92 protein-coding genes and 1 tRNA gene (1 of these 93 cut by a window edge) are annotated in these 115,343 nt (G+C 67.8%); 61 read left to right on the forward strand and 32 right to left on the reverse strand.

Annotated features, from left to right (window positions below; translation table 11 throughout):
* Positions 1 to 163: 163 nt before the first annotated feature.
* The gene (locus B146_RS0102975; protein ID WP_019994929.1) at positions 164 to 796 is read right to left on the reverse strand and encodes an LptA/OstA family protein; all 633 of its coding nucleotides are present in this window, start codon (positions 794 to 796) and stop codon (positions 164 to 166) included.
* Positions 793 to 1,518, reverse strand: coding sequence for an LPS export ABC transporter periplasmic protein LptC (lptC, locus tag B146_RS24840; protein WP_019994930.1), 726 nt, complete (start codon positions 1,516 to 1,518; stop codon positions 793 to 795). Before lptC ends, B146_RS0102975 begins: the two co-directional genes overlap by 4 nt.
* Before the next feature lie 275 nt (positions 1,519 to 1,793).
* Between lptC and sppA the strand changes: the two genes are divergently transcribed.
* The 3 genes from sppA to B146_RS27520 all read left to right on the forward strand — a co-directional run bounded on the left by sppA (position 1,794) and on the right by B146_RS27520 (position 3,765).
* On the forward strand, positions 1,794 to 2,741 hold the full coding sequence (gene sppA / locus B146_RS0102985) for a signal peptide peptidase SppA (protein ID WP_244498127.1): 948 nt from the start codon (positions 1,794 to 1,796) through the stop codon (positions 2,739 to 2,741).
* 103 nt (positions 2,742 to 2,844) lie between these two features.
* Positions 2,845 to 3,123, forward strand: a complete 279-nt coding sequence (locus B146_RS0102990) for an integration host factor subunit beta (RefSeq protein ID WP_019994932.1) — start codon at positions 2,845 to 2,847, stop codon at positions 3,121 to 3,123.
* Between the two features lie 237 nt (positions 3,124 to 3,360).
* On the forward strand, positions 3,361 to 3,765 hold the full coding sequence (locus B146_RS27520) for a LapA family protein (protein ID WP_019994933.1): 405 nt from the start codon (positions 3,361 to 3,363) through the stop codon (positions 3,763 to 3,765).
* Between the two features lie 100 nt (positions 3,766 to 3,865).
* Here the strand turns inward: B146_RS27520 and B146_RS0103000 are convergent, their stop codons facing one another.
* Positions 3,866 to 4,342 (reverse strand): CoxG family protein, encoded by a 477-nt coding sequence (locus tag B146_RS0103000; RefSeq protein ID WP_019994934.1) that lies wholly within the window; start codon positions 4,340 to 4,342, stop codon positions 3,866 to 3,868.
* A 158-nt stretch (positions 4,343 to 4,500) separates the two neighbouring features.
* On the opposite strand from B146_RS0103000, the gene B146_RS0103005 reads away from it, so the two are divergent.
* The 6 genes from B146_RS0103005 (at position 4,501) to B146_RS0103030 (ending at position 9,976) form a co-directional block, all read left to right on the forward strand.
* Positions 4,501 to 5,700: a class I SAM-dependent methyltransferase gene (locus B146_RS0103005; protein ID WP_081630905.1), complete on the forward strand. Its 1,200-nt coding sequence runs from the start codon at positions 4,501 to 4,503 to the stop codon at positions 5,698 to 5,700.
* On the forward strand, positions 5,697 to 6,572 hold the full coding sequence (locus B146_RS0103010; RefSeq protein ID WP_051091494.1) for a TrmH family RNA methyltransferase: 876 nt from the start codon (positions 5,697 to 5,699) through the stop codon (positions 6,570 to 6,572). Before B146_RS0103005 ends, B146_RS0103010 begins: the two co-directional genes overlap by 4 nt.
* A complete protein-coding gene (lspA, locus tag B146_RS24850; protein WP_019994937.1) occupies positions 6,569 to 7,090 on the forward strand; it encodes a signal peptidase II in 522 nt (173 codons plus the stop codon). Before B146_RS0103010 ends, lspA begins: the two co-directional genes overlap by 4 nt.
* 23 nt (positions 7,091 to 7,113) lie before the next feature.
* Positions 7,114 to 8,124, forward strand: coding sequence for an acrylyl-CoA reductase (NADPH) (gene acuI / locus B146_RS0103020; RefSeq protein ID WP_019994938.1), 1,011 nt, complete (start codon positions 7,114 to 7,116; stop codon positions 8,122 to 8,124).
* Between the two features lie 92 nt (positions 8,125 to 8,216).
* Positions 8,217 to 9,116: a l-ornithine N(alpha)-acyltransferase gene (olsB, locus tag B146_RS0103025; protein ID WP_019994939.1), complete on the forward strand. Its 900-nt coding sequence runs from the start codon at positions 8,217 to 8,219 to the stop codon at positions 9,114 to 9,116.
* A 170-nt stretch (positions 9,117 to 9,286) separates the two neighbouring features.
* Positions 9,287 to 9,976, forward strand: a complete 690-nt coding sequence (locus B146_RS0103030; protein WP_019994940.1) for an outer membrane protein — start codon at positions 9,287 to 9,289, stop codon at positions 9,974 to 9,976.
* Positions 9,977 to 10,039: 63 nt separating this feature from the next.
* Here B146_RS0103030 and B146_RS29345 read toward each other — a convergent pair whose 3' ends face one another.
* Positions 10,040 to 10,336: a DUF1236 domain-containing protein gene (locus B146_RS29345; RefSeq protein ID WP_019994941.1), complete on the reverse strand. Its 297-nt coding sequence runs from the start codon at positions 10,334 to 10,336 to the stop codon at positions 10,040 to 10,042.
* Between the two features lie 459 nt (positions 10,337 to 10,795).
* On the opposite strand from B146_RS29345, the gene mutS reads away from it, so the two are divergent.
* The 4 genes from mutS (at position 10,796) to murJ (ending at position 19,067) form a co-directional block, all read left to right on the forward strand.
* Positions 10,796 to 13,447, forward strand: coding sequence for a DNA mismatch repair protein MutS (mutS, locus tag B146_RS0103040; protein WP_026358277.1), 2,652 nt, complete (start codon positions 10,796 to 10,798; stop codon positions 13,445 to 13,447).
* A gap of 158 nt (positions 13,448 to 13,605) precedes the next feature.
* Positions 13,606 to 14,451, forward strand: a complete 846-nt coding sequence (locus B146_RS0103045; RefSeq protein WP_019994943.1) for an SDR family oxidoreductase — start codon at positions 13,606 to 13,608, stop codon at positions 14,449 to 14,451.
* Between the two features lie 123 nt (positions 14,452 to 14,574).
* Entirely contained in the window at positions 14,575 to 17,457 is a 2,883-nt protein-coding gene (locus B146_RS0103050) for a [protein-PII] uridylyltransferase (protein WP_019994944.1), read from the forward strand.
* Positions 17,454 to 19,067 (forward strand): murein biosynthesis integral membrane protein MurJ, encoded by a 1,614-nt coding sequence (gene murJ / locus B146_RS0103055; RefSeq protein ID WP_026358278.1) that lies wholly within the window; start codon positions 17,454 to 17,456, stop codon positions 19,065 to 19,067. The genes B146_RS0103050 and murJ overlap by 4 nt, the downstream gene beginning before the upstream one ends.
* A gap of 16 nt (positions 19,068 to 19,083) precedes the next feature.
* Here murJ and B146_RS0103060 read toward each other — a convergent pair whose 3' ends face one another.
* Positions 19,084 to 19,617, reverse strand: coding sequence for a DUF3597 domain-containing protein (locus B146_RS0103060; protein ID WP_019994946.1), 534 nt, complete (start codon positions 19,615 to 19,617; stop codon positions 19,084 to 19,086).
* A 229-nt stretch (positions 19,618 to 19,846) separates the two neighbouring features.
* Here B146_RS0103060 and trpS point away from each other — a divergent pair, with 229 nt between their 5' ends.
* The gene (gene trpS, locus B146_RS0103065; protein WP_019994947.1) at positions 19,847 to 20,911 is read left to right on the forward strand and encodes a tryptophan--tRNA ligase; all 1,065 of its coding nucleotides are present in this window, start codon (positions 19,847 to 19,849) and stop codon (positions 20,909 to 20,911) included.
* Positions 20,912 to 21,166: 255 nt separating this feature from the next.
* Complete coding sequence (locus B146_RS0103070) at positions 21,167 to 21,658, forward strand: universal stress protein (RefSeq protein ID WP_019994948.1); 492 nt, start codon at positions 21,167 to 21,169, stop codon at positions 21,656 to 21,658.
* Between the two features lie 43 nt (positions 21,659 to 21,701).
* Here the strand turns inward: B146_RS0103070 and B146_RS0103075 are convergent, their stop codons facing one another.
* Positions 21,702 to 22,670: a cation diffusion facilitator family transporter gene (locus B146_RS0103075; protein WP_019994949.1), complete on the reverse strand. Its 969-nt coding sequence runs from the start codon at positions 22,668 to 22,670 to the stop codon at positions 21,702 to 21,704.
* A gap of 211 nt (positions 22,671 to 22,881) precedes the next feature.
* Here B146_RS0103075 and B146_RS0103080 point away from each other — a divergent pair, with 211 nt between their 5' ends.
* The 12 genes from B146_RS0103080 to trmB all read left to right on the forward strand — a co-directional run bounded on the left by B146_RS0103080 (position 22,882) and on the right by trmB (position 34,259).
* Positions 22,882 to 23,460, forward strand: a complete 579-nt coding sequence (locus tag B146_RS0103080) for a NifU family protein (RefSeq protein WP_019994950.1) — start codon at positions 22,882 to 22,884, stop codon at positions 23,458 to 23,460.
* 12 nt (positions 23,461 to 23,472) lie between these two features.
* Complete coding sequence (gene tsaB / locus B146_RS0103085; RefSeq protein ID WP_019994951.1) at positions 23,473 to 24,156, forward strand: tRNA (adenosine(37)-N6)-threonylcarbamoyltransferase complex dimerization subunit type 1 TsaB; 684 nt, start codon at positions 23,473 to 23,475, stop codon at positions 24,154 to 24,156.
* A gap of 173 nt (positions 24,157 to 24,329) precedes the next feature.
* The gene (gene rimI / locus B146_RS0103090; protein WP_407638532.1) at positions 24,330 to 24,776 is read left to right on the forward strand and encodes a ribosomal protein S18-alanine N-acetyltransferase; all 447 of its coding nucleotides are present in this window, start codon (positions 24,330 to 24,332) and stop codon (positions 24,774 to 24,776) included.
* Positions 24,777 to 24,819: 43 nt separating this feature from the next.
* Positions 24,820 to 25,620 (forward strand): lyso-ornithine lipid O-acyltransferase, encoded by an 801-nt coding sequence (gene olsA, locus B146_RS0103095; RefSeq protein ID WP_019994953.1) that lies wholly within the window; start codon positions 24,820 to 24,822, stop codon positions 25,618 to 25,620.
* A 203-nt stretch (positions 25,621 to 25,823) separates the two neighbouring features.
* Complete coding sequence (miaB, locus tag B146_RS0103100) at positions 25,824 to 27,254, forward strand: tRNA (N6-isopentenyl adenosine(37)-C2)-methylthiotransferase MiaB (RefSeq protein WP_019994954.1); 1,431 nt, start codon at positions 25,824 to 25,826, stop codon at positions 27,252 to 27,254.
* Entirely contained in the window at positions 27,251 to 28,291 is a 1,041-nt protein-coding gene (locus B146_RS24855) for a PhoH family protein (RefSeq protein WP_019994955.1), read from the forward strand. The genes miaB and B146_RS24855 overlap by 4 nt, the downstream gene beginning before the upstream one ends.
* Complete coding sequence (gene ybeY, locus B146_RS24860) at positions 28,288 to 28,851, forward strand: rRNA maturation RNase YbeY (protein ID WP_019994956.1); 564 nt, start codon at positions 28,288 to 28,290, stop codon at positions 28,849 to 28,851. The genes B146_RS24855 and ybeY overlap by 4 nt, the downstream gene beginning before the upstream one ends.
* On the forward strand, positions 28,848 to 29,876 hold the full coding sequence (locus tag B146_RS0103115; protein WP_019994957.1) for a hemolysin family protein: 1,029 nt from the start codon (positions 28,848 to 28,850) through the stop codon (positions 29,874 to 29,876). Before ybeY ends, B146_RS0103115 begins: the two co-directional genes overlap by 4 nt.
* 116 nt (positions 29,877 to 29,992) lie before the next feature.
* Positions 29,993 to 31,633: an apolipoprotein N-acyltransferase gene (gene lnt / locus B146_RS0103120; protein ID WP_019994958.1), complete on the forward strand. Its 1,641-nt coding sequence runs from the start codon at positions 29,993 to 29,995 to the stop codon at positions 31,631 to 31,633.
* Positions 31,634 to 31,760: 127 nt separating this feature from the next.
* On the forward strand, positions 31,761 to 32,189 hold the full coding sequence (locus B146_RS0103125; RefSeq protein WP_019994959.1) for a helix-turn-helix domain-containing protein: 429 nt from the start codon (positions 31,761 to 31,763) through the stop codon (positions 32,187 to 32,189).
* A gap of 155 nt (positions 32,190 to 32,344) precedes the next feature.
* Positions 32,345 to 33,556: a methionine adenosyltransferase gene (gene metK, locus B146_RS0103130; protein ID WP_019994960.1), complete on the forward strand. Its 1,212-nt coding sequence runs from the start codon at positions 32,345 to 32,347 to the stop codon at positions 33,554 to 33,556.
* The gene (trmB, locus tag B146_RS0103135) at positions 33,546 to 34,259 is read left to right on the forward strand and encodes a tRNA (guanine(46)-N(7))-methyltransferase TrmB (protein WP_019994961.1); all 714 of its coding nucleotides are present in this window, start codon (positions 33,546 to 33,548) and stop codon (positions 34,257 to 34,259) included. The genes metK and trmB overlap by 11 nt, the downstream gene beginning before the upstream one ends.
* Positions 34,260 to 34,300: 41 nt before the next feature.
* Here the strand turns inward: trmB and B146_RS0103140 are convergent, their stop codons facing one another.
* Positions 34,301 to 34,651: a DUF2147 domain-containing protein gene (locus B146_RS0103140; protein WP_019994962.1), complete on the reverse strand. Its 351-nt coding sequence runs from the start codon at positions 34,649 to 34,651 to the stop codon at positions 34,301 to 34,303.
* Between the two features lie 316 nt (positions 34,652 to 34,967).
* On the opposite strand from B146_RS0103140, the gene rimP reads away from it, so the two are divergent.
* The 7 genes from rimP (at position 34,968) to B146_RS0103175 (ending at position 44,227) form a co-directional block, all read left to right on the forward strand.
* Positions 34,968 to 35,570 carry a ribosome maturation factor RimP gene (gene rimP, locus B146_RS0103145; protein WP_019994963.1) on the forward strand — a complete coding sequence of 201 codons (603 nt, stop codon included), beginning with the start codon at positions 34,968 to 34,970 and terminating at the stop codon, positions 35,568 to 35,570.
* 136 nt (positions 35,571 to 35,706) lie between these two features.
* Entirely contained in the window at positions 35,707 to 37,302 is a 1,596-nt protein-coding gene (gene nusA / locus B146_RS0103150; protein ID WP_019994964.1) for a transcription termination factor NusA, read from the forward strand.
* A gap of 26 nt (positions 37,303 to 37,328) precedes the next feature.
* Complete coding sequence (locus B146_RS24865) at positions 37,329 to 37,991, forward strand: RNA-binding protein (RefSeq protein WP_019994965.1); 663 nt, start codon at positions 37,329 to 37,331, stop codon at positions 37,989 to 37,991.
* Between the two features lie 99 nt (positions 37,992 to 38,090).
* Complete coding sequence (infB, locus tag B146_RS24870; RefSeq protein WP_019994966.1) at positions 38,091 to 41,420, forward strand: translation initiation factor IF-2; 3,330 nt, start codon at positions 38,091 to 38,093, stop codon at positions 41,418 to 41,420.
* 312 nt (positions 41,421 to 41,732) lie between these two features.
* Positions 41,733 to 42,161 carry a 30S ribosome-binding factor RbfA gene (gene rbfA / locus B146_RS0103165; RefSeq protein ID WP_019994967.1) on the forward strand — a complete coding sequence of 143 codons (429 nt, stop codon included), beginning with the start codon at positions 41,733 to 41,735 and terminating at the stop codon, positions 42,159 to 42,161.
* The gene (gene truB / locus B146_RS0103170) at positions 42,161 to 43,144 is read left to right on the forward strand and encodes a tRNA pseudouridine(55) synthase TruB (protein WP_019994968.1); all 984 of its coding nucleotides are present in this window, start codon (positions 42,161 to 42,163) and stop codon (positions 43,142 to 43,144) included. Before rbfA ends, truB begins: the two co-directional genes overlap by 1 nt.
* A gap of 147 nt (positions 43,145 to 43,291) precedes the next feature.
* Positions 43,292 to 44,227: an alpha/beta hydrolase gene (locus B146_RS0103175; protein ID WP_019994969.1), complete on the forward strand. Its 936-nt coding sequence runs from the start codon at positions 43,292 to 43,294 to the stop codon at positions 44,225 to 44,227.
* On the opposite strand, the gene B146_RS28870 is transcribed toward B146_RS0103175, so the two are convergent.
* Positions 44,122 to 44,649, reverse strand: coding sequence for a hypothetical protein (locus B146_RS28870; protein ID WP_192843315.1), 528 nt, complete (start codon positions 44,647 to 44,649; stop codon positions 44,122 to 44,124). The genes B146_RS0103175 and B146_RS28870 overlap by 106 nt on opposite strands.
* Before the next feature lie 177 nt (positions 44,650 to 44,826).
* Between B146_RS28870 and B146_RS0103180 the strand changes: the two genes are divergently transcribed.
* Both B146_RS0103180 and B146_RS0103185 read left to right on the forward strand, forming a co-directional pair.
* A complete protein-coding gene (locus tag B146_RS0103180) occupies positions 44,827 to 48,084 on the forward strand; it encodes a GAF domain-containing protein (protein ID WP_019994970.1) in 3,258 nt (1,085 codons plus the stop codon).
* A 4-nt stretch (positions 48,085 to 48,088) separates the two neighbouring features.
* Entirely contained in the window at positions 48,089 to 48,493 is a 405-nt protein-coding gene (locus B146_RS0103185; RefSeq protein ID WP_019994971.1) for a hypothetical protein, read from the forward strand.
* An 83-nt stretch (positions 48,494 to 48,576) separates the two neighbouring features.
* On the opposite strand, the gene B146_RS28875 is transcribed toward B146_RS0103185, so the two are convergent.
* The gene (locus B146_RS28875) at positions 48,577 to 48,747 is read right to left on the reverse strand and encodes a hypothetical protein (protein WP_155897329.1); all 171 of its coding nucleotides are present in this window, start codon (positions 48,745 to 48,747) and stop codon (positions 48,577 to 48,579) included.
* Positions 48,748 to 48,813: 66 nt separating this feature from the next.
* On the opposite strand from B146_RS28875, the gene B146_RS24875 reads away from it, so the two are divergent.
* On the forward strand, positions 48,814 to 50,058 hold the full coding sequence (locus B146_RS24875) for an App1 family protein (RefSeq protein ID WP_019994972.1): 1,245 nt from the start codon (positions 48,814 to 48,816) through the stop codon (positions 50,056 to 50,058).
* Here B146_RS24875 and B146_RS0103200 read toward each other — a convergent pair.
* The 4 genes from B146_RS0103200 to B146_RS0103215 all read right to left on the reverse strand — a co-directional run bounded on the left by B146_RS0103200 (position 50,015) and on the right by B146_RS0103215 (position 55,609).
* Complete coding sequence (locus B146_RS0103200; RefSeq protein ID WP_019994973.1) at positions 50,015 to 50,839, reverse strand: alpha/beta fold hydrolase; 825 nt, start codon at positions 50,837 to 50,839, stop codon at positions 50,015 to 50,017. The genes B146_RS24875 and B146_RS0103200 overlap by 44 nt on opposite strands.
* A 311-nt stretch (positions 50,840 to 51,150) precedes the next feature.
* On the reverse strand, positions 51,151 to 53,250 hold the full coding sequence (locus B146_RS27525; RefSeq protein WP_322786358.1) for a HAMP domain-containing methyl-accepting chemotaxis protein: 2,100 nt from the start codon (positions 53,248 to 53,250) through the stop codon (positions 51,151 to 51,153).
* A 273-nt stretch (positions 53,251 to 53,523) separates the two neighbouring features.
* Positions 53,524 to 54,945 carry a sensor histidine kinase gene (locus B146_RS0103210; RefSeq protein WP_019994975.1) on the reverse strand — a complete coding sequence of 474 codons (1,422 nt, stop codon included), beginning with the start codon at positions 54,943 to 54,945 and terminating at the stop codon, positions 53,524 to 53,526.
* Positions 54,938 to 55,609: a response regulator transcription factor gene (locus tag B146_RS0103215; protein ID WP_019994976.1), complete on the reverse strand. Its 672-nt coding sequence runs from the start codon at positions 55,607 to 55,609 to the stop codon at positions 54,938 to 54,940. The genes B146_RS0103210 and B146_RS0103215 overlap by 8 nt, the downstream gene beginning before the upstream one ends.
* Before the next feature lie 159 nt (positions 55,610 to 55,768).
* On the opposite strand from B146_RS0103215, the gene B146_RS24885 reads away from it, so the two are divergent.
* On the forward strand, positions 55,769 to 57,415 hold the full coding sequence (locus tag B146_RS24885; RefSeq protein ID WP_040408119.1) for a phosphoethanolamine transferase: 1,647 nt from the start codon (positions 55,769 to 55,771) through the stop codon (positions 57,413 to 57,415).
* Positions 57,412 to 57,813 carry a diacylglycerol kinase gene (locus tag B146_RS24890; protein WP_019994978.1) on the forward strand — a complete coding sequence of 134 codons (402 nt, stop codon included), beginning with the start codon at positions 57,412 to 57,414 and terminating at the stop codon, positions 57,811 to 57,813. Before B146_RS24885 ends, B146_RS24890 begins: the two co-directional genes overlap by 4 nt.
* A 33-nt stretch (positions 57,814 to 57,846) precedes the next feature.
* On the opposite strand, the gene B146_RS0103230 is transcribed toward B146_RS24890, so the two are convergent.
* Both B146_RS0103230 and B146_RS24895 read right to left on the reverse strand, forming a co-directional pair.
* On the reverse strand, positions 57,847 to 59,100 hold the full coding sequence (locus tag B146_RS0103230; protein ID WP_019994979.1) for a DUF2254 domain-containing protein: 1,254 nt from the start codon (positions 59,098 to 59,100) through the stop codon (positions 57,847 to 57,849).
* Entirely contained in the window at positions 59,097 to 60,194 is a 1,098-nt protein-coding gene (locus B146_RS24895; protein ID WP_155897330.1) for a mechanosensitive ion channel family protein, read from the reverse strand. Before B146_RS24895 ends, B146_RS0103230 begins: the two co-directional genes overlap by 4 nt.
* Positions 60,195 to 60,520: 326 nt before the next feature.
* Between B146_RS24895 and B146_RS0103240 the strand changes: the two genes are divergently transcribed.
* The 9 genes from B146_RS0103240 (at position 60,521) to B146_RS27530 (ending at position 74,066) form a co-directional block, all read left to right on the forward strand.
* The gene (locus tag B146_RS0103240) at positions 60,521 to 61,483 is read left to right on the forward strand and encodes a bile acid:sodium symporter family protein (RefSeq protein WP_019994981.1); all 963 of its coding nucleotides are present in this window, start codon (positions 60,521 to 60,523) and stop codon (positions 61,481 to 61,483) included.
* Between the two features lie 198 nt (positions 61,484 to 61,681).
* Positions 61,682 to 62,935 (forward strand): 3-phosphoshikimate 1-carboxyvinyltransferase, encoded by a 1,254-nt coding sequence (locus B146_RS0103245; protein ID WP_019994982.1) that lies wholly within the window; start codon positions 61,682 to 61,684, stop codon positions 62,933 to 62,935.
* Between the two features lie 495 nt (positions 62,936 to 63,430).
* On the forward strand, positions 63,431 to 64,921 hold the full coding sequence (locus tag B146_RS0103255) for an MFS transporter (protein ID WP_019994984.1): 1,491 nt from the start codon (positions 63,431 to 63,433) through the stop codon (positions 64,919 to 64,921).
* 658 nt (positions 64,922 to 65,579) lie between these two features.
* Positions 65,580 to 66,815 (forward strand): hypothetical protein, encoded by a 1,236-nt coding sequence (locus tag B146_RS0103260; protein WP_155897331.1) that lies wholly within the window; start codon positions 65,580 to 65,582, stop codon positions 66,813 to 66,815.
* Between the two features lie 4 nt (positions 66,816 to 66,819).
* Entirely contained in the window at positions 66,820 to 68,769 is a 1,950-nt protein-coding gene (locus tag B146_RS0103265; RefSeq protein ID WP_019994986.1) for a phospholipase D-like domain-containing protein, read from the forward strand.
* Between the two features lie 10 nt (positions 68,770 to 68,779).
* Complete coding sequence (locus B146_RS24900) at positions 68,780 to 71,398, forward strand: helicase-related protein (protein WP_155897332.1); 2,619 nt, start codon at positions 68,780 to 68,782, stop codon at positions 71,396 to 71,398.
* A gap of 303 nt (positions 71,399 to 71,701) precedes the next feature.
* Positions 71,702 to 72,148, forward strand: coding sequence for a hypothetical protein (locus tag B146_RS0103275; RefSeq protein ID WP_155897333.1), 447 nt, complete (start codon positions 71,702 to 71,704; stop codon positions 72,146 to 72,148).
* 90 nt (positions 72,149 to 72,238) lie between these two features.
* Positions 72,239 to 73,138: a S1 family peptidase gene (locus B146_RS0103280; protein ID WP_019994989.1), complete on the forward strand. Its 900-nt coding sequence runs from the start codon at positions 72,239 to 72,241 to the stop codon at positions 73,136 to 73,138.
* A gap of 16 nt (positions 73,139 to 73,154) precedes the next feature.
* A complete protein-coding gene (locus tag B146_RS27530; protein ID WP_019994990.1) occupies positions 73,155 to 74,066 on the forward strand; it encodes a M12 family metallopeptidase in 912 nt (303 codons plus the stop codon).
* 135 nt (positions 74,067 to 74,201) lie between these two features.
* Here B146_RS27530 and B146_RS27535 read toward each other — a convergent pair whose 3' ends face one another.
* Together B146_RS27535 and B146_RS0103295 are read right to left on the reverse strand one after the other, a co-directional pair.
* Positions 74,202 to 76,457 (reverse strand): AAA family ATPase, encoded by a 2,256-nt coding sequence (locus tag B146_RS27535; RefSeq protein ID WP_019994991.1) that lies wholly within the window; start codon positions 76,455 to 76,457, stop codon positions 74,202 to 74,204.
* 202 nt (positions 76,458 to 76,659) lie between these two features.
* Complete coding sequence (locus B146_RS0103295) at positions 76,660 to 77,928, reverse strand: primase-helicase family protein (RefSeq protein WP_019994992.1); 1,269 nt, start codon at positions 77,926 to 77,928, stop codon at positions 76,660 to 76,662.
* A gap of 436 nt (positions 77,929 to 78,364) precedes the next feature.
* Between B146_RS0103295 and B146_RS0103300 the strand changes: the two genes are divergently transcribed.
* The 3 genes from B146_RS0103300 to B146_RS0103315 all read left to right on the forward strand — a co-directional run bounded on the left by B146_RS0103300 (position 78,365) and on the right by B146_RS0103315 (position 82,439).
* Entirely contained in the window at positions 78,365 to 79,021 is a 657-nt protein-coding gene (locus tag B146_RS0103300) for a hypothetical protein (RefSeq protein ID WP_019994993.1), read from the forward strand.
* 547 nt (positions 79,022 to 79,568) lie between these two features.
* The gene (locus B146_RS24915) at positions 79,569 to 80,879 is read left to right on the forward strand and encodes a PGN_0703 family putative restriction endonuclease (RefSeq protein WP_155897334.1); all 1,311 of its coding nucleotides are present in this window, start codon (positions 79,569 to 79,571) and stop codon (positions 80,877 to 80,879) included.
* 669 nt (positions 80,880 to 81,548) lie between these two features.
* The gene (locus B146_RS0103315) at positions 81,549 to 82,439 is read left to right on the forward strand and encodes an ArdC family protein (RefSeq protein WP_019994996.1); all 891 of its coding nucleotides are present in this window, start codon (positions 81,549 to 81,551) and stop codon (positions 82,437 to 82,439) included.
* Positions 82,440 to 82,565: 126 nt separating this feature from the next.
* Here the strand turns inward: B146_RS0103315 and B146_RS0103320 are convergent, their stop codons facing one another.
* The 12 genes from B146_RS0103320 to B146_RS24920 form a co-directional block, all read right to left on the reverse strand.
* Positions 82,566 to 85,910 carry a DUF499 domain-containing protein gene (locus B146_RS0103320; protein WP_019994997.1) on the reverse strand — a complete coding sequence of 1,115 codons (3,345 nt, stop codon included), beginning with the start codon at positions 85,908 to 85,910 and terminating at the stop codon, positions 82,566 to 82,568.
* On the reverse strand, positions 85,910 to 88,828 hold the full coding sequence (locus tag B146_RS0103325; protein WP_019994998.1) for a DUF1156 domain-containing protein: 2,919 nt from the start codon (positions 88,826 to 88,828) through the stop codon (positions 85,910 to 85,912). Before B146_RS0103325 ends, B146_RS0103320 begins: the two co-directional genes overlap by 1 nt.
* Positions 88,825 to 89,649 carry a hypothetical protein gene (locus B146_RS28880; RefSeq protein WP_155897336.1) on the reverse strand — a complete coding sequence of 275 codons (825 nt, stop codon included), beginning with the start codon at positions 89,647 to 89,649 and terminating at the stop codon, positions 88,825 to 88,827. The genes B146_RS0103325 and B146_RS28880 overlap by 4 nt, the downstream gene beginning before the upstream one ends.
* On the reverse strand, positions 89,627 to 93,178 hold the full coding sequence (locus tag B146_RS0103335; RefSeq protein ID WP_019995000.1) for a protein NO VEIN domain-containing protein: 3,552 nt from the start codon (positions 93,176 to 93,178) through the stop codon (positions 89,627 to 89,629). The genes B146_RS28880 and B146_RS0103335 overlap by 23 nt, the downstream gene beginning before the upstream one ends.
* Positions 93,179 to 93,473: 295 nt before the next feature.
* Entirely contained in the window at positions 93,474 to 93,713 is a 240-nt protein-coding gene (locus tag B146_RS28210) for a recombinase family protein (RefSeq protein ID WP_244498123.1), read from the reverse strand.
* A 201-nt stretch (positions 93,714 to 93,914) separates the two neighbouring features.
* On the reverse strand, positions 93,915 to 97,430 hold the full coding sequence (locus B146_RS0103340) for a DEAD/DEAH box helicase (RefSeq protein ID WP_019995001.1): 3,516 nt from the start codon (positions 97,428 to 97,430) through the stop codon (positions 93,915 to 93,917).
* The gene (locus B146_RS0103345) at positions 97,414 to 98,193 is read right to left on the reverse strand and encodes a Hachiman antiphage defense system protein HamA (RefSeq protein ID WP_026358281.1); all 780 of its coding nucleotides are present in this window, start codon (positions 98,191 to 98,193) and stop codon (positions 97,414 to 97,416) included. Before B146_RS0103345 ends, B146_RS0103340 begins: the two co-directional genes overlap by 17 nt.
* Positions 98,194 to 98,208: 15 nt before the next feature.
* Positions 98,209 to 99,057, reverse strand: a complete 849-nt coding sequence (locus B146_RS0103350) for a restriction endonuclease (RefSeq protein WP_019995003.1) — start codon at positions 99,055 to 99,057, stop codon at positions 98,209 to 98,211.
* An 868-nt stretch (positions 99,058 to 99,925) separates the two neighbouring features.
* Positions 99,926 to 101,197: a hypothetical protein gene (locus tag B146_RS0103360; RefSeq protein ID WP_155897337.1), complete on the reverse strand. Its 1,272-nt coding sequence runs from the start codon at positions 101,195 to 101,197 to the stop codon at positions 99,926 to 99,928.
* Complete coding sequence (locus B146_RS0103365; protein WP_019995005.1) at positions 101,194 to 101,544, reverse strand: hypothetical protein; 351 nt, start codon at positions 101,542 to 101,544, stop codon at positions 101,194 to 101,196. The genes B146_RS0103360 and B146_RS0103365 overlap by 4 nt, the downstream gene beginning before the upstream one ends.
* The gene (locus tag B146_RS0103370) at positions 101,544 to 102,107 is read right to left on the reverse strand and encodes a hypothetical protein (RefSeq protein WP_081630891.1); all 564 of its coding nucleotides are present in this window, start codon (positions 102,105 to 102,107) and stop codon (positions 101,544 to 101,546) included. Before B146_RS0103370 ends, B146_RS0103365 begins: the two co-directional genes overlap by 1 nt.
* Positions 102,108 to 102,339: 232 nt before the next feature.
* Positions 102,340 to 102,711, reverse strand: a complete 372-nt coding sequence (locus B146_RS24920; RefSeq protein WP_019995007.1) for a helix-turn-helix domain-containing protein — start codon at positions 102,709 to 102,711, stop codon at positions 102,340 to 102,342.
* Positions 102,712 to 102,830: 119 nt separating this feature from the next.
* On the opposite strand from B146_RS24920, the gene B146_RS0103380 reads away from it, so the two are divergent.
* The 6 genes from B146_RS0103380 to B146_RS0103405 all read left to right on the forward strand — a co-directional run bounded on the left by B146_RS0103380 (position 102,831) and on the right by B146_RS0103405 (position 108,174).
* Positions 102,831 to 104,081 carry an MBL fold metallo-hydrolase gene (locus B146_RS0103380; RefSeq protein ID WP_026358284.1) on the forward strand — a complete coding sequence of 417 codons (1,251 nt, stop codon included), beginning with the start codon at positions 102,831 to 102,833 and terminating at the stop codon, positions 104,079 to 104,081.
* Positions 104,078 to 105,079 carry a hypothetical protein gene (locus B146_RS0103385; protein ID WP_026358285.1) on the forward strand — a complete coding sequence of 334 codons (1,002 nt, stop codon included), beginning with the start codon at positions 104,078 to 104,080 and terminating at the stop codon, positions 105,077 to 105,079. Before B146_RS0103380 ends, B146_RS0103385 begins: the two co-directional genes overlap by 4 nt.
* Before the next feature lie 157 nt (positions 105,080 to 105,236).
* Positions 105,237 to 106,301 (forward strand): recombinase family protein, encoded by a 1,065-nt coding sequence (locus B146_RS0103390; protein WP_019995010.1) that lies wholly within the window; start codon positions 105,237 to 105,239, stop codon positions 106,299 to 106,301.
* A 143-nt stretch (positions 106,302 to 106,444) separates the two neighbouring features.
* Positions 106,445 to 106,963 carry a hypothetical protein gene (locus tag B146_RS0103395; RefSeq protein ID WP_019995011.1) on the forward strand — a complete coding sequence of 173 codons (519 nt, stop codon included), beginning with the start codon at positions 106,445 to 106,447 and terminating at the stop codon, positions 106,961 to 106,963.
* 14 nt (positions 106,964 to 106,977) lie between these two features.
* A complete protein-coding gene (locus tag B146_RS0103400; protein WP_019995012.1) occupies positions 106,978 to 107,244 on the forward strand; it encodes a hypothetical protein in 267 nt (88 codons plus the stop codon).
* A 12-nt stretch (positions 107,245 to 107,256) separates the two neighbouring features.
* Positions 107,257 to 108,174, forward strand: a complete 918-nt coding sequence (locus tag B146_RS0103405; RefSeq protein ID WP_019995013.1) for an ADP-ribosylglycohydrolase family protein — start codon at positions 107,257 to 107,259, stop codon at positions 108,172 to 108,174.
* Positions 108,175 to 108,230: 56 nt separating this feature from the next.
* Here B146_RS0103405 and B146_RS0103410 read toward each other — a convergent pair whose 3' ends face one another.
* Positions 108,231 to 109,754 carry a site-specific integrase gene (locus B146_RS0103410; RefSeq protein WP_040408120.1) on the reverse strand — a complete coding sequence of 508 codons (1,524 nt, stop codon included), beginning with the start codon at positions 109,752 to 109,754 and terminating at the stop codon, positions 108,231 to 108,233.
* Between the two features lie 99 nt (positions 109,755 to 109,853).
* Positions 109,854 to 109,938: transfer RNA gene (locus tag B146_RS0103415), tRNA-Leu, on the reverse strand.
* 369 nt (positions 109,939 to 110,307) lie between these two features.
* On the opposite strand from B146_RS0103415, the gene B146_RS24925 reads away from it, so the two are divergent.
* Entirely contained in the window at positions 110,308 to 111,333 is a 1,026-nt protein-coding gene (locus tag B146_RS24925; protein ID WP_019995015.1) for a complex I NDUFA9 subunit family protein, read from the forward strand.
* A gap of 78 nt (positions 111,334 to 111,411) precedes the next feature.
* Here the strand turns inward: B146_RS24925 and B146_RS0103425 are convergent, their stop codons facing one another.
* On the reverse strand, positions 111,412 to 112,218 hold the full coding sequence (locus B146_RS0103425; RefSeq protein WP_019995016.1) for an undecaprenyl-diphosphate phosphatase: 807 nt from the start codon (positions 112,216 to 112,218) through the stop codon (positions 111,412 to 111,414).
* Positions 112,219 to 112,502: 284 nt separating this feature from the next.
* Here B146_RS0103425 and B146_RS0103430 point away from each other — a divergent pair, with 284 nt between their 5' ends.
* The 3 genes from B146_RS0103430 to B146_RS0103440 all read left to right on the forward strand — a co-directional run.
* The gene (locus B146_RS0103430; RefSeq protein ID WP_019995017.1) at positions 112,503 to 113,195 is read left to right on the forward strand and encodes a glutathione S-transferase family protein; all 693 of its coding nucleotides are present in this window, start codon (positions 112,503 to 112,505) and stop codon (positions 113,193 to 113,195) included.
* A gap of 101 nt (positions 113,196 to 113,296) precedes the next feature.
* Complete coding sequence (gene queG / locus B146_RS0103435) at positions 113,297 to 114,529, forward strand: tRNA epoxyqueuosine(34) reductase QueG (protein ID WP_019995018.1); 1,233 nt, start codon at positions 113,297 to 113,299, stop codon at positions 114,527 to 114,529.
* Positions 114,529 to 115,343, forward strand: the 5' portion of a protein-coding gene (locus tag B146_RS0103440) for an SDR family oxidoreductase (RefSeq protein WP_019995019.1). It continues 79 nt past the right edge of the window; the window shows 815 of its 894 coding nt (coding positions 1-815); its start codon is at positions 114,529 to 114,531; its stop codon lies beyond the right edge, outside the window. Before queG ends, B146_RS0103440 begins: the two co-directional genes overlap by 1 nt.

The raw sequence follows: 115,343 nt of genomic DNA on the forward strand, positions 1-115,343 counted from the left end.
AGAAGGACCCCTAGACGAATAGGGCCCCGAGACGAGAAGGGCTGTTGGCCTGGAGTGGCTCGGCGGGGCCGCGAAGAGCGGCCCGGCCGGAAATCCGAAAGGTCCGATCGGACCACCCGTCGCGCCCCGAGAGCGCGCTCCGAGAGCGCCCTTTGCGGGCGGCTCAGCGCCCGGCGGGCTGGTCGGCCCCCGGCGACAGGAGCATGCGCACGCGCCCGCCGCCCTGGCCGCCGCCCGGCGCGCCGCCGCAATCGCGGCTCTGAAGGCGCGCGACGCCGGTTTCCATCTGGATGCGCAGGACGCAGCCCGTGGCGACGTTCTTGCCCTGGCTGAGCACGACATTGCCGCGCAGGACGGCGACCTGCGTCGCCATGTCGAAATCGGCCCGGTCGGCGGTCGCCACCTGATCGGCGGACTTGATTGTCACCTTGCCGGTGGCCTCGAGCTTCGAAATGTCGCCCGAGCCGCCCGGCATGTTGGAGCGCGCGGCGGCGGGCTGCGCGGTGGCGGCGCCGCCCTCCTGCTTGCGCACGTAATGCACGAGAAGCTTCTCGGCGGTCATCGAGGTCTGGCCCTGCTGGACGCTGACATCGCCCGAGAAGGTGGCGAGCGCCTGGCCGTCATCGACGTCGAGCTGGTTGGATTCGATGGCGATCGGCTGGTCGCCCTGCACCTGGAGCCCGCCGAAGGAATTGCCGAAACCCTGCGACTGGGTCTGCGCGAGCGCCGCGCCGGACAGGGCGAGCGAGGCGGCCAGGCCCAGGAGCACGGCGCGGGAGCGAAGGGTCTGGATCATGGTCGGGGCTCGCTGGAAGGGGCTTCGGCCCCGTTGGACGCGGTGGGTAGAAGGGTCAGCTTGACGCGGTCCCGGAAGGAAATGTGCTTGCCGCGATCGGAAATCACGACATTGCCCGCCTCGAGGCGTTGATTCGGGGTCGCGATCTCGACCGGGCCGGAGCCCGTCAGGGTTCCATTCTGAAGCGAAACGTCGGCGCTCGCCAGCTTGATGCGAATGCCGCTCGTGGTTTCCACGTTGATGTCGTCGTAAAGCCGCAGCACTTCGCTGCGCGTGTCGTAGCGCCCCTTGGCGGCGTCGAGCTGCGCCTTGGTCGTGTCGTCCACGGTCAGATTGGCGCGCACGCCTTCCAGATCGACGCCCGAGCCGCCGAGCGTCTGGATGGCGCGGTCCGCCAGCATGGAATAGGGCCGGTCGCGCCCGTCGACGCCCGACATGCGCGGGTCCGACATGACGAGGCGCCCGTCCTGAATGGAGGTCGAGGCGAAGGCGAGGTCGCCCGGCACGCGCCGCGCCGCCCAGGTGACGACGAGCGCCGCCGCCACGATCACGGTCGCGATCGCCGGCAGGCCGACCTTCAGCCAGCGCACGGTGCGCGAATGCCGGCTCGCCCGGCGGAACTCACGCTCCCGCTGCGCGTCGCGCGCCGTCTCGCCCGGCGTCGCCAGGGCCTGAAGACGCGGGTCGTCCGCCAGGGGGAGATGATCGGGAGGGGCCTGCAATGGGGTTCGATTCCTCGCGTGTCGCACGAAAACGCGCCCGGCTGTTCCAAGATCGGCCGGGCGCCCCGTGCGGTCAATCAACGTATCGTGTCGTATCTATAAGTGATATGGGGTTTTTGCATGGTTAAGCGAAGGCTGCGTGATGGCGCGGGTGAGGCGTGCCCGCGCGGCGCGCGGCGCGCGGCCGCCGCGCCGTTCCGCCGCCGTGGCCTGACGAGGGCGAACCGGGGTTTCCCGGCATGAAGGGCGGAAGCAAACGCATGGATGCGGACGGCATGATCGATCGGCGGCGCCTGCGGCGCAAGCTCGGCTTCTGGCGGGTTCTGGCCGTCCTCGTCGCGGGTCTGGCGGTGCTGGCCGTGACCTATGCGAGCGGCTGGCGGCCCGGCGGCAAGGCTGGGGCGCTGCGCGAGGAGATCGCCCGTGTCGAGGTGACCGGCGTCATCACCGAGGATCGCGACCGGCTGGAGCTTCTCGAAGAGTTGAAGACCGATCCGCGCGTGCGCGCCGTGATCATCCGCGTCAACTCGCCGGGCGGCACCACGGTCGGCGGCGAAACCCTGTTCGAGGCGATTCGCCAGCTCGCGGCGGTGAAGCCCGTGGCGGCCGAGATCGGCACGCTCGCCGCTTCCGCCGGCTACATGGTCGCCATCGCGACCGACCGCGTCGTGGCGCACCGCTCCTCGATCGTCGGCTCGATCGGGGTGATCTTCCAGTATGTGGACGCTTCCGTCCTCCTCGGGCGCATCGGCGTCGAGGTGAATGCCGTGAAGTCCTCGCCGCTGAAGGCCGAGCCCTCGCCCTTCGCCCCGGCCGCGCCCGGCGCGCGCGAGATGATCGGGCGTCTCGTGAACGACAGCTACGAATGGTTCGTCGGGCTCGTGGCCGACCGGCGGGCGCTGCCCGAGGCCGAAGCGCGGCGTCTGGCCGACGGTTCGATCTTCACCGGCTCGCAGGGGCTCGACAACAAGCTGGTGGATGCGCTCGGCGGCGAGGCGGAAATCCGGCGCTGGCTGGAAACCGAGCGCGGCGTGCCGGCGGGTCTGAAGATCGAGGAGCGCGAACCCGAGAAGGACGGCTGGGGCCTGTTCGGCTCGGCCCGCTCGGCGCTGTTCGGTCTCCTCGGCCTCGATCCTTCGGCCGGCGATCTCGTGGAAGCGCTCGGGGGCTCGGGTGGGCACCTTGACGGCATGGTGTCGCTTTGGCAACCTCCGCGCCACTAGAGCGAAGCGCCGGGAGGCTCCGCTTTGCGATTGGAAACAAGGGTTTGCGCGAGATGATCGCGTGCCTTCCCAACCTTGAGACAGCATCCCCGAGGAGCCCGCGTTGATCAAATCCGAACTCGTGCAGATCATCGCCAGCCGCAATCCGCATCTCTACCAGCGGGACGTGGAAACCATCGTGAACGCGATCTTCGACGAGATCACGCAGGCGCTGTGCGAGGGCAATCGCGTGGAGCTGCGCGGCTTCGGCGCCTTTTCGGTCAAGAACCGCCCGCCGCGCGCCGGCCGCAACCCGCGCACCGGCGAGTCGGTGGAGGTCGAGGAAAAGTGGGTGCCCTTCTTCAAGACCGGCAAGGAGCTGCGCGAGCGGCTGAACGGCTGACGGCCCGCCGGAGCTTGCCTCCGGCCCGTCGGAGCTGAAGCTCCGGGGCGGCGGGGCCGGTTCCCCCGAGGGTGTGCAGACCTCGCCGGCTCGGCGCGATTCGCTTCGGGGGATCGATTATCCCGGCGGATTGACCTGTCGGCCCGGATAGATCATTTCGGAGCGAGACGCTTGCTTGTCCGGCGCCGCGCCCCATGCTCTCTCAGGGCGTATTCCAAGGTTCGAAGTGGCCATAAGATGATCCTGAAGATCGTTTCCTTCCTCATCCTCGCGCCGCTCGCGGTGCTGCTCGTGGTGTTCTGCGTCGCCAATCGCGAAGCGATCACGGTGTCCTTCGACCCGATCGGCACGCTGCCGCAATTCGCCTTCCAGGCGCCGCTCTTCGTGCTGCTCGTGTCCTCGCTGATCGTCGGCCTCCTGCTCGGCGGCTTCGGCACCTGGATGACGCAGGGCCATTACCGCGCCAAGGCCGCCAACCGCCGCCGCGAGATCGAGAACCTGCGCCACGAGGTCGACCTGTCGAACGAGCGCCTGCGCCGCCTGCGCGAGGAGCGCGAGCGCGATCTGGCCGCCCAGGGCCCCGCGCTTCCCGCGCCCGCCAATACTGCCCGCGCCCTGGCGAGCCCCTCGGTCGCGGCCTGATCTGATCTCATGAGCGGGAAGGGCGGAGCGATCCGCCTTTACCTTTTTGCGTTGGCAGGGCCGCCGACGGAACGCCGCCGGCCTTTCTCCCGCCTCGCGCTCAGGCCTCGGCCGGCTGCGCCGCGTCGGCGTCCGCGTCGCCCCGGACATGGGCGGCGAAACAGTCGAAGAACTGGTTGGCGAATTTCTTGGCCGTGGAATCCACGAGCCGCCCGCCGAGCTGGGCGATCTTGCCGCCGACCTTGGCGTCCACCTCGTAACGCAGCACCGTGTCCTCGCCGTCTTCCTCGAGCTCGACATTCGCGCCGCCCGAGGCGAAGCCGGCAATGCCGCCCTTGCCCTCGCCGACGATGGAATAGCGCCGGGGCGCGTCCACGTTCTCGATGCGCACCGCGCCCGTGAAGGTCGCCTTGACCGGCCCGACCTTGGCCACCACCGTCGCCGCCATCTCGTTCTCGCCGACCATTTCCAGGCTCTGGCAGCCCGGAATGCAGCTCTTGAGAACGGCGGGGTCGTTCAGCATCGCCCAGACGGTGTCTCGCGGCGCGGCGAGCCGATATTCGCCCTTCAGGTCCATCGTCATCCTCCCAGACGCCGCTCTCTGTCCCGAACACGGACGGCGGCGGTCGTTGATCCCAGAATACGCCCGATCCCTCGCTTGCCAAGCGCCGGAGCGCGCACCACCCTTTGCAGCAGCGTTTGCGAAAAAACGCCTCCATGCGCTATGAGCCGGCGATGACGAAGAACAGGACCACCCGGCCCGGCGCCCCCAAGCGCCCCGGTCGGCCGGCCGGCGGGGACAGGCCCGGCGGCTTTCAATCCAAGCGCCCGCCCAAGCGCGCCGAGGCGCAAGGCGGCTCCGAGCGCGAGCCCGCGCGCGAGCGCCGCCCCGCGCGGCCGGCGCCGGACGCCTTCGCACGCACCGCCGAGGATGCCGCGCCCGCGCCGCGCCTGTCGACCGACGAACTCGGCCGCGAGAACCGGCGCGACCGCCCGGCGGTGGAATGGCCCGCCGGCGATCGCCCGGCCTTCCGCGCGCCGGTGATCCTGACGGTCGAGCCCGGCGCGGACTATGCGCTTCTCGATTCGGGCGACGGCGAGAAGCTGGAGCGCTACGGCCCGCTCACCATCCGCCGGCCCGAGAACCAGGCGATCTGGCCGCGCCGCACGCAGGCCGCCGACTGGGACGGGGCCGACGCGGTCTTCACCGGCGACACGGACGAAGAGGGCACCGGCCGCTGGCGCTTCCCGCGCGAGGCGCTCGGCGAAACCTGGCCGATGCGCCAGGACGGGCTCGCCTATCTCGGCCGCTTCACCTCGTTCCGCCATGTCGGCGTGTTTCCCGAACAGGCCGTCCACTGGCGCTTCATGACCGACCGGATCGAGGCGAGCCTCCGGGACGACGCCGCGCGCCCGGTGCGGGTCCTGAACCTCTTCGGCTATACGGGTCTCGCCTCGCTTCTCGCCGCCCGCGCCGGGGCTGAAGTGACGCATGTCGACGCCTCCAAGCGCGCCATCGGCTGGGCGCGCGAGAATGCCGAACTGGCGGGCCTATCGACCAAGCCGGTCCGCTGGATCTGCGAGGACGCCGTGCGCTATGCCGAGCGCGAGGTGAAGCGCGGCACGCGCTACGACATCGTTCTTCTCGACCCGCCGAAATTCGGCCGGGGGCCGAAGGGCGAGGTCTGGCAGATCTTCGAGGACCTGCCCTATCTTCTCATGCTGATGCGCCAGCTCCTGTCGGAGCGCCCGCTCGCCCTCGTTCTCACCGCCTATTCGATCCGCTCCTCCTTCTACTCGCTCGCCGCCCTGATGGGCGAGCAGTGCCGGGGTCTGGGCGGCGCCATCGAATCGGGCGAACTCGTCATCCGCGAGGCGGGCGAGGATGCCCGCCTTCTCTCCACCTCGCTCTTTTCCAGATGGGTGTCCGCTTGAGCCGTGACCGCGACGCAGCCTCCTCCGCCCCCGCGACGCGCCGGCCCGACACGGTCGCGCCCGGCCGCGTGAAGGAGGTGACGAGCGTTTCCAACCCGATCGTGAAGGACATCCGCAACCTCGCGCTGAAGAAGCATCGCGAGGAAACGGGTCTCTTTCTGGCCGAGGGGCTGAAGCTCGTTCTCGACGCGCTGGACGCCGGCTGGCGCATCGAAACGCTGGTGGCCGCCAAGACGCAGCTTCACACCGAGCTTCTCCAGAAGGCCGCCGCGCGCACCGTGGCGCTCGGGGCCGACGTTCTGGAAGCCAGCGACAAGGTGCTCGCCGCCATCGCGCGGCGCGACAACCCCCAGAGCGCCATCGGCATCTTCCGCCAGCGCCTGCATCGCACGGACGAGATCGATCTCGGCAAGGACGGGCTTCTCGTCGCGCTCGACCGGGTGCGCGATCCCGGCAATCTCGGGACCATCCTGCGCACGGCGGACGCCGCCGGCGCCAAGGGCGTCGTCCTGATCGGCGAAAGCGTCGATCCCTTCTCGCTGGAAGCGGTGCGCGCCACGATGGGCTCGATCTTCGCCGTGCCCGTCGTCAGGCTCAGCGAGAACGAGTTCCTGCGCTGGCGCGCCGGCTTCAAGGGCCTCGTCGTCGGCACCCATATGAAGGGCGCGGTGGACTATCGCGCGCCCGCCTATGGCAAGCGCCCCGCCGTGCTCCTCATGGGCAACGAGCAGAGCGGCCTGTCGGAGGCGCTCGCCGGCGCCTGCGAGACGCTGGTGCGCATTCCCCAGGTCGGCCGGGCCGACAGCCTCAATCTCGCCGTCGCCACCGGCCTGATGATCTTCGAAGCGCGGCGCGGGAACCTCGCGCTGTGACGCGGCTCGTCAACAATCTGGCGCTCGTCGCCTTCTTCGCCGCCGCCGACCAGATCGTGAAGCTTCTCGTGGTGCGCACCATGGCGCTCGGCGAGGCGATCGAGATCCTGCCCTTCCTGGCGCTTCTCCATGCCCGCAACGAGGGCATCGCCTTTTCCATGCTGGACGGGTTCCACGACACGGGACTCGCCGTCATCTCGGGCCTCGTGCTCGCCTTCGTGGTCTGGCTCTGGTGGAACACCGCGCCCGAGCGCAAGCTGACGCATGTCGGCTTCGCGCTCATCGCGGGCGGGGCGATCGGAAATCTGATCGACCGGGTCAATCTCGGCTATGTCGTGGACTATATCCTCTTCCACACGCCGGTCTGGAGCTTCGCGGTCTTCAATCTGGCCGACAGTTTCATCACGATCGGCGCGGCGCTGATCCTGATCGACGAGTTCCTGGTCGCGCGCCGGCCCAAGGGCGCGGGCCGGGGCGAGACGGGACGCGACGAGACGGGCGCGCCCGACAAGGTCTGATCCCGGCCGAGGAGGCTTCCAGCATGGTGGACGAATTCCGGGCGATCCGGCTCCAGAAGGGCGAGGCTGGCGCGCCGCGCGTCGAAGAGGCCGTGCTCACGCCGGACGACCTGATGGAGGGCGATGTCGACGTCGCCGTCGAGGCCACCACGATCAACTACAAGGACGCGCTGGCGCTCACCGGCCGCGCGCCCGTGGTGCGCCGCTGGCCCATGGTGCCGGGCATCGATCTCGCCGGCACGGTCGCGGCCTCGCGCTCGGCGCTCTGGCGCGAGGGCGACAAGGTGATTCTCAACGGCCATGGCCTCGGCGAAACCCATTGGGGCGCCTATGCGGGCCTGGGGCGCGTCAAGGCCGAATGGCTGGTGCCGCTGCCCGCCCGCTTCTCGGCCGCTGAGGCCATGGGCATCGGCACGGCCGGCTACACGGCGGCGCTCTGCGTGCTCGCGCTGGAGCGCCACGGCCTGTCGCCCGAGCGCGGGCCGGCGCTCGTCACCGGCGCGTCGGGCGGAGTCGGCTCGATCGCGGTCGCGCTTCTGGCGCGGCGCGGCTGGCATGTGACGGCCTCCACCGGCCGCCCGGAGGGCGCCGACTGGCTGCGGGGGCTCGGCGCGTCCGACATCCTGGATCGCGCCGACCTCGCCGGCCCCGGAAAGGCGCTCGGGTCGGAGCGCTGGGCGGCGGGGGTCGACAGCGTCGGCTCGCACACGCTCGCCAATCTCCTGTCCATGACGAAGCGCGACGGCGCGGTGGCCGCCTGCGGCCTTGCCGGCGGCCTGGACCTGCCCGCCAGCGTCGCGCCCTTCATCCTGCGGGGCGTCGCGCTTCTCGGCGTCGATTCCGTTTATGCCGCACAGGCCGAGCGGCTTCGGGCGTGGGAGCGTCTGGCGGAGGATCTCGATCCCGCCGTTCTGGCGAGCCTCGTCACGGAAATCGGCTTTGCCGACATCGTGCCCACCGCGACCGCTCTTCTGGAGGGCAAGGTGCGCGGACGGGTCGTGGTGACGGATGTCGGTGCTGCAACACGCATATGACCCTTTGCGATCCATCATGGTTTACGTCATGAAAGGGTCGCGAGCACGGCTTATGTCGGTATGAGCCATAAGCAAGGGCCGGAGGCAGTGACATGGGTGCTTTCAAGCATATCGACGTGACGCAGGCCCAACCCGTTCGGCTCAAGCAGCCGTTCGGTGTGCGCATCAAGCTGGGCCGGCCCGCGCCCTTCGATCCGCTGGCTCCGGTCCTCGGCCGGCTCTGCGAGCTGGAGGTTCGGCTGGCGCGCTCGCGCGCCGAGCTGCGCGAGGCCCAGCAGCTGCGCTACCATGTCTTCTACGAGGAGATGAGCGCCAAGCCCTCGGCCTTCCAGCGCATGACGCGCCGGGACCGCGACGGGTTCGACAAGTTCTGCGATCATCTGCTCGTCATCGACACGACCCGGCCCGCCGGCTCGCGGATCGTCGGCACCTATCGCCTGCTTCGCCAGGAAAAGGCCGAACTCGCCGGCAGCTTCTACACGGCCGGCGAATTCGAGATCGAAAGCCTGCTCGCGCGCCACCCCGGCGCCCGCTTCCTGGAACTCGGCCGCTCCTGCGTGCTGAAGTCCTATCGCGGCAAGCGGACGGTGGAGCTTCTGTGGCAGGGCATCTGGGCCTATGTGAAGCAGCATCGCATCGACGTGCTCTTCGGCTGCGCCTCGCTCAGCGGCACGGATCTCACCAGCCTCGAAGCCCCGCTCGCCTTCCTGCGCGACCATGCACCGGCGCCGGAAGCCTGGCGCGTGTCGGCCGTGGCCGGGCGGCGCGCCCGTGTCGGCGGCGAAATTGCCTGCCTCGATCCCAAGCGCGCGCTGGCCAGCCTGCCGCCGCTTCTCAAAGGCTATCTGCGCCTTGGCGGCTATGTCGGCGAGGATGCGGTGGTGGACCACCAGTTCGGCACGACGGACGTCTTCGTCGTGGTGCCCGTCAAGAACATCAATCCGCGCTATATCCAGCATTTCGGCGCCGAAGGCACCCGCTTCGCCGCTTGACGGCGCGGCGAGGTTCCATGGCCCCGCGCGGGCCTTGCCGAGCGTCGCACGCCCGCAACACCGCGTAACATCCCTGTCATCGACGCCCGTTAACCAGAGGGTCGGACGCGGCGAGCCGCGCCCGGGCGCGGCGGTTCGCGCCCGTCTCCGACATGGACGGGATCGATCCGATGCGCCTTCCGCTGGCCTGCCTCGCCCCTGCCGCGCTGACCGGTGCGGCGCTGACTCTCGTCGCGATGACGGGCATGGCGCGCGCCGACTACGTCATCTCGGCCTATGGCGGCTACAATTTCTCCTTCGACGGCACGGTGGACGTCGCGAACGGCCCGTCCACCCATACGCTCGACATGTCCTGGGACGGGCGCAGCTTCGAGAGCGGCGCGCCTTATTACGGGCTGCGCGGCACGGCCTGGCTAAACCGCTTCGGGCAGCCGAACTGGGGTCTCGCACTCGATTACGCCCATGCCAAGGTTGCGGCCGACCCGCTGCCGCCGGGCGTCACCACGCTGGAATTCACCGACGGGCTGAATCTGCTGACCGTCAACGCGCTCTACCGAACCCGGCCGATGGGCCGGGTGACGCCCTATCTCGGGCTCGGCGCCGGCCTCGCCATTCCCCATGTCGAATATCAGGAAGCGGGCGGCCCGCGCACCTTCGAGTATCAGGTCGCCGGGCCGGCCGTGCAGGCGCTGGCCGGCGCCGACATGGCGCTGACGGATTTTCTCTCGGTCTTCGGGGAATACAAGCTCGCCTATAGCCACAACGCCGCGCGGCTGGTGAACGGCGGCTCGCTCACCACCGATATCGTCACCAACCAGATCGTGCTCGGCGCGAGCCTTCGCTTCGGCGAGGGCCGGTAGGCGCGGCGGGGGAGGGGCGGGAAGCGGCGAGCCGGCCTCGCGCCGGCCCGCCAAGGGCGATGCTCAGTCGACGCGCACCACCGAGCGCGTCGCCATGTCGACGATCACCGGACGACCGTCATAATAGAAATAGCCGAAATCCTTCGTGCCCTCGACCGCGGCGAGCTGCACCTGGGCGGGAACCGAGGCGCCGAGCGTCGGGGCGAGCCGCATCTTCACGTCCGGCACCGGATGGTCCACGGCATATTGGTGGACGTTCACCGGCGCGGCACCCTGCGCTGAGGCGGCGAGCGGCGCAATGGCGAGGCCGAGAGCCAGCGCCAGTCCCTGAAGCCGAAACGCGTTCCGTGTCGTGATCATCTTCGTCCTTCGGTATCTCACGCGGGCGTGAACCCGAGCATCTGTTTCGCATCGCATCATAAGGGGCCAAACCTTCCCTGCCAACGCGGCGGCGCGCGGAGCGGCCCTTCGATGGATCGAAAAGCGCCTCCGAACCCGTTCGGGATCGAGCGGACGCTTTTCCTCGGGCTCCCTTATCGGCCCTGCGCGCTGAACGGCGACTGAACGGGCGGGTTCCCCCATCCCGCGCCCGCGCCCCAGAACGAGGAGGCGCATTGTGGATTTCGGGCGCAACCCCGCCATCCGAGCCGCCGCGCCTTTCCCTGGCCCGCCGAAAGCCGCTAGTTTGCCGGGATGCTGGACATGATCCGACCCGACCCCGCCGCCCGTTCCGCCGACGCCGCCTCCGCCGAGGCCAAGTCGGGGGGCTCCGCCGCGCCCGACGCGAGGGGCGAGGGGGCGGCCGGCGCGCCGACGCCGATGATGGCTCAGTTCCTGGAGATCAAGTCGCGCCATGCCGACTGCCTCCTTTTCTATCGCATGGGCGATTTCTACGAGCTTTTCTTCGACGACGCGGTGGAAGCCTCGCGCGCGCTCGGCATCACGCTGACCCGTCGCGGCAAGCACGAGGGCGCCGATATTCCGATGGCGGGCGTGCCGGTCGTCTCGTCGGACGATTATCTGGAGAAGCTGATCGCGCAAGGCTATCGCGTCGCCGTCTGCGAGCAGGTGGAAGACCCGGCCGAGGCCAAGAAGCGCGGCGCGAAATCCGTCGTCAAGCGCGAGGTCGTGCGCCTCGTCACACCCGGCACGATCACCGAGGAAACGCTGCTGGAGCCCGGCCGGCCGAACTTCCTCGCAGCGCTCGCGCGCCTCGGCGGCGAGGGCGGCTCCTTCGCGCTCGGCTGGACCGATCTGTCGACGGGGCAGTTCCGCATCGCGCCCTCGGCCGCGGATCGCATCTTCGCCGATGTCGTGGCGCTGGAGCCGGCCGAACTCGTCGTGCCCGACACCTTGCGCGAGGACGAGGCCCTGCAGCCGCTTCTACGCCGCCTCGGCCGGCGCGTGCGCTTCGAGCCGGCCAGCCTCTTCGACGCGGCGACCGCTGCCGAGCGTCTGCAGAGCTTCTTCGAGGTCTCGACGCTGGACGGGTTCGGCGCCTTCGGCCGGGCCGAACTCTCGGCCGGCGCGGCGCTTCTCTCCTATCTCGAACGCACGCAGCTGAAAGCCCGCCCGCCGCTGGAGCGGCCGGAGCGGGTCGAAGCCGGCTCCTTCATGGTGATCGACCCCGCGACGCGCGCGAGCCTCGAACTCTCGCGCACCGTGTCGGGCAAGCGGCAGGGCTCGCTTCTCGCCACGATCGACCGCTGCGTGACGGGCGCGGGCTCGCGGCTTCTGGCGAGCCGCCTCGCCTGGCCGCTGACCGACCCGCAGGCGATCGCCCGCCGGCAGGACAGCGTCGCCGCGCTTCTGGACGACCCCGAGCTACGCGCCGAACTGCGCGCCGCCCTCAAGGGCATGCCCGACACCGAGCGCGCCCTGTCGCGCCTCGCGCTCGACCGGGGCGGGCCGCGCGATCTCGGCGCCGTGTCCGAAGGGCTGGAGCGCGCGAGCCTGATCGGCGAGCTTCTCGCCGAGGGCGAGTTCAGCTGGGAGCTGATGGAGGCGGCCCGCGCCATCTCGGCCCTGCCGCAGGACCTGCGCTTCGCCTTGCGCGCCACGCTGCGCGACGAGCTGCCCTTGCAGCGGCGGGACGGCGGCTTCGTGCGAGAGGGGGCGAACGCCCAGTTGGACGAGGCGCTGGCGCTGCGCGATCATTCGAGGCAGGTCGTGGCCGATCTCCAGGGGCGCTATTGCTCGGAAACCGGCGTTCGCTCGCTGAAGATTCGGCACAACAACGTGCTCGGCTATTTCGTGGAAGTGCCCGAAGCCCATGGCGCGGCGCTGCTGGAACAGGGCAGCGGCTTTTCCCATCGCCAGACGCTCGCCTCCGCCATGCGCTTCACCACGGTGGAACTCTGCGATCTCGAAACGCGCATCGCCCAGAGCGCGGCCGAGGCGCTGCGCATCGAACTGACCCTGTTCGATCGGATGCGCGGGGAGGTTCTGGCCGCGACGGATGCGCTTCGCGCCGCCTCCGCCGCCCTGGCGCTGATCGACGTGACGGCTGGGCTCGCCGAACTCGCGCTGTCGGGAAACTGGGTGCGGCCGCTGGTGGATTCCAGCCTCGCCTTCCGCGTCGAATGCGGGCGCCATCCCGTCGTGGAAGCGGCGCTGAAGGCGTCGGGCGGCGGGCAGTTCGTGGCGAACGACTGCGATCTCTCGCCGCCGGCCGGCACGGGAGCCAAGCGCGAGGCGGGCGTGATCTGGCTGATCACCGGGCCGAACATGGGCGGCAAGTCCACCTTCCTGCGCCAGAACGCGCTTGTGGCGGTGCTCGCGCAGATCGGCTCCTTCGTGCCGGCGACAAAGGCGCATATCGGCGTGGTGGACCGCCTGTTCAGCCGCGTCGGCGCGTCCGACGATCTGGCCGAGGGGCGCTCGACCTTCATGGTCGAGATGGTGGAAACCGCCGCGATCCTCAATCAGGCGAGCGAGCGCACGCTGGTGGTGCTCGACGAGATCGGACGCGGCACCGCGACCTATGACGGGCTCTCCATCGCCTTTGCCGCCGTGGAGCATCTGCATGAGGTGAACCGCTGCCGCGCGCTCTTCGCCACGCATTTCCACGAGATGACGGCGCTCGCCGCGCGGCTGAAGCGCCTCGCCAACGTCACCGTGCGCGTCAAGGAATGGGAAGGCGAGGTCATCTTCCTGCATGAGGTGACGGCGGGCGTCGCCGACCGCTCCTACGGCATTCAGGTGGCGCGGCTCGCCGGCCTGCCCCCGGCCGTGTTGGAGCGGGCGCGGCAGGTTCTGACGCAGCTCGAGAAGAGCGAGCAGGGAGAGAAGCGCACGGCCTTCATCGACGACCTCCCGCTCTTCGCCGCGCTGAACCGCAAACCGGCCGAGCCGGAAGCGCCTGCCGCCCTGAAGGCGCTCAGCGAAGTGGACCCGGACGCGATGAGCCCGCGCGAGGCGCTGGACGCGCTCTACCGGCTGAAATCGCTCCTGCCGCGCGCGAAGGCTTAGAGTCGGGCTTCGCGGGTCACCCGTAGCCGGCTGATCGAACCGATGGCCCGGGCGGCAGCCATGCGGGAACGCATGGGCTTTCGCTTGGCTTCCTTGCGCATGCGCCGTCCCGGCCGGCATCCGCCGCCCCGGCCGGCAGATGAGAAGGAACAGCCATCATGTCGAACTTCCCCGCCCAGCATCAGACGGAAGAGCCCGGTCGCGAGCACGAGATGAACCCGAGGCCCGATTACGCGCCGCGCTTTCCCGGCTCCGGCCGCCTGAAGGACAAGGCCGCGATCATCACGGGCGGCGATTCCGGCATCGGCCGCGCCACCGCCGTTCTCTTCGCGCGCGAGGGCGCCGATGTCGCCATCGTCTATCTGGAAGAGGACCGGGACGCCGAGGAAACCAAGCGCCTGATCGAGGCCGAGGGCCGCAAGGCGCTCTTGATCCGGGGCGATGTTCGCTCCAAGGGCTTCTGCAAACAGGCCGTCGATAAAGCCGCTGCCGAGTTCGGCAAGCTCGACATTCTCGTCAACAACGCCGCCCATCAGGAAGAAGCCGAAGACGTCAGGGACATCTCGGAAGAGCAGCTCGCCAAGACCTTCGAGACCAATATCTACGGCTATTTCTACATGACGCAGGCCGCGCTCGACCATCTGAAGGCGGGCTCGGCGATCGTCAACGTGACCTCGGTCAATTCCTACAAGGGCAACACGACGCTGATCGACTATTCCTCGACCAAGGGCGCCATCACCGCCTTCACGCGGTCCATGGCCTCCAACCTCGTGGAAAAGGGCATCCGCGTGAACGGCGTCGCGCCGGGCCCGATCTGGACGCCCTTCATTCCCATGTCGATGGACGCCGAGAAGGTCGCGAATTTCGGCAGCCAAGTGCCGATGAAGCGTGCCGGCCAGCCGAACGAAGTGGCCTCCGCGCTTCTCTTCCTCGCTTCCGAGGACGGGTCCTATTTCACCGGACAGGTCATGCATCCGAACGGCGGCACGATCGTGGGAGCCTGAGGGCATCGGAGCCTGACACGGTCCCGCTCGCGGCGGGACGGGAGGGGGCGCGGTCTGGCCTTAAGCTTTTGACATGTCGGGAAATGCACTATAGCGCGAACCACCCGACGAGAAGGCAGAAGCATGACCGCGCATCCGATCCTGTCCAGTCGCGACCGGCCGAGCCGGTCGGCCTCCGCCCGGCAGGTCGCCTCGTCCGCCGATGACCTTCGCCTCGACGAGATCGTGGATGTCGCGGGCTTGCGCGCCGCGCTCGCCCGGATCGGCTCCAGCGAGAGCGGGCCGGGCAGTCTCGAGGCGCGGGCCGAGGTTCTCACCGTTCTGAAGCGCGTCAATGCCGAAGGGCGCAAGGCCGCCGAGCGCCTCCTGTTCGAGGATGGCGGCGGCCTCCTGTGCGCCGCGCGCATCTCGCATCTGCAGGACGAGCTGATCCGCGCCGTCCACGATTTCGCCCACCATTACATCTTCGGCACGCCCAACCCGTCCTCGGGCGAGCGCATGGCGATCTGCGCCGTCGGCGGCTACGGGCGCGGCACGCTGGGACCGGGCTCCGACATCGATCTCCTGTTTCTCCTGCCCTACAAGCAGACCGCGCTTTGCGAGCAGGTCGCCGAATATCTCCTTTATCTCCTGTGGGACCTCGGCCTGAAGGTCGGCCACGCGACGCGCTCGGTCGAGGATTGCGTGCGTCTCTCGGCCGAGGATTTCACGATCCGCACGGCGCTTCTGGAGCGCCGCCTCGTCTGCGGCGACACGGCCTTGTTCGAGGATCTCGGCCGGCGGTTCGACACGGAGGTGACGGAAGGCAACGGGCGCGCCTTCATCGCCGCCAAGCTCGCCGAGCGCGACGCGCGCCACCGCAAGACCGGCGACACGCGCTATCTGGTCGAGCCCAACGTGAAGGAAGGCAAGGGCGGGCTTCGCGACCTTCACACGCTGTTCTGGATCGCCAAGGATCATTACCGCGTCAACACGCGCGAGGAACTCGTGGCGGTCGGCATCTTCTCGCGGCGCGAGGCGCGCCTGTTCGAGAAGGCCGAGGATTTCCTCTGGGCCGTGCGCTGCCACATGCATTTCATGACCGGCAAGCCGGAAGAGCGCCTGTCCTTCGACCTCCAGCGCGAGATCGCCGCGCGCCTCGGCTACAACACCCATCCGGGCCTCACGGATGTCGAGCGCTTCATGAAGCACTACTTCCTGATCGCGAAGGACGTGGGCGATCTCACCGGCATTTTCTGCGCCGCGCTGGAAGAGGAAAACGCCAAGGACGCGCCGGGCCTGCGCGGTCTCATGCGCTCGTTCCGCCGCCGCTCGCGCCAGATTCCCGGCACGCTCGCCTTCCGCGCCGACAATGGCCGCATCACCGTGTCGGACCGCAACGTCTTCACCGACGACCCGTTGAACCTCCTGCGCCTGTTCAAGCTCGCCGCCGTCCACCAGCTGGAATACCACCCGGACGCCTTAAAGCTCGTGCGCCGCTCCCTGCGCCTCGTGGACGCCGCGCTTCGCGCCAATCCGGAGGCCAACAGCCTTTTTCTCGACGTCCTGACGGATCGCAACAATCCCGAACTGCATCTGCGGCGGATGAACGAGGCGGGCCTTCTCGGCCGCTTCATCCCCGACTTCGGCAAGATCGTGTCGATGATGCAGTTCAACATGTACCATTCCTACACGGTGGACGAGCACCTGCTTCGCACCGTCGCCTGCATGTCGCGGCTCGAACATGGCGAGCTCGCGAGCGAACTGCCGATGACGAGCGGCTTCGTGGAGACGATCCGCGACCGCGTGCCGCTCTATGTGGCGCTGCTCCTGCACGACATCGCCAAGGGCCGGCCGGAGGACCATTCGGTCGCCGGCGCCGCGATCGCCGAGGAGCTGTGCCCGCGCTTCGGCCTCGACGAGCGCGAGACCGAACTCGTCGCCTGGCTGGTGCATGAGCATCTCGTGCTCTCGATGACCGCGCAGCAGCGCGACCTGACCGACCGCAAGACGATCCGCGACTTCGCCGAGCGGGTGCAGACGCTGGACCGGCTGAAGCTCCTCACCATCCTCACCGTCTGCGACATCCGCGCCGTCGGCCCCGGCGTCTGGAACAACTGGAAGGGCCAGCTCATCCGCACGCTCTACGCGGAAACCGAGCTGCTTCTGACGGGCGGCTATTCCGAATCCTCGCGCCGCCAGCGCGCCGACTTCGCCCGGCGCGAACTGTCCGAGCGCCTGAAGTCCTGGCCGGAGGGGCGCCGCGCGGCCCGCGTCGACCAGCACTACGACAATTACATGCTGACCGTGCCGCTGGACGATCAGGTGCGCCATGCCGAGTTCATCGACGCGGCCGACGAAAAGGGCCAGAGCCTCGCGACCGTCGCGCGCACCGACAAGTTCCGGGGCGTCACCGAGATCACGGTTCTGGCGCCCGACCATCCGCGCCTCCTGTCCTTGATCGCGGGCTCGTGCGCTGCGGCCGGCGCCAATATCGCCGACGCGCAGATCTTCACCATGACCGATGGGCGGGCGCTCGACATCGTCACCATTACCCGCGACTTCGCTGAGGATGCCGACGAGCTGCGCCGCGCCGAGCGCATCGCCAGGACGGTGGAGGCGCTGCTCGGTGGGCGCGAGGCGATCCCGGCGCTGCTCGCGCGCCGCCGCCCGACGCGCTCCACCCAGTCCTTCGCGGTCGCGCCCCGCGTCGAGGTGCGCAACGACCTGTCGAACCGCCTCACCGTCGTCGAGGTCGAGGGGCTGGACCGGCCGGGGCTTCTCGCCGATCTCACCGGCGCGATCTCCGATCTCTCGCTCGACATCCGCTCCGCCCACATCACCACGTTCGGCGAAAAGGTGGTGGACGTCTTCTACGTCTCCGACCTCCTCGGCCTGAAGATCATCGGCGAGGGCCGGGCCGAGCGCATCCGCCGCCGGCTTCTCGCCGTCTTCGACAGCCCGGAGGGCGAACTCTCCTCCGCCACCGCCAAACCCTCGCCGGTCGCCTTCGGAATCGTCTCTTGAGCCTTTTGAAGAAGTTCGCCACGGTCGGTGGCGCGACGCTGGTTTCCCGCGTCTTCGGTTTCACGCGCGAGATGATGATGGCCTCGGCGCTCGGCGTCGGGCCGGTCGCGGATGCGTTCAATCTCGCCTTCCGCTTTCCCAACCTGTTCCGCCGCCTGTTTGCGGAAGGGGCCTTCAACGCCGCCTTCATTCCGCTCTTCGCCCGCTCGCTGGAGGAGGAGGGCGAGGACGGCGCCAAGCGCTTCGCGACCGAGATCTTCTCGACGCTCTTCATCGTGCTCCTCGTCGTCACCGTCGCGGCCATGGTCTTCATGCCCGCGCTGGTGAAGACGATCATCGCGCCGGGTCTCGCCGCCTGCATCGACGATCCGCAGACGCTCGGCCAGCAGCTCTCCTGCGAGGATCGCTACGCGATCACGGTCGCCTTCTCGCGCATCATGTTCCCCTATCTCGCCTGCATGTCGCTGATGGCGATGGTATCGGGCATTCTGAACGCCTTCCGTCGCTTCTTCGCCGCCGCCGCCGCGCCGACCCTCCTCAACTTCGTGCTGATCGGCGTTCTCGCCTGGTGCTGGTGGGAAGGGGCAAGCCAGCAGACGATCGGCTTCCTGATGAGCTGGGGCGTCCTGCTTGCCGGCGTCGCGCAGCTTCTGATGGTGACGATCGCCATGCGCATGGCCGGCTTTTCCGTGGCGCTGCAGCGCCCGCGCTGGACGCCCGCGCTCAAGCGCCTTCTGATCCTCGCCGGCCCGGCCGCGCTGATCGGCGGCATCACCCAGATCAACCTCTTCGTCGGCCAGGCCATCGCCTCCTACCAGCCGGGCGCGGTGTCGATCCTGACCTATGCCGACCGGCCCTATCAGCTGCCGCTCGGCATGGTGGGCGTCGCCATCGGCGTCGTGCTCCTGCCCGAACTCGCCCGCGCGCTGAAGGCGGGCCGCATCGAGGAAGCCCAGCACACGCAGAACCGCTCGCTGGAATTCGCGCTCTTCCTCACCGTTCCGGCGGCGGTCGCGCTCTTCATCATGCCCGAGCCGATCATCCGCCTGATCTATGAGCGCGGCGCCTTCCTGCCCGAGACGACCCATCAGGTCGCCGCCGTGCTCGGCCTCTACGCCCTCGGCCTGCCGGCCTTCGTGCTGATCAAGGTCTTCTCGCCCGGCTATTTCGCGCGCGAGAACACGCGCGTTCCGATGATCGTGACGGGCGTTTCGGCGCTCGCCAACACGATCCTCTCCTTCGGGCTCTTCTGGTTCTATGCCGAACAGGGGATCGCGCTCGCCACCACGCTGGCCGGCTGGCTCAACGCCTGGCTCCTGTTCGAGGGCCTGCGCCGCCAGGGCCTCTGGCAGGTCGACATGGCGCTGGTGAAGCGCTCCGCGCTCGTCGTCCTGTCGGCCGGCGCGATGGGCGCCGTGGTCTGGTTCCTGATGAACCGCCTCTCGCCCTATCTCGCGAGCGGCGTCGGCGCGCATGTCCAGGGTCTCGCGATCCTCGCGATCGTGGCCGCCGCCATGGCCGTTTATTTCGGTCTCGCGCTCGCCACGGGCGCGGCGGACCGCTCCATGGTGCGCAATCTCCTGAAGGGCCGGCGCTCCAAGCGAGGCTGAGCGCCGGCGCCTTTCCTCAATCGCGCAGGTCGGCGGGGACCTGCCCGCCATTCTCGGCGAGCTTCCGCATGACCGCCTTGTGCAGCCACGTGTTCATGGTCGCCGAGTCGCCTGTGTCGCCCGTGTAGTGCAGCTCTTCGGCCAGTTCCTTGCGGGCCGACAGGCTCGAGTCGAGATCGAGCAGCTTCAGGAGATCGACGATCGAGCGGCGCCAGTCGAGCGGCTGGCCGGCGCTCCTGGCCTTGGCCTCCAGAATGGCCGCGACATCGACCGGCTGGCTCGGCTGGGCCGGCGCGCTCGCCCCCGCTCCGCCCGCGGGCGCGGCGGCGGAAGCGTTGGGCGCGGCGGGAGCCGGCGCCGGCGCCTGAGGCGCGGCGGGTGCGGCGGCCGGCGCGCCACCGGCCGAGGCCGAGGCGCCGCCCGCCGGAGCACCACCAGCCGGAGCGCCGCCAGCGGAGCCGGGCGCGGGTGCCTGAGCGGTCTGCGGCGCGGGCTCGGCCGCCTCGGCGCTGCCGAAGATCTTGTCCCGGATTCGGTCGAAAAAGCCCATCTCGTCTCTCCTTCTGGCGGCGCCAAGCGCGCTGTCCCGGCGCGGTCCCTTCGAAAGACGATCTGGCAGCCTTAGGTTCCGAGGCGCGAGGGCGGGGAAGCCGTGGGAGCGAGGCGGGGGAAGCGGGGCGGGCTCGCCGCCAAGCCCGCTTGCGGCGCGGGCTCGGCTTCGCCATAAGCGCGCCAACCGGCGTTCGTCTCCGGGCCCGCCGCTTTCGGAGTTTCCCCCCATGGCCGATTTCAAGCCTCTCGTCTTTTCCGGCATCCAGCCGACCGGCAATCTCCATCTCGGGAACTATCTCGGCGCCATCCAGAAGTTCGTCGCCCTTCAGGCCACGCAGGACTGCATCTTCTGCGTCGTGGACCTCCACGCCCTGACCGCGCAGCTCGTGCAGGACGACCTCGCCCAGCAGACGCGCGAGATCGCCGCCGCCTATCTCGCCGCCGGCATCGACCCCAAGCGCCATATCGTCTTCAACCAGTCCGCCGTGTCCGGCCATGCCGAACTCGCCTGGGTCTTCAACTGCGTCGCCCGCATCGGCTGGATGGAGCGCATGACCCAGTTCAAGGACAAGGCCGGCAAGGACCGCGAGCGCGCCTCGCTCGGCCTTCTCGCCTATCCGAGCCTCATGGCCGCCGACATCCTTCTCTACCGCGCGACGCACGTGCCCGTCGGCGACGACCAGAAGCAGCATCTCGAACTCACCCGCGACATCGCGACCAAGTTCAACCACGACTTCTCCGCCCGCATCGAGGCCAAGGGTCTCGGCGTGCCCATGGCCATGGGCGAGGAAACCGTGAACGGCTACTTCCCGCTCGCCGAACCCCTGATCGAAGGGCCGGCGACGCGCGTCATGAGCCTCAAGGACGGCTCCAAGAAAATGTCGAAGTCGGACCCGTCCGACCTCTCGCGCATCAACCTCACCGACGACGACGAGACCATCGCCAAGAAAATCCGCAAGGCCAAGACCGACCCGGACGCGCTGCCCTCCGAACCCGCCGGCCTCACTGGGCGGCCCGAGGCCGACAATCTCGTTGGCATCTACGCCGCCCTCTCCGAGCGCTCCAAGGCCGATATCCTGACCGAATTCGGCGGGCGGCCCTTCTCGGAGTTCAAGCCGGCCCTCGCCGACCTCGCCGTCGAAAAGCTCGCGCCCATCGCCGGCGAAATGCGCCGCGTCCTCTCGGACCCCGCCGAAATCGACCGCACCCTCCAGGACGGCGCCGAGCGCGCCCGCGCCCTCGCGGACCGGACGCTCGCCGACGTCAAGTCCATCCTCGGTCTCATGGGCTGAGGGTGGACGCGGGGGTTCGGCGGGGCTACCGCCCCGGACCCCGTCCGGGAAGGACTTCCCGGGCCCTTCGCTTCTTTTGGGACTTTTCCGAGATCGGGGAGGGCCGCCGGCCCTCCCCGATCTCGGACACATCGCCCAAGAGAAGAGGGGTCCAGGGGAAATCATTTCCCCTGGCGGGGTGAAGGGGCCGAGCCCCTTCGTGCCCAAGCGTCTCACCCGCTTGCCGCCCGCCGGACGGGCTGGCATGGTCCGGCCATGGTATCCAAGCGACTCGGGCGTGACGCGGGCGGGCGGCGCAAATTTCTGGCCATCGTGGACGAGACGCCCGAATGCGGGCGGGCGGCGGCCTATGCGGCGCGGCGCGCCAAGGCGAGCGGCGGCGCGGTCGTGTTTCTCTATGTGATCGACGCGGCGGATTTCACGCAATGGCTCGGCGTCGGCGACATCATGCGCGCCGAAGCGCAGGAAGAGGCGCAGACGCGCCTGTCGCGCCTGGCCGAGGACATCCGCACGGCGGTCGGCATCGAGGCCGAGACGATCCTGATCGAGGGCAAGACGGCCGACGAAATCCGCACGCTGATCGAGGCGGACCGCGAGATCGCGATCCTGGTTCTGGCGGCGAGCGATGCGTCGGACGGGCCGGGGCCGCTGGTGTCGGCCGTGGCGGGCTCCGGTTCGGCCTTCCCGATCCCGGTGACGATCGTGCCGGCGACCTTGAGCGACGAGGAAATCGAAAGCCTCTGCTGACGAGCCGGCCGGAGCGGGGCCGCTTCGGCCCCTCGGACGCTGCTTATTCGCTCTGCTCTTCGATGCGCCGGGCGCGCTCGGCGAAGGTGCGGTGCGTCTGCGGCTTGACGAAGAGCGTCGTGATCTCGGGATGCGCCTCGCGGATGGCGGCCTCGATGCGGCCGACGCTCGCCTCGATCTCGGGCGCGGTCATGGCGTCCTCGAACTCGGCGCTGAGCGCCGCGACGATCTGCGTCGGGCCGAGATGCACGGTGACGACGCCGTTGGCGCTCTGCACGCCGGGATCGCTTTCCGCGATCGCCAGGATCGAGGCCTGCGTGGCGGGCGCGGCGGCCTCGCCGATCAGGAGGCCCTTGCTTTCGCGCGCGAGGAGGATGGCGGTGGCGGCGAGAACCAGGCCGATGCCGATCGAAGCCGCGCCGTCGAGCTCCGGCCTATCCAGCGCCTGTGCCAGGAAGATGCCGACGAAGGCGATGGCGAGGCCGATCAGGGCGGCGCTGTCCTCGAACAGGACGGTGAAGGTCGTCGGGTCCTTGGAGCGCTTCACCGCCTCGATATAGCCGAGCCGGCCCTTGGTGACGCGAAACTCCTTGAGCGCCACGACCCAGGAAAAGCCCTCGAACAGGAAGGACAGGCCGAGTACGACATAGGTGAGGGTCGGGTCCTCGATCGGCTCGGGGGCCAGCATGTGCGAGATGCCCTCGTAGATCGAGACGCCGGCGCCGAGCGCGAAGACGAGAAGCGCGACGATGAAGGTCCAGAAATACAGCTCGCGCCCATGCCCGAGCGGATGCGACCGGTCGGCCGGGCGGGCGGCGCGGCGGGTGCCGTAGAGAAGCAGGACCTCGTTGCCGGTGTCCACGAGGGAATGGACGCCCTCGCTCAGCATGGCGGAGGAACCGGACAGGGCGGCGGCGATGAACTTGGTGATGGCGATCAGAAGATTGCCGGCGAGCGCGGCATAGATGACCTTTTTCGAGCCGCTGGCCTGCGCCCCGGAATGCGATGCCATGACCTGTCCCCTCACATGATCGTGCAGGGCGGAAATGGCGGGGCGGCGTCATCGTTGCGTGGGGTCGGGGCCTTTTGGCCGGTGGCGGCCGGTGAGGGGTGGACGGAGCGGACACCGCTCTTGTGCTTGCGAGCGGGGGCGCGGGGGCTTATCTCGGGGGAAAGCCTTGTCCCCGAGGACAAAGCGTCAATCCTCTTGGCGGACGCAGCTCATGTTCATCCAGACCGAATCCACCCCCAATCCGCAGACCCTCAAGTTCCTGCCCGGCCGGGTGGTTCTGGAAAACGGCACGGCCGAGTTCCTGGAGCCGAACGAGGCGGGCGCGCGCTCGCGCCTCGCCGGCAAGCTCATGGCGATCGACGGCGTCACCGGCATCTTCTTCGGCTACGACTTCATCACCGTGACCAAGGACGAGACGAACTGGGCGCATCTGAAGCCCGCCATTCTCGCCGCGATCATGGAGCATTTCCTGTCGGGCGAGCCGGTCATGGCCCCCCATGCCGCCGGCGCGGCGCCGTCCGATTCGGGCGAGGAGTTCTTCGAGGAAGGCGACGAGGCCGTCGTGTCCACGATCAAGGAACTGCTCGACACGCGCGTTCGCCCGGCCGTGGCGCAGGATGGCGGCGACATCACTTTCCGCGGCTTCCGCGACGGTGTCGTCTTCCTGAACATGCGCGGCTCCTGCGCCGGCTGCCCGTCCTCCACCGCGACGCTGAAGCACGGCATCGAGAACCTGCTGCGCCATTTCGTGCCCGAGGTCGAGGCCGTCGAGGCGATGGAAGCGGCCTGACGGGCAGCGCGCGTGGCGGACCTGCTTCTGGCGATCGACACGGCCAACGAGCGCTGCTCGGCGGCGCTCTATTCGCTGCGTGAGGAACGGCTTCTCGCTTTGCACGAGGAGGAGATCGGGCGCGGCCATGCCGAGCGGCTGATGGGCGTGATCGCGGATGTGCTGGCGGAGGCCGGCGCGCCCTGGCGCGCGATCGCCAAGCTCGGCGTGTGCATCGGCCCCGGCTCCTTCACCGGCATTCGCGTCGGCGTCGCCTGCGTGCGGGGTCTGGAGCTTTCGCTAAAAGTGCCGGCGGTCGGCATCTCCTCGCTCGAGGCCTTGGCCGCACCGGACTGGACGGAGGGCCCGGTGCTCGCCGTCCACGACGCCAAGCGCGGCGAGGTCTATGCCGCTTTGTTCGCGCAGGGCGGCGAGACGCTGTGGGAGCCGCAGGCGCTGGCGCCAAGCGATCTCAGCGGCTTCGTGGCCCAGGCGGGTGCGGGTTTGCGCGTGGTCGGAACGGGCGTCGAGATCGCACGCGAGGTTTTGGGCGATGGCGCGGCGCTGTTTCGGCCGGAGACGCGGCTCGTGTCGATCGAGGCTCTCGCGCGGCTCGCCGCCGGGCGCGCGCCCGCCGGCCCGCCGCTGCCGCTCTATCTGCGCGGGGCGGACGCCAAGGCGCAGGTTCCGCTCGGGCTGCGCGCCGCCGCGCATTGAAGGAAGTCGGACTAGCGAAACCGCCTCTTTAGGCAGCATAATGATGCGGAAAGGGGCGAGGCGCAGAATGGGCGTCCGACCTCTTTGCGGAGAGTAGCATGTACTGGTATCTCCCCCTTGCCTGGACCCTGTCCTTCTGGGACGGCCTGCTCGGTCCCTCCGGCTATGTCGCCATGCCGCTCGGCCTGGACGATCTCGACGAGGCGGCCGAAATTCATTCCGACGCCTTCACCCAGTCCTGGTCGGGCGACGAGTTCGCCTCGCTTCTGGGCCAGGGCGGCACGTTCGGCTTCGTGGTACGCGCCGAAAACAACCACAAGGCCGTGGGCGTGGTTCTGGCGCGCCTCACCGTGGACGAGGCCGAAATCCTCACCATCGCGGTGGACAAGGCTGCGCGCGGCAAGGGTATCGGGCGTCTCCTGATGGACAACACGCTGCAATATCTCCACGCCGAGCGCGCCGCCTCGCTGTTTCTGGAAGTCGAGGAAACCAACGCGCCCGCGCTCGCGCTCTACCGCCGGCTGCGCTTCGAGGAGGTCGGCCGCCGTCCCGCCTATTATGCCGGGCCGGACGGAACGCGCACCAGCGCGCTGATCTTGAAGCGCTCCTTGCGTGACTGATCTGCCGGTCGTGGAAGGGGAGGCGGCGCGGCGGCGCGACCCGATGGGCACGCTGCGCCTCCTCGTCATCGCCCTCACGCTGGCGGCCATGACGGCGCTTCTGGCGCCGCTCCAGATCCTCGCGATCCGGCGTGGCTGGCCGCTCGCCCGGCGGCTGCCCTTCCTGTGGCACCGCGTCGCGGCGCGGCTGATCGGCCTTCGGCTTCACCTGTCCGGCGCGCCGGCCGAGGGGCGGCCTCTGCTTCTCGTCGCCAACCACCAGTCCTGGGCCGATATCGTGGCGCTCGGGGCCGTCATGCCGCTCTCCTTCATCGCCAAGAGCGAGGTCGCCGGCTGGCCCGTCTTCGGTCTCCTCGCCAAGCTCCAGCGCACCACCTTCGTGGCGCGCGAGGCGCGCGGGCGCACCGGCGAGCAGGCCGACGCGATCGGCGAGCGCCTGAGCGCGGGCGACGCGATGGTGCTGTTCGCCGAAGGCACGACCTCGGACGGAAACCGCGTCCTGCCCTTCAAGACGGCGCTGTTCGGCGCCGCGCAGGCCTCGCTCAAGCGCTCGGGAACCGACGCCGTTCTCGTTCAGCCCGTATCGATCGCCTATACCAAGGTGAACGGCATCGCGATGGGCCGCTACGATCGCCCGCTCGCTGCCTGGCCGGGCGACGTGGAGCTTGCGCCCCATCTTCTCGCCTTCCTGCGCGAAGGGGCGGTGGATGCCGAAATCCGCTTCGGCGAGCCGATCCGCTTCGACGCCGCCAGCGATCGCAAGGCGGTGGCGCGGCGCTGCGAAAGCGTCGTCTCGGCGCTTTTGTCGCGCAGCCTGCGCGGGGGCGAGGAGGCCGCTCCGTAGCGGGGCAAGCGCGTTTACCGACAAACCCGGCTTGCGCGTTCCCCTTTCGCGGCTGATATAGAAGGGAAGGCACAACGACAGCCGCGCCGCGCCTCGCGCTCGGCATGGTTTCGCGGGCGCCATGTCGGACCCCGTCGGGATCGGCGGGGCCGCGATGGAAGCCGGCCGGGGCGGCTTGCTCCCGGCGGCATCACGAAGGACGCATGAGCGAGACGATCGACGAACGAGGCATCGAGCGGGCCGACAACAGGCGCAAGGTCTTCATCAAGACCTATGGCTGCCAGATGAACGTCTACGACAGCCAGCGCATGGGCGACGCCCTCGCCAAGGACGGATACCGGCCGACCGAGAATGTCGAGGAGGCCGATCTCGTGCTCCTCAACACCTGCCATATCCGCGAGCGCGCCGCCGAGAAGATCTATTCCGAACTCGGGCGTCTGCGCGTTCTCAAGGCCGAGCGCGCCGCGCAAGGCCAGGAGATGCGCATCGGCGTCACCGGCTGCGTCGCGCAGGCCGAAGGGCCGGAGATCATCGCCCGCGCGCCCGTGGTCGATCTCGTGGTCGGGCCGCAGACCTATCATCGCCTGCCGGAGGTTCTCTCGCGCGTCGCCAAGGGCGAGCGCGTGGTGGAGACCGAGTATGCGGTGGAGGACAAGTTCGAGCATCTGCCGAACCCGTCCACCCAGGAAATCCGCCAGCGGGGCGTTGCCGCCTTTCTCACCGTGCAGGAAGGCTGCGACAAGTTCTGCACCTTCTGCGTCGTGCCCTATACGCGCGGCGCCGAGGTGTCGCGCCCGCGCGCGGCGATCCTCGAGGAGGCCCGGCGTCTGGCGGAAGCGGGCGTGCGCGAGCTGACGCTGCTCGGCCAGAACGTCAACGCCTGGGGGCCCTCGGACGGCGGTCTCGCCTCGCTCCTGCGCGATCTCGCCGAGATTCCCGGCATCGCGCGCCTGCGCTACACGACCTCGCATCCGCGCGACATGGACGAGGCCTTGATCGAGGCGCATCGCGATCTGCGCGCGCTGATGCCCTATCTGCACCTCCCGGTTCAGTCGGGCTCGGACCGCATCCTGAAGGCGATGAACCGGCGCCACAAGGCGGCCGACTACTTGCGGCTTCTGGAGCGCATTCGCGAGGCGCGGCCCGATATCGCCCTGTCCGGCGACTTCATCGTCGGCTTTCCCGGCGAGACGGACGCGGATTTCGAGGCGACGCTCGCGCTCGTGCGCGAGGTCGGCTACGCCGCCGCCTACACGTTCAAATATTCGCCGCGCCCCGGCACGCCCGGCGCGACGATGGACGGCCACGTGCCCGAGGACGTGAAGACCGAGCGGCTCGACCGGCTTCAGGCCTTGATCCGCGAGCAGCAGGTCGCTTTCCAGGAAAGCTTCGTCGGGCGGGACACCGAGGTCCTGATCGAGAAGCCCGGCCGCCATCCCGGCCAGATGATCGGCCGCTCGCCCTTCCTCCTGCCGGTCGTGGTGCCCGCCTCGGCGGGCCGGGTCGGCGACATCGTTTCGGTTCGCGTCTCCGCGAGCATGACCAATTCTCTCATGGCCGCCGGCGCCGAGCCGGCTGAGGCTTCCGTGCCCGCCCGAGCGGCGGCCGAGCCCGTTTCGAGGAAGATCGCATGAAGGCAGCGCGCGGCGTGTCACCGGCTTCCGGCGCTTCGGACATGGCCCATCTCGTTCTGACCTTCGACGACAACCGGCTGGCCGGGGCCCTGTTCGGGCAGTTCGACGAGCATCTGGCGCTGATCGAGCAGAAGCTGCATGTCGACGCGCGCGCGCGCGGCAACAAGGTGGAGCTGCGCGGCGACCCGGCCGCCAGCGAGCAGGCGCGGCGCGCGCTCGACTTCCTCTACGGTCGCCTTCAGGGCGGCGCCGAGATCGGCCCGTCCGATGTCGAGGGCGCCATCCGCATGGCCGTGGCGCAGGACGACCAGCTCGTGCTCCCGACCCTGGAAAAGAAGGGCCGCATCTCGCTCGCCCAGATTTCCACCCGCAAGAAGACGATCCACGCCCGCACGCCGACGCAGGACGCCTATATGCGCGCGATGGACCGGGCCGAGCTCGTCTTCGGCGTCGGCCCGGCCGGCACCGGCAAGACCTATCTCGCCGTCGCCCACGCCGCGCAGCTTCTGGAGCGCGGTCAGGTCGAGCGCATCATCCTGTCGCGACCCGCCGTGGAAGCGGGCGAGCGCCTCGGCTTCCTGCCGGGCGACATGAAGGACAAGGTCGATCCCTATCTGCGCCCGCTCTACGACGCGCTCTACGACATGATCCCGGCCGAGAAGGTGGAGCGCGCGCTCGCCGCCGGCGCCATCGAGATCGCGCCGCTCGCCTTCATGCGCGGGCGCACGCTCGCCAACGCGGCCGTGATCCTCGACGAGGCGCAGAACACGACCTCGATGCAGATGAAGATGTTCCTGACCCGCCTTGGCGAGAACGCGCGCATGGTGGTGACGGGCGACCCTTCGCAGATCGATCTTCCGCCCGGCCAGACCTCCGGCCTCGTGGAGGCGCTGCGCATTCTGGACGGCGTGTCCAACATCGTCTCGGTGCGCTTCGAGGCCAAGGACGTCGTGCGCCACCGCCTCGTCCAGTCCATCGTGGAAGCCTACGAGGGCGACGCGACGGAGAAGCGTCAGCAGCAGGCCAAGCGCGTATGACGGACGGGCGACAACGCGCCGCGCCGCGCATCCTCCTGTCGGAGGACAGCGATCTCTGGCGCGACCTTCTGAAGGGCGATCCGGAACCGCTCGTGCGCGAGGCGGTTTTCGCCGTGGCGGACGATCAGGGCTTTGCCGCCGATCTCGACACCGAAGTCTCCGTCACGCTGACTGACGATGCCGAGGTGCGCGAAGTGAACAAGGAATGGCGCGGAAAGGACAAGCCGACCAACGTCCTGTCCTTTCCCATGGCCGAGCTGGAGCCGGGCGACGCGCCCGGACCGCTTCTCGGCGACCTCGTTCTGGCGGCCGAGACCTGCGCCCGCGAGGCGGCCGAGGAGAACAAGACATCGGCCGACCATGTGCGTCATCTGATTGTCCACGGAATGCTGCATCTTCTGGGCTTCGACCACGAAACGGACGAGGACGCCGAGGAGATGGAATCCACGGAAATCCGCATCCTGGCGGGCCTCGGCATCGCAGACCCCTATGGCGACGATCCCGTCGCCGGCGACGAGCCCGTCGCCGACTTGAACCAAAACGAAAGACCGATCCCATGAGCATCATCCGCCACCAGGACGAGACGCCTTCGGGCGACCGCCTGTCGCCGGAATCGCCGGACGCCCGAAGTCGGCGGCGGCCGCGGGAAGAGGAGCCGGGCTTCTTCGAGCAGCTCGTCACCTTCCTGAAGCCCCGCGTTCCCCCTTCGCTGCGCGAGGAACTGGTGGAGGCCCTGACGGGCGAAGGCGACGAGAGCACGGGCTTCTCGCCCGGCGAGCGCCTGATGCTCACCAACATCCTGCAGCTCCACGACATGCGCGTGGAAGACGTCATGGTGTCGCGCACCGAGATCGACGCCGTGCCGATCAGCGCGACGCTCGCCGAACTCATGGCCCGGTTCGAGGAAACCGGCCGCTCGCGGATGCCCGTCTATGGCGAAGGGCTCGATGATCCGATGGGCATGGTCCATATCCGCGACATGGTCGGCCATATCACCCGCTCGGCGCTGTGCTTCGCGCACGATCAGGCGATCGAAGGCGCGCCGGTGCGCTCCACGCTCGATCTCGGCCGCGTCGATCTCGACCACACGATCTCCGATCTCGGCCTCCTGCGCGAAGTGCTCTTCGTGCCGCCCTCCATGCACGCGGCCGAGCTCATGGCGCGGATGCAGGCGAGCCATATCCAGATGGCCCTCGTGATCGACGAATATGGCGGCACGGACGGGCTCGTCTCGCTGGAAGACATCCTGGAAATGGTGGTCGGCGACATCGAGGACGAGCATGACGACGAGGAAGTGCTCGTCACCCATGCGGGCGACGGCGTCTACTATGCCGATGCGCGCGCCGATCTCGACGATATCAAGAAGATCGTCGGCGCCGATTTCGACGTCAGCCGCTACGAGGACGAGGCCGACACGATCGGCGGGCTCGTGGTCCATGCCCATGGCGGCCTGCCGGAGATCGGCGCCGTGATCGAGGCGGTGCCCGGTTTCGAGATCGAAGTGCTCGATGCCGACCCGCGCCGGGTGAAGCGCCTGCGCATCGTCCGGTTCCCCGAAGGCCCGGCGGCCGAACTCGCGCAATAGGCGGGAGGGCCGGCCCTGCGAAAGCTTGCCCTTCTAGACGGATGGGTCTGACACCGCTATCGGCGCGGCGGGAAACCGCGCCGATAACGGCGCGCGGGCCGGAAGGGGGAAGCGCTTTGCAAACGGGACTTCAGCGTCTGTCGGGGCGCGTCATCTTGAGCGAGGGCTGGACGCGGGCGGCGATCGCCGTGCTTGCCGGTGCGCTTCTGGTCCTCGGGCTCGCTCCCTTCAACGTTCCGGCCGTCGGCTTCCTGTCCTTTCCGCTTCTGGTCTGGCTCGTGGATGGCGCGAGCGGCACGCCCGGCGCCGGCCTCCTTCGCCGCTCCTGGCCGGCCTTCTGCGTCGGCTGGCTCTTCGGCTTCGGCTATTTCGTCGCCGGCCTCTGGTGGCTCGGCTCGGCCATTCTGGTGGATGCCGGCGAATTCTGGTGGGCGCTGCCGCTCGCCATCCTGGCGCTGCCGGCCGCGCTCGCCGTCTACTGGGGTCTCGCCGCCGCGCTGGCGCGCCTGTTCTGGAGCGACGGGCCGCTGCGGCTCGTGGCGCTCGCCGCCAGCCTGTCGCTGTTCGAGCTGCTGCGCGGCGTTCTTCTCACCGGCTTCACCTGGAACACGGTCGGCGACATCGCCGCCCCCGTGCCGCTTCTCATGGGCTCGGTCTCGGTGATCGGCCTGAACGGGCTGACGCTCCTCTCCGTCTTCGTCTTCTCGCTGCCGGCGCTCGTGGCCACGCCCCTGCGCGGGCGCGGCGCGGCCCTCGGGATCGGCCTCGTGCTTCTCGCCGCCCATGTCGGCTACGGCGCGTGGCACCTGTCGCAGGCGCCGAGCGGCCATGTGCCCGGCGTTTCGCTGCGCCTCGTGCAGCCCAACATCCTCCAGGGCCAGAAATGGGACCCGGCCGAGGCCGAGCGCATCTTCGCCCGTCAGCTGGAGCTGACAGAGGCGCCCAAGTCTCCCGAGCCGATCCTCCAGAGCGAGCCGGCGGGCACGGCGTCCGACGCGCCGGGACGCCGGCTGGTGATCTGGCCGGAATCCTCCTTCCCCTTCATCCTGACCCAGCGCCCGGATGCCGTGGCGAGCCTTGCCGACGCGCTCGCGCCCGGCGACACGCTGATCGCCGGGGCGACGCGCATGGAAGGCGAGGGAGCGGCGGCCCGCTTCTTCAATTCGATCTACGTGATCGGCGAGGACGGCACGATCCTCGACGCGCAGGACAAGCTGCATCTCGTGCCCTTCGGCGAATATCTGCCGTTTCAGACGCTTCTGGAGAGCTGGGGCGTCAACCAGCTGACCAACCTGCCGGGCGGCTTCTCGGCCGGGGCCTCGCGCCGCGTCCTGCCGGCGGGGGAGGGCGGGCCGCGCTTCCTGCCGTTGATCTGCTACGAGGCGATCTTTCCCGGCGAGATCGGCCGGGGCGGCGAGCGGCCGGACTTCATCCTGAACGTCACCAACGACGCCTGGTACGGGCGCACGCCCGGCCCCTACCAGCATCTGCGACAGGCACAGCTCACCGCCGTCGCCTTCGGCCTGCCTCTGGTGCGCGCGGCCAACACGGGCATCTCGATCGTCACCGATTCGGTCGGTCGGCCCGTCGCGGGTCTGGCGCTGGGCGAAGGCGGCACGGTGGACGCCGCGCTGCCGCTCGCCTCCGCCCCGACGATCTACGCCCGGTGGGGCGAGCGCCCCTTCTATGCGCTCTGGGCCATTTCCGCCCTTCTCGCCCTCGTCGGCGCCGTGCGTTTTCGCCGCACGGTTGATTGACCTCCGCCAAGACCCCGCCTAACGAAGTCATCTGAAGGAATACCTCTATCCTACGAAGCGCTGCGCCGGGCCGCGCTTGAAGGCGGGCCGAGCCATCGGCCCCGGTGGGGCGGTGGGGAAGGTGACGATGACCGAGACCACGATGAAGAAGACGCCGAATCCGGTCGACGTCCAGGTCGGCGCCCGGCTTCGGCTTCGGCGCACCAGCGTCGGCATGAGCCAGGAAAAGCTCGGCGAGCATCTCGGCATCACCTTCCAGCAGATCCAGAAATACGAGAAGGGCACGAACCGAATCGGCGCGAGCCGGCTCAAGCACATCTGCGATGTCCTCTCGGTTCCCGCTTCCTACTTCCTGGACAATCTCGACGATCTCTCCGGCACGCCGGGCGGGATGCAGGAGCCGGGAAGCGAGTTCGTCCACGACGGCCAGAACTCCACCGAAACGATGCAGCTCACCCGCGCCTTCTCGCGCATCGCCGATCCCAAGGTGCGCCGCCGCGTGCTCGATCTCGTGCGCTCGCTCGGCGCCAGCGAGACCGAGGCCGAAAAGGGCTGAAACGGTCCGAAATCAGCGGTTTTCGGACGGATGGGCCGGAGATTTCGCTTGCGCGAAGAGCGCTCATTTCCTAACCCCGGCCAGCCCGCGGCTTCGCGCGGGATCACAGCGGCAGGTCGGATCGGCGTCCGACGGCACGGGAGATTTCCAGGCAGATGGCTCGCAGCGATTATCTCTTCACCTCGGAAAGCGTCTCGGAAGGTCATCCCGACAAGGTGTGCGACCGCATCTCCGACGAGATCGTGGATCTGCTCTACAAGGAAGCGCGCAAGAGCGGCATGGACGCCTCGCAGCTGCGCGTCGCCTGCGAAACGCTCGCCACCACCAACCGCATCGTGATCGCGGGCGAGGTGCGCTGCTCGGTGGAGCCGGGCCGTCTGAAGTCGAAGGTGCGCTCGGCCGCGCGCAAGGCCGTGAAGGCCATCGGCTACGAGCAGGACGGCTTCCACTGGAAAACCGCCAAGATCGACGTTCTCCTGCACGAGCAGTCCGCCGACATCGCGCAGGGCGTCGACGTGGGCGGCGAGAAGAACACCGAGGGCGCGGGCGACCAGGGCATCATGTTCGGCTATGCCTGCCGCGAAACGGCCGAGCTCATGCCGGCCCCGATCTTCTACGCCCAGAAGATTCTCGAGCGTCTGGCCACCGCCCGCAAGACCAACGAAGGCGACGCCGGCAAGCTCGGCCCCGACGCCAAGACGCAGGTCACCGTGCGCTACAAGGACGGGAAGCCCTCCGAGATCGTCTCGATCGTGCTCTCGACCCAGCATCTCGACGAGAGCCTGAACTCCAAGGACGTGCGCGCCATCGTCGAGCCCTTCGTGCGCGAGGCCGTGGCCGAGCTGCCGATCGCCAAGGATTGCGTCTGGCACGTCAACCCGACCGGCAAGTTCGTGATCGGCGGACCGGACGGCGACGCCGGCCTCACCGGCCGCAAGATCATCGTGGACACCTATGGCGGCGCGGCGCCCCATGGCGGCGGCGCCTTCTCGGGCAAGGACCCGACCAAGGTCGATCGCTCGGCCGCCTATGCCGCGCGCTACCTCGCCAAGAACGTGGTCGCCGCCAAGCTCGCCGACCGCTGCACGATCCAGCTTTCCTACGCGATCGGCGTCGCCGAGCCCTTGTCGGTCTATGTCGATCTGCACGGCACCGGCACGGTGGACGAGGCGGCCGTCGAAACGGCGCTGCGCGAGGTCATGGACCTGACGCCGCGCGGCATCCGCGAGCATCTCCAGCTCACGCGCCCGATCTACGCCAAGACCGCCGCCTACGGCCATTTCGGCCGCAAGCCCGGCCGCGACGGCTCCTTCTCCTGGGAGCGCACCGACCTGACCTCCAAGCTGAAGAGCGCCCTTGGCCGCTGAACGACGCATCAACGGCCCCAAGGCCCGCACCCGCGAAAACTTCTTCGGTCGCTCTCGCGGCAAGACCCTGCGCCCGCTCCAGGCCGATCTCCTGGCCGAGCGGATGCCGACGCTCGGGCTCGACCTGTCGAGCCCGGCGCCCGCCGATCTGACCGCGCTGTTCGAGGCGGAGGTTTCTGCCGTCCGGCTCGAAATCGGCTTCGGCGGCGGCGAGCATCTGCATTGGGAATCGGGGCGGCATCCCGGCACCGGCTTCATCGGCGTCGAGCCCTTCCGCAATTCCATGGCGAAGATGCTGGTGGCGCTGGAAGCCGAGCCGCGCGCCAATCTGCGCCTGTTCGACGACGACGCGACGCTGCTTCTCGACTGGCTGCCGGACGCCTCGCTCTCCGGGATCGACCTGTTCTATCCCGACCCCTGGCCGAAGAAGAAGCACTGGAAGCGCCGCTTCGTGAACGAGCGCACGCTCAGGCGTTTCGCCCGCGTCCTGAAGCCCGGCGCGCCTTTCCGCTTCGCTTCCGACATCGAGACCTATGTCGACTGGACGCTGCAGCATCTGCGCGACCACGAGGCCTTCGAATGGCTGGCGCAGTCGCCTTCCGACTGGCACACGCCCTATGAGGGCTGGCCCGGCACGCGCTACGAGGCCAAGGCCCATCGCGAAGGCCGCAAGGGCGCCTATCTCACCTTCCGCCGCGTTTAGGCGAGCCGCGCGACCTCAAGGGATCGCGCGGGTCGGCGCGCTCAGCGCTTGGTCCAGGTCTGCGACTTGCAGAAGATCTTGAGCGCACAGCCCGTGAGCTTCATCGAGGCGCCCGAGACTTCCGCGCTGCCGGAATAGGTGCGGTCGGCTTCCGGGTCGGTGATCTCGCCCTTGTAGCTTGCGCCCGAGCCGTTCATGCGGCCGATCTGCCGGCCCTTGAACTTGCCGGTGGTGAGGCTGATGCAGAAGGCGCCGCCGCAGGGCGCGATGGTCGCCATCTCGCCCGACGCGGTGCGCCAGTTGCCGACCACGGGCTCCGCCGCGCTGGCGGGAACGAGCGCGGCGGCGATGAGGCCGGCCGCGACGACGAGCGGTTTCACGAAATGGGTCATGGGCTTCTCCTCCCTGGAGCCGAACGCCGGAGGATTGCGCGTTCCGCGCGTTCTGTCGAATCGCGGCGCGCGGAGATCAACAGGTTTGCTCGGACCACCCGCTTGGGCCCCCCGCGCCCGATGACCTCCGCTGGCGCAAGGCTTGCCAGACGGGCTGTCGGGGCGTATATGGGGCGCAAATCCTCTGCGATACGGTCGTTGAGAGTGGGTCCACCCGGTCCCGCTCTTTTTTGTTAGGAAGACCGTGATGGCAGTGGCGGGCGGAGGCCGGACGAAACCGGCGCCGTTCGGCGGGACTGAATCATTCGGAGACTTCGTGACGGATCGCATCATCACCGAACAGGGCCTCGAGGCGCGCATCGCCGCGATCGTGGAGCCCGCCATCGAACAGGTCGGCTACCGGCTCGTGCGCGTTCGCGTATCGGCCATGAACGGCGCGACCTTGCAGATCATGGCCGAGCGGGCCGATGGCACGATGACGGTCGAGGATTGCGAAGCCGTCAGCCGCGCCGTTTCGCCGGTGCTGGACGTCGACGATCCGATGGATCGCGCCTACCACCTCGAAGTGTCCTCGCCCGGCATCGACCGGCCGATGGTGCGCAAGAGCGATTTCGAGACCTGGTCGGGCCAGCTCCTGAAGCTGGAGACGACCCGTCTCGTGTCCGGGCGCAAGCGCTTTCGCGGCCGCGTCACCAAGGTCGACGCCGAGGGCATCACCCTCGAGCGCGACGGCGTCGCCTCCGAGGGCGGCGAGGCGATCGTCGAGATTCCCTTCGACGCCATCGCCGAAGCGCGCCTTATCCTGACCGACGAGCTTCTGGCCGCCTCCTTGAAGGCCGATAAGGACGCGCGCCGGGCGCGCGGCCAGCCGGTGGACGAGGACGACGCGGACGACGCGGACGAGACCACGGCCGGCTGAGGCCGGCCTTTCGCAGATCGAGCCGGGTGGCCGCTTTCCAAGCCGCCCGGACTGGCAAGAGGCCCGCGCGAGCGCGGGCAGGAACCGCGAAGCGAAGGGTCCATTTTCCCTTCTGGCTTTCGACGAGGAGAGACACATGGCAGTCAGTGCGAACAGGCTCGAGCTTCTGCAGATCGCGGATGCCGTCGCGCGCGAAAAGTCGATCGATCGCGAGATCGTCATCGCCGCCATGGCCGACGCCATCCAGAAGGCGGCGCGTTCGCGTTACGGCCAGGAAACCAACATCCGCGTCGACATTAACACCAAGACCGGCGAGATGAAGCTCCAGCGCCTGCTGGAAGTGGTCGAGCATGTCGAGGACCCGGCGACCCAGATCTATCTGGAGCTGGCGCGCGACAAGAACCCCGACGCCGAGCCCGGCGACTTCATCGCCGAGCAGCTGCCGCCGATGGAGTTCGGCCGCATCGCCGCCCAGTCGGCCAAGCAGGTCATCGTGCAGAAGGTGCGCGAGGCCGAGCGCGACAAGCAGTATGAAGAGTTCATCGGCCGCGTCGGCGAGATCATCAACGGCACGGTGAAGCGCGTCGAATACGGCAACGTCATCGTCGATCTCGGCAAGGGCGAAGGCATCATCCGCCGCGACGAGCAGATCCCGCGCGAGCTGTTCCGCTACGGCGACCGCGTGCGCGCCTTCGTCTACGACGTGCGCCGCGAGCCGCGCGGTCCGCAGATCTTCCTGTCGCGCACCCATCCGCAGTTCATGGCGAAGCTCTTCACCATGGAAGTGCCGGAGATCTACGACGGCGTGATCGAGATCAAGGCGGTCGCCCGCGATCCCGGCTCGCGCGCCAAGATCGCGGTCGTCAGCCGCGATTCCTCGGTCGATCCGGTCGGCGCCTGCGTCGGTATGCGCGGCTCGCGCGTTCAGGCCGTCGTGGCCGAACTGCAGGGCGAGAAGATCGACATCATCCCCTGGTCGCCGGAAGCGGCGAGCTTCCTCGTCAACGCGCTGCAGCCGGCCAAGGTCGCCAAGGTGGTGCTGGACGAGGACGCCGAGCGTATTGAAGTCGTCGTCCCCGATGACCAATTGTCTCTTGCGATCGGTCGTCGTGGCCAGAACGTGCGCCTCGCCTCGCAGCTGACGGGCTGGGACATCGACATCCTCACCGAGCAGGAAGAGTCCGAGCGCCGCCAGAAGGAATTCGCGGAGCGCTCCGCCCTGTTCATGGACGCGCTGAACGTCGACGAGATGGTCGGCCAGCTCCTCGCCTCCGAAGGCTTCGCCTCGGTCGAGGAAGTGGCCTATGTCGACGTGGACGACGTCGCCTCGATCGAAGGCTTCGACGAGGACACGGCGGCGGAAATCCAGAACCGCGCCAAGGACTATCTCGATCGCCGCGAGGCCGAGCTCGACGAGAAGCGCAAGGCGCTCGGCGTCGCAGACGAGCTTCGCGAGATCGACGGGCTGACCACGCCCATGCTGGTCGCGCTCGGCGAGGACGGCGTAAAGAGCGTCGAGGACTTCGCGGGCTGCGCCGCCGACGATCTGGTCGGCTGGAGCGAGCGCAAGGATGGCGAGACCAAGCGCTTCAGCGGCGCGCTCTCGGCCTTCGACGTGAGCCGCCAGGACGCCGAGGCGATGATCATGCAGGCCCGCGTCAAGGCCGGCTGGGTCGAGGAGGCCTCCCAGGAGGAGGCCGAGTTCGACGCGGCCGAGGACGAGCAGGCCTGAGACCGGAAGGAAGCGAACGAGTGCCGATGGACGAAGCGATCGACGACGGGCTGGAGGAGGCGGTGATGAACGGGCGCATGTGCATCGTGTCGCGCCGCTCGCTCGCGCCCGAATCGCTCGTGCGCTTCGTCGCCGCGCCCGACGGCCGTCTGGTGCCCGATCTGAAGCGCCGCCTGCCCGGGCGGGGCGCCCATGTGGAAGCGCGCCGCGAGACGGTGGAGCTCGCGGTCAAGCGCCGGCTCTTCTCACGCGCCCTGAAGCGCGACGTCTCCGGGCTGGAAACGCTGGCCGACGATCTCGATGCGGTTCTGGTGCGCTCGGCGCTCGGCTCGCTGGGTCTGGCCCGCAAGGCGGGGCAGATCGTCACCGGCTCGGCCAAGGTGGACGCGGCGCTACGCACCGGCAAGGCCGCGGCCAGCCTTCACGCCACCGACGCCGCGCCCGACGGCGTGCGCAAGCTCGACGGCGCCCGCCATGCCGGCGAGACCTCCGGACGGGCCGGAGCGACGCCGATGTTTCGTCTGTTCGAAACCGACGAAATGAGCTTGGCCTTGGGCGGCGAAAATGTGGTACACGCGGCTATCTTGCCCGGCCCTGCCGGGATGGCCCTCGTCAAACGCCTCGAAGCGCTGCGCGCTTACCGGGGCGCAGAGCCCGTTCGGGACGGTGAAAGCCCGGCGGACCCATGAGGCCGCATCGATGTTCAACAACAAAGCTTGGTTGCGAAATGCTCTAGGCACGGATAATGGGCGCGAGGACACGATCCCGCGCAGGAAGCGGAAATATAGATGAGCGACTCGAAATCCGGCGACGACAAGACGCTGAGCGTCACCCCGAAGAAGACCCTGAGCCTGAAGCCCAGCGGCACGGGCGCGCCGTCCACCGTTCGGCAGAGCTTCTCGCATGGGCGCACGAACAACGTCGTCGTGGAAACCAAGAAGCGCAAGTTCTCCAAGCCCGAGGACGCGGCCAAGGCCGCGACGCCCGCGCCGAGCACCGCATCCGCTGGCGCGCCGCGCCCGACGCTGACGCCCGCCCAGCAGGCGGCGCTCGCCCGCGCGGCTGAGAACCCGCAGGCGCCGGTTCCGCCCGATCGCCCCGTCGCGGCCGCTCCCGCCGCCGAGCCCGTTGCCGCGCCGGTCGCCGCTGCCGCTCCGGAGGCTCCGGCCGCCGCTGCTCCCGCGCCGGCCGCAGCTGCGGCCGAGGCGCCGGCTCCCGCCGCGCCCGTGGCGGAAGCCGCACCCGCTGCCGCTCCCAAGGTCGAGGCGCCCGCCAGCGCGCCCGCCGCTCCTGTTTCCGAACCGGCGGCCGCTGCCGCCGCTCCGGCGCCGGCCGTCACGCCGGACGCCTCTGCCCCCGTTTCCGTGACCGAACCCCCACGAGCCGACACCCTGAAGCCGACCGCCCCCGAATCCGCCAAGCCCGTCCAGGCGTCCGCCGCCACGACGGCCGCCCCCGCCGCCACCGGCGCCGCCCGCCCCGCCACGGGTGCGCCGCAGCGCCCCGGCGCCCCGGCCGGCCGCACCGACGGCCATCGCCCCGCCGGCGCCCCGGGCGCCCGTCCGGGTGCGCCCGCCGGCGCCCGCCCCGGCTCGGCCGGCGGCAACTACAACAATGCTTCGCGCACGGGCTCCGGCCCGGGCCAGCGTCCGGGTCAGCCCGGCCGCCCCGGCCAGCCGCCGCAGGGCAACCGTCCGGGTGCGCCCGCGCAGAACGCCGCGCCCGGCGCGCGCCAGCCGCGCGGCGCGGTCCTGTCGGACCTGTCCTCGAAGGAAATGGACGCGCGTCGCCGCGCCCTGATCCTCGCACAGCAGCGCGAGGTCGAGGACCGTCGCCTGTTCCAGCTCGAGGAAGCACGCCGCATCGCCGAAGACGAGCGTCGCCGCGCCGAGCGTGAGGAATCCGAGCGCCGTCAGGCCGAGGAAGCCGCGCGCGTCGAGATGGAAGCCGCGGCCCGCAAGAAGGCCGAGGAAGACGCCGCTCGCCGCGCCGCCGCCCGGCCGCAGACGACGGGCCGCGCCAAGCCGGCCGACGTCATCCCCGGCCCGCCGCCGGTGGACGACGGTCTGGGCCTGCGCCCGGCCGGTCGCACCGACCTCACCAAGAAGACCCGTGCGGACGACGAGGACGATCGTCGCGGCCCCGCCGGCGCGCGTCGCGGACCTCCGGGTCGCACGCCCGTCGTGGAAGCGCCCAAGCCGACGCGTTCGCGCACTGGCGACGACCGTCGCGGCGCCGGCCGCGTCAATGTCGAGCGCGCCCTGTCGGACGACGACGCGCGCGGCCGTTCGCTCTCCTCGATGCGTCGCCGTCAGGAGAAGTTCAAGCGTTCGCAGCAGAACCAAGCCCGTGAGAAGATTTCGCGCGAAGTGATCATTCCCGAGACCATCACCATCCAGGAACTCGCCAACCGCATGTCCGAGCGGGCGGTGGACGTCATCAAGTATCTGATGGCGCAGGGTCAGATGATGAAGCCCGGCGACGTGATCGACGCCGATCTGGCTGAGATCATCGCGACCGAGTTCGGCCACACGCCCCGCCGCGTGGCGGAGTCGGACGTCGAGACCGGCATTTTCGACGTCGCCAGCAACCCCGAGAAGCTGGTGTCGCGTCCCCCGGTCGTCACGATCATGGGTCACGTCGACCACGGCAAGACCTCGCTGCTCGACGCGATCCGCAAGACCAGCGTCGTGTCCGGCGAGGCCGGCGGCATCACGCAGCATATCGGCGCCTATCAGGTCGAGCGGGACGGTCACCTGATCTCCTTCATCGACACGCCGGGCCACGAAGCCTTCACGGCGATGCGCGCCCGCGGCGCCCAGGCGACCGACATCGCGATCCTCGTGGTGGCGGCCGACGACAGCGTCATGCCGCAGACGATCGAGTCCATCAGCCACGCCAAGGCGGCCGGTGTTCCGATCATCGTGGCGATCAACAAGATCGACAAGCCGGGCGCCGACCCGCAGAAGGTGCGCACGAACCTCCTCCAGCATGAGGTGTTCGTGGAAACCATGGGCGGTGAAGTGCTCGACGTCGAAGTGTCCGCCAAGGCCGGCACCAATCTCGACAAGCTGCTCGAGGCGATCATCCTTCAGGCCGAAATCCTCGACCTCAAGGCCGATCCGGACCGCACCGCCGAAGGCGTCGTCATCGAAGCGCAGCTCGATCGTGGCCGTGGCCCGGTCGCGACCGCGCTGGTCCAGGCCGGCACGCTGCGCCAGGGCGACATCGTGGTGGCCGGCGACCAGTGGGGCCGCGTGCGCGCCCTGGTCGACGACAAGGGCCGCCAGCTGAAGACGGCGGGTCCCTCGACCCCGGTCGAGATCCTGGGCATGCAGGGCACGCCGCTCGCCGGCGACCGCTTCGCCGTGGTCAAGGACGAGGCGCAGGCCCGCGAGATCACCGAGTACCGCCAGCGTCTGACGCGCGACAAGGCCGTGGCCAAGTCGGCCGGCCAGCGCGGCTCGCTCGAGCAGATGATGATGACGCTGCAGGACACGGGTCTGAAGACCTTCCCGCTGCTCATCAAGGGCGACGTGCAGGGTTCGGTCGAGGCCATCAACGTGGCGCTCGAGAAGCTCGGCACGGACGAGGTGCAGGCGCGCATCGTCCATTCGGGCGCCGGTGCCATCACCGAGTCCGACGTGCAGCTCGCCGCGACCTCCAAGGCCGCCATCATCGGCTTCAACGTCCGCGCCAACGCGCAGGCCCGTCAGGCCGCCGAGCGCGAGGGCATCGAGATCCGCTACTACAACATCATCTACGACCTGGTGGATGACGTGAAGCAGGCGATGTCGGGCCTTCTCTCGCCGGAGCGCCGCGAGACGTTCCTCGGCAATGCCGAAATCCTCGAGGTCTTCCAGATCACGAAGGTCGGCAAGGTCGCGGGCTGCCGCGTCACGGAAGGCAAGGTCGAGCGTGGTGCGGGCGTCCGCCTCATCCGCGACGGCGTGGTCATCCACGAAGGCACGCTCAAGACGCTCAAGCGCTTCAAGGACGAAGTCGCCGAAGTGCCGGGCGGTCAGGAATGCGGTATGGCGTTCCAGAACTACGACGATATCCGCGTCGGCGATATCATCGAAAACTTCCGCGTGGAGCACATCGCCCGCTCGCTCTGAGGCGAGGGCGACAAGGGGGCCGGTTCGCCGGCCCCGTCTCCCGACGGATCGGCCGCATCCCGCTCAAGGTGCGCGGCGCGATCGTGAGGGACCGATACGGAAACGGGCGCGCCCAAGCGCGGCCACAGTTTCCGGCGAAGACTGACAGGGCCCGGCGGCGACGCCGGGCCGTTCTCTTCGTGTGTGGATCGAAACGACCTCGCTTCCCTTCGAGAAGACGAGGACGTCGCTGAGCTCGACATTTCTCCGTTCGAACCGGTGCGGTCGCTCCCCTTGGGCGCGGCCGACGGCGCAGCGTTGCAAGAGGCAAACATGGCCAAACAAGCCAACACCCCCAAGGGGCCGTCGCAGCGTCAGCTGTCGGTCGGCGAAAAGGTCCGCCACGCGCTGACCGAAGCGCTCCAGCGCGGCGACCTGCGCGATCCGCTCCTCGAGCGCGCGGTCGTCACCGTGTCGGAAGTGCGCATGTCGCCCGACCTGAAACTCGCCACCGCCTACATCACGGTGCTCGGCCAGAGCGAGTTGCAGCCCTTCGTGAATGCTCTCAACGCGCACGCGAAATATCTGAGGGGGCGGCTTTCGCCGGCCCTTCGGCAGATGAAGTACATGCCCGAGGTCCGCTTCCGCAAGGATGACAGCTTCGACAACTACGCCCGGATCGACGCGCTCCTGCGCTCGCCCGACGTGTTGCGCGATCTGGAGGAGACCGAGGGCGACGACGACAACAAGGAAGAACGCTGATGGCACGGCGCGGCAAGAAGCCGAAGGGGCGCCCGATTTCGGGCTGGGTGATCTTCGACAAGCCGGTGGGCATGGGCTCCACCGAGGCGGTCGCCAAGATCAAGTGGCTGTATTTCGCGCAGAAGGCGGGCCATGCCGGCACGCTTGATCCGCTGGCGTCCGGCATGCTGCCGATCGCGCTCGGCGACGCGACCAAGACCGTTCCCTTCGTCATGGACGGGCGCAAGACCTATCGCTTCGCGGTGAGCTGGGGCGCGGAAACCACGACCGACGACACCGAAGGCCCGGTGACGCGCTCCTCGGACCTGCGCCCGACGCGGGCCGAGGTCGAGGCGCAGCTTCCCGCCTTCGTCGGCGAGATCTCGCAGGTTCCCCCCGCCTTCTCCGCGATCAAGATCGACGGCGAGCGCGCCTATGATCTCGCTCGCGCCGGCGAGACCGTGGAGATCGCGGCCCGTACCGTGACGGTCCACAAGCTCGAGATCGTCTCGATGGACGAGGGCGTCACCGTGTTCGAGGCCGATTGCGGCAAGGGCACCTATGTGCGCTCCATCGCTCGCGATCTCGGCCGCGCGCTCGGCTGTTTCGGCCATGTCACGGAGCTTCGCCGCATTCGCGTCGGCGCGTTCGACGAGGACGATCTGATCACGCTGGACGACCTGATGGACGCGGCGGAAGAAGGGCTCGAAGAGCTCGATCAGGAAGCGATCGACGCGGGCGCGCGTCCGCGCGTCGTGCGTTTCGAGGCGCTGGACGAATTCGTTCTGGATGCCGCGACCGCTCTGTCCGACCTCTACGAGGTCGCGCTCAGCGACGATCAGGCGGGCCGCGTCCTGTCGGGCAATCCGGTGCTCCTGCGCGGGCGCGACGCGCCGGCCTTCTGCGAGGAAGCCTATGCGACCGGCCATGGCCGCCTCGTCGCGCTCGGCTCGATCGATCAGGGCGCGTTCCACCCCAAGCGCGTCTTCGGCGGGCGGGGCTGATCCGCCATCGCGGCATCACGCCCATGTGAAGGCGGCTGCCGCCTTCCGGGACCGGTGCCTTGCCGAACACGGAAACCTTATCGAGCCCGGCCGCTTTAGGAAGCGGTCGGGCTTTTCCTGTTCGGCGCAGCGTGAGGGACGTGAGCCATGAGGATCGACGCCGAGGCCGAGGCTGTGCTGCGCGAGGTCGAGGCCTCCTCGAAGGGGCGCCCCGCGCCGCGCAACGCCGCCGAAACGCTGGCGCAGGCCCGCTCCGACACGGCCTCGCTCAAGCGCTTCTCGGCCCCGCCGCCGAGTTCGGTTCGCACGGAAAGCGGCGAGGCGCCGGGGCGAGGCGGGCATTCGATCCCCTTGCGCCTTTACCGTGCGCCGGATGCCAGACACGTCCTTCTCTGGCTGCATGGCGGAGGCGCGATCGCCGGCTCGCTCGACACGCACGAAGCGCCGCTCATGGCGCTCGCCGAGCGCACCGGTCGCGTCGTCGTCTCGGTCGGCTACCGTCTGGCGCCGGAAGCGCGCTACCCGGCGCAGCACGAGGATTGTCTGGAGGCCGCCCGCTTCGTGGCGGGCACTCTCGTCGCGAGCGGCGAGACGTGGGCGATCGGCGGCGACTCGATCGGCGGGCTCTACGCCACCGCAACGGCTCGGCGCCTGCGCGACGAAGGCTTCGCCGCGCCGCCCGAAGCGCAGGTGCTTCTCTATCCCAACACGGATCTGCGCGATCACAGGACCTATCCCTCGCTCACCGAAAACGAGGGACGGATCATGACGCGCCGCTCGCTCGGCTACGAGGCGGACCAGTCCGTGCCGCGCCACGCCGACCGGATTTCCCCAGACGCCTCGCCCGTTCTGGCCGCCGATCTCGCCGGCCTGCCGCGCTGCTTTCTCGCCACCTGCGAGGCCGATCCGCTGCGCGACGAAGGCGAGGCCTATGTCGCGCGGCTGCGCGAGGCCGGTGTCGCGCTGGACCATCGCCGCTATGACGGGATGATCCATGCCTTTCTCCAGATGAACGGACGCATCGCCCGGGCCGATGCTTTGATGGACGACATCGCCGCGTTTCTGCGCCCCGGTGCGAGGTGATGCGCCGGCCCCGCGCCGCGCCGCCCGCCCGATTCATCTCCATGCGCCGGCCGCTCGGCCGGGTTCTCGAAGGGGCGGTCGGCGCCAGCGCGTTCCACTTCGCGCGCGACCTCCCCGCCGCCCGGACGGTCGATACCGAGCGCGCGCCGGCGCTGCGCTGCCCTCCTGTCCCGCATGGACTCCTCCCGTCCCACCAAGCGGTCGATCGGCGCGCTTGGGCGCTCCCGGCGGATGGTGGATTCGGCGGCGCGCGGCGGGTGCGGGAACAGGCCGTCGCCCCTGCCGATCCGTCGATGAAGGCGCCGCGTCGAAAGCACCGGAACATCAGCCTCGGTCGCCTCTTGCCAGACCCCGACGGGATGGTAGACCCTGTCCACCAGGGATGCTTCGAGGTCGATGGGGATGGCGGGTTCGATGCACATGGCCGGAGCCTCCCGCCGTTTCCCGGGCCGTTCTCGCGCTCATGCGCCGCCCCGTTCTCTCGACCCAAGCGCGCCTTGCGGGAACACGAGGGGCGCTTGGCTCGCAAACGACTTTTCATCGCGCGAAAAGCATTCTACGAAGCGGCATCCACGATCGGGGAGCACGGGAAGTCCGCTGTGATAGACGAGCCAGAGGATTCCCCGAAGACGCGGCCGGACCGCGAAGCGGAGCGGCTGGCGGCGCTGGCGGCTTACGGCATTCTCGACACGCCGCCCGAACAGGCTTTCGACGACATCGTGCTTCTGGCGCGCGCCCTGTGCCGCGCGCCGGTGGCGCTGGTCAGCCTTGTCGATCGCGACCGGCAATGGTTCAAGGCGCGCTCGGGCTTCGAGCCCTGCCAGACGCCGCTCGAACAATCCGTGTGTTCCCACGCGCTCGGCCAGACCGATCTTCTGATCATCCCCGATCTGACGCTCGATGCGCGCACGCGCGCCAACACGCTCGTCACGGGTGAGCCGTTCCTGCGCTTCTATGCCGGCGCGCCGCTCGTCACGCCCGCCGGCGAGGTGCTCGGCACGCTCTGCGTTCTCGACCATGTGCCCCGGCCGGACGGGCTCACCAAACCCGAAGGCGAGGCGCTGTCGGCCCTGTCGCGGCAGGTCGTCACCCAGCTGGAACTGCGTCTGGCGCTTGCCGCCCGGGACCGCGCGCTTCTGGAAAAGCGCGAAGGCGACCGCCATCACCGCATGATCCTCGACAGTGCGGTGGATCACGCGATCTTCTCGCTCGACGCCTCGGGCCGGGTGACGGCCTGGAGCCGAGGCGCCGAGGCGCTTCTCGGCTGGCGCGAGGAGGAGATGCTCGGCGTGTCCGTCGAGCGGCTGTTCTCGGCCGAAGATCAGGCGATCTGGCTTCTGGAGAGCGATCTGCCGCTGGCGCGGGCTGAGGGCCGCGCGCTCAGCGAGGGCTGGCGCCCGCGCAAGGACGGATCGCGCTTTCTGGCCTCCAGCGAGACCCGGCCGCTCGTGTCCGAAACCGGCGCGCCGATCGGCTGGCTGGTGATCCTGCGCGACCTGACGATCGAGCGGCGGCGCGAGCATCGCCTGACGATCCTCGCCGAAGCCTCCGCCGCGCTTCTCTCGGCCTCCGGCGCGGGCGACGTTCTGAAGCCCATTCTGGAGGAAGGGGCCGAGCTGATCGGCTTCGACCAGTGCTGCATGTTCGACATCGCGGCCGATGGGTGCCACCTGCATCTGACGCACGGGATCGGCCTCGATCCGCAAACGCAGGAGCAGCTCGGGCGAACGGCGATGGAATGGCCGCTCTGCGGCATCGTCGCCGAGACGGCCGAGCCCATGGTCCTCTCGGGCCTGCTCGACAGCACCGAGCCGCGCCACGCCATCGCCCATGCCATGCGCTTCGACGGCTATGCCGGGTTCCCGATCCTCAGCCAGGGCCGTGCCAAGGGGGTGATCTCCTTCACGCGGGTCGGGCCGGGCGCGTTCGATGGCGAGACCGTGGCCTTCTTCGCCACGATCGCCCGCTTCATGTCGGCGACGCGCGAGCGCCTCGACGCCGAGGAGGACCTGCGCGCCAGCGAGCGCAAATGGCGCGAACTCTTCGAGGAACTGCAGGAAGCCTTCGTTCTCGGGCGTCTCGTTCGCAATGTCGAAGGGCGCGCCGTGGATTGGCGCTACGAGGCGGTGAACCGCGCCTGGACCACGCTGACGGGACTGTCGTCCGAGGTGGTGGTCGGGCGCACGGTGCGAGAACTCTTCCCCGATCTCGGGACGGAATGGGTGCGGGGCGCGGCGGCTTCCGTCGGCGCCAACAAGCCGATGCGCTTCCTGCGCACGGTGGAACCCTTGAAGCGCTCCTTCGAGGGCGTGATCCAGCCGACCGGCGCCGACGGGTTCAGCGCCTTGTTCGTGGAGGTGACGGACCGCGCCAAGGCCGACGCCCGGCGCGACGCCCTCGCCATGCTCGGCGAGCGCCTGCTGCGCGGCGACGACGAAGCGACCATGCTGCACGATGTCGCCGAAGCGATCGGCCGGGCGCTGCAGGCCTCGGCCGTCGCCTATCGAAGCGTCACGTCCGAGGGCCGCTCGGCGGGCGCCACGATGGGCTGGCGCGAGGACGGCGCGCCGATGGGCGACCTCGTGGACGGCGAGGAACTCGCCCGCCTCTGGCCGGCGCTCGGCAAGGGCCGCGTGGTGACGAAGGGCCGGGGGAGCGAAGAGCCCTCGCACTCCGCCTCTCGGCCTGCCGCGATCCACCAGCCGATTCTGGAGGGAGGCCAGCTCGTGGCGCTTCTTCAGGTGACGGCCGACACGCCCCGGCGCTGGAGCGCGGAGGAACTCAGCTTCGTCGCGGAAGCGGCGACGCGCATCCGCGCGGCGGTGGAGCGTCGCCGCATGGAAACGCTGCTACGCGACAACGAGCGGCGCCTTCTGACGCTGGTTCAGGCCTTGCCGGTGGGCGTTCTCCTGGCCGAAGCGCGCACGGGGCGCGTGATCGCCGGCAACCGACGCATGGACGCCATTCTCGGGCGGCCGGCCGACAGCGTCATGGCGCCCGGCGGCGACGCGCAGTTCATCGCCTTCGACGGCGAGGGGCAGTCGATCCCCGCCTCGGCCTGCCCGCTGCCGCGCATCCTGAAGGGCGAGACCGAGCGCGCCACCCTGGAAATGCATCTGGAGCGGCCGGACGGAAGCCGGATCTGGATCGAGGTCGTGGGCGAGGCGATCCGCGACGTGACGGGCCGCCTGCGCGGCGCCGTGCTCTGCGCCAGCGAGATCGAGGATCGCAAGCGGGCCGAGGCGCATCAGCGCATCCTGGCGCGCGAGCTTTCGCACCGCTTGAAGAACACGCTGGCCGTCGTCCAGTCCATCGCCACCCAGACCCTGCGCTCCACCACCGATATCGAGACCGCGCGCGGCACCCTGTCCCAGCGCATCCAGGCCCTGTCGCACGCGCACGAGATCCTGCTCACCGGCCAGCACGATGCCGGCTCGGTGGAGGCCATCGTGGCGGGAGCGGTGCGCGTCCACGACACGGGCGGGCGCGTCGCGCTCACCGGGCCTCAGGTGCTGATCGGCCCGCGCGCCGCGCTGGCGCTGGCGCTCATCGCCAACGAATTGTCCACCAACGCCGTGAAATACGGCGCGCTCTCGGTGCCGGACGGGCGGATCGCGGTCGACTGGTCGCTGCGCCGCGAAGCGCCCGGCGGCCCGCAGCTCCTCGACTTCCGATGGACCGAGACGGGCGGCCCGCCCGTCGTCGCGCCGAGCCGCAAGGGGTTCGGAACGCGCCTCGTCGGCATGGGCCTCACCGGCACGCCGGAGGGCGCGGTGGACCTGACCTACGATCCGGCGGGCCTCGCCTGCCGCATCGTCGCCCCTTTGAACGACCTTGTTCTGGACAAGGAGACATGACCCGATGAGCCATTCCTTCCTGTCCGATCCGGAAACCGCCGTGGTGCTGCGCATCTGCCAGACCTCGCCGGGCTTCGTGCCGGTGATCCTGCGCGGTCAGCTCTTTCCGGTGCGCGAGGTGAACATCGCCGATTACCCCGTGTCCTCCGACCTGTCGGTGGAGGATTTCGTGCTGGGGCTGGAAGTGCTCGGATGCCAGCTCGTGCGCGACCGGGTGGACGACGTGACGGTGCGCGAGCCCGCCCGCTTCCGCTCGCCCGCCTGGGCCGTGCGCGCGCGGCAGATCCAGGCCGTGATGTCGGACACCTGGGAAGGCCGGCGCACGGCGCTGTCGGACTATCTGCACAGCCGCGAGGAAGCGCTGCACAGCCGCGAGGACGCGGAAACCGACGCGCCGCCCAAGCGCTGAGGCGGGCGGCGAGACAAGAGGCGGCGAGAGAAGGGCCGGCGAGACAGGGGGCGGTCGGCTTGTTCGCCCGCCCGCCGGCGCGCTCAGCGCGGGATAGGCGACATGGCCGACCGGCCGTTGATGAGGCGCACCGCCGTCACCATGCTGTCGGCGGGGTAGGAAAAGCGGCTCCCGTCCTCGCGCTCCAGCGTCGGCCACTGGCAGAACCGATGGGCGAGCCCCGGCGTCGGCGCCCGAATGCGTACTCTTTCCACCCCCTCCTGTCGCGAAACGCCGCGCGGCCCATCTATGGCCGCGCTGGATGAGGGGAGGGGTGAGCCATGGGCTTTGGGGCGGTCGCGTTGCGGGTGGTGGGCGGGGTCGCCACGCTCTGGGACGAGGCCCGCACCCGTCTCAAGCTCCGTCTCGGCCTGACCTCGCCGCCGATCCTCCTGCCCTATCGCGGCTATGTCGCGAAGGGGCGGGTTTATGTGAGCGGGCGCGTGGTGGAGGACGAGGGCGTCGTCGGCGCGCCGCCGTCGCGCTCGCGCTGGACCAACCTGAAACGCAGTTTCCGGCGCTACGAGACCGACGAGATCCGGGGCGCGCGGGTGGACTGGCGCCTGGGCACCCAGGCGGGGACGGTGGAAACCGACCGCGAAGGCTTCTTTGCTGTCGAGGCGCCGTTCGACCCCGGCCTTTTGCAAGGGCCCAGGTCGCACGAGACGGGGTCGCAAGGGACCGTGTCGCAAGAGCCCTGGGTTCCGGTCGAACTCACCCTGCGGGAAGCGCCCTTCTATGAGGTCGAGCCGGCGACGCGCGAAGCGCCCGTGCGGCTCGTCTCGTCCGAGGCGGCGTTCCTCGTCGTTTCCGATCTCGACGACACGGTGATCGAAACCGGCGCGCGCCATCTTCTGACGCATCTGCGCACCGTCGCCCTGAACTCCGCCGAAGGGCGCGTCGCCTTTCCGGGCGTCGCCTCGTTCTTGCGGGCCTTGGCGGCTGGGCGGGGCGGGCCGGACACCAATCCGATATTCTATGTCTCCTCCAGCCCGTGGAATCTCTACGAGGTCTTCGAGGATTTCATGCGCCTTCGCGCCATTCCGCACGGGGCGATGTTTCTGAAGGATTTCGGGCTGAGCCGGACGCAATGGCTGACCGGGAGCCATCGCCGGCACAAGCTCGCGGCGATCGATCACATCCTGTCGGCCTATCCGCATCTCCCGGTGGTTCTCGTCGGAGACACCGGGCAGAGCGACGGGCCGATCTATGCCGAGATCGTCCGGCAGCAGGGCGCGCGCGTTCTCGCCGTGTATCTGCGCGACGTGACGCCCAAGGGCTTCCAGCCGCGCCTGCGCCGGGCGATCGAGGAGATCGAGGCGGCCGGCATTCCCTTCGTGTCGGGCCCGACGCTGGAGAAGGCGGCGGCCCACGCCGAGGCGGCGGGGCTGGTGGAGCCCGGCGCCGCCGAGCGGATGGCCGAGGACATCCGCCTCGACGAGGACACGCGGCAGAAGGGGGCCTCCGCCGCGCGCGGCCGGTTCAAGCGCCGTGCGCTTCGAGAAAGGCCCGAAGAAGGCGGTTGAAACTCTCGGGATCGTCCAGCGACGAGACGTGTCCGGCGCGGATCCATTCGAGCCGGGCTCTCGGCAGTTCGCCCGCCAGCTCTTCGGTCTGCGAGAGGATCGGCGGCGCGTCGTCGCGGCCCGCGATCAGGAGCGCGGGGCATGCGATCGGCGTGACGTCGGCGGGCCGGGCCTCGACGATGGCCCGGTAGGTGAAGCGGATCGTCTGAGGCGGCATCGTGCGAAAGCCCTCGATGAAATGCCGCCGCGCCTGCGCCCCGACCCAGTGCGGCCCGACGACGCGCGAGGCGATGGCGAGGCCGATCCGCGCGCCGAGCGCGCCGCCGACGAGGCGAAGAACGGGCGGCAGCAGGTCCTGCGGGTCGATGCGATCGACGAGCCGCCGCAGCCAGCGGGACGAGGCGAGCGCGGTCGGCGTGTTGGCGAGCGCCAGAACGCGCACCCGGTCCGGCGCGCGGCTCGCCATGTCGAGCGCCACCATGCCGCCCAGCGAGATGCCGCAGACCGAGGCGCTCTGGAGGCCGAGGGCGTCGAGAAGTCCGAGCGCGTCGTCGGCGAGCTGTTCCACGGTGAGCCGCTTCGTGCCGAGCGTCGTCTCGCCATGGCCGCGCAGATCGGGGGCGATGACGCGCCGATCGGGCGCGAGCGCGTCGATCTGGGTTCGCCAGATGCGGCGCGTCTGCACCGCGCCGTGCAGGAGAAGCAGCGGCGGCCGCTCGCTTCCGGCCAGGCTTCCCGTGTCCTCGAACGTGATGTCGATATCGCCGACCCGTCGTTTCAACCGCGCTTCGCTCCTGCTTGTCTGGCTCGGTCAGGGCGAAGCCGATGGGCGCAGGCGCTGTCAAGCCGGGCGCTTTGGTTTGGGAAGGCGCCACGCGAGAGGCGACGCGAGATGGCCGGCGGTTCGCGGGACGGGACCGGGTTCGGCCCCGGCGATGGGGGAATGCGCGACGCGGGCTCCGGTGGAGCGTCGCAGCCGAGACCCGCTTCCCAATGCAGGCTTCGACGGATCGACCCGCGAAAAGGGCCTTCCCCGCGCAGCGCTCGGCCGGGCGGGGAAGGGCGATGGGGCGGTGCGTTCGGCGCCGAGCCTCAGGCGCTCATGCGCTCGAAGTCGGCAGACCCGTCGAGATCCAGCATGATGCCGGAGCCCGAATTCGCCGGGGCCGGCGCGGGCTTGCGGCTCCCCGCATGGGTCTCGCCGAAGGCCTTCACATTGGCCCGGAGCGTTTCGACCTTCGCGCGGCGGCTCTCGGTCGGCATCGCCTGACGCGGGGTCTGGCCGACCTTGAAGTAGGACGCGCCTTCCTGCAGGCGGGACGCCTCGGCCGAAAGCTGCGCCGAGGTCGCCGCCATCTGGTTGGCGGCACCGGCATTCGCCTGCGTGACCTGATCGAGCTGGGTGATCGCCTGGTTGATCTGCTCGATGCCGATCGACTGCTCGCGGCAGGCGGCCGAGATTTCCGACACGAGCTCGGCGGTGCGCTGAATGTCGGGCACGAGCGCGTCCAGCATCTGGCCGGCTTCTTCCGAGGTCAGAAGCGTCTGCGTGGAAAGCTGGCCGATTTCCTGCGCGGCTTCCTGCGAGCGTTCGGCGAGCTTGCGCACTTCCGAGGCCACCACCGCGAAACCCTTGCCATGCTGGCCGGCGCGGGCGGCCTCGATCGCGGCGTTGAGCGCCAGAAGGTCGGTCTGGCGCGCGATTTCCTGCACCACGGAAATCTTCTCGGAGATGATGCGGATGGCCTGAACCGAGGCGCTGACCGCCTCGCCGCTGCGCCGCGCGCTGTCGGAGGCCTGAACCGCGATCTTCTCGGTGGTGCCGGCATTGTCGGCGTTCTGGCGCACATTGGCGGCCATCTGCTCGATCGCGGCGGAGGCTTCCTCTGAGGCCGCCGCCTGTTCCGTCGCGCCCGAGGAGAGCTGCTCGGCGGTCGCGGCCGACTGCGCCGAGCCCGACGCCACCTGCTGGGCCGAGGCGTTGACGGTGGTCATGACCTCGGAGAGCTTGGCGCTCATCGCGTTCATGGAGCGCAGGAGGTCCCCGATCTCGTCGGCGCTCATGACCTCTTCCCGCCGCGAAATGTCGCCCGCGCCGATCTCGTCGGCCAGCCGAACGGCCTTGCGCAGGCCGCGCGAAATCTGGAGCGACATCCAGACCGCCGCGCCGGCGCCCAGAACGAGGCCGCCGAGCACCAGGGCGATCGACAGGTTGCGGGTCGCGACATATTCGGTCTGCGTGTCCGCGACGAACCGGTTGGCGACGCCCGTTTCATACTTCAGGAGATCGCGGGTCTGCGCGATCATCGACATGAGCTGCGGGCGAATATCGGTGATGATCCGATCGACCGCCTTGGAATCGCTGTTCGCCTCGCCATAGGCGAAGATCTGATTGGCGCTCGGCTTCAAACGCGACCAGTCCGCGACAATCTGCGCGACGGCCGCCTCGCGCGGGCTTCCGGCCGCCGCGTTCGCCAGATCCGCAATGCCCTTGTCGATCCGAGCGAACGTGGCCTCATAGGAGGTCTTCAAGGTTGCGAGCTGCTCCTCGCGCCCTTCCACGATGCTGGTCGTGACCTCCTGGGCGAGGTTCGGCAGGTTGCCGCGCAGATCGCTGACGATGTCGCGCAGGCCACCGGCAACCTGGTTCGCGGCCAGATCGTCTCGCAAGCGGGCGAGGCTGGCTGTCAGGCGCTGGAAGGCGGGTTCGAATTCCGACCCGTTCAGCTCGGTCGCGCGCGCCGTCACGTTCTCCTGAAGAAGGTTCATGACGGATGCGATCGACGACAGATAGGCCTTCCAGGCGCCGATCAGCTGTCCGGCGCGCTCGATCGATGCGGTGTCCTCCCGCCCGATCAGCCCCTGATAGGTCGTGAGAAGGTCGATGACGTTCTTGGCGTTGGTCTCGACCACCTGGCGCAGCTCTGCCTTCTCGGCGTCGCTCTTGAGATAGACCATCGCATTCAGCGAGCGCCCGATCGCCTCCGACGTCGCCCAGACTTCGCTGAGACGACCTGATTGGGCAAAGGGGCGCGACGCGAAGGCGCTCATCGTGTCGTTCGCCTCGCCGAGGCTGCTCACGCCATAATATCCAGACGCCGCCAACAACGTCAGGACAGATGCGAAGGAGAAGGCCAGCTTTGTCTTGATCGAGAGCCGCATGACTGTACCTGGAACGAGAGGGGCATCCATCAGACTATTGTCGAAAGGTTAGCAAAATGCTTAGTTTGCTAAGTGTTATCGCTTGGCGGCCAGCGGACCGGCGCGCGGCTTCCGCGTCCAACTGACGTTTTCGCGAGTTCGAGCCTGACGGCTCTACAAACTACTCAACGTGAAACCTCGACGGCGGCTTTGGCTTTCCTTGCGCCGGATGGCCGATCGGGCGTGAAGCGGTTCTCGATCGGGATCGGCTTTGGCGACGCGCCTTCGGACCCTTCCCCGATCCGCCCGGCCTTCCGCCCGGTTCTAGGCCGGAGCGCCCTTGTCCGGCCGCGCGAGGGGAAAGGTGATCGCGATGCGAAGGCCCGGCGCGTTGTCGAGCGCGGCGACGCGCGCGCCGTGCAGCTCCGCGATGGCCGCGACGAGGGCGAGGCCGAGTCCGGTTCCGGGCGTGCTGCGGCTGCGGTCCAGCCGGTAGAGCCGGCGGAAGATCCGCTCGCGCTCCTCCGGGGGAACGCCGGGGCCGTCGTCCGCGACGCCGAGACACACCGTTTGACCCTCGCGCGACACGCGGACCTCGATGAGGCCGGGCGCGGGCACGTGGTTGATCGCGTTCTCCACGAGATTGACGAGAAGCTGCGTCAGGAGGTCGGCGTCGCCCTCGATCAGGGTGCCGCCGGGTTCGAGCCCGGTTTCGAGGCGATGGCCGGCATCGACCGCGACGTCGCGATAGATGTCGCAGACCCGCTCGGTGAGGTCGGCCAGATCGAGCCTTCGAAAGCGCGCCCGGCGCGCGCCGGATTCGACCTGCGCGATCCGCAGGAGGGCGTTGAAGGTCTCGATGATCGTGTCGGCCTCGGCGATCGCCTCGTCGATCGCGCCGCCGAAGGCCGCGCCCGCTTCCGGCGGATGCCGGCCGAGCAGGTCGAGCCGCTGGCGCAGCCGGGCGATCGGCGTGCGCAGGTCGTGGGCGATGTCGGTGGACACCTGACGCAGGCTTTCCATCAGCGTCTCGATGCGCGCCAGCATGAGGTTGACGTCGGCCGAGAGCTGGTCGATCTCGTCGCGCCGGCGTGACAGGGGAAGGCGCATGTCGAAGCGCCCGGCCACCACCTGCCGCGTCAGGCCGGCGATGGCGTTGATGCGCCGGGCCGGGTCGCGCGTGACGAGATAGCTCCCGACCAGCGCCACGACCGCGATGGCGAGGCAGCCGAGGAGGAGGCAGCCCAGGAGGATTTCCTGCGTCTCGTGGAGAATGTGGGAATTGCGCCCCGCCAGGACCCGAAACGGCCCGAGCGTTTCGCCATGGCTGAACAGGCGCACCTCGCCGTCGCTGTTCATGGAGGCCGAGTCCATCAGATCCTGGCTCTGGCGCACCACGGCGTCGTCCATCCGCCGCTCTGACCAGCCCTCCTGCCAGAGCTGGGGCGGGACGTTGCCGCCGAGAAAACGCCCTTCGCCGTCCAGAAGCAGAAAGAAACTGTCGCCCGGCGCGCCCTCGGAGCGCTCGCGGATGCGCAGGCGCAGCTCCTCCCCGCCGCCCTTGGCGAAGGCCGAGCGGAAGGCCGCCATGTCGTGCCCGATCTCGCGCTCGGAAATGTCGCGGATTTCGCTGGTGGCGATCGCGTAGGCCGCGCCCATGATCACGGCGACGGAGACCGCGAAGAGAACCGCATAGGTCGCCGCCAGCCGGAACGAGATGGTGCGAAAGAGCGCGACGTCACGCATCGAGAACGTAGCCCGAGCCCCGCACGGTGCGGATCATCTCGCTGGCGAAGGGCCGGTCGATCTTGGCGCGCAGCCGGCTGACATGGGTTTCCACGACATTGGTCTTGGGATCGAAATGGAATTCCCAGACCCGCTCCAGAAGCATGGTGCGCGTCATCACGCGGCCCCGGTTGCGCATGAGATATTCGAGAAGCCGAAACTCGCGCGGCTGCAGCTCGATCGCGACGCCCGCCCGCGTCACCGTGCGCGCCAGAAGATTCATGCGCAGATCGCCCACCACGAGCGCGGTTTCCTCGCGCCGGGTCGGCGCGCGGCGCATCAGCGCGTTGAGCCGCGCCATGAGTTCGGAAAAGGCGAAGGGCTTCAGGAGGTAGTCGTCCGCCCCCGCTTCGAGCCCTTCCACCCGGTCGTCGATGCCGCCGACCGAGGTGAGAAACAGGATCGGCACGGTCTGCCCCGCCGAGCGCAGCGCGCGAACCAGCGACAGACCGTCCAGCCGGGGCAGCATCCGGTCCACCACCAGAACGTCGTAGGGCCGCGAACAGGCGAGTTCCAGCCCGGTCGGGCCGTCCGGCGCGTGGTCGAGCTCGTGGCCCTCCTCCCGCAAGCCGCCCCCGACATAGTCGGCGGTGGCCTTGTCGTCCTCGATCACCAGAACCTTCACGCCCGCTCCCGATTCCCTCGCACGAGGCTCGCTATACGAAACCGTATAGTTCCGGCGATTCCGTCGCCAGCCGCGCTCGTTAGGTATCACCCTTCCGGCCGCGCGCCGCGGCCGATGGCTGCGTGACGCCACGGCCCCACCGGCAGGGACCCGACGCGCATGAGACGACCCCCTATCGGCAGCGTGACGCTGTCGATCCTGACCGCCGCCTATCTTCTCCTTCTTCCCAACCGGACCTTCTGGCGCAAGGGCCTCGCTTATTTCAGCGGGCACGAAGCGCAGCTCGCGTTTCTGGGGCTCGGCCTGTTCCTTCTCTTCGTCGCGCTCCTGACCACGGTTTCGGTCAAATACGCGATGAAGCCGATCTTCATCGCGCTGATCCTCGTGGCCGCCTCGGCCTCCTATTATGTCGACACGTTCGGCATTCTGGTCACGCGCGACATGATCCAGAACATCATGCTGACGACGCCGAGCGAGGCGCGGCACCTGTTCACCCCGAACATGGCGCTGCACATGGCGCTGTTCGGCCTCCTGCCGGCGCTCGCGATCGCCTTGGTGCGGATCGAGCATCGGCGCTTTCCCGCCAAGTTCGCCCACAATATGCTCGTAATCCTGCCGGCAGTGATAGGGGCGGGCGCCATCACCTTCGCGTTCTACCCGACCTTCGCCTCGACCTTTCGCGAGCACAACGACCTGATCGGCAGCCTCAACCCGACGGCTCCGCTGGTGGCGGCCGGCAAATACGCGCTGCGCCAGGCGCGCGAGCGCAACATCGTCGCCGCGCCGCTCGGGCTGGACGCGGCCGAGCTGGAGGCCGTGCGCGCCTCGCCGAAGCCGATGCTGACGGTGCTGGTGGTCGGCGAAACCTCGCGGGCCCAGAACTACGCCCTCAACGGATATGATCGCGACACGACGCCCGAGCTGGCCGCGCGCCACGTGTCGAACTTCACCAATGTCACGAGCTGCGGCACTTCCACCGCCGTTTCTGTGCCCTGCATGTTCTCGGTCTATCCGCGCTCGGACTATTCCGAAACCAAGGCGCTGGCGACGCAGAACCTTCTGGACGTCCTGACCCATGCCGGCCTGTCGGTGCGCTGGTTCGACAACGACACGGGCGCCTATCAGGTGGCCGATCGCATTCCCTACGAGTTCCTGCCGGCGACCAACGACCAGCGCTTCTGCGCGAACGGCGAATGCCGGGACGACATCCTGGTGGATCGGCTGGAGCGCGAACTGCCCGCCATCCATTCCAGCACGGTTCTCGTTCTCCACCAGCTCGGCAGTCACGGCCCCGCCTATCACGAGCGCTATCCCGACGGTTTCGGGCGCTTCGAGCCGGCCTGCCGCACGGCGCAGTTCGCGGACTGCTCGCGCGAGGAGATCGTGAACGCCTATGACAACACGATCGCCTATACCGACCATGTGCTCGGCCGGATCATCGATCTCCTGAGCGCCCATCCGGAATTTGCGAGCTCGATGGTCTTCCTGTCAGATCATGGCGAGTCGCTCGGCGAGAACGGCATCTATCTGCACGGCGCGCCCTATTTCCTGGCGCCCTCCACGCAGACCCATGTTCCGATGCTCGCTTGGTTCTCGCCCGGCTACCAGTCGGTCCTGCCCACCAGCCTCCCGTGCCTCGAAAGCCGCCGCGACGGGGCGCTGTCGCACGACAATCTGTTCCACACGATGCTCGGCGTCGCCGGCGTTTCCACCGGCGTCTACGATGCCAGGCTCGACGCTTTCGCCGCCTGCCGCACGCCCGCATCGAGTGGCAAGCTGGCGGCCAACGCGGGGGCCACGCGATGAGCCTCGACCTTCTGCCGCCCGCAGCGATCCCGCCCAAGACGCAAGGGCTGCGACACGTCTTCGCCGCGGCCGGCTATTCGGCCGCGGGCTTTCGCTGGATGCTGCGCGAGGCGGCGTTCCGCCACGAGCTTCTGGCGGGCGCGGCGACGCTCGCAGCCTTCGCGCTCGTCCGCGTGCCGCTCGTTCACGCCCTGGTGCAGATCGGGCTGCTTTTGATGCTTCTGGCGCTGGAAGCCGTCAACACCGCGATCGAGCGGATCGTCGACCGCCTGTCACCCGATTTCTCGCTCTTTGCCAAGGAGGCCAAGGATCTCGGCTCCTTCGCGGTGTTCTGCCTTCTGGCGCTCAACGCGCTGTCGGCGACGGTCTTCCTCTATGGCGCGATCCACGGCGGCTAGACGCGGGGAGCCGGGGCGCGTGGGGACCCGCCATCAGGCGGCTCCGACCTCGCGCGCCAGCGCCTCGATGCGGCGCTTGTCGGCCTCGACGACCAGCGCGGCATTCGCCCGCTCCAGCGCCTCGGCCGAATGGCGCTTGGCGTTCTCGGCAAAACCCTCGTGGCCGAAACGGGCGAGCGTTCGAAACGCCTTCTGAAGCCGCACGCCGACCTCCACCGTCGAGGCGCCGTCGCGCGCGATCGGGACGAAGAGATCGTCGAACAGATCCTCGATCAGGATCGGCGGCACGAAGACGTTCGGATATCGGATCTCCTCCTCCGTCTCGAGCTTCTCGCCCCAGACCGACAGGAGGCGCACCGTGCGTCCGATCACGTCGATGGCGGTTCCCAGATCGTTGGTGGCCGGCGAAAGGGCGCGGCTGGCGATTTCGGTGAGGACCGCGGCGCCGAAGCGTGGGTCCTGGTCGAAGGAGCGGACGCCGCCGATGGTGAAGCATTCGCGCACGGTGACATTGCCCTCCTCGTCGAACCCGTCCGTCATGGCGATCGGTCCGGTCGGATCGACGAGATCGCCCGGAATGCTCATGAGATAGACCCGGGCCGAGCGCTTGCGCGCGATCTCCGACAGGGCGCCGACATCGATATGCTGCACATAGCCGATCGCGTCCGCGAAGACGGGGCGGGCCGTGGGCGGAATGGCGGCGGGGTCGCAGAGCGGCGCGCCGCCCATATAGGGCGCGCGGCGGCGCTCGCGCATGGCCTCCATCGCGGCCTCCTCGACTCGCTCGGTGGTCTGCGTGACGCGCCCGAGGCTCGACAGATGGTCGATCCAGCGCAGGAGCGTCACCACGATGGCGGCGATGACGAGAAGCGTGACCGCGAAGAGGACGACGCGGCCCTTGTCGCCGTAAAGGCCGGTGGACAGGGCGATGATGCCGACGAGGCTGAACAGGAACGAGCCGATGAAGGTCGACAGGACGTTGTGGGTGGTGGTGTCCTCGATGACCAGCCGCGTGGCGCGCGGCGTGACGTTGCTCGTCGCCGCCGAATAGGCCGCCACCATCGTGGACAGGGAGAAGGTCGTCACCGTCAGCATCGAGGAGGCGATGATGCTGAGAATGTTGTCGACCGCGTCCGAGCCGATCTGCGTCGGCAGGTCGTTCGGAATATAGGGGCTGAGCCAGGTCGCCGCGAGCGCGGTGACGACGCCGCCGAGCGAGAACAGCGTGGCGCGCACCCAGATGCGGCGCGACAGGCGTCGCAGGATCCAGAACCAGTGAGAGGTCATTGGGCGGGCGCGTCCTCGGCGCGGCGGGTCGAAGGCAGGGTGTCGGAGGGGGTGCCGGAATCTCCGGCGTCGCTGATCCGCCGGGCGGGCCGGGGCGGGGTGCCGTCCGGTCGCCTCGGCCAGCCCTCGCGCTGCGCGCCCCGGACGCCGTCGGTTTCCTCGGTCTGGTCGTGGAACAGGACGACCTGTGTCGGGAAGGGCATGTCGATGCCCAGACTGTCGAGCGCGCGCTTGATCGCCTCCAGAACGGCGGCCTGCACATGCACGACATTGGTGCGCTTGGATTTCGTCCACCAGCGCACGCGCAGGTTCACGCTGGAGCCGGCGAGGTCCCAGACCAGGACCTCCGGCGCGGGATCGGTCTCGATGCCCGCGACCTCGCCGATCGCCGTCAGGATCGCGCGGCGCGCGGCCTCGATATCGTCGCCATAGCCGATCCCGACATCGTATTGCGACCGGCGCGTCGGCCGGGCCGTATTGACGGTCACGGCGTGCGAATAAACGTCGGCATTGGGAATGATGACGCGCCGCCCGTCATACATGGCGATGATCGTGGCGCGGGTCTCGATCCATTCCACCGTGCCCTCGTAGCCGTTGACGACGATCTGGTCGCCGACCCCGAACGGGCGCTGGATCAGGATCAGGAGCCCGGCCAGCCAGTTCTGCAGGATGTCCTTGAAGGCGAAGCCGATCGCCACCGAGCCGATGCCGAGGCCCGCGATCAGGTCGCCCGGATTGAGCGAGGGAATGACGATGGTGAGCGCCAGCAAGCCGCCGACGAGCAGGATCACCCATTTGACGAAGGAGCCGAGCACCGCGCCGAGATTGGAGCGGTCGTGCTTGTTGGCCCAGGCGCGGAACGAGCGCTCGACGCCCCAGGCGATCCCGGCGGCGATGGCGAAGAGAACGAGGGCCACGACGATATTGGGCAGAAGGCGCTGGAAGCCGACCACCCAGGTCTCGATCTTCGACAGGACGAAGGCCGGATCGACCCGCACGGCCTGATCGACGCTCTGGGGCGCGCTGGCGGCAAGGGCGTCCACCGCTGCGGGCGTGTCGGGAGCGGCGGCGGTCTGGGCGGTGGCTATCGGCATGGGGCGGACCTTGGTTGGCGGCGCGCAGCCGCGCTCATCGAGAGCGGCTGCGCCAGATGAGATGGCGCAGGTCGGAAAAACGGCATCCTTTTCGCGCGCGCGATCAACGCCTGACATGGCCGAGGGTTCGCGGCGGTCGGCGATGTGTTGGCGCGCGGCGAGGCGGGGGGGCCGGGACAGTGGCGGGCGCGCCACCCTGCCTGCATCGAGCGCGGGCGTAATCAGAGCGCGTCGGCGCGAGCCCTTGTCGCCAAACCGCCACAATCGCCTTGCGTCGGGGCGTACCGGCGGTTACTCGTTGCCCGACAACAAGGGAAGGCTGCATTATGAGTTTGGTCGGTTCGGTGTCCGCGTTCGTGGGCAGGACGTTTGCGATCTGGGTGATCGTGTTCGCGGCGCTCGGCTTCTTTCTGCCGGCCGTCTTCATTCCGGTCGCGCCCTATATCGTGATCCTGCTCGGCATCATCATGTTCGGCATGGGCCTGACCCTGTCGCTCGACGATTTCCGGGAGGTCGCGCGCCGGCCCTTCGATGTCGGCGTCGGCGTTCTCGGCCAGTTCCTGATCATGCCGCTCGTGGCGGTTCTCCTCACCCGGATCATTCCCATGACGCCGGAGGTCGCGGCGGGCGTCATCCTCGTCGGCTGCTGCCCCGGCGGCACGTCGAGCAACGTGATGACCTATCTCGGCAAGGGCGACGTCGCGCTCAGCGTCGCCTGCACCAGCGTCACGACGCTGCTCGCGCCCCTCGTCACGCCCTTCCTCGTCTGGCTCTTCGCCAGCCAGTATCTACCGGTCGACGCGATGAGCATGTTCATCAGCATCGTGAAGGTCATCCTGGTGCCGCTCGCCCTCGGCTTCGCGCTGCAGAAGCTCGCGCCCGCCCTCGTGCGCGTCGCCGTGCCGGCGCTGCCGCTCGTCAGCGTCACGGGCATCGTCCTGATCGTCGCGGCGGTGGTGGCCGTCAACCAGGCGGCGATCGCGAGTTCCGGCCTTCTGATCTTCGCGGTGGTCATCCTGCACAACGGGATCGGCTATGCGCTGGGCTTCCTCGCCGCGCGCGCCTGCGGCCTGTCGCTCGCCAAGCGCAAGGCCATCAGCATCGAGGTCGGGATGCAGAACAGCGGCCTCGGCGCGGCGCTCGCCAGCGCGCATTTCTCCCCGCTCGCCGCCGTTCCGAGCGCGATCTTCAGCGTCTGGCACAATATTTCCGGCGCGCTCATCGCCAACTACTTCTCGCGCCTGCCGGACGACAAGGCCGGCCGCGAGACCGTCGTCGCAGCGGAGTAAGAGCGCCCGGCAAGATCTCCGGGCGGAGAGCCCGCGAGGTTTTGCCAGGGGCTCCAGACCCCGCCGAGGCGCGGCGATCCCGCCGATCGGGCGGCGGAGGGCGGCGCTCGTCCTTCGTTTCCCGGCTGCGGGGTCTTCCCAAGGCCCGCCCCGACGCGTAACCCCCTACCGAATTTCGAGCGGAAAAAGGCTGTTGCGATGGTGCACGGACTGACCATCATCCCCCCGACGCACCCTCTTCGCGGGCGCGTCAGCCCGCCGGGGTCGAAGTCCATCACGAACCGGGCCTTGCTTCTGGCGGCGCTGGCGAAGGGGCAGAGCCGCCTGACAGGCGCCCTGAAGAGCGACGACACCCGCTACATGGCGCAGGCGCTGCGCGCCATGGGCGTCGGGATCGAGGAGCCGACCGAAACGAGCTTCCTCGTGTCGGGCACCGGCGGTCTCGCCGCCCCCGAGGCGCCCCTGTTTCTCGGCAATGCCGGCACGGCCGTGCGCTTCCTCACCGCCGCCGCGGCCTTCGTGCGCGGGAGCGTCACGCTGACCGGCGACGCGCACATGCAGAAGCGCCCGATCGGCCCGCTGATCGAGGCGATGCGCTCGCTCGGCATCGAGGCCGAGGCGCCGAGCGGCTGCCCGCCCGTCACCGTCCGGGGCAGCGGGTCCTTCGAGGGCGACCGGGTGAGCGTCGATGCCGGGCTCTCTAGCCAATATGTCTCCGCGCTCCTGATGCTGGCGCCCGGAGGCCGGGGGCCCGTCGAGATCGTTCTCGACGGCGACGAGATCGGCGCGCGCGGCTATATCGACCTGACCTGCGCGGCCATGCGCCATTTCGGGGCCGACGTGGCGCCGCGGGGCGCCGGCTCCTGGCTGGTGCAGCCGGGCCCGTATCGCGCCGCCGATTTCCATGTCGAGCCGGACGCCTCGGCCGCGACCTATCTTTGGGCAGCCGAAGTCCTGACCGGCGGCGCGATCGACCTCGGCATCGCGGCTGACGACTTCACCCAGCCGGACGCCAAGGCCTATCAGGTCATCCGCCAGTTTCCGAACCTGCCCGCCGTCATCGACGGCTCCCAGATGCAGGACGCCGTGCCGACCCTCGCGGCTCTCGCGGCCTTCAACCGGACGCCGGTCCGCTTCGTCGGCATCGCCAATCTGCGGGTCAAGGAATGCGACCGCGTGGCCGCCATGGCCACCGAGCTCTCGCGCCTGCGGCCGGGTCTCGCGGTGGAGGAGGGCGACGATCTCGTCGTCACGCCGGCCGATGCCCAGACCTTCGCCCCGGCCCGGATCGAAACCTATGCCGACCACCGCATCGCCATGAGCATGGCCCTGACGGGCCTGCGCGCGCCGGGCGTCACGATCACCGACCCCGACTGCGTGGGAAAGACCTATCCGGCCTATTGGCAGGCCTTGTCGGACCTCGGCGTGAAGCTCGAGCCGGTGGCGGGCTGAAGGCCGAGGGAAGGAGCTTCCGCCGGATTGGGCCGGCGGAGGCGCCCGTGACGCGGGCTTGGCGGGGCGTCCGAAGGATATCGGTCAACTCGCCCCTGTGACCTTGGCGAGCAAGCATGAAGGACGCATCGCGACGCCCCTTCATGGGACGGAAGGCGTTTGGTCCGCGGCAGCAGGACCCGCAGGCTCGAAGGCCCGTTGAGACGGGGCGGCGGATCGACCCCTCTCGCGCCGGCTGACGCTCGGTCCGGACGAGGGTCTTCTCACATCGCGGGGAGCAGGCGGTGCGCAGCCACCGAGAGCGCTTCCCGACAGCGGGCCCCAACCGCTGCGGGGGGCTCGCGGCGCAATTTCGCCGACGCGACGATTGTGAACGGCAAAACCCTGGCCATCGGCGCCCCGAGGCCGTATGTCCCCCTTGCGATTCCCATCGAGGTGTCACGCCGCCCGGCGGCCCGGCTCGTCGCCGCCCGTGAAGCGTTCGTTTCGATTTCCATGTCGGTTTCTTCGTCCAGCGTCGGTTCGGCCGATGCCGCGCCCGTCCGGCGCAATTTCCGCACCGTCGCCCTCATCGTCGCGAGCGCCATGTTCATGGAGCAGCTCGACGCCACGATCCTGGCGACGGCCCTGCCCACGATGGCGCGCGATTTCGGCGTCGACGCGCCCTCCATGAGCATCGCGCTCACCTCCTATCTCATCAGCCTCGCGGTGTTCATCCCCGTCAGCGGCGTGATCGCCGACCGTTGGGGCTCGCGCACCGTGTTTCGCGCCGCCATCGGCGTCTTCGTGGTGGGCTCGGTTCTCTGCGCGCAGGCGCCCTCGCTCGGCTTCCTCGTCGTGGCGCGGCTGCTGCAGGGCCTCGGCGGGGCGATGATGATGCCGGTCGGGCGCCTCGTGCTCCTGCGCTCGGTGGAGCGGCGCGATCTCGTTTCGGCCATGTCCTGGCTGCTCGTGCCCGCCCTGATCGGTCCCATTCTCGGCCCGCCCGTCGGCGGGCTCATCGTGACCTATGCGGACTGGCGCTGGATCTTCTACATCAACCTGCCGATCGGCCTGATCGGCATGGTGCTCGTCAGTCTCTTCATCGAGGAGACGAAGGGCGAGCGCGCGGGGCCGTTCGACGCGCTCGGCATGGTCCTGTCGGGCGTGTCGCTGGGATCGCTCCTGTTCGGTTTCGAAAGCGCCAGCCGGGAAGGCGAGGGCGTCCTGGCCCTGACGCTGATCGCTGTCGGCCTCGTCGCCGGCGCGCTTTACCTGCGCCATGCGAGGCACCATCCCGCGCCGCTTCTCGACCCCGCCCTGATGCGCGTTCCCTCCTTCGGAACATCCGTCATCGCGGGATCGCTGACGCGCATCACGCAAGGGGCGCAGCCCTTCCTTCTGCCCTTGATGATGCAGCTCGGCTTCGGCCTGTCGGCGGCGACGAGCGGCCTCGTCACCATCGCGACCGCGATCGGCTCCCTGATGATGAAGGCGCTCGCGCCCCGGCTTCTCAAGCGCTTCGGCTTTCGCAGCGCCCTGGCGGTGAACGGCATCATCGCGGCGCTGCTCTACGGCGTCTGCGCCTTCTTCCGTCCGGACTGGCCGCTGCCGGTGATCTTCGGGGTGTTGGTCTGCTGCGGTTTCTCCATGTCGTTCCAGTTCACCGCCTACAACACGGTGGCCTACGACCGGATTTCGTCCGCGCAGATGAGTTCGGCCACGAGCTTCTACACGACCTTCCAGCAGCTGATGCTCTCGCTCGGCATCTGCGTGGCGGCGCTGGCGCTGCACGGCTCGATGAGCCTCCAGCAGCACGCCACCCCCGAACTCTCCGATTTTTCGGCGGCCTTCGCGGTGGTGGTGGCGATCTCGCTGGTGGCGACGATCTGGAACCTGCGCTTTGCAAAGGACGCCGGCCGGGAGATCAGCGGCCACGGCCGCGTCGCCGAAACCCTCAAACGCCCCGCCGTAGAGGCCAGCGACGCGCTCGAACGCGCCCGGTAGAGGCCGCGAACGCGAGGCAAGCGAGGCGCGATGGGCGCGCCTCGGCGCCGCCGCCTGCCGGAAGAAGCGCGGAAGCAGAGATCGAGCGGGCCGATCCCGCCAAGCGAATGATTCCCGGAAGAAGTGTCGTGCCGCACGCGCAACGACCCGCTCCGCCCGTCGGCCTCGCTGAGAGGACACAACGCGTCGAAAAACCGACTGCTAATTTCTGGGATGTTCAAAAACCGGCGGGGACTGAGCCACCAAAGCCGACATTCAGTCAGGGCATCAGCAGCTTGAGCGATCAAAACTGCTGTGGAAATGGTGCCCAGGAAAGGATTGCCTCAAATCCTATCTGGCCTCTGCAAAAACAACGAGTTATGCACCGCCATTTCGTCCGTTGTGTATCACTGCTGTGATGCAATGTCACGAGAGCTGCTCGCTTGGAAGGCGGTGAGACGGCCCTCCTCTGACAACTTTACGACAAGCTGCACCGTTCAAAAATATGGAGGTAAGTCGCCTCTTCGTGTCGACGTATCCTGGGCTTGTATCAGGCTAAGGTTGTGCCGCATTCTGGTCCGCGGACGATGCGGCGGATGGGCGGATGGACTGGGGAATTCTGGGAGGGCAACGGCTGGGGGGCACGCGTCGCGTACGAGCCCTTGGCTTGGGAGCCACGGTGCGCTTCTTCAACGAGAGAGCCGTTCCAGGCCTCGGCAATGTCTGGTTCGGGCGCCAGGTCGTTCTGGCTCTTTTCGGCGTCCGTTTGGCGGAGGAGGCTCGCAAGGTTGGGCGCAGGTGCACCAACATCGCGGCGGCCAACGCTGTCGAGGCTCTGGCGGTGTGGCTTACGCTTCAGAACAATGGGTGGAGCCGGAACGAGCGCCTGCCCGGTTTCCTCAAGCTGCAACGACATAGAGGCAAGGAGCCTCCAAGCTTCAAGGAGGCAAGCAGCACGGCCTTCTACGTCACCCAACCCATGCGGATAGGCACGGGGGACGCGCTCGTCACGCTGGGGCTCGTCTCGGCAACCAGCAGCCGGTTCAACAGCTACACCGTGACCGATCGGGGACAGGCCCTCCTCGACCTCACTTGCGAAGGATCCCGACGGGCGCTCCAATCATGGGCTGCCGGGGACCACCTGACGACGCGCCGCCGCCCCATCGCCGAGCAGCTCGATCCGACACGCCCGCTGCCGGACGGAGCGCGCGAGCTGCTGCGGAACGCTTTCCTGGCCGGCGACGACTTCGAGCGCGCGCGCCGCCGGCAGGCCCTTGCCTTTGTCGAGGCGATCCGTGTCCGAGCCGGCGGCCATGTCGCCTGGGACATGCGCCCGCCCGAGATCGAGGATGCGGAGCATTGGGCCGACATGCGCGCGGGAGCGGCGCTCTCCGCCGTGGTGGAGGCAGCGGCGGGAGAGGGCGAAGGCGGCTCAGTGCTTGGGCGGATCGAAGCGCACATGGGAGCGGCGGGGCTGCGCAAGCTAGCCCTCCACGAGGCCGCGGACTCGAACAGGGACGCGGCCCTGCGGGCTGCGCTTGACCATCTGCGGGCGCAGGCGCAGTCATTCCTGTCGGCCCACCACGACCCCTCGCCGGGGCAGGCGGCGACGCGCTTCTGCGCGGACTGTGCCGAGGCGGATGCCGAGACCGTGGTCGCGCGGCTGGTCGCGCGCGACGGCCGCATCCTGCGCCTCGTCGACGGCTTTGTCCTGGCGGGATCGGCCTTCCGCGGTCAGCCGGTCCGCGAGCAGGATCCGGATGACCTAGCGGAGGCGCCTCCCGAAGAAGGGCCGGACGAGCCGCCGGAGGAGGCAGTCCCGGCGCTGCCCGCCGCCATCTCCCGGCGCATCCGCAACTTGGCAGCGCTCGCCCCCGACTTGCACGCCGCGCCAGCGGGCACCACCGGAGCCTGATGGGATGGAGAAGCGCCAAGCCTTCGGATCTGATCAGCCGCCCTCCCTCCTGCACCTGTTCGAACCGCCGGAGGGCCATGTCGGCAGCTTCGGCTGGCTCTGCGGCTACTCGGCCGACGCCTATTTCATGAACGCGGCGGCCGAACTCTTCACCCGCCGCACACAGCGCCGCCGTGGTGCGGACGGGGAGATCGCGCTCGGCCTGATCCTGGATCCCGGCACACCTCGGGTCTCGCTCGTGGACGCGCCAGGCGTCCTACACTTGCCATTGCCGCCGACCAGTGCCCTCCGGCTCATGCATGCTAAGGTCGCGCTGCTCGGCTTCCGCGCGTTGTCGAGCGACGCTTGGCGGCTGCGACTCGTCGTCTCGACAGGGAACTGGACGCGCGAAACACTGGAGGACAGCCTCGACCTCGCTTGGCGGATCGAGGTGGGCTCCGGGGAGATCCGCGACGGCGACGTAGGCCAACGCCTGACCGACTTCGCGGCGGCCGCGGACTTCCTCTCCGCGCTGCGTGGACGGGTCGATGCCGCCCCCTTGCAGGCGGGCTCGCGCCTGACGCGCGAGGCAGTGGCCTTGTTCGATCGATGGAGTGGGGAAGCGGCACAGAACGCACCGGAGGGCGAGCGCCCCCGCTTCGTCGACAGCCGGACGCAGGCCCTCCTGCCGCAGATCATTGATCGGATCGCCCCTGGCCGGCGCAACTATCTCGCCATGGGTTCGGGATTCTATGAGGGTGGCCCGGGTAGCGCGGTGCCACAGGTACCCGCGAGGATCGTCGAGGCCCTGCGCGGGGCCAACCTCCTTGCGCCGCAGGCGGAAATCGCTCTTTTCGCCAACCCTCTTGGCTGCCAAGCGGTCGCGGGCGCCATGCCGGCGATAGCGGCTGCCGGATGGGACGTATTTCGACCGGGAAATGGACCGTTCCAGCATCCTCGAACGCTCCACGCCAAGTTCCTGTTCGGGGCCCAAGCCGATGGGCGCTCGTCGCGCTGCCTGCGGGCTTGGCTCTATCTTGGATCGGGCAACCTCACACACCCTGGCCTGCTGCACGCAGGTTCGGCTGGCGGCAACTTTGAGGCCGGCGTCGTCCTGGCTCCGGAAGGGCTCGATTGGGAACCGAACGGCTCCGGCGTTTCGGTGAAAAGCGCACTGCCAATCGGCTGGGACGCGGCGGACCGACTGAACGAAAGCGAGGTAGAACCGGGCGGCGAGATGCCGGAGCGCGACGAGGCCTTCCGCGTCGCGCCGGTCTCGCACCTCGTCTGGACGCCCGTGCCCGACGGCACCGGCCGGCTCAGCACGCCGGGCGAAGCGGACGCCGCCTTCGACATCCTTGGCGCGTCCGGCGAGCCCTGTGAGCGGGAGGCACTGTCCTTTGTCTGGCCGGGCCCATGCCCGCCGGAGGCGACGGTCATCTGGGATGTGGGCGGGCATCGCCATGCCGAGCGGGTACCGGTGGTCGATGGCCACGGGCGCATCGGCGCTACGGCGCTCTCGCCGCTCGGCTTCGACGAGGCTTGGTCGCTGCTGGCCGACTTTCCCAACCCGCCCGCCGAGGACGCGGTCGAGGGCGGACAGGAGAACGGCGACGATGATCGGGAGGCAGGCGACGCGGGCCGGGGCGGTACTGCTCCGAACGGCGACTATCCAATTCGCCGCGTCATGGGGCTGATCGAGCGGATCGCCGCGCGCCAGACGGAGCTGCATCCGGCGGACTGGACGGCTTGGTGCGTGCGGCTTGGCCAGACGCTCGAACTCGTCGGCGCGGAGAACGAAGTCGAGGCCTTCCGCGCGCTTGGCCTCGATCCGTTCAGCGCCTTGAGGGCAGAGCCCTTCCGGCCGGACTTCGCGAGAGACGCGTCAAGCCTGGAGGGCCGGTTCTACGAGGACACGCTCGCGCGCGTCGCGAACGCTTGGCGGGTCGCCGGGCTCGAACCATTCGAGGCATGAGATGAGCTTCATGGACTGGCAGCGCGTCGGCGACATCCTCCAGGCCGCCGCGACGGAGGCGGGCCCCTACCTGAACGAGGGCCAGCGGGCTAGCTTGCGCGTCCTGGCGGAGCGCCTACCGCAGCACGGCATGGTGATCGCCGACGAGGTCGGCATGGGCAAGACACGCATCGCCGTGGCGCTCGCCCGCGCGGTGGTGGAAGCGGGCGGCCGCGTCGCCATCCTGGTCCCGCCAACGCTTGGCTTCCAATGGCAGGAGGAGTTGCGCTTGGGCGGCGTGCCGGACGTGCCAGACGTGGTGCGGAGCCTCGGCGGCTTTCTCTCGGCTTGGTCCGTCGAGGGCCGGCCAGGAAAGCCATGGTTCGACCGGAGCGTGCTCCTGGTCTCGCACGGCTTCGTCACTTGGCGCATGGGTGCGACGACGCCGCGTCGGCGCTTCGAGATCCTACCACTCCTTGCCGGCCTTGCACAGCAGGCGAGGGACGGCCGGCCTCCCCGCGGCTTCAAGACGAAAGAGCAGGAGGCCGACCTGCGAGCCTGGACCGCCGCCCGCTCGATCGCGCAGCACTGCGAGCGCTCGACCGACGCCGCAACACGCCGGTGCTTCGAGACGCTCGGCAGCGAGACCGACTGGCGGGACGCCAACCAGGGCACGAGCTACGAGCGGGACGGCGCCTCGCGCCGCCTGCTCCAGACGGCGGTCGGCCTCGGGCTCGGCGCCTTCGACCTCGTCGTCATCGACGAGGCGCACAAGAGCCGCGGCGAGGGCACAGGCCTCGGCAGGCTGCTCGGCCAGACCCTCCTGACGACCGAGGCGGCAAGGCGCCTCTGCCTCACGGCGACGCCCGTGGAGCTGGCCGCGAGCGACTGGGACCAGGCGCTTTACCGCATCGGGATCGGCGTGGAGGATCGCATGCGCGTGCGCGCCGCAGTGGAGCGCTACGACACGGCGGCGCGGCGGGTGCGCCTCGGCTGGCGTGGCAGTGAGACGACACGGGAGAGCTACATCGAGGCGGCGCGGGATTTCGAAGCGGCGCTGCAGCCCTACGTCCTGCGCCGCGGCAAGGGCGGCGACCCCGCCGTCGCCCTGTTCCGCGAGGCCTCGTTCGCGGCGGGCGGCGATCCCGACGCCTATCGCTGGCAGCACGACATCGCGGTGGACCCGACCCGTCTCGAACTCGGCTGGCGCAGAGCGGTCTGCGCGGCCGAGTCGCTTTCTTTCGTCGCCCGCGGGCATGACGATCCAGCCTCCAAGCGCCTGCGGCTCACCTTTGGCAACGGCCACGGGATCGCGACGCAGCTCGACGCCTCGGCCGAGACGGCGGAGGACAAAGCGCTGCAGCCGGGCGATCCGGTCCCCGAGGACGCGCCCGAGCCGGCTGAGGATGCGCTCTCACCGGCGGACCGCAAGCGCCTTGCGCGCGCCGCTTGGTGGCAGAGTGTGATCGACAAGACGGCACGCGCCGAGGACGCCCTCTACGAGCATCCGGCGATCCTCGCCGCGGTCGGGGCGATCGAAGCCTATGACGCCGCAGACGAGAAGGTTCTCGTCTTCGGCCGCTTCACCGGGCCGATGCGTGCTCTCACGGACCTCCTGAACGCCCGCGCCATGCTGCGCGCGCTCGATTCTGGAACGCTCTGGCCGCAGCGCAAGATCGAAGAGGGCAAGCACCACGCGGCCGCGGCCGCACACAGGCAGCTGAAGCGCGCCAGCTTCTTCGATGAGGCGCAGATCGACGGTCTTCTCGCTGGGCAGTACGAGGAGATCGAGCGGCGGCGCGAAGCTTTGCGGAGCGCCCTTTTCGACCTCATCCTGCGTGGCCTGCCGGAAGCTGAGCATGACGCCCGGCTTCTCGCCGAAGCGGCGAAGACCGGACGCGACGAGGATCGCGCCCTCCTCGCCGCGGCCGTCGACCAGCTAGTCCGCCACGGCCAGCGGGCAGGTCCCGAAGCGGCGGCATCGGTGCCCGGCCCCTTGGACCTTGAGCCTGAACCCGTCGCGGAAGCTTTCCTTCAGCTTGTCTCCGCACTGCGAGAGCGCGGTGAGGGCGACGCAGACGGGGACGGCGCGCTCGACCCGGTCGAGGCGGGTGCGCTCTGGCGGACCCTCGCGGGGCGTCTGGGGGACGAGTACAAGTTCGAGCGAGGCCGCTACGCCCGCCTGATGAACGGCGCGACGCCGCTGCCCACGCGCCGCACGCTCCAGCTCGCCTTCAACCGCCGAGAAAGCAATCCGCGTGTCCTCGTCGCGCAGTCCGTCGTGGGGCGGGAGGGCCTGAACCTCCACCAAGCCTGCCGAGTCGTGATCCTCCTCCATCCAGAATGGAATCCTGGCGTCGTCGAGCAGCAGGTGGGCCGCGTCGACCGCGTCGGCAGCCATTGGGCGCGCGAACTCGTAGCCGCCCACCGGTCGGGCGCGCGGGTCCTTCCGCGGATCGAGGTTCGCCCAGTCATCTTCGAGGGCACCTACGACGCTCATCACTGGCGAGTGCTGCACGATCGATGGGACGACCTGCGCGCGCAGCTGCATGGCATCGTCGTGCCCCATCGTCTGCGTCCGGGATGTACCGAGGAGGAGCGCGATGCCATCCACCGCCTAGATGCGGCCGCTCCGAAATTCGAGCCATAAGACAATGGGAGGCTTATGCTGACCAGCAAGCGCAATCTCTGACGGTAGAAGGGGATAACTACCGCAGCGTTCCACGAGATGCTTCAGTAGAGCATACTTCCATCTTTATGCACGATTGAGAGAAGCGCGCCTCCTTGACCCCCAAGCAACTGCGTGTTGAAAGATCTTATCAATAGAAGTTGGCGTACCCAGCGCGCCGGTCGAAGCGGCCTCGCGAAAGTTGGGTCCGATGGCGCATTGACACGCTCAGATATTTACTTTGTAATGCTAGTTAACGCCGCCGAAATGACGTAGGGGGGCGCCTTGAAAACCAGGCTGCGCATGTTGTTGCTCGCCCTTCTGGCGCTGTTCGTCGCGCCTGCGGGGGCTCAAGACGCGAATTTCGCCATCGACGTCACCATCAACAATTTCGCCACGTCGACGGCTGGAGACGGCCCGCCGTCGATCTCCAGGACCGACGAGTTTGCGGCCGCGGTCGCCGAGGCGAGCGGCGCAGAAGAGAGCGAATGCACGAGCTACGGGCGGCAGAGCGCGGCGCGCTCCTTCGCGCAAGGCAAGCGCCTTCCCTCCGGCCCGAACTCGGTGAAGCTGCTGTTCTCCGCGGACGGCTATGCGCAGGGTGGACACTACCGCACCTGCGGGGGATGCGTGGCCCGCAAGTGCGTGGTGGTCGAAGGGCACGATACGTCGGGCGCAACGCAGGCGAAGTCGACGGCGCTCGTGACCGTGAAGCCGTCCGAGAGCCTTTAGAGCCTTCAGAGCCTGATCCGTATCAGGCGGACCGGAACGGCCGAGGGCGTCTCGATCTCCATCCAGTCGTCCGGCGCGACGACCCGCCAGATGACCGCCGAAGAGGAGGTCGTCTATGTCGAGCCGTTCTCGCCGGCCGTGACGATTCTCATCACGGCCGCGCTCAACGGCAGCGATAAGGGGGGCTGCTGCAACACCGCCCAGAGAATCGAGAACTTCATCGACATTTCGGCCGAGAGAGCCCCCGTCCTTTCGTCTGCAGCGGCGATGGCGAAGGGCCTCTCCCCCTTCATGATCAACGGCGAACAGACCCAGGGCTATCGGTCTGTCGGGAGCATCGGCCTTCGAGGTGAGATCCATTGCACAGGAACGCTCGTCGCGCCCAAGACGATCATCACCGCCGCTCACTGCATGTTCGGCCTGAACAGCGAGATCGAGCAGGGCGCTCTCGACTTCAGGATCGGCGACACGTTCCGAAGCGCCACGCTCGTCTTCAAGATCGTGAAGGCGGAGCTGCCCGACAGCCAGGCTGACGGCTTCGTCTTTGATCCCAACAATTATGAGGACGATCTGGCTGTCGCCTATCTCGATGAGGTGCCTCCGGTCGATCCGACGCCGCTCTACGAAGGCTCGCCGCCCTGGAAGGACATCATCGCGTCGGGAAAGAGGGTCCTGATGGTCGGGTTCGGGTTCAACGGCATCACCGAATCGAATGGCCACTTCAGTCTGTTCGCGCCGGGCATCAAGCGCCAAGCGGAGATTCCGATCGATAACGTCACCAACCGGAAGATCTACTTCGGGGCAAACGTGCAGGAAAACACCTGCCGCGGCGACTCCGGCGGTCCGACCCTTCTCGAGGGGACGAGCCCGAGAGGCGCGACCTTGGCGATCGTCGCCGTCACGTCCGGAGGAAGCGGCGTCAACTGCAGCGACGGCATCAATTTGAGACTGGATGCCTATCGCAGCTGGTTGCAGACCCGACTGTTGTAAGCGAGGGAGGTCCCAAATGTGTCAGATGAATCGTCGGTGCCTGCTGGGTCTTGGCGCGCTTTCGCTGGCGGCCAGCTCCACGGGCCGAGTGAAAGCGCAGGACGCGGGCGCGGCCGGCACCGCGGCCGCGCCTCAGACCGCCGAGCCGCAGGCGGCCGAGGTCGAGGACCCCGAAGCCGAGTTCCTTTGCAGTACGATCGAAGGCGTCGATCGGGTCGGCGACATCTCAGGGTTCAGCGCCGCGACGCCCGAGGAGAACGCCCTGCTGGACCGGGCCAGGGATGAGTACAAGTTCACCCCCTTCGGCGTCGCCCTCTTCGGCAACCGCTGGAGAAAGCACGACGGCTTGACACCCAATACAGGAGTCCTGACGCTCGGCGTCCATTTTCTCAACGGCAGCAGCAATCAGCGCCAGTTCTTCAGGTCGACCGTCGTTGATTGGACGACCGGCAGCCTGAAGGACAAGGTGAAGTTCCGCTTCGACGTGCCGGTGCATCTGTCCCAGATCCGCGTGTCCTTCGGGCCCGGTGGCAACTGGTCCTACGTCGGCCGGCAGAACCTGGGGATCAATGCCCTGGAGAAGACCATGAACATCGAAACCCTGAACAAGCGGGTCTGCCTGCACGAATGCGGGCACGCGTTGGGTCTGGGCCACGAGCATCGACATCCCAACGCCCCCATCGTCTGGGACGAGGATGCCGTCATCGCCGACATGGCGGCGCAGGGCTGGTCTCCCGCCAAGACCAAGGTCAACATCCTCGACCGGCTGACGCAGAATTACGCCTGCGCGGGTGATCCGACGTTCAATCCGCGATCCGTGATGCTCTATCCCATCCCTCTGCGCTGGACTAAGAACGGCTTCTCGTCGGGACAGAACAGCGAGTTGTCGGACGGCGACCGACGCTGCGTCGAGGGGCTGTATCTCTGAGGTGCCGTCTGGGCGCGGCCTCTCACGAGGTCGGCGCCTCGGAGGCCAGGAAGGCGGAGGATCACCGTTGCGATTAGGGCTCTTGATCATCGTAGATGGTTCTCGGATAGGCTTCCTTGATCGATCTTGGCTCCATCAGGCTGAGCACTTGGAGAACGCCGGCTGCGTTGAAGGCACCGCGATGTAATTGGGGCGCGCTTCCGCCCACCAGCCGGACCAGCTGCGGCTGCGCCGGCGCGGATCAAGCGGTCGCTGGCTCTCCATGAGTTCCGCCCGACGCTGCACGCGATAGGCAGCCTCGAGCGGATCAGGTTCGTGAAAGCTCAAGCTGTCGAGAATGTCGGCCGCGTTGAAGGCCCGCAACCGGCAGCGGTGCTGATGCTCGTCGCGCTCCCAGCCCCGGTCGATGAAGGACCAGGCGCGATCCGCAAAGGCGGACAAGGGCGCCAGCCGCTCGGCCACGGCCACGCTCCAGGCTGCCGGGCCGATCTCGGGCGAAACGACGATGCGCTCGGCCTCGCCGATGTCGCCGGCAGGGCGACGCTGCCCCCTCATCGTACCGAGAAGATCGGCAAGGCAACGATATCCCGCCCTTGCCGGGTCCGGGCCGTCCAGAGCGAGGATGCGCGGGTTCAGCCCCCGGCACAGCCAGCGAACATGGCCCCAATGCTCGTTCGTCTCGGCTTGCACGTCCCGCGGCGCGCGCGCGTCGAAGAACAGGCTGCGCGCCGGTGTCTCGAAGCGCGGCAGGAACTCGAACAGAAGCCACTCCTTGAGGTGATCGCGCAGGGCGATCGGCACGTGGGCGGCGATGTTGGTGACGAGCCCGTCCGCTGCGCCGAAGCCGCGCTCCAGAACCGCGATCGACAGACAGCGGCCGTCGAGGCGACCGGCGGTCCAATGCTCCAGACGCTCGCGCAGCTCCGACAGGAGGTGGGCGCGAAACGCCGCGGCGCTACCCGGGTCGAACTGCCGAAAGCCGTCATGGGCCACGCTAAGGCGGGCGTTAAAGGCGAGCCCATGCTCCTGCATCAGAAACGACGCCGCCTCGAACACGGCCTGCGCCATGGCGACCGAAAGATATTGGCCGCTCGCGTCCTCATGCCTTGCAGGATCGCTTTCGGCCTGAAGCTCGAGATCGAGAACATCGTCGCGCGTCACGCCGTCGATGATGACCGGCGTGACCTGGGGAACGATGAAGGCCGGACGCGAAGGGTCGCCGAGGTGGGGCGTGGGCTCGGCACGGGCGATCGGGCCGGGCGCAGGCTCGGCAGAGCGGACGGGAGGCGGGGCGTTGACCATCTGCGTGAGGCGCAGGGCGGCGTTGCGCAAGCCCAGCTCGCTGCCGCTTCTCCAGTTCATGCACAGGTCGGTCATCTCCTGCCACACCGCCACCGGATGAAGCGCATGGCGGGCCGCTCGGTCGCGGATCGCGTCGGCGAGGCGGCGCCACGCGGTCGCCTCGATCGTCACGAAGGCGGGATCGGCCAGCCTTTCGAGCGGCGGATCGGCGAATTCCAGATCGTGGATCTGGAGAAGAGCGGCCAGAAGGGCATCGAACTTCGTTTCTGCACCGACGGGCCACAGGTGTAGGAACGCCTCCTGCTGGCGTAGATCGCCGACGAAGACGGCGTCGAGAAAACCCACCACGATCGGCCCGTGCGCCACGCCGAGAACGGACAGGGTGACGTCGAGGCTGATCGTGGGATCGAACTCGCCGACCTGCTCGAGGTTCTTCACGAGGTCGCGAAGCTGGCCTTTCGAGACCGCGACGATGGTGGCCAGCGCGGCGTCCTCGAAGCCGAAGCCCTCCTTTCGGCAGAGATGGGCAAGGTAGGCCTTGGCCGTCTCGTCGTCGATGAGGTCGAGGTCGAGCACGGTGCAGCGCGATTGGATCGCGCCGCGGATCCTGTGGCGCTCGGTCGTCGCCAGAACGAACACCGTCTGCGTCGGCGGCTCCTCGAGCGTCTTCAGAAGGGCATCGAAAGCCTGGCGCGACAGGCCCTGCGCCTCGTCGATGACGATCACTCGCCAGTCGGCCCGCAGCGGCATGCCCCGGCAGATCTCGACGATTCGGCGGATCGCGTCGATCCCGCCATGGGTACCGCCGTTCAGCTCATAATAGTCCGTGTGCCCGCGATCGAAGGCAATGCAGGTATCGCAGGCGTTGCAGGGGGAGCCCCCGCTGGTCGGCGCCTCGCACTGCAGAGCCTTGGCATAGATCCGCGCAAGTGTGGTCTTGCCGATGCCTGGACACCCGGCAAGCGCCACCGAGCGCGCGGTCTTGTTTCTCCGGATCAGGGACGAGAGGTAGACGACGGCGCTTGCCTGGCCGACGACCTCTTCGAAGCAAGCGGGGCGGTATTTCAGCGTGAGGGCTTCGTTCTGCATGAGTATCGGACCTTCAGGGGGATCGGCGGGGGAGGTTGGCCGACGCGGGCGCGCGACGGGGCGAGTGTGATCAGGCTGAAGTCTTTGAGGGGGCTGATGCCCCTGATGGGTTTGATGCGTTTGATGACCCTTGTGAGACCGGCGTCAGGCGGGCCGGGGATCCTCGCGGTCGAGGGCGCGAAGGAGCTCTTTCTGTCGGGATCTAGTGGTGCGGCGCGGGATCGGTCTTGATGCGCAGTGGGTAGAAGGTGCCCGTGACCCGGTGGACCTTGGCGGTGAAGGGCATCGTGGGATCGGCGGCGTGAAGGGCCATCTCCCCGCCGAACTTCGTTTGGCTGATCGAGGCACCGGTCTGCTCGAGAAACAGGTTCCACAGCGGCGTGGCGCGCACACCCTCCTTCGTCGTGATGCGGGCAACGGCTTCGGACGCGACATCGAGGGCGGCAAGCCAGACCTCGACGCTGGTCTGTGGGCGTTCACGGCGCTGCAGGGCGAACAGGGCTCCAAGCTGCGCCTCGATCGGGCTCGGGGCGAAGGCGTCGACGAAGCGCCACAAGCGCCCGTAGTCGGTGCCCATCACGATCGGCCAGACCAGCGGATCGCCGTTCTTGCCGGCCTCCCCGTTGCGGAAAGGCAGGGTGACGAAGCGCCGGTTGCCCGTATCGTCGGCCACGAGTTCCTCGATGCGGTTGTTGGCTGTGCCGATCAGCGTCGCCCTTTGGCGCAGGGCGTAGCTCATCGAGGATCCGATCTTGCGGCGACGCAGCGACTCTCCCGTGATGACGCTTTTGAGAACCGGCACCAAAGGCGCCGGCACCTTCTCCACGTCGTCGATAAACACGGCCGGGAAGCGGTAAACGTCGCCGCTGCGCGGATCGGCGAAATCCGACAGCAGCACGGGGCTGGTGGCGAGCTCGCGCAACGGCGACAGGAAGCGGCTGACGAAGGTCGTCTTTCCGCTGCCCTGCGCGCGGCTGAACACCACTGGCATGAGGTGGTGCTTCACCGGACGGCCGAGAAGCTTCTGCTTGACCTGCCAGATGAAGTGCTGAAGGCAGGCGGCGGCGACCTCGGGCTGCGCGTCGAAGATCCCTTGCGCAAGGCGCGTCCAATCGGCACCGGCCTCGCTCCTGCCCTCCTGCGACAAGGGCTCCAGGATCGCTTCGGCGATGAGGCGCCGGCGTCGGCCCTGGCTCTGCCGCGTCACCTTGCGCAGGGCGCGCTCCATGTCGCCCTTGGGCATACGGATGCCCTTCCCGCGCAGCTCAAGCAGGATCTCGTCGAGCAACCAGAGATGGTCGACGTCGTCCCGGTCGAGAACGGCGGCGATGTCGGCGGGAGTCAGGGCCATGGTGGTCGCGGCGACGAGGCGCAGCGAGCCGTCGAACAGGATCTCGACACCGCGCTTGGCCAGGAAGTCGTGCACGATCTGAACCGGGTCGAGGACGCTCGCATCCTCGCCCTCTGCCAAATCGGCGTCTTTGGCTGCGGGCTCGGGCGTGTTCCAGTCCTCGAGGTCGACCGCGCCTGCATTGAGAGCGCACGAGCCCGGTTGGCCATCGGCCGCGACGCTTGATCCTTCTTCTGCTTTTGTCGGTTCGGCCGGTTCCGTCGGCGCGGTCGGACAAGGGATCGGATCGAGCGAGGGCAGGGGCCGAGGGGGCTGTTCGGCGGAAGCGGGAGGCGATGCGCTTTCAGGGCGATCGACGTCCCAGTCGCCGGGTGTGGTGTCGGTCATCTCAAGGTCTCTGCGTCCCGAAGACCGCAAGGGCCCGGTTGCCCTTGCGCGTCTGGCCTTTGCCTGGGACCCGTCCTAGCCTCGGGCCGCGGGCGCATCAGGGGGCTGCCGGAATTGTCCGGGACGGGCCCGCGCAACAGGACGGGACTGGAACTAGGAGCTTGCGGGGATGGACGACTATGTCGGCTTCTATTGGACCCTGCCCATCAACTGGGCAGGCTTTCGGCGGCTGCCGCCGGACGCCGAGGCCGCGGCCGCGAGGAGCCGGACGATCCGTTATCAGCTTCACCGCGTGCGCCGCTTCGTAGCCGATACCAGCGGGCGCCTCGTCAAGGAGATCGTCTTCATCGAGGTGAGCCCGGATCGGGGCACGCAGGCGGTGATCGGCGCGCTCGAGGAGGCCAGGGCGCTCTGCGGCGCAAGGCAAGCCAGCCTTGTTTACGTCGACTTCGCCGAAGCCTTCCATTGGCGCCGGCACCCGCATCTCAACGCCTATCTCCAGAAGTACGAGATGGCGCCGGTCGGCTTGTCTCCCGATCCCATCACTATCGACGGGTGTCGCTTCGATCCCGTCGAGCACTTCGAGAAGTCGCGCGAGCGTCACAAGCGCAAGACCCAGGGCTTTCGCCAGGCGGCGTTGGAGGAGCTTCTCGCGCTCGCCGCGCTTCATCGCGGCGCGCCAGGCGATTATCAGGCCATCAGCGAGGCGCTGAACAACAAGGCCGTGCGAACCCCGACGGGCCGCCTTTGGACGCCCGAAACCGTGCGCAAGACGCTGAAGCGTCGGGGCGTGGCCTTCGGCGACGTGGTTCCGGAGCCCGTCTGACGACCGCAACGAGGTCGACGGGCGTTGCGGTTCGTTCGGCGGCGTCCGGCCTTCAAGGCGCGACCGCCCCGATCGTCGGATCGGCTCGGCCTCGCCTCGGTGTCGATCGGCTTGCGGGGCGTGCAGCAGGCGGTTGGTCGGAGATTGGCGAAAACGCTCCCCCTTCTGCCTTTCAAGAGGCTGCAAAACCGCTGGCGAGGGGGCTATAACAAGGCATGGGGGATCTGGATGGAATGCCTGTTTCCCTCTCTCCCTTCCTTTCCCTCTTCTCCCTTCCCCCTTACCTCCGCTTCCCTCTCTCCGGCTCGAGCCGGAGGCCTCTCCCGCCCGATCCGCCAAGCCGCTTCGGACCCTACCCCTTGAGCCCGTCCCTTGAGCCCGTCCCGTCCGTCTTGTCCATCACGATCCAGTCGCGATCCAGCGCGGGTTGCGAGGCAGCGTCGGTCGCGATTCAGGGCCGGTCGCAGTCCAGGGAAAGTTCGCGACGCCATCCGTGAAGACCGTCCCGACCGCACCACCGTCGCGGTTCGATCGAAAGGACGTTCTCATGGCTTCCCCCAACAGGCCGATCCATCCCGCCGCCGCCACCCCCGCCGCTTCGTCGACGCCGCAGGCCACTGGCGCCCTAACCGAGACCGACCGCCCGTCCGATCCGGCACAGGTGCCCTCCGCACCCCCGCCGCCGTCCTCGCCCCCGTCTCCCGCCCCGGCACCACCCGCCCAGCCGCGCGAGCCCTTCTTCATCCTCGGTCCGAGCCGCCCCGCGCCCGCCGACCCTGAGGCCGCTCGCCCCATCGCTGGGCTGCAGACCGCTCCGGACGCGGCTGCCTTCGACCCCATTGCCTTCGGCCCGCAGCCGACGATCCCCCTCCTGCCGGACGCCTTGCTGAAGCGGCATCGGACCTTCGTCCACACCGACACCCGCTTCCGTGCCGCCGCCCGCCTCCTCCAATGCCTTTGGCGCGAGGATCGACAGCTGCCGATCGGCCTTTATCGTGACGGCAACGGCCGGCGCCGCAAGCTCGGATCCCGCCTTACCGCTACCGATGCTCGCCAGGGCGCCAACTTCATCTCACCCGCCATCGCCCGTCTCGTTGAGAAGGAGCTGATCTATCGCGAGATCGGCGCCGTGATCGAGGAGGAGCGCCTTCGTCAAAACCTCCTGTCCTCGCAGCCGTTGTGTTTCAACCTCTTCGGCCCGATGAAGCTCGACCTTGGCCTCGCCACCGCCGTCTGCGAACAGCTTCTGCCCGGCTTCTTCCGCAAGGTGGTGGACGTTCGTTTCGAGCATTCGCCGGCTCGTGGCCATAAGGCCTTCGTTGGGGACGGCACCGCCTTTGATGTCCTCCTGCGCGGCTACACCCCAGCCGGCCGGCGCGCCTTCGTCGGCATCGAGGTGAAGCTGACCGAAGGCTGCCATGAGCCTCTGCCGCGCTTCTCCGGCTGCTACGAGGAGATCGCCCAGTCCTCCAGCCTCTTCGTCGATCCCGGTAATCCGGCCCTGCGCGCCAACCCCGTCCAGCAACTCTTCCGCCAGACCTGCCTCGGCGCGGCCATGCTGCGCAACGAGCTCTACGACGAGGGCCTTCATCTCCTCATCGCCCCGCAGGATAACCACCTCGCTCAGAACGCTGCCGACAGCTTCCGCCGCCAGCTGCGCGAGCCGGACACCGGCCGCCTGCCGTTCCGCGCCATCTCGCTTGAGACCGTCATCGGGGCCATCGCCACCGCCGGTGAGCCCGAGCTCGCCCGGCTGCTTCATCGCCGCTACTGTGACTACGGCCGGATCGAAGCGCTGCTCGAACTCGAGCCGGTCGCGACCATCCCGCAGATGAGCGAGACATCGGCCGCCGCCTGAGGATCAGCCGGGCCGATCCACCTTCATCTCACCACGCGAGTCCCCAGGTAGGATCATCTTCGGTCCTGCTTAGCTCCCACCTGAGCTGCCGCCCGATCCAAGCCTCATGGTCCCGCTTCATGTTCCTGGGGACGACATCATCTGGCTCCCCGGAGGCGCCGCCAGAACGCTCCTCCTGCAGCCCTTCATCGGCCTCTTCGCCTCGCGGCTGAACCTCATCGTGGCGCGCTTTCTCTCGCCGTCTTTCCCATCGAGGCCCCTCATGAGCAGCCATCCGATCGCCTCCTGGAGGTCGCGCCAGCGCGGCCGCAAGCTCGCCCTCTGGGAGGGCCCGGCGGCTTTGGCGCCCGCCTCTTCGCGACGATCGAAAAGCAGGCCAGCGGTCTCTGGTCGGGCTCTTGTGGCCGGGAAGCAGCGACCACCTTCGTCAGCCGCGAGGCGGCAATCCGCAAGTTCAGCCGCCGCGCCGCCGAGGAGTACGGCGTCGAGCTGCGCACCACAACGCGCATCATCTGCCTACTTTCGCCACAGGCAGCCTCCTGCGCCCGCAACGACTGAATTCGTCGAGAAACTGAAAGGGCTGGCCTCTCTTTTTTACCTGCCGCAACTTCTCCGACCGCCCCCTGAAGCTCTCCTCGCCCATCAGCCGCAAGAGGAAAGTTCCAGCCCATGACCACCAGCATCTACAGCCGCGTCACTGATGCCATCCTCGCTCAAATTGATACCGCGGATCCCGCTTCATGGATCTGTCCTTGGCACCGCAGCGCCGGCAGCGGTCTGCCGACCAACGCCCTGACGCAGCGCACCTACCGCGGCATCAACGTCCTCTCGCTCTGGTGCGGCGCCCGCCTCAACGGCTTTGCCACCGACCAGTGGGCAACCTATCGGCAGTGGACCGACTTCGGCGCGCAGGTCCGCCGCGGCGAGACAGGGACGCTCGTCGTCTTCTACAAGGATATCCCCGCCCCATCAGCCACGCGCGCCACATCGTCTGGGGAAGCAGGATGCGACGACGGCCGGCGCTTTGTTGCCAAGGCCTCGACGGTGTTCAACGCCGCGCAGGTCGACAACTGGACCAAACCCGAGGACACTGCACCGTTCGACGCCGTCCCCAACTCGTACCTGGAATTCGATGCCTTCGTCGCCGGCACCGGCGCTACCATCCGGCACGGCGGAGATCAGGCCGCCTATGCGCCGGTGCCGGACGAGATCCGCATGCCGCCGCGTGCCCGCTTTCATTCCACCGAAGGCTACACCGCCACGCTGGCCCATGAACTCATCCACTGGACCGGCGCCAAGCACCGCCTCAACCGCGATCTTTCTACCCGCTTCGGCACCAAAGCCTATGCGGCTGAGGAACTCGTCGCCGAGATCGGTTCTGCCTTCGTCCTCGCCAGCTTGAACCTATCCGCCGAGCCGCATCCGAACCACGCCGCCTACATGGCCGGCTGGCTACCGCTCCTGCGCTCCGATCCGCGCGCGCTCTTCACCACCGCTGCTCGCGCTTCAATCGCCGCCGACTACCTCCGGATCCTGACGCAGCACGATCCCGCACGCTGAGCCGGCAGCTTTGCGCCCATCGCGGTCATAAGCGCAAGCCTTACGACTTCCTCAAAACAGACATCGCAAGCCTATGTCCGCCTAAGCGGAATTGATCGTGACAGACGCATTCGAAGTCAGAAATGGTCATTCAAAGCCGGTGGAATCGGCTCTAAATTTTAGCTGGCGCGCGTTATCGCGGACAACGCCGATGTCTGCTTCGTCGAAGCCGGCGTCGGCCTCCGCTTCGATCTCGACGGTGATTTTCACCTTCGCGCGCGGCGTTCGCTGCAGTTCCATCACCACGGCGTTGAGCACCGCGTCAAATGCCTTCACCGGTCGGATCATGTCAATGTCGACCGTGCCGTAGAAACGACGCGGCTTGGTTGAAGTCTCTCCTGTGTCTCCGCTGGGTGAACCCTGATCTCGGCCGCCGCTGTTCTCTTCCGAAATCGGGACGGTTGGGTCGCCGGGAGAAGTAGTTGTCGGGGCCGGGCGTGACTGCTCCATCGCCACGTCGGAGCGAACCAGAACCGCCGTAGTCGGAAAAATTTCGGGAGGTGCCTTTGCCCATGCAAGTCCCGCGTAGCGGCCGCTCGCATCGTCGAACGCGTCCGCATAACCAAACGACGGATCGAGCTTGCCGGCCGCGTCGCGGATTGCGCCTTCCAGCACCAGACGGTCGCGCAGCTTTGGGAGGTAAACGTAGGAGGCGAACCAGTCGGCGACTTCGCTCACTCCGAGATGCGGCCGATCCTCGGGCCAAAGCGGCTTCAGGTGCAGCGCCAGCGCGTCGGGACCGAGCTTCTCCTTTGCGATGCCGTCCCCGCGCGGTCCCGACTTCTCGTACACGGCTGCCGGAATGGCGGGCCGGTCCTTTGACGCGATCGACAGATGGTCGAGGTCGAACGCCGCGCCGGCGGTCGTGGCCTCGGTCTTCACCGGGAAGAGGATGTGACTCCACGCGAAGCGCACGGCCTTGGCCGCGCCGTCGCGGCTCGTCTTGGCCTTCTCCTTGGTGTCGTCGACCTGCGCGCGCGTCAGCTGATCCTGTAGCCGCATGTCCTCGCAGATGCTCTGCCAGGCCATCGCCTTGCGCATGACCTCGCGGGCGGTGCTCAGCAGCGCCTCATCGGCAGCAACGAACAGCAGGGTGTTGCGGAACCGGCGCTGCCCGGAACGGCAGCGCATCAGGGTTTCGGTGACGGCGTCGGTCGCGAGCGACTTGGCCACCCCCTTGCCGGCGTGCGGCGTGGATGGACCAAGGATCACCAGCGAGAGCGCGTTCGCCTCGTCGATGCCGATGGGATCGTCGGGCGCGGCGAATACCTTCGCGAAGCCTGCCCGCGTGCCGCCGTCCTCCCGTAGCACCGCGACAATCGTCGCTTCGACCTCGTGGTCGGGCAGCGCTTTGGCGCGGTCCTCGGCGAGGCGGTTCAGCGTCGGCTGAGTCGAGAACCAGTAGCGGCCCGCTTCCTCGTACAGATAGGTCGCCCGTTCCGTGAGCTCGCGCAGTGCTTCGCCGAAGATGGCGAGCTGGTCGCCCGGCTCGGCGCAGGCGAGCCGCAACCCCGGTCCGGTGAGGCCGGCATTGGGCCGGCCGGCGAGGGGTGCCGAGCAGACGAAGACCGCGCGCGCAGCGCGAGTCGCGGCGCGCAGCTGCGAGATGCGCCGCGAGGGATTCGCTTCCATCCGAGCGGGAAGCGAGCTGTCGCCGTCGACCTCCTTGTCGACCACGGCGTTGAAGTTCGGGTCAAGCGGGTAGAGCACGCTGGCGCGGACCCGCTCGTGAGAGATCGGCACGCGCGCAGGCGTGATGAGCGGGTTGGGCGACTGCTCGTGCCACAGCGTGCCGACGACATTCGCCATGAAGCGAAGGACGCCGCGCGTGCGCTGAAACTTTTCGAGGCTCGCCCAGTCCTTCGACAGGCGGTCGAAGAGTTCCGGATGGATGGGATAGGAGAGCTTGAGAAGCTCCCGGTAGCGGGCCTCCTTGGCCTCGGGTGGGAACTCGGCCGGGTTGTTCCTGTAAAGGTCTGCGAACGCCTTCACGGTCTCGTCCCGCGCCTTCTCGCCCTCGGCGTCGAGCGTCTGGAACAGGCGGCGGCGGATGATCTCGTAGGTCTCGTCGCCGGATGCCGGGAGCCAGGCCGACTGCACGCGGCCGAACACCTTTTCAAGCCGCAGGAGCGCCGCCTCGCCCTTCGGGCCGCCCGCCTCGGCGACGCTCTCGGGCAGCGAGCCGATGATCAGAACGCCCGGCGCCATCTTGGCAGCCTCGGTCAGCGACTGGACGAACGACAGGAAGGCTTCGAACCGGTCCTCGCCGAGCTGGCGCGCATAGGCGACGAGCTCATCGAGAAGGATCAGGGCGGGTCCGGAAATCTTGAACAGCTCGACCAGGAGGTCCGATCCCGGATTGGTGCGGGCGGCCTCCGCCTCAGCCATCAGGTCGAGCCCAGCTTGGCCGGCGATGCGCCAGGCGATGTAGCCCCAGAGGGTGTGAACCCTCGGCCCGTCGCGCAGGATCAGAGAGGTATCGGCGCCCTTCGACGTGCCGACGAACACGGCGACCTTCGGCGGCGTCCAGGCCGCGATGCCGGCCTTTTCTGCGAGCGGGGCGACGCCCTCCAACAGCGCGAGGTCTCGCGCCCTGGCGAGGTGATAGACGGCCAGCATCGTATGCGTCTTGCCGCCGCCGAAGGCGGTCTGGAGGCCGATCACCGGGTCGCCGCCGTTGCCCGACAGGCGCTCCAGGCTGGTAATGAGGATGCGCTGCAGGCCCTCGGTCAGGAAGGTGATGCGGAAGAAGTTTTCGGGCGTCGCATAGTCCTCGCCGGCATGGCCGGCATCCACGGCGAAGAGGTCGGCGGCAAACTCAGCTTCCTTGAAGCGGTTGGCGAGCACGTCAGGATGGGGAAGCGCCACCTCGATCCAGGGCCGCAGCGCCTTGCCCGCGTCGGGCTCGGCTGCGTGTCGCTCGTTGCCGAGCGTTAGGATGGGTCGGGCAGTCGGCGCCGGCGTGGATGCGGGCGCTGCGACAGGCTCGTTGCCCGCCATGCCCGACCGGCGTTGGGCGTCGTAGAGCGACTTGGCCTCGGCGACCTCGGTGGACGGCGCCTTCACGGCCTTCAGCAGGCAGTGGATCGCGTCGAGGTAGCGCAGTGCCTCGTCGTCCTGGAGCGGGATCGACAGGTGCGCCGTGGCATTGCGCGCTTCGAGCGCCATCGAGGCGAAGTTGCGCACCTTGTGTTTGTCGCCGCGCGCGAAGGCTTCGTCGAACACGTCGCGCCAATTGTCGATCACTGTCTTGAGAAGGCCGTACTCGTCGAGCGCCGCGTTCGGCGAGCCGCTGGCGGCGCGGCTGGCATAGTGGAGCCAGCTCGCCCCGTGCCGCGCCTTCATCCGTGCCTCGACGAAGGGCGCGAGGCCGCGGCGCAGGTGGTAGAGCCCACCCTGGACACGCTGCAACGTCTCCTTCTCTGCCGACATCAGTTGTTCTCCTCGAAGGCAAAGGCGCCTTGGCTGGGGCTAGCCACGCGGCCGGTCTGGCCGAGCGTCGCCGCCCGGTCCTCCAGTTTCGTCCATTCCTGCGCCAGCTCGTTATAGACCAGCGCCTCGGCGGCCCAGCCCTTGTTCGTCGCGATCTCAAACAGGCGATAGGCCAGGGCACGGGCCTCCTCCGCCTTCGGCCCCATCTGCGCCAACAGTGCGGCGGCCGCCTCACTGCCGCCGTCTGGAGCGTTGAGGACGCGGGCGGTGTGCTGCACGCATTCCCAGGTGGTCAGCGACTTGTCGCCGGCCGGCGACCAGGCGGCCCGCAACTCCTCGCGCGGGGTCAGCCCCGCCTTGCCCTTCATGTCCTTGAACACGCCGGAGGCGAACAGCGCCCGGTCAGAGGTGTTCTTGGCGGTGGTCAGCGTGATCAGCTCTCCGCTCGCGCGCGAGTCGAATCCGTAGGTCGCGAACCAGGCCAGCGCCACCTGCGTCTCAGCGTCGAACGCCTGGTCCAGCTCGTTCTCTATCTCCTCCCAAACGCGGTTGATCAGTGCGAGCGCAGTCTTGACGCTCATGGCGCTGTCGTCGTCCTCCAGCACTTTAGCGTGACGTGAGAACACACCCATGCCGGGTCCGATCACAGATTGCTGCATGTCGACTGGGCCGACGCCGGCCTTCCGGATGGCGTCGATGGCGGCCGGCATCTCGCGTTTGAGAATACGGATAAAATCCGCTCGTGTAATAATCTCAGCATTCGAGGAGCGCTTGCGACAAACGAGCACGACTGACGACGCAAGCGCATTGATATTAGCCTTCAAGGCGTTGGTTGCTTCTGTGCGCACCGGCCACGTGCCATCCACAACGAGACCAGCATCTACCGTAGCTTGAAGAAAAGTAGACCAGCCAGTCGAAGCCGTCCCCTCCGCACCTGCTTCCGACTGTTTGAAAGCGTAGTAGATCGCGAGGGGAGCTTCATCGGACGCGGCTCGCTGCATGGACGCAAGAGCTTTGTTCATGCCGGCCATGAAAAAGGACTCAGCTTCGACCCTGCCACCGTGACGATAAGTCTCGGCAATCAGCTCATCATCTTTAGGCGTCAACAGCCTACGAAACAAGTTCGGCCAAACCTCAGTCAGTGAACGCCTAAGCCAAACATAAAAAAAGTCTGATAGGTCGGAGTAGTTAACGTTGTCGTAGTAGGGTGGATCAGTCGAGACAACGATTGGCTCCTCCGCAAAGGAGTTGGTCTGGGCTGCGAGATTCTTAATACAGCCCACCCCGCCGACGCCCAGATTGCTTAGATTCTCTGCGACCGAGACGGCAGTGCCTGCAATGTCGCCACCTGCTCCGGCAAGTGGATTCGTCTCCGCGAAGGACCATTGCATTGGGACTCCTTGGCGTCCCATTGCACCAGCCAAGCGTCCCATGCCGGTCTCCCAGATGGCTAGAGAGCATGATCGCGTAGACGATTTGCTTACCGCGAAGGCAAGGTAAGTAGCAACTGCATCGGCATATGCTTTTGAATCCGAACCACCTTCAGCAAGTGACTCACCTCCGTTTTCAAAACCAGCCTCGATGGCGTTCTCAAGTGCGCGTTGACGCACATCAGACACGATGTCTGAGAACGTCGTTAAAGCCGTGAGCTGTCGATCAGTAAAGTAGTCAGCGAAAGTGCGGAAACAGTACCGCCGCCCCTGTGCGTTGCTACCAAAAGTTCCTCTGCATTCTTGCAGGGGAATATTCATAACATCTCGGTTGGCGGCAACATGCAGAGTTGCGAGATCCGCAGCGGTCAATTGAGTATCGGAAGCATCTAAGTAAATGCGGGACCGGCCCGCGTCCGCTACTAAGGCGATCAACCTTGTAGACGAACGTCCAGCTTGAGCTTCTGTATCAATGTAAGCGCCACCAATTGTCGCACCTGTGAGGACGCAAGCAAAGGTAGCTCGTGCCGCCTTCGTGCCCTCTTTCAGCTTAGCCTCTCTGTCCCGCGACAACGCACCGGTGCGCACTTCGAAACGCCAACCATCCTGCGCCTCCGAATCGATCACAGGCTCGACCCAAGCTTTCCTGCCCTCTTTTGTCGACAGCATGTAAGACGTCACGAGCGGCACCATCGCACCTTTCGCCGCCGGGTCTGGTGAACGGACAGTGCGTGCCCACAACCAAGCGATTACCGTAGCCTTCGAGCCGTCCGAAAGCGTCGCCTTCGGATAGAGGTGGCCGATACGCTTCTCCGCCTCGTCGCGCATCCATTGGCCGTAATAACGGACGTCCTCCGCCAGCCCCTGCGCGCCAGTCCAGGCGCGGAGCTCACCATTGGCTGCCTCGGTGCGCGCCTTTGGATTGACCGGCGGGCGGCCGGCGAACTTGGGCGGGATCTCCACCAGTGCCTTGCCGATCAACACCGCCACTGGGTTCAGGTCCGATCCGTAGGCGCGCAGGCCCAGCCGCTGTGCCTCCAGCGGGATCGAACCGCCGCCCGAGAACGGATCGTAGACCGGCGGCGCCTTGGTCTGGAGATAGTCCAGGATCGCCGGCCCGTCGCCGCGCGCCGGCGGCTCCTCGTCCAAGCCCCAGGCGACCGAACGCGCGATCTCCCACCGCGCCGCGTTCAAGATCGCCGCATTGTTCGAGGCTTCCCACGGCAACATCGCCTCGATTACCTTGTGCAGCCGTCGCCGCTCGGCATCCTGCGCTTCCTCCGTGGGGAAACGATCGGGCCATGACGAGGGATCGTCCACCAACTGCGCAAACAACACCGCCCGGCATGCCGCCAAAGGCCGCCGCGCCCACCACAAGTGCAGTGTCGACGGATGCCCATGCCGGATCGACTTCTCCCGCGCCGACGCCGCATTGATCGCTTCGAGCGGAATGGAGACTTCGATGAGCTTTTTGCGAACGACCGTCATTCTTCAATCTTAACTTTCGCATACGCAATGAGGAGATCGTTCAAGCCGGTGAGGCGCATTAGCACGCGCTCGCAATCGTTGACGTCAATTGCTTGGGCACCGAAGACGAGCTCTCCCGCGCCGTTCTCGGGATAGTCATCGTAGAAGTCGCGGTTGACGTTCAGCACGCATCCGCTTGAGATTTTGCGGAGGCGTAGCTTCAGTTCGCGTTCGACCGGAAGCTTGCCTCCCGATGCGAGCAAGAAGACTGATTTAGCGTAGTCACGCGCGCGCGCCAAAGCTCTACCGGCGGCAAACCAATTTGCCCCGAAGTCGACGCTCCAACCGCAGTAGAGCTTCTGCAGGCGGTCCGCATGGCGCGGGGCTCGCACCGGCCTTCCAGAACTATGGGTAAGCCACCAAGCACTTCCTCGCACCAACTCAGCGGCGAGTTCCTTCGGAACATCGTCACCGGTCGTGTCCAGCCACTTCTGCCGCACGCGAAATTCCTGGCTGACTTTAGCGTACGCGACAGAACGCCGGCGCGCCTCCCGTTGACGCAGGCGAAGAAGTTCTTCGATAAGCGTTTCATCGACCTCCGCAGTCAGAAACTCTGTGCCGCAGGCAGTGCAGCTTCGCTTTCTCCTGAACCAGGCGATGTCCGGTTCACGGACATAGTGAAAGCGGCGCTTTCCCTCCTCCAGCGTGCGTGGAAGCTTGAGCGAATGCGCGCGCTTGAACTCTCCGCAGTGACCGCAATGCACCTGCAATGGTCCGCGCCAGCTCCCCAATGTGACCCGTTCAGCAGCTGATTCTTCGTCAGTTTCCCCTGATTCCGCCATGAGCTCCTGTGCCTTTTGTCGCCAGCGATAGCAGATCGTTGAGGTTGAAAACTACCGCCGTCTCGGCAAAGCCCAGCTCACGCCGGAAGAAGCGCTGCACATAGACCGGCTGGTGCGCGAAGCCGTTGGCGACGCTGACCAGCGCCAAGTGGAAGGCGTCAGGCGCGTTGAGCGAGGCCAAAATTTCGTTCTTGGTGATGATTACGTCGCGGGCGTCGGCGTGCCGGCCCTTGACCTCGATGAGGCGCAGGGGTCCGCCCGATCCGTCGCGGCTCTCGATGTCCCAGCCCTTCTTGTGAGCGGATACGTCGACGGGAGAGTGACCGAGCGCCCGCTCGTGTGCCATCACCGCCTCCATCGCCGCGAGCTCGACAACGATCCGTGCCGCCGGGTCTTCGCAGACGAAGTTGCCGGCGGGCACGGGAGCTAACGCCGTGCGGGCGCTGAGCAGTCCGTTGGGAATTACCAGCGCTGCGCCTTTCAGCACCGGCGGCAACGCCGTAACCTGCCGCTCACGGTCGAGCTCTTCCTGCCGCTTATGCAGGCGCTCGACCAGGCGCTGGGCAGTCGCCTCGGCGTTGGAGGCGTTGACCCGCTGCTCCTTGCCTGCCCGCTCTTCTTCGCGCAGCCGCGCGGCGCGCGCGTCCCAGTAGTTGATCTCGCGTGTCAGCCGGGCTCGCACCTCGCGCTCGACCTTATCGATCTCCGCCAGCTTGCGGCGCTTCACTTCCGCCAAGTGTTCCGGGACGAGGCTGGCGATGGCGTGGCCGAGCGCCCGCTCTTCGACACCATTCGTCAGCCAAGGCGCGTCTATCGCGTCCGCCACCGCAGCGCGCTCCTCCGCCGTAATCGGCCGATAGTCGAGGTAAGGTGCCGAGCCTCCGTCAGCGGCTGTACCGTCTGCTCTCAGGTGAATGAACTGGAGCCGCTGCGAAATCACGCGAGGTTCACCCGAGCGCGCTACGCGTCCGTCGCGCACGGCATGTTCGAGGTAGACCAACAGCCGCGGCTCGATACTGTCGTCAGTGTCGTCCACCAGCACCGCGCCCTGGCCCAGCAAAGGCCCGAACCGCTCCAACACCACGTCCACCGCGGCATCAAGCAAAGGGTGACCGGGCGCCAGCAGCTCCGCCTGCGGCTGGCCCGGGATCAGCGCTTTCTCAAAGGTAACGCGCGCATAGCGATCGAGCACCGGATCGCCGCGGCCGATCAACCGGTCGCGTTCCTTGAGCACAGAGGGGACGCGGGTGATCTCGAAGCGGCCTTTCTCACGCTCCGCGATGCGGCCACCAAGAACCGTGAAAGCCTCGCGAAAGAAGCTGCTAATGAAGTGCGGCTGCAGCCGCCGTGCCTGCGCGCGCTCCATCTCTTCGCGCACAGCCGCGACGGAGTTCGGGTCCATGCCCTCGCTGGTCAGCTTGCGCTCGGCGACGAGCTGCTCGATCGCGCCGACGTCGACTGCGCCGTCCACTTTGCGGAACAGCTCGGCCTTCGTCTCCGGCCTGTCGCCGTAACGAATGGCGTCGACCAACAGGTCGCGCAGTGCGTGTCCCTCGAACAGCTCGCCCAGCACGTCGAACACGCGCCCGCCGAGCGCCTCACGTGCCTCCTTCAGCTTCTCCAGCAGCCGACCGTAGACCTCGCCCTCACGCGTATTGGACGCGCATAGATTCCACAGATGGCAAACTTCGGTCTGGCCGATGCGGTGGATGCGTCCGAACCGTTGCTCCAGGCGGTTCGGGTTCCAAGGCAGGTCGTAGTTGACCATTAGATGCGCGCCGCGCTGGAGGTTCACGCCTTCGCCGGCGGCATCGTTGGCGATCATCACCCGCACTACCGGATCACTGTTGAAGGCGGCAATTGCGGCACGCCGCGCCTCGCGCGCAACGCCACCGTGAATCACCGTCACTGCCGCCGGGTCGCCAAAACGCGAGGTGATCTTCTGCTGAAGGTATTCCAGCGTGTCTTTTGGTTCGGTGAAGATAAGAATCTTGCGCCGCAGACCCGTCGCCGGGTCCATCATCATCGGCTCGTCGAGGATCGACTCCAACTCGCGCCACTTGGCATCCTGGCCGGACAGCTTCAGCCGCAGCGCTCGCTCTTCGAGATCGCGCAGGATGACAATCTCCGCCTCGAGCTCGGCAACCGTCTGCGCGGCCGTGGCCGCGTCAACGATCGCCTCCTCCGCAACCTCGTTCTCCTCGCCTGTGGCCTCGTCCAAATCATCGGGATCGTAGGTCGGCAACGCCGGCGCGTGCGTCAGTGGACCCGCACCGCGGCCCATCCGCTCCTCGCGAAGCCGTTCTTCCAGCCGTTTTCGCCGCCGCTCCAGAGAACGATGGATGGCGGCCGGCGACGAGGCGAGTCGTCGCTGAAGGATCTGAAGTGCGAAGCCGACGCTGTTTCTGCGGGAGCCATCGCCGCCTTGGTCGGCGCGGTTCATCTCCTCGCGCACGTAGGTCGTGACCGCCGCGTATAGGTAGGCCTCATCGGGCGAAAGCTCATAGCTCGCAGTGTAAGCCAGCCGCTCCGGGAAGAGCGGCGTGCCGTCGAACCGGTAGAGCTCCTCCTTCGTCAGGCGCCGCATCATGTCGGAGACGTCAGCCTTGTGAACGCCTTCTCGGAAGCGTCCCTCAAAGCGGTCGGCGTCCAGCAAACCCATAAACAGCTGGAAGTCGGCTTCCTTACCGTTGTGCGGCGTCGCCGACATAAGCAGCAGGTTGCGCGTGCGCGTGCCCAGCAGCTTGCCGAGCTTGTGGCGCTGCGTCTCCTTCACCTCGCCGCCGAAGTAGGAGGCTGCCATGCGGTGCGCCTCGTCGCAGATGATAAGGTCCCAATCCGGTGCGGCCTGGAGCTTGGCCTTCAGCTCGTCAGAGCGCGCGGCCATGTCGAGGCGCATGATGAGCCGGTTGCGTTCGACGAAGGGGTTGCCAGTGATCGAGCTCTCAATCTGGTCGCGGGTCAGCAGATCGAAGCCGAGGCCAAACTTCTCAGCCATTTCTTCCTGCCACTGCTCCACCAAGCTGCCAGGTGCGACAATGAGGCAGCGCTCTAGGTCGCCCCGGATCATCAGCTCCTTGATAAGCAGCCCCGCCATGACCGTCTTACCGGCGCCCGGATCGTCCGCGAGGAGGAACCGCAGCGGCTGTCGAGGCAGCATCTCTGCGTAGACTGCCGTGATCTGATGGGGCAGCGCCTCGATCTGTGAAGCGCTGACCGCCAGGTAGGGATCGAATAGGTGCGCAAGGCGAATGCGGTTCGCCTCCGACGCTAGCCGCAACAGTCCGCCATCGGCATCGAAGGCATAGGCGCGGCCCGCCTCTACGAACTCGAAGCCAGCTTCTTCGCCGCGAAAAACCAGCCGCTCGCCGACTTTTCCGTCCGCGCGGAAGATGAGGTTTAGCGCGTCCTCCCCGAAGCGAGAAACCGACACGACCTCAGCCACGCCGCCGGGGGCAAGACCACGCAACCGCGCGCCGGGCTTCAGATCGTCAAACACGCGCAATCCTGACGTGAAAACACAATTCATACCATAGCTGTCGGCCCTGCGGATGCGAAGTCTTCACCGTTGTTATCCTGTGGCTCTTGCCTGCCATGGCCGCGAAATGCATAGATTGACAGGACAGGCGCTCTACCGCCAGCGGGAAGGCTTTGTCACCAACTGGATGTAGCTTGAGCGTCGCCGAGCGGTATTGCTGGTGCCGCGCATTCACTGGCGTCAACCAGGCCAATGTCATTGTCAGCCGGCGGAGCTTGGTTGATCCCTCAATCGAGGTTGGCAGTGGGATGTCGAACTCGTCTCGGATATCCTGCCCGATGTCGGCTTAGGTGAAGAAGATTGCGCGTTCGGCGGCGCAGTCCAGCACGCGATCGGTGTTCGGCGTGCATAACCGGGAAATCGGGAGATGTTGTCGCAAAAGCGCTGCCAATTTTCTATTCAGTCGCCACACAACAAGCGTGTCGCCCGCGTGCCAGTGGCTCAGCACCTCCAAGAGTCCCCGCCGCTCTGCAGCCGCTCCCGATGCGTGTTCGGAAAAGGTGCGCTCGCAACCCGCTGCCTTCAACGCGTCCAGCTACGACCGCTTTCGTTACCTGCTCAGCTGATCGCGGACTGACGGCTTTCCGCCCTTCAACGACATAGGAAATGACTTCCGCTCCGCGCCCATCCCGGTCATAAGTGGTAGGGTTTCGCTGCCCCGAAAGCAGACATTGTGGGCCCATCCGAGTTCATACGGCACACGGGGTGCTGACAGCTGATAAGTAGCTCACGCAGCCGAAAGGTCGTCCGGCCCAAGATAGCTGATATCGATCCTACTGATTTCCTGCGCCACCTGTGCACGGAGCAATCCAGCTCGCTCCGGATTGATCGCAGCCTCTAAAGTGCCAAGCGGAACGCTGTCGATTGAAAGCACTTTTGGCTGACCCGCCCAGTCGTGAATCTGGACTGCAGTGCCGGGCGGAGGGGGCGCGCCGAGCCACGTTACATTCGCCGAGTAGCGCCGATCGGCCCAAGTGCGCTTCTCGGCCGGTGTGAAACTATGGACGAACTCCACCCAAATCTGCTTCGTTTCCACCGTGGGCCAGTCGGGCAACGCACTCCAAGCGACGACGGCCTCGGAATTAAGCCACTGCCGCAATTCTCGGCCGGTCGTGAACGTCGCCGCCGTATCGGTAACTGCTTTGATAGCGGCGAGCCGCGAATTGAAGCCGGCCTGTATAAGGATCGAAGCCGAGCGATTGAGCGTGCCCGTTTCGACCGCGGGGACCGCGAGGCCGAGTTCATGATCCTCTAGAGCGAGGTCGAACACCCCTACCTTGTCGCCGTTGGCAGCGGCGCGGACGCGGATCGCCTCCATCGCCCAAGGCAGCCGATAGACGAGGCCGCCCTCGACGAATTGCAAGGTCTCCGAGGCCTGAGCGGCGCCCAGCGCCGCAAGCGGTTGGCCAAGCAGCCATGCACGCAGGATGTCGCGCCAGTTCGCCGGCAAGGGATCGGGAGTGAAAGGATAAAAGGCGAAGACCCGCTCGGCGAGGCCGGTGATCGCGGCGATCGCCGCCTCGGCGTCGCCTGCGAGGATCGCGCCGTTGGCCTGGATGAGAAGCAGATTGGCGTCAGCGGCGATGGCGTCGAGCGCGTGGCCAGTCGTCAATCCAACCCCGGCCAGGAAATAGCCGCGGCGCTGGGCGGCTGTCGACTGACTCCAGATCAGCCGGCTTCGCGAAACGAGACCTGCCTTGAGCACCTGCTGGGTAAGCGCGTCCTGGCGCTGCAGGCGACGGTGCCACAAAGAGGATTGAAGGATGTCGTCGAGCGCGGCCTCAATGTCTTCGTCGGGGATGTCGTTCTCCCCAATGAGGCTGAGGATCGCCGTGTCGAGCGTTGCGACGTGCCGTTCCCAATCGCCGAAAGCGCGCTCACGATCCTTGGGTTTTTCGTTGGCGACTTCGGGGAAGGTCCAGGCGGCCGCATTGTTGACGACATACTCGACGAGCTGATTGAGATCGCCGCCGATGCGCGCGCGCATCCGCATCAACAGCATCGCGACCAGCCGCACGAGGCCACTTTCCATCTCGCGCGCGCCGAGGTCGGTAATAAGGGCTTCCCAGTTGCGTCGTTTCTTGGCGATCTCGTCGAACATCGGAAAGAGAACGATACCCTCGACATCGACATAGGCGCGGCCAGCACGACCGATGACGTTCTTGAACTCGCTGATCTCGATGCGCTCGCCAGCCCGGTGAAGTGAAAACATGACGACGGCAGTGGCCGAAAGATTGAGGCCCTGCGCCAAGGTCGGCGACGAGATCGTGACCTTGAGGACATTCTCGCGCAGCAGGCGCTCGACCTCCTTTCTATAGGCCGTGGGCAGCGCGCCGTGGTGAAGCGCGACGCCGAGGCGCAGGCACGTCAAGATGGCGCTGTCGGCGCCCAGCCATTCCTCGCCGAGTGCGATCGCCGTGTTTAGACGGTTGGGGTCGGCTTCAAACAGTGAACGCAGGGCGCCGCGTTCATGCAAATCGCCAATAACATCGGCGAACGGCTCGACGCCGCGCCGCTCGGGGCAAAAGATCAGAACCGTCTGACCATCATCCACGAGCCGCCAAGCCGTTGCAATGCAGAGTTCGCGCTGGTTGTCGGGGAAGAGGCGCGTGCGGCGACGCTTCGGTGGGGTCCAGTTCGGCGGGGCCGCGCCGGTGAGGAAGCGCTGAACCCAGGGCCGCTCGTCGCCGACCCGCAGGTTGAGCCGCGCAGTGGGCGACGTCCACACCACTTCGCCGAAGCGCAGTCGGGTCGGTCGCCAGTCGTTCTTGATCAGCCCTCCCGGATGATCGCGGCGAAGCCAAGCGGCAAAGTCGTCGAGCTGGTCGCCATTGGGCAGGATCGCCGAAAGACAGACGATCCGTCGCTCCTGCGCGTCCGGGCGGCGAAGAAGCCGTTGGATCTGCACCTCGTAACGGACTTCGCGCTCGTTGGGGCCGATCATATGGCCTTCGTCGAAGACCAGCAGGCCGACATCGTTGAGAAGCGAGGGATCGTTGCGCAGGGCAAAGTCGAGCTTCTCGGGCGTCGCAACCACTATGTTGCGCTCGCGGATCGCGTCTTCGTCGAAGCCGCTGACACCGATGCTGCCATATAGGGCTGAGATGGTCTTGCCGAGTGGGCCGAAAGTTCGCTGCAACGTGGTTTCGGTCTGTGCCGACAGCGCGCGCAGCGGGGTGACGAAGACCACCCGCTTGCCGCCGGCGAGGCAGCGCAGGATGCAGAGTTCGGCGATACGGGTCTTGCCAGCACTTGTCGGAAGCGACACCACTAGGTCGTCGGACTGGTCTGCGGTCCGAGCGGCCGCCTCGGTCTGCGACGGCCAAAGGTCGATCTCCGCCTTTGGACGACGCTGCAGCAGGGCAATGAACAGCTCGCGCAGCGGCAGCCAGTCGGCCGCGGCCCCGCCGGCGGGCTGAAGCGGAATCCTCTCGTGGAAAGTGCTCGACCAGAGGTCCGTGAGAAGGTGGATCGCGACGCGATGTGCCCACCATTGCGGCAGCATGTTCATCTCGCTGCAAATCGCGAGGTTGGTGCGAAGCCGTTCCAGCGCCTGGTCGACCAACGGCCGTTCGCCGCGTTCCAGAGCGAGCAGGAAAAGCGACATGGCGGCCATGAAGGCGTCGGTGAGCGCTATATCGAGGCCGTCGAAAAGGAAGTCGTTGCCGTACTCGGGCGCGGCGGCGGCTCTGGCCTGATCGAGTTTGGCCTGGATGTCCGCGGCGATCCGTGCGTCGCTGCCCTGGCCGGACGCGCGATAGTCGAGGACACTGGAGCGCAGGGCGCCGAAACTGCGGCGCATCAACTGCGCCAAGGCCCGCTCGACAGGCGAAAAGTTCTCTTCGGTCTCGACGATGGCGAGCAGCGAATAGGCGCGCGCCGACAGATGGGCGAGATGATAGGCCGCAGCGGCCATGACGAAATGGAAGTCGCGATCGACCTCCTGGCGGTCGCCTTTGGCCATTACGGCCTCAAGCGCGGTTGCCGCCTGCTCGAAGGCGGTCCGCGCGTGGGCAGCGTCGCCGCCGAGATCGCGAAGGCGCAGGCCGAGGCCCAGTAAGGCATAAGCGTAGGAATGGAGATCGTAGCTGAGCTGGGGAGCGAAGGCGGGTGCGTCGGCCGGGAGGGCGCCGTCGCGCCAGATGATCGCGCGGGCCTGGCCGCGTGCGATCAGCCGCCCCCGAAAGCCGGCGGTCGCAGCTTCTGCGATGTCGGCCGCGATCGCTTCAGGGGTTGTTGGCATTGGCGATCACTCGATCATAAACCGCGCCAATGAAGGCGGCGTGCCCCTCCACGCGCAGTCCGATGCCCCATTGGTTGATGGAGCCGGGATAGGCCTGAAGGGAGGTGGTCAGCAACGCGTCGGGCGCGTTCCCGGAGAATGTGAAAAGCAGATGCTTGACGTTCTGCGGAGGGATGCCGTGTTTGAGCAAAGCGTCGTCGATCGCATCGGCCAGCGGCAGGTTGTGGAGCTCGAGCAAGCGGGCGGAGATGAAGGACAGGGCGTGCGCCGAGGGCAACCCGCCGTCCTTGTCGAGGCCGGCACGCGCGTCGGTCAGAACCTGGGCGGTAAGCGCGGCGCGGCTCTTCGCCTCGGTTTTAAGGAAATGCAGGCGCTGCGACTGGGCGTCCTGGAGGATACCGATCACGTCGTCGCCGCGCATCGCCATGTTGCGATGGTCCTTCCAGCGCAACCGCTTGATCGGCGCACGGTAGCCGCCGCTATGCGCGTCGATCCATTCGGTCGCGTAAATCTCGCCAAGATCGCCCGACCGGATTTGCTTGGTCGTCGGCAGCTTGCCCTCGATCAGCGCGGCGGCCATGGGCTTGCCGAGCCGGGCGAGCGCGCGCGCCATCTGTTCCTCCGACGCATAGTGCGCGGGTACGATAGCCGCCGTCGCTTGGATGCCGACGGCGAGGTTTCCGGCTTGGCCCGTCATCACTCGACGATGATGGTTTCCCACGGGTTGATCGACCGAAATGCACCAATTATTGAACTGCGCCACTCTTTTTCCTCCCGGTCACAGAGGAAAGAGGTCGCGGACGCGGATGAACGGCGCGCCGGTTTCAGCGGCGCGGCGGACTTTACGTTCGAGAACCTGATTGAGTGGGACTTCGCGGTCGAGCATTTCGTAAAGGTCGAGACCATCCATGCAGATGACGCGCTTGCCGCGTCCGAAGGCGGCGAGGCCGTCCTCGGTGAAGCCGCTATTGCTGACAAAGAGGCCGCGGGTCCAGGCGGCCTTCTGCTCGATCTTGCCGTGGAAGGTGTGCAATTCGGCGACGCCGATGGGCTGACCGTGCCATTTGGCTTCGAGGAGGTAGATATCACTTCCGAGTTGAAAGCTGCCGTCGATCTGCTCGCCGCGCAGACGGAAGGGCTCCTGTGCGGCCAGGCCGAAGGCATCGAAGAGGCCTTTGAGAAAGCCTTCGAACGCATAGCCGCGTGCGTGCGGTGCCCGCGCCGTGACCTGTAGCAGGTCGGCTTTGATCTTGGCGATCGCCGCGCGGTCGACGGTTGTCGGCTGTGGGGGGGCAGAGGGACGCTGTGGCGTAGCACCGCGAGAGAGGCGGCTGATCAGGCCTTGGTAGCGTGTCTCGGCGTTGGCGACCGGATCCCCGTCGCTGGAGCGGGCGAAATACTCGCTGCGATATTCCCAGAGCGCTTCTAGGGCACGAACGGCGGTCGCGTCATCGCAGGTCTGGAGGAAATAGCGGAGGCGTTTTCCCTTCGATCCGCCTTTCGCCGAGTATTTTGGATCGTCGATATTCACCTTGAGCTCAAAGGCAAAGAAGTCTGCGAAGCTGCTGTCGGAAAAATCCAACACGAAGCCCGGACCGCGGACGAAATTCACAAGGTCGTCGACCAATCTCAAGTCGATGGAGCGGATCGAGCTAATGGCTTGTCTCCATGGGAGAAGCGCACAGAACCGGATGGTGTCTAATGCTGAAGTCGGCGACACTGCAACCGTCACGAGAACTCGGCCTACGTGGGGTGCTGGTGGGCAGGCAGCCGGGCTGGACGTGCCCGAGACAAAGGTGGAGGGCGGAGTGAAGCGGGACGCGCAGCGGATTAGTGCAAGTTTCGAGACAACTGACGACCTCCTGTGGCAGGCTGTGGCCGGACGATTGCCGACGCTCGGGATCGTTACGCTTGGCCGTTCGGGCCGGATCGGGCCGCTGGTCGAATTGGCGATGGCGATGTCTGTCTTGTCCGACGCCTATACCGGCGTGACGGTCGAGCCGCCGGTATTTCTTCAGATCACCCGCGCGCTTCGGGAAGGGGCGGTCAGCGGCGCTGGCGCCCGCGATCGAGCGGGCGTATTCCCGCTCTCGCGCTACGACTCTGATGGTGGTCCCGAATCTCTCGTCTGGGATCAGTGGGCTAAGCATGCTGAGAACGCGTCCGTCGCGGCAGGACTGGCGCGTGGATCGGCTGCGGGGCTGATGGGTGCCCTCGGCGAGCTGCTGGACAATGTTTTGGCGCATAGCGGCCGACCGGAGAGCGGCATTGTGGCTTATGCCGCGAGCGACGGCGCCTTCGAGTTCGTCGTCGCGGACGCGGGTCGCGGCGTCCTGGCCAGCCTGCGCGAGAATCCGAAGTTTGCTGGGCTGTCGGACTCTGGAACGGCACTGCGGGTCGCCGCGTCCGACGGCGCGTCGCGGCATGCGCGAAGCTTGGGTCACGGCTACGGCATTGGTCAATTGTTTCGCGCACTCACCCATGACGCAGCCGAACTACGCTTTCGAAGCGGTGACTACGCCTTGCGGCTCTGGGGCGACGCCCCAAGCCTCACCGGGCAGGTGGAGTTGGCGCAGAAGGCTTGGCTGGACGGTCTCACTATCTCGGTGCGCTGTGCGCCGAACACGCCGGGTCGGCGGCCGTAGCCGCAACGCGGTTCGGGCAGAGGTGTCGTAGGACGCGCGCACCAGCGCAACGTTGTGAGCGAGGAGATCGTCGATGGGCGCGCCCACGGGAGTGGGGAACTTCGCCCATTTCAAGCGATCCGATTCGGTCAGATAGGCCCGCCGCCGCCGAATGGTCCGCGAGAAGGCGTCGGTCTCAACCAGGGTGACGTTCGAGAAGTGCCGGCGCAGCATATCGAGCTTGCGCCCACCGCCTCGGATGACGAGCGCGAGCGGGCGGCCGACGCGATCGGCGAGCGCGCAAAGCTGGGCGACGTGCCAGTTGATCCGCTCGCCCCGACCGCAGCCGGTCGCGAACTCGAACGCGAGGATCTCGATCTCGGGGCGGTCGCCGATGAGTTCAGTCCATCGGGCGTAGTCATGCTGGGTGCGGCCGTTCACATGCAGCGCGGCCGGAAGACCCACCCTCGCCATCTCCGTCCAGACCAGCAGGATGCGTTTCATGGCATGGAGATTGTCGGTGCGCGGCACGTCCGTTAGGACGCTGTAGTTGGGCGTTGTGACGAGCGCGATGCCGAGCGCCTGCAAGGCGGCTAGGATGGAAGGGCGGTCCTTAAGCTCCCACCAGCGCTCGATCAGCCCGTCCTTGTCGACGCCGGACACGATGATCGTTGCGTCTACGGGGATCAGGAAGCGCGCCGCGAGCTCGGCACGGGATGCGACGTGCGGATTGCCGGTTGCGAGATTGACGAGCTCATAGAGCGAGATCGCGACAGCCGGCTCGTCGAGGATCGCCTCGCGCCCATAGCGGTGATCGACGAAGGGTACGACCGCCGGCAGGTTAGGCACGCCGTTCGCCGCGGCGCGCGGTGCCGTGTCGAAACCGAGACCTCCGACCTCTTGCGTCCGGGCCACGAATGCGCGCGGATTGAACCGGCAGACCATGTCACACTTGGTCTTGTCTTGGCAGGAGCAGAAGTCGCGGCAGTCGACGACACCGGCGGCGGTGTGGACGCCGCCGCACCGGTCGCGTTCGAGGCAGGTCGGGCAGCCAAGTGAGAGGGCGTGGCGCGCAGCGTCGTCCCAGAGCCGTTGCGGCTGCGGGAAATGGCGCGAGGGCTCATGGGACGGTCGGCGACTCATCTTACACTAATCTCCGCGGTGTCGCCGAACAGCCCCACACGCTGGAGCAGGCCTTCGGCGTAGCCACCGCCGTCCCGAACAGCCGCGGTCAGCTCGGGCGAGGGGTTAGCCACCCGACCGATCGCACGCAGCCCGTCGCTGACGGTGAGGCCATCGGGCGCGCTCTGGACGATCAGCGAGTCGCCCGCCCTGATGCGAGAGTTGGCGGTCAGCTCGACGGTGACGGTGCGGGAGGCCTCGGACATGGTGAGATCGAGAAGCGTCGGCGCCTTCAGGCGATCGAGGCCGCCGTTCCAGCGCTTGCGCCAGGGTTTGCCGGTCTGCGCGCGGATGTAGTCGAGGCCCATTAGGCGATCTCCAGAAGCGGACTGAAGGATTTGGCTTTGCCCTGCTTGCGTTCGACAAGCAGGCCCTTAGTCGCTAACGCCGACAGCCGGTTGTTCCAGGCCGTCGGCCCGATGCCCTGGCTGGCGAAGCGAACAGTGAGTTCGGGGGCGGTGACGGCGCCGAGCTTGACCACCGCCTCAAAGGTAGAGCGCTGAGCGGGATCGAGTTCGCCGATTAGCCGGGCGCTGACGACGCAGTCATTGCCGTCAAGCTCGCAGCTCCAGAGCGCATCACCGCGGGCGCGAACGAAGAAGTCCAGCTCCTCGGCGACGGCCGGGAGAAGGTTGGCGACAACTGGGTAGACGTTCGGCAGGGATTGTCGGGCGTAGTCGCGGAACCCGATCACGGCCTCCCGCAAGAAGGAGGCGGTCGCGACCTCGACTTCGTCGAAGTCAAGGAAGGCAGGTGTCGGTGTCTCCACCGAGCGCGTCGACGCGATCAAAGCACTCAGCAGCTTGCGTCCTGCGATGGATCCCGAAAGGACGGCTCGGCCGCCAGATAGATCTATGACAAGATGCCGCAACTCACGTTCCTCACTTAAGCTATGTGAGGATGGTGAGTCATTTCGGACTCGTCAAGGCTGGACGGTGTGCTGATCGCGTTTTTCCCAACTCACTTGGGAGTGTCGGGTGGTTGAGAACCTGCTCGAACAATGTTCGGAATCGGTCCTGCAATGACTGGAGGCTACGAGATGGCAGCTTATCGCAACTTCCGTCGCCAAACCGGACAGTCTGCTACCGGCCCCAATGTAGCGTTTAGAGATCGTTGCCGTCCTCAAGGCGCCCCTCTTGAGCTGATAAGAGGACGCGAGTCTGTAGAATGGCGATCTTGAGGTTCGCCTCCGCCAATGCCCGACCAAGCTCGCGCCAAGCGGCGTCGAGACGTTGCCGCCGCGCTGATCGCGGTGTCTGCTCCACGGACTCGAAGAACTCGGCGATCGGAATGCCAAGGACACGTCCGAGGTCGGCAAGGGTTTCAATGCTCGGAAGCTGCACTCCTCGCTCGATGTTGGAGATACTTTCCGACGTGCGACCAACCGCATCGGCCAACGCTTCCTGAGTCAGGGCAGCGCGTTTGCGCGCGGCGCGAACTTGAGAACCGACAGCGATTTTGAGGGCAGAAGACATGAGTCGAAGCGTCACTTCGTACTCGGGCCTTGACCACGAACCTTCCTTCGTCAATCGATGCGATTGGCGAAGCTTGCTTTGCCTTCAATGACAAAAATTGAAGTCGAGGCGGCAATCGTATGCGCATTCGTATCCACCGAGGCACGAGGGAGATCGGGGGCACGTGCATCGAGTTGGAGGCGGACGGGCAGCGCCTGTTGCTCGATCTCGGCCTGCCGCTGGACGGCGATCCCGACGATGAGAGTGTGCGGCCGGCGATCAAGGGGCTGGCTGGTGGCGGCGATCTCCTGGGGCTGGTGCTCTCCCACGGCCACGTCGATCACTGGGGGCTGGCGCGTCTGGCGGGTCCAGACCTACCCGTCGCGCTCGGAAGCGCCACACACCGCATCCTGCGGGCCGCTGCTCCCTTCGTGCCGAAGCCGTGGGTGCCGCTGCGGCCGGTGGAGTTCGCGTCCGGCACCCCGCTGCACTTCGGCCCGTTCACCGTCACGCCGCATCTCGTCGACCACTCCGCCTTCGACGCCTACGCGCTGGAGGTCGAGGCGGGCGGCCGGCGCCTGTTCTACTCTGGCGACATCCGCGCCCATGGCCGGAAGGCCGCCTTGTTCGAGCGGATGGTGGCGAACCCGCCTCGCAGCATCGACGTCATGCTGATGGAGGGCTCCTCCTTCGGTCGGCTCGATGCCGAGCAGCGCTTTCCGACCGAGGCAGAGGTCGAGGCGCGGTTCGTCGACATCTTCAGGCGCAGCGAGGGCATGGCGTTGGTGGCGGCCTCGGCCCAGAACATCGACCGCATGGTCTCGCTCTACCGGGCGGCCAAGCGCACCGGCAGCACCTTGGTGATCGACCTCTACGCCGCCGAGATTCTGCGCGCGACCGGCAACCCGAACATCCCGCAATCCGACTGGCCGAACGTCGCCCTCTTCGTCCCGTACTACCAGCGTGTGCGCATCAAGCAGACGGAGCGCTTCGACCTTCTGGAGGCACACCGATCGGCACGGCGCCTCTTCCCGGAAGACCTGAAGGCCATCGCTCCAAAGGCAGCGCTCCTGTTCCGGCCGGCGATGCTGCGCGACCTCGATCGGGCGGACTGCCTCGAAGGGGCACGGGCCGTCTGGTCGCAGTGGGACGGGTACCTGAAGCAGGAACGCGGCATCGCCCTTCAGGCCGAGCTCGTCTCGCGCTCGATCCCGCTGGAGCACGCCCATACCTCTGGCCATGCCGCGATCGGCGATCTGCAGCGTCTGGCCGCAGCCGTTGCGCCGAGGATGCTGGTGCCGATCCACACCTTCCAGCCGGAGCGCTTCCCCGAGCACTTCGACAACGTAGCGCTGCAGGAGGACGGCGTCTGGTGGAGCGCCGCGGCATGACGACCCTGCTCACACGCGGGCTCGATGCCGCGTTCCTCGACGCCTTGGAGAAGGCCACCGACGAGGCTGGCTGGTGGCGGGACGTCCTCCTCCACCCCGACCTCTTCGTCGCCGTGCGCCGCAACTATCTCAACGTCTATCATCGCGGCGCCTCGGTGTTCCTGATCGAGCTGCGCCAAGGCCGGCTCGTGCCGAAGACTCACGTGAAGTACCTCGTCCGCCAGCGGCAGAGCTATGCCGGGCTGGAGGCGGACGGCGCGTTCGCCCTGGATCCCGCCCAGGTCCTGTGGACGCGCTACGAGGGGCCGGCGACGCTCAAGGAGATCGTGCGGGCGGCGGCGAGCCTCGCCGGACCTGAGAAGTCCGGCCTTCATCCGCTCCTGATGGCGAGCCCCAACGTCGTCGACGTCGAGATCGCCCTTGCCATGGAGGCGGCCAGCGAAGCCGGCGGCGCCAGCAGCATGTTGGAGGATGAGCCGTCTTTCTCATTATCATCTTCCGCAGCAGGCCGGCGTGTCGACCGGCTCGACGTCGCTGTTCTTGCGAAGGACGACATCGGCTTCAGCATCGTGTTCCACGAGGCCAAACACTTCACCAATGCCGAGCTTCGGGCTCGCGCCGATCGCGCTCCGCCCGTAGCCGACCAGATGCAGCGCTACCGCAAGACCCTCTCGCACCACGCCGAGGCTCTGGCGCAGAGCTATCTCGCCGTCTGCGTAGGGCTGCTGCGCATCGACGCGATGCGCCAGCGCGTCCGGTCTGCCGCCTCCGATGCACCGGCCGCATCATCGCTTTCGCCGACTGTCGCCGAGCTCGTCGCCGCCGGCCGCTCGCCCCGCATCGATCTCGTCCCGCGCCTCCTCGTCTTCGGCTTCGACGCCGCGCAGCGCGACGACCCGGCCTGGAAGGCGCACCGGGACCGGCTGGAGAAGGAGTTCGGCCTCATCGTCCGCGCCATCGGCAACACGAGGGGGCGCGTCGCTGCGGCATTCGGGTGACAGTGCGCCCGTCGTCGAGGAACACCGTGCAGTTCGGGGGCAATTTCTCGGAGGCTGACGGGAATACATCTCGCGACCGCACCTTCAGCCAGGCACGGGCGCCGGAGCGTGGACCGAGCAGGTCGCGATCCGCTTCCTTCTCCCGCGTGAGGCCTCGATGAAGGTGGTCGCCTACTTCCGCCGCAACCCCGATCCGACACAAGCCGAAGCCGAGCTTGCCGTTCAACGCCGCGAGGTCACGCGTTGGATCGAGGACGAGGACGGGGCGCTCGTCGCCGAGTTCACCGAGGAGGAGACGGGCGGCAAGGCGCGCCCCGCCTTCGGCCGCGCCCGCAAGGCAGCGCAGGTGGAGAACGCCGTGCTTCTGGTCGCCACCACGAAGGCCATCGGTGAGGCCGAGCGCTTCTCGCCCTACAGTTCCGCCAACCCGCGCATCGTCTCGCTGCCAGACCCGGAGGAGGAGGATCGGAAAGCCTGGTCGCGGTCGCGCTCGATGGTCGTCTACCTCCGGACGGCCGGTGGGCACGACGACGTCGATCTCGCCCGTCAGCGCGAGGCCGTCTCGGATCTGATCCTCCCGGACTTCCACACCGTCCTGGCCGCGTTCATCGAAGCCGAGCCGCTTGCATCCTCCGACGAACGGCCGGCGCTGGAAGCTGCGCTCGCCATGTGCCGGCAGAGCCGGGCTCGCCTCGTCGTCGGCACCACCGACGCGATCGGCGACGGCCCGCCCTTCGAGCCCACCGTCGCGGACGTCCCCTTCGAGATTGCCACTTGTGCTGTCGATCGGTGGGCGGAGGTCATCGCCGCCCCGTCCGATGCTGCCGCCGTTCCGTCCGATGCCGCGGTCTCCATCCTGATCGGCGAGCATCAGGTCCGCAACCGTTGTCCGGCCTACCTCGTCAACCGGACGGGTGACGATCTTCACGGCGTGACGGTCACCCGCTCCGGCTGGACGCTTGGTTTCGGCGACCTGACGCAGATGCAGTCGTCGACCAGGACCATCGAGAGGATCGCCGACGGAACCGGCGCGCTCGTCGGCTCCTTCGAGCTCGCCTTCGATGCCGACTTCACCATCAGCTGGCGCGTCACCGCCCGCGACGGCGACGGCAGGACCTGGGCGGGAACGACGACCCTCGACAAGGGCGGCCCGCCACGCCGGCCGCTGCCGCTGACCAGCTGGCATCCGCTGGATCAGGCGGACAAGTCGGACGCCGACTGACGACTCCGCCTCCGCCCAACCGCCAAGTGCCCTCCGCCAGATCTCACGCCGCTCCGGTTCGGAGGGCGAGCTGCGCCTTGCCGCCCGCCAGCTCAACGGTCGCCACCTGACCATTCCCATCGTCATCCGTAGAGGAGTCCGAATTGGACGCTCAGTTCCTTCAGTCCTGGAAAGGCGCGCTGCTGATCGCCGCCGTCGTCACCCTCGGGATCACCGGCTACAAGGCCGCTTTCGGTCCCGACATCGCAACGCGCATTGCCGAGATGCGCATGCGCGGCATTTTTCCGAACGGTGAGCCTTCCGCCGAGATCATGAACCGGCCGATCGTCGGCGGGCCTGTCGTCACCCCCTTCGGCCTCAGTCTTGCGGAGTTCCTCGACGCCTTTCCGGACGTGACCCAGACCTTCGAGCCGGTCGACGAGCGCAACTTCGTCCTGCGCTTGACCGGCACCGATCCCCTGACGCGTCAGCAGCAGGAATGGGCTTTCCACTTCCGGCTGGTGGACGGGCCGCAGGACGTCGCGCTCGCTTCCGTTTTCGATGGCCCGGCCGTCCATGTCCTCAACATGGCCTTCAACGGCGCGATCGCTTCGGGGTTCGATCTCGTCACCCTCCTGAACGCGGCGGCCGGCGCCGCACAGAAAGCCCGCACTGGCTTCTGACGGAGGATCCCGGCATGATCGGCAACATCGTCGACCACCGCACCGACCGCGCCACGCCCGAATGCGACGCCGTGTTCGAGCCCTCGTCTCATGACTGCGCCAAGCGGCCTGACGGCATGCCCTGGTTCGACTACGATCACGCGGCGGGCGATCCCAGCTATTTCCATGCCCTCGACAGCGTGGATACGACCGTTCGCGACGCTGTGCTGCAGGCCGATAAGAACTGGCCTTTTGCCGTTACCGTCTACCTCTACGACAAGGGGACGCGGCCGCTGGGTTGAAGGAGAGGGGCCATGACGATTGGAGCACCGCTGAGCTGTACCGTAGGCGACCGAGCCAGGGGCGCGCTGCTTGGGCTTGCTGTCGGCGACGCGCTCGGCACCACGCTGGAGTTCTCAGCGCGCGACAGCCTGCCCCTGCAGACCGAGATCACCGGCGGCGGCCCCTTCGCCCTTTCGCCCGGCCAGTGGACCGACGACACCGCCATGGCTCTGGCTCTTGGCCACAGCCTTCTCGCCCGCGACGGCTTCGATCCAAGCGACCTCATGACCCGCTTCGTGTCCTGGTGGCGCGAGGGGCGCTATTCTTGCACCAGCACCTGCTTCGACATCGGCGCGGCAACGGCCCGGGCCCTCGCGCGCTTCGAGGCGATGGGCGATCCCTTCGCCGGCTCCACCGACCCGCGCGAGGCCGGCAACGGCAGCCTGATGCGCCTCGCGCCGGCCGTTCTCTTCGCGCTCGACGATGCCGACCTCGCCGACCGCCTCGCGGCCGAGCAGAGCCGCACGACCCACCGCGCGCCCCAGGCGGTCGAAGCCTGCGTGGTCTTCGCCCGCTTCCTGCGGAGTGCCATTCTCGGCGAGCCCGATCCGCTGCGCGCCGCCTCCTGGCCGGGCGACTCCACAATCGCCGCCATCGCCGCCGGCGACTGGCGAACGAAGGACCGGGATGCGATCCGCTCCTCCGGCTACGTCGTCCATACGCTGGAGGCCGCCCTCTGGGCGACGGCCCGCACGCAAAGCTTCGAGGAGGCGCTGATCCTCGCCGTCAACCTCGGCGAGGACGCCGACACGGTCGGTGCCGTCACCGGCCAGATCGCCGGCGCCCTCCATGGCGCCTCCGCCATCCCCGCGCGCTGGCTGGACCGGCTCGCCTGGCGCGAGGAGATCGAGACCGTGGCGGACAGGCTGATCGGCCGGGGCCGCGAATAAACCCCTGCATCTGCGATCGACCGTTGCGGACTGATTCTCGCAGGCGCTTCAGAGCCCTAGCTTCGTTCGAGGATCAAACTTGGGATCTTCTCCATTTCCCGGCGCATGGCTGAAACCGGGTGAGCGCCATATCGGTCTCCCACCTTGTTCGGCGCATGTCCGACCATGGCATCAACGATGTCGAGACGCAGATCATAGCGCCGGCCCATGGTCTTGAAGCGGTGGCGCCACGAATGATTGGGAGCCAGACGCGGATCTTTCAGACCAAGGCTTCGAACCCAGCGTCCGATGACCTTCAAGCCATTGCCCCCACGTCGACCGAAGGTATCGGGCGGCAGGTCCACGAACAGCGGGCCCGACTTCGTCGTCTGCACGAAAACCAGGAAGCCGTTCTCCAGCAGAGCGGAATGAACGGGAACAGTACGTTCCGAACTGGCGGTCTTGAGGTCTCCCGCTTCGGCGGAAAATCTCATCACCCAGATGCCTTCGTGCTGAAAAACGTCCTCGCGACGCAACTGGCAGACCTCCGAAACACGGGCACCGGAATAGGCGCACAGCCACGGCACCCACCGCAGAACCGGTTTTCGTTCCGAAAGCGAAGCCTTGAGCACGGTCACGGCCTCCTCCTCGGTGAAGTCGCGCCGCGCGTCGGCCGCGACCTTCTTCACCGTCACCGTCACCTTCTCGGCAGGATTGCCGTCAAGCTTTCGGTTCTCGACTGCGATTTGCAGAATGGCCCGGATCGGGGCGAGCTTGGCATCGCGGATGGTCTTCGTGGAACGGCCAGCTTCCAGAAGGGACTGCTTCCACCGGATGAAGTCGTCCGGCGTCAGGCGGCCGGCCTCACGGTGGCCGACGAAGGTGGCGAACTCGTTCATGATGCGCCGCCATTCGTATTGCGTCTTTTCCCGGGGCCTGCGCTCCAGAACCCAAAGCTTCAGGGCGTCGTCGAAGCTCAGCGCGCTCTTCGGCAGGGCGGGCGCAGACGTCATGGGGAGAGCCGTTCGTTCGGACGAGACGAACGTCACCCCCGGTTCGCCGCGTGCCTGCGCGGCAAGGGCAAGACTGGCCCTTTGCAGAACCAGGGCGACGGCCCTCGCCAGCTTCCCTCGGCTCTCGCCATCGGTGATGAGCCCTCGACCCTGCAGCAGCGTATCGGCACCTTCGAACGCCAGGGCCTCCATCTCGCGCCGTTTCACGCCATCGACATCGATCTCGCCGAGGGGATGGGAGAGCTCATCAGCGGTGGGCGGACGCCAGAGGTTTTCGAATAGATCCGTCCGCCAGCGGGTCTGCTGGCTGGGTTCGTCCCGATGCAGCTCGATCCATCGATCGAAGAGGTCGCGGGCGATCTCAGCTGCCTCGCGCTCGGTGAGCTTGGTGGTCCCCGCCCGCAGCGTCGCCCAGCGGGCATCGATCTCGGCAAGGGCCATCGCGTGCAGCCGCTTCGCCTCGCCGGCATCCTTCGTCTTCAGGCTAAGCAGTTCTTCGCGCTTGCCGATTATCGGAATGAGATCGGCAGGCACGCGTCGCCGCAGCCAGTACATGCCAGTCTTGGGATGCTTGAACGGACGCGCCATGCACAGGACCATTGTGTATCACCCGTGTGTATCACTCGGGCGGCACTAAGTCTCTGTTTTTGCGGAAAACCTCACCAGCTCAACAGCTTAAGAGAGGATTGGTGCCCAGGAAAGGACTCGAACCTTCACGCCTCGCGGCACACGGACCTGAACCGTGCGCGTCTACCAATTCCGCCACCTGGGCACGAGCGGTTCAATACGGGGGCGGCTCGGCCGTGTCAATCGCGTTCACGTCGGAAATGTGAAACTCGGGCGAAAGAAGGGGCGGTGGACGATGGGGGAAGGCAGGTTCGATCTGTTAAGTCATTGAATCTTCTGGTCTTGATGAGGCGGCGGCGGCGCGGCGGACTTTCGTTGGCGCGAGCGCTGGGCTGGCCGGATGGCCGAGGAGCGGGGCGGGCCGGGGCGAATCAGGGTTGGCGGGGTGGCGGCGAAAGGCTTTTGCGACGCGGCTTCTTTTCCGATTCATGCATTGCCGCTAAAGCAATGCGCGACAGATGGGCGGGGCGCCGGGTTCGAGCTTGCGGGCCCCCTTTTACGAGGCGATGAGGTCATGGCAGTCGATACGAAGAAGCAGATCACGGTGTTCGGGGGATCGGGCTTCCTCGGCCGCTACGTCGTCCATGCCCTCGCCAAGCGCGGCCATCGCATCCGCGTCGCCTGCCGCCGGCCCGATCTCGCCTATCACCTGCAGATCGCCGGCACGCTCGGCCAGATCCAGGCCGTGCAGGCGAACCTGCGTTATCCCTGGTCGATTGACCGCGCGATGGACGAGGCCGACCATGTGGTCAATCTCGTCGGCATCCTGGCCGAGGCCGGCAAGCAGAACTTCACGCAGCTGCAGGCCGAGGGCGCGGGGCTGATCGCCGAGGGCGCGGCCAAGCGGGGCATCGGCATGGTGCAGATGTCGGCGATCGGCGCCGATCCGCAGTCGCGCTCCGAATATGCGCGCACCAAGGCCGAAGGCGAGGCGCGCGTCTTCGCCGCCCGGCCGGACGCCGTGGTGCTGCGTCCCTCCCTCGTCTTCGGCATGGAGGATCAGTTCTTCAACCGCTTCGCCAACATGGCGCGCCTGTCGCCGGTCCTGCCGCTGATCGGCGGCGGCAAGACGCGCTTCCAGCCCGTCTTCGTCAACGACGTGGCGCTCGCCGTCGCCGACGCGGTGGAAGGCAAGGTCGCGGGCGGGCGCGTCTACGAGCTCGGCGGCCCCAGCGTCCTCACCTTCCGCGAGATGATGGAAGAGATGCTGCGCGTCGTGGAGCGCCGCCGTCGCTTCGTCGACATTTCCTTCGGCACGGCCGCCTCGCTCGCCAATCTCCTCGGCAAGCTGCCGGGCGCGCCGCTGACGCCCGATCAGGTCGAGCAGCTCCAGAACGACAATGTCGTGTCCGAGGCCGCCATTCGCGAAGGGCGCACCTTCCAGGCCTTCGGCCTCGCCCCGCGCACGCTGGAATCCGTTCTGCCGACCTATCTCGTCCGCTTCCGGCCGCAGGGCCAGTTCTCCAAGCCGCAGCCCCATGACGACCGCCCGGCCGAAGACACATCGCTGCCGGGCGACCGGGGCGTCGCCAAGCCCTGAACGTTCGGCGGGTTTTGAATGTGAAAAAGGAGGGCGCGAGCCCTCCATTTTTAATTGTCTCATTTTGATGCGCTCCGGTCAGCGCAAGGCCAGAAGCACGCCGATGCCGATCGAGCCGACGACGATCCGCCACCACGCGAACGGGGCGAAGCCGTAGCGGGAGACGAAGCTGAGGAGCGAGCGGACCACCACGAGGGCGGAGAAGAAGGCCATCACGAAGCCGATCGTGATCGTCACCGCGTCGTCGGCGTTCAGCGACTTGTAGTTCTTCAGGAGATCGAAGGCGAAGGCGCCGGCCATGGTGGGCATGGCGAGAAAGAAGGAGAACTCGGCCGCCGAGCGCTTGTCGGTGCCGAGCAAGAGGGCGCCGGCGATCGTCGAGCCCGAGCGCGACGTGCCGGGGATCATGGCGAGGCACTGGAAGAAGCCGATCTTCAGGCAGAGCGAGAGCGGATAGGATTCGATGTCGGTGTAGCGCGGCTCGCGCGGAATGCGGTCGATGACGAGAAGGGCGACGCCGCCGACGAGCAGCGCCACGCAGATCACCATCGGCGTTTCGAACAGGACGCCCTTGATGAAGTCGTGCGCGAGCGCGCCGATCACCGCCGCCGGCAGGAAGGCGACGAGAATGCCGAGAATGAAATGGCGCGAGCGGGGCGAGGAGGGCAGCGTCACGGCCAGATGCCAGAGCTTGCCGAAATAGACCGACAGGACGGCGAGCACGGCGCCGAGCTGGATCAGCACTTCGAACGTGTTGGCGGTGGACTTGAAGCCCATCAACTCGCTGGCGAGAAGGAGGTGGCCCGTAGAGGAAACCGGGATGAACTCGGTCAGACCCTCGATCAGGCCGAGAACCAAGGCTTCGAAGATTTGGATAGTGTCCATGAAACGTCCTGAAGGGCGATGACCCGGAGTGCGGCGGCCCAAAGCGGTGCAGCCCCGAACGAGGCCCTAGCCGACGCTCCACTATGCCTTGCGAAGCTTTCGGCGGCATGACCGCGCTCACCCGTCTTGCGCATTCGAACGATTCGATTATGTGACCGCGCAGCCGTGGATCGCGCTTCTCTTCACGATCCGCCAATGTTTTGGGCCTTAGAATGGTCTGTCGCGGCTGCGCCGTTCGTCCATTGGGTCCGATCCGCCCGGAAGCATCGAGTTCTTCGCCTTTCATGTTGACCCTCCATCATCATCCCATGTCCGCCGCTTCCCGCTTCGTGCGGCTGATTCTGGGCGAGTACGGCGAGCGCGCGGAACTGATGGACGAGCGCCCCTGGGAGCGACGACCGGAATTCCTGGCGCTGAACCCGGCGGCGACCGTGCCGGTCCTGGTGGAGGACAACGGCCTGCCGATCGTCGGCGGCATGGTGGCGGCCGAATATCTCGACGAGACGCGCGGCGCCTTCCAGCGCGAGCGGCGCCTTCTGGCCGAGAAGCCGGCCGAGCGCGCCGAGATCCGCCGCCTCACCGAATGGTTTCTCGGCAAGATGGATTCGGAAGTGACGCGCTATCTCGTTCGCGAGCGCGTGTTCAAGCTCGAGATGCGCGCCAACGAGGGCGGCGGCTCGCCCGACGCCTCGGCGATCCGCGCCGCGCGCGCCAATCTGAAGAACCACATGCGCTATATCGGCTGGCTCGCCGAAAGCCGGAACTGGCTGTCGGGCCCCAAACTCTCCTATGCCGATCTCGCGGCCGCCTCGGCCGTGTCCATCCTCGACTATCTTGGCGAGGTCGCCTGGGACGAGGAGCCGGCCGCGAAAGACTGGTACATGCGCATGAAGTCGCGCCCGGCCTTCCGGCCGTTCCTCGCCGAGCGCGTGCGCGGCCTGCCCCCGGCGGCGCATTATCCCGAGCTGGATTTCTAGGAACCTCTTTCTGCTCCATCGGGCAACGAGGCCGATCGAGCGGCGACATCCGCTGCCGAGACACGGAGCGCGGCCCTGCGGCGCTGCCCTTTGGCGGCCGGATGGCCTATATGCCCCCCATGGCCGATCCGCTTTCCCTTTCCGCGCTGAGGCGCTTTCTGGACGAGGACGCGCGCCGTCTCGGCTTTTCCGCGCTCGGCGTCGCGTCCGCGCGCGAACAGGGCCTGAGCGGAGCGCGGCTCGACGCCTTCATCGCCGACGGATTCCACGGCACGATGGGCTGGCTGCCCGAAACCGCCGAGCGCCGCCGCTCAGTGGACGCGCTCTGGCCCGAGGCCGAGGCGGTGATCGTGCTCGGCCTGAATTACGGGCCGGACGAGGACCCGCTGGCGCTCATGGGCCGGCCCGACCGGGGCGCGATCTCGGTCTATGCGCGCCACCGCGATTATCACGACGTCATCAAGGGCAAGCTGAAGGAACTCGCCGGCCGGCTGGTGGCGCGGGCTGGCACGCGCGCCGACGGGCGCCTGCACGACGCCAAGGTCTTCGTGGACACCGCGCCGCTCATGGAAAAGCCGCTCGGCGAGGCGGCCGGGCTCGGCTGGCAGGGCAAGCACACCAATCTCGTGTCGCGCGCCTTCGGCTCCTGGCTGTTTCTGGGCTCGATCGCGACCACGATCCCGCTCGCGCCCGACCGGGCGGGGCGCGACCTCTGCGGCTCCTGCCGCGCCTGTCAGGACGCCTGTCCGACGGCGGCCTTCCCCGAGCCCTATCGCCTGGATGCGCGGCGCTGCATCTCGTACCTGACGATCGAAACGCGCCGCCCGATCCCGCGCGAGTTCCGCGAGGCCATGGGCAATCGCATCTATGGCTGCGACGATTGTCTGGCGGTCTGCCCCTGGAACAAGTTCGCGCAGGAAGCCTCCGAGGCCAAGCTCCAGGCGCGCGAGGACCTGAAGGCGCCGGCGCTCGCCGATCTCCTCCAGCTCGACGACGCGGCCTTCCGGGCGCTGTTTTCCGGCTCGCCGGTGAAGCGCGTCGGGCGCGACAAGTTCGTGTCGAACTGCCTGATCGCCGCCGGCAACAGCGGCGACACGAGCTTCCTGCCCCTCGTGGAGCGCCATCTCGCCGACCCCGCGCCGCTGGTGCGCGCCATGGCGGTCTGGGCTCTGGCCCGGCTCGATGCGGCGCGCTTCACGGTTCTGCGCGCCGAGAGGCTGGCGGGGGAGGGGGACGCCACGGTGCGCGAGGAATGGGCCGCCGGTCCCGAGACGCGCCCCCTCGAAGCCAACCCGAACGAGACGACCACGATCTGCCAAAGGAGCCCGGCCTGATGCCCCCGATCCCGACGCCCCGCCCGCTCGGCCCCGAGCCGACGCGCCTTTTCGTGTTCGGCTGCGGCTACAGCGCCGACCGCTTCGTGCGCGAGCTGCCGGAGGACGAGATCAGCGGCGTCACCACGCGCTCGGCGGAGAAGGCGAAGAGCTTCGCGGCACGCGGCCTGTCGCCCTTCCTGTTCGACGGCACGCGGCCGGGCGAGGGGATCGACGAGGCGCTGGCCGAGACCACGCATCTTCTCGTTTCGGTCGCGCCCGGCGAGGCGGGCGATCCGGTGCTGCGCCATCATGGCGAGACGATCGGCGCGCGGATGCCGCGCCTGCGCTGGATCGGGTATCTTTCCACCGTCGGTGTCTATGGCGATCACGACGGCGCCTGGGTGGACGAGACGGCGACGCTGCGCCCCGTCTCGACGCGCTCGCGCCAGCGGGTCGAGGCCGAAGCCGACTGGCTGCTTCTGGCGCGCCGGCGCGGCACGCCGCTGTCCATCCTGCGCCTGTCGGGCATCTACGGGCCGGGGCGCAACGCCTTCGAGAACCTGCGCGCGGGCAAGGCGCGCCGGCTGGTGAAGCCGGGCCAGGTGTTCAACCGCATCCATGTCGCCGACATTGCCGGGGCGCTGCGGCTGCTGACAGCGCGTTGCGAGAACGCCATCGTCAACGTCACCGACGACGAGCCCGCGCCGCCGCAGGACGTGGTCGCCTTCGCGGCCCGGATCGGCGGTTTCGACCTGCCGCCCGAGGTGGATTTCGATTCGGCCGATCTCACGCCGATGGCACGTTCTTTCTACGGAGAGAACAAAAGGGTGAG

The sequence above is a fragment of the Aureimonas ureilytica DSM 18598 = NBRC 106430 genome (assembly GCF_000382705.1).
Taxonomy (GTDB): domain Bacteria; phylum Pseudomonadota; class Alphaproteobacteria; order Rhizobiales; family Rhizobiaceae; genus Aureimonas; species Aureimonas ureilytica.

Excerpts from the sequence above, each read along its gene's own strand:
- trpS (WP_019994947.1), top strand. The coding sequence starts at position 19,847 with ATGGCCGATTTCAAGCCTCTCGTCTTTTCCGGCATCCAGCCGACCGGC.
- olsB (WP_019994939.1), top strand. The coding sequence starts at position 8,217 with ATGGGTGCTTTCAAGCATATCGACGTGACGCAGGCCCAACCCGTTCGG.
- B146_RS0103280 (WP_019994989.1), top strand. The coding sequence starts at position 72,239 with ATGACCGCCGAAGAGGAGGTCGTCTATGTCGAGCCGTTCTCGCCGGCC.
- B146_RS0103320 (WP_019994997.1), bottom strand. The coding sequence starts at position 85,910 with ATGTCGGCAGAGAAGGAGACGTTGCAGCGTGTCCAGGGTGGGCTCTAC.
- acuI (WP_019994938.1), top strand. The coding sequence starts at position 7,114 with ATGGTGGACGAATTCCGGGCGATCCGGCTCCAGAAGGGCGAGGCTGGC.
- B146_RS28870 (WP_192843315.1), bottom strand. The coding sequence starts at position 44,649 with ATGTGCATCGAACCCGCCATCCCCATCGACCTCGAAGCATCCCTGGTG.
- B146_RS0103030 (WP_019994940.1), top strand. The coding sequence starts at position 9,287 with ATGCGCCTTCCGCTGGCCTGCCTCGCCCCTGCCGCGCTGACCGGTGCG.
- metK (WP_019994960.1), top strand. The coding sequence starts at position 32,345 with ATGGCTCGCAGCGATTATCTCTTCACCTCGGAAAGCGTCTCGGAAGGT.
- B146_RS27535 (WP_019994991.1), bottom strand. The coding sequence starts at position 76,457 with ATGCAGAACGAAGCCCTCACGCTGAAATACCGCCCCGCTTGCTTCGAA.
- B146_RS0103045 (WP_019994943.1), top strand. The coding sequence starts at position 13,606 with ATGTCGAACTTCCCCGCCCAGCATCAGACGGAAGAGCCCGGTCGCGAG.
- B146_RS0103430 (WP_019995017.1), top strand. The coding sequence starts at position 112,503 with ATGTTGACCCTCCATCATCATCCCATGTCCGCCGCTTCCCGCTTCGTG.
- B146_RS0103360 (WP_155897337.1), bottom strand. The coding sequence starts at position 101,197 with ATGAGTCGCCGACCGTCCCATGAGCCCTCGCGCCATTTCCCGCAGCCG.
- B146_RS0103425 (WP_019995016.1), bottom strand. The coding sequence starts at position 112,218 with ATGGACACTATCCAAATCTTCGAAGCCTTGGTTCTCGGCCTGATCGAG.
- B146_RS24885 (WP_040408119.1), top strand. The coding sequence starts at position 55,769 with ATGAGACGACCCCCTATCGGCAGCGTGACGCTGTCGATCCTGACCGCC.
- rimI (WP_407638532.1), top strand. The coding sequence starts at position 24,330 with ATGCCGCTCGGCCTGGACGATCTCGACGAGGCGGCCGAAATTCATTCC.
- B146_RS24865 (WP_019994965.1), top strand. The coding sequence starts at position 37,329 with ATGGACGAAGCGATCGACGACGGGCTGGAGGAGGCGGTGATGAACGGG.
- B146_RS0102975 (WP_019994929.1), bottom strand. The coding sequence starts at position 796 with ATGATCCAGACCCTTCGCTCCCGCGCCGTGCTCCTGGGCCTGGCCGCC.
- B146_RS24855 (WP_019994955.1), top strand. The coding sequence starts at position 27,251 with ATGAAGGCAGCGCGCGGCGTGTCACCGGCTTCCGGCGCTTCGGACATG.
- nusA (WP_019994964.1), top strand. The coding sequence starts at position 35,707 with ATGGCAGTCAGTGCGAACAGGCTCGAGCTTCTGCAGATCGCGGATGCC.
- B146_RS0103210 (WP_019994975.1), bottom strand. The coding sequence starts at position 54,945 with ATGCGTGACGTCGCGCTCTTTCGCACCATCTCGTTCCGGCTGGCGGCG.
- B146_RS24900 (WP_155897332.1), top strand. The coding sequence starts at position 68,780 with ATGGACTGGCAGCGCGTCGGCGACATCCTCCAGGCCGCCGCGACGGAG.
- mutS (WP_026358277.1), top strand. The coding sequence starts at position 10,796 with ATGATGGCTCAGTTCCTGGAGATCAAGTCGCGCCATGCCGACTGCCTC.
- truB (WP_019994968.1), top strand. The coding sequence starts at position 42,161 with ATGGCACGGCGCGGCAAGAAGCCGAAGGGGCGCCCGATTTCGGGCTGG.
- B146_RS0103185 (WP_019994971.1), top strand. The coding sequence starts at position 48,089 with ATGAGCCATTCCTTCCTGTCCGATCCGGAAACCGCCGTGGTGCTGCGC.
- B146_RS24890 (WP_019994978.1), top strand. The coding sequence starts at position 57,412 with ATGAGCCTCGACCTTCTGCCGCCCGCAGCGATCCCGCCCAAGACGCAA.
- B146_RS0103385 (WP_026358285.1), top strand. The coding sequence starts at position 104,078 with ATGACGACCCTGCTCACACGCGGGCTCGATGCCGCGTTCCTCGACGCC.
- B146_RS0103050 (WP_019994944.1), top strand. The coding sequence starts at position 14,575 with ATGACCGCGCATCCGATCCTGTCCAGTCGCGACCGGCCGAGCCGGTCG.
- B146_RS24915 (WP_155897334.1), top strand. The coding sequence starts at position 79,569 with ATGGCTTCCCCCAACAGGCCGATCCATCCCGCCGCCGCCACCCCCGCC.
- B146_RS0103390 (WP_019995010.1), top strand. The coding sequence starts at position 105,237 with ATGAAGGTGGTCGCCTACTTCCGCCGCAACCCCGATCCGACACAAGCC.
- queG (WP_019995018.1), top strand. The coding sequence starts at position 113,297 with ATGGCCTATATGCCCCCCATGGCCGATCCGCTTTCCCTTTCCGCGCTG.
- B146_RS0103405 (WP_019995013.1), top strand. The coding sequence starts at position 107,257 with ATGACGATTGGAGCACCGCTGAGCTGTACCGTAGGCGACCGAGCCAGG.
- infB (WP_019994966.1), top strand. The coding sequence starts at position 38,091 with ATGAGCGACTCGAAATCCGGCGACGACAAGACGCTGAGCGTCACCCCG.
- B146_RS28880 (WP_155897336.1), bottom strand. The coding sequence starts at position 89,649 with ATGGCGGAATCAGGGGAAACTGACGAAGAATCAGCTGCTGAACGGGTC.
- B146_RS0103115 (WP_019994957.1), top strand. The coding sequence starts at position 28,848 with ATGAGCATCATCCGCCACCAGGACGAGACGCCTTCGGGCGACCGCCTG.
- B146_RS0103070 (WP_019994948.1), top strand. The coding sequence starts at position 21,167 with ATGGTATCCAAGCGACTCGGGCGTGACGCGGGCGGGCGGCGCAAATTT.
- B146_RS0103400 (WP_019995012.1), top strand. The coding sequence starts at position 106,978 with ATGATCGGCAACATCGTCGACCACCGCACCGACCGCGCCACGCCCGAA.
- B146_RS0103240 (WP_019994981.1), top strand. The coding sequence starts at position 60,521 with ATGAGTTTGGTCGGTTCGGTGTCCGCGTTCGTGGGCAGGACGTTTGCG.
- B146_RS0103325 (WP_019994998.1), bottom strand. The coding sequence starts at position 88,828 with ATGACGGTCGTTCGCAAAAAGCTCATCGAAGTCTCCATTCCGCTCGAA.
- B146_RS0103000 (WP_019994934.1), bottom strand. The coding sequence starts at position 4,342 with ATGGACCTGAAGGGCGAATATCGGCTCGCCGCGCCGCGAGACACCGTC.
- B146_RS24920 (WP_019995007.1), bottom strand. The coding sequence starts at position 102,711 with ATGTCTTCTGCCCTCAAAATCGCTGTCGGTTCTCAAGTTCGCGCCGCG.
- ybeY (WP_019994956.1), top strand. The coding sequence starts at position 28,288 with ATGACGGACGGGCGACAACGCGCCGCGCCGCGCATCCTCCTGTCGGAG.
- B146_RS0103410 (WP_040408120.1), bottom strand. The coding sequence starts at position 109,754 with ATGGCGCGTCCGTTCAAGCATCCCAAGACTGGCATGTACTGGCTGCGG.
- B146_RS0103255 (WP_019994984.1), top strand. The coding sequence starts at position 63,431 with ATGTCGGTTTCTTCGTCCAGCGTCGGTTCGGCCGATGCCGCGCCCGTC.
- B146_RS0103335 (WP_019995000.1), bottom strand. The coding sequence starts at position 93,178 with ATGAATTGTGTTTTCACGTCAGGATTGCGCGTGTTTGACGATCTGAAG.
- miaB (WP_019994954.1), top strand. The coding sequence starts at position 25,824 with ATGAGCGAGACGATCGACGAACGAGGCATCGAGCGGGCCGACAACAGG.
- B146_RS24875 (WP_019994972.1), top strand. The coding sequence starts at position 48,814 with ATGGGCTTTGGGGCGGTCGCGTTGCGGGTGGTGGGCGGGGTCGCCACG.
- B146_RS0103230 (WP_019994979.1), bottom strand. The coding sequence starts at position 59,100 with ATGACCTCTCACTGGTTCTGGATCCTGCGACGCCTGTCGCGCCGCATC.
- B146_RS27530 (WP_019994990.1), top strand. The coding sequence starts at position 73,155 with ATGTGTCAGATGAATCGTCGGTGCCTGCTGGGTCTTGGCGCGCTTTCG.
- B146_RS0103315 (WP_019994996.1), top strand. The coding sequence starts at position 81,549 with ATGACCACCAGCATCTACAGCCGCGTCACTGATGCCATCCTCGCTCAA.
- B146_RS0103125 (WP_019994959.1), top strand. The coding sequence starts at position 31,761 with ATGACCGAGACCACGATGAAGAAGACGCCGAATCCGGTCGACGTCCAG.
- B146_RS0103005 (WP_081630905.1), top strand. The coding sequence starts at position 4,501 with ATGACGAAGAACAGGACCACCCGGCCCGGCGCCCCCAAGCGCCCCGGT.
- B146_RS0103245 (WP_019994982.1), top strand. The coding sequence starts at position 61,682 with ATGGTGCACGGACTGACCATCATCCCCCCGACGCACCCTCTTCGCGGG.
- B146_RS27525 (WP_322786358.1), bottom strand. The coding sequence starts at position 53,250 with ATGGATGCCCCTCTCGTTCCAGGTACAGTCATGCGGCTCTCGATCAAG.
- B146_RS0103075 (WP_019994949.1), bottom strand. The coding sequence starts at position 22,670 with ATGGCATCGCATTCCGGGGCGCAGGCCAGCGGCTCGAAAAAGGTCATC.
- olsA (WP_019994953.1), top strand. The coding sequence starts at position 24,820 with ATGGGCACGCTGCGCCTCCTCGTCATCGCCCTCACGCTGGCGGCCATG.
- B146_RS0103265 (WP_019994986.1), top strand. The coding sequence starts at position 66,820 with ATGGAGAAGCGCCAAGCCTTCGGATCTGATCAGCCGCCCTCCCTCCTG.
- B146_RS29345 (WP_019994941.1), bottom strand. The coding sequence starts at position 10,336 with ATGATCACGACACGGAACGCGTTTCGGCTTCAGGGACTGGCGCTGGCT.
- B146_RS0103080 (WP_019994950.1), top strand. The coding sequence starts at position 22,882 with ATGTTCATCCAGACCGAATCCACCCCCAATCCGCAGACCCTCAAGTTC.
- B146_RS0103140 (WP_019994962.1), bottom strand. The coding sequence starts at position 34,651 with ATGACCCATTTCGTGAAACCGCTCGTCGTCGCGGCCGGCCTCATCGCC.
- B146_RS0103365 (WP_019995005.1), bottom strand. The coding sequence starts at position 101,544 with ATGGGCCTCGACTACATCCGCGCGCAGACCGGCAAACCCTGGCGCAAG.
- B146_RS0103060 (WP_019994946.1), bottom strand. The coding sequence starts at position 19,617 with ATGGGCTTTTTCGACCGAATCCGGGACAAGATCTTCGGCAGCGCCGAG.
- B146_RS24895 (WP_155897330.1), bottom strand. The coding sequence starts at position 60,194 with ATGCCGATAGCCACCGCCCAGACCGCCGCCGCTCCCGACACGCCCGCA.
- B146_RS0103175 (WP_019994969.1), top strand. The coding sequence starts at position 43,292 with ATGAGGATCGACGCCGAGGCCGAGGCTGTGCTGCGCGAGGTCGAGGCC.
- rbfA (WP_019994967.1), top strand. The coding sequence starts at position 41,733 with ATGGCCAAACAAGCCAACACCCCCAAGGGGCCGTCGCAGCGTCAGCTG.
- B146_RS24925 (WP_019995015.1), top strand. The coding sequence starts at position 110,308 with ATGGCAGTCGATACGAAGAAGCAGATCACGGTGTTCGGGGGATCGGGC.
- B146_RS0103340 (WP_019995001.1), bottom strand. The coding sequence starts at position 97,430 with ATGCCAACAACCCCTGAAGCGATCGCGGCCGACATCGCAGAAGCTGCG.
- B146_RS0103300 (WP_019994993.1), top strand. The coding sequence starts at position 78,365 with ATGGACGACTATGTCGGCTTCTATTGGACCCTGCCCATCAACTGGGCA.
- B146_RS0103380 (WP_026358284.1), top strand. The coding sequence starts at position 102,831 with ATGCGCATTCGTATCCACCGAGGCACGAGGGAGATCGGGGGCACGTGC.
- sppA (WP_244498127.1), top strand. The coding sequence starts at position 1,794 with ATGATCGATCGGCGGCGCCTGCGGCGCAAGCTCGGCTTCTGGCGGGTT.
- B146_RS27520 (WP_019994933.1), top strand. The coding sequence starts at position 3,361 with ATGATCCTGAAGATCGTTTCCTTCCTCATCCTCGCGCCGCTCGCGGTG.